This window comes from Saccharibacter sp. 17.LH.SD, assembly GCF_009834805.1.
Taxonomy (GTDB): domain Bacteria; phylum Pseudomonadota; class Alphaproteobacteria; order Acetobacterales; family Acetobacteraceae; genus Saccharibacter.
In genome coordinates, this window is the sequence record NZ_WVHO01000010.1 from 345,298 (window position 1) to 460,640 (window position 115,343).

Consider the following 115,343-nt stretch of genomic DNA (forward strand, 5'->3'; position numbering starts at 1 on the left):
CATCGTTGTGATATAGGAATTGCTCCTTCCGATATGCAATAGCTCACGATAAATGTACTTTTATAATAGTATAATCCTTTTAATATGCAGGTAGTCATCATTATGACCCGAGTCTCTCTCGCAACGGAAAGTGATTTCATTGGATGGCGAGCATGGACACGTTCGTTATTACATCAGCATGTTCCTTCTCGTGAGATTGTTTGGAATATTCCAACTCAACCGCATTTTCATATTCCCGAGAAGCATACCCTTCCACAATCAGAAGCCTCATTAACACTCTCTCCTTATTTCAGAGATCTAATTTCGGCCATTTTCGTTTCCGGTCATCCACAACGCTTTTCTTTACTCTATGATTTACTAGAAAAACTTCGTGACCATCCCCAATTGCCAAAAGATGATCCTAGTCTCACACCATTAAAAACATTGGCTCTACAAACACGCCAAGAAGCGATGGCATTACGTCAAACATTACCGCCATCGCTTTACCCTGAAATGACTATCCATCGACTTCAAGTCCCAAGCTCTCTCCTCGATAGCCAAGCTCACGCTCTTCGTGCGCTCCGCCCCTGGCCTTGGCTCATTCAAACCCCAGGTCGCCTATATCTCTACGAAAATCATCAATTACGTTTTGGCCTATCCCCAGAAGACCCGGACATCATTAGTGACGACCAACAACTCCTCACCTATGCGCGTCAACACACAGTCCCAACCCATAATCACCCTTATTGGGACACCATTTTACCCCTCAAACTTCATCCACTACCACACCTTATTCAACGTGCCCCTTCTTTAGAGACGCTACGCGCCTATGCCGCGGACTGTACGTTATGTTCTCTATGCCAACATGCCTCCCGAACTGTTTTCGGTGAGGGAAATCCTTCATCCTCCCTCCTATTTGTTGGAGAGCAACCAGGAGACCAAGAGGACCGGCAAGGTCGTCCTTTTGTTGGGCCTGCAGGGCAATTATTTAATGACGCTCTACGCGAAGCGGGTGGCGAGCGGCATCATTACTGGGTGAGCAACGCCGTCAAACATTTTAGATTTACCCCCCGCAATGGACGCCGTATTCATCAAAAACCTGATACCCCACATATCCAGGCATGTTCTCCGTGGCTTGCAGCAGAGCGACGTCTGCTCCGACCAAAAGTAACTGTTATGCTTGGTGCAACAGGAGCAAGCGCTATTCTGGGGCGTACAGTGCGCGTCATGAGGGAACGTTCTCAGCTTTTCTCACTTCCCGATGGAAGTACAGGCTTGATCACTGTGCATCCTTCCTCCCTTTTGCGGCAACCTGACGAGAAACTTCGCCAACAAGAGATTAAAAAATTTATCTCAGATCTTAATTTGGCTCTCTCAGCTCTCGCCTAACGATCGAAAGAAGAGTAGGGTTCCCCAAAGTTATGACGGACCGTACCATGCAAACAAAAGCAGCCCCTGCTCCATCGCTCAGTGGGAAGAGACCCTTTCTTGCTTGGCTGTACGCTCCATCACCTGCAGCTTTCATCTTTGCACTTCGTACCACAGTTGCCGCATGCCTCGCATTAGGCATCGCCTTTTGGATGGAACTTGATAGTCCTGCCTGGTCCGCTATGACCGTATGGTCAGTCGCCCAGCTATCACGTGGGGAAAGTCTGTCTAAAGCACGTTGGCGTATTGTTGGAACATTCATCGGTGCCTGCGCAGCTATTAGTTTTATGGGAATTTGCCCGCAAGCGCCGTGGCTATTTTTCCCACTCATCGCGTTATGGATTGGTCTTTGCTGTGGGCTAGCCACTTTTGTGAGTAACTTCCGCTCTTATGCCATGGTTCTGGCTGGCTATACATGCACAATCATTTGTATGTCTGCAGCCCCCGATGGCAATCGCGTTTTCATGCTTGCTGTCTCGCGTGGCACTTACATTCTGCTTGGCGTTTTATGCGAGAGCTTTGTTGGTTTCCTCTTCGCCTTTAATCAAGAACGTGCCGCTCATCTACAGCTTCGCCGCAAATTAGAATCCGGCTTGCTTCTCGTATCGCAAACCCTCGCCAATATTCTCGGACGACGACACGAAGCTTTAACAGCCGCACGCAACCAATTTGATACAATCCTAAAAATTAATGACCAAATTGAATTTGCTGAGGTGGAAATGGGCGCCCATGGCCGCGAAGGAGATCATGCGCGCGCAGCCCTCTCCGCGGTTTCTGCTCTACTCTCTCGCGGTTTTGGAATGGCAACACGCCTTCAACTCCTGACGCATCATCATCCAGATTATCAAACAGCTTCTGACGAAATTGTCACTTTTCTTCATGATCTTCCCCAGAGGCTTTCTCAGGAAAACACGGTTCCAGACCTTCTAGCAGAGCTTCAACATCTTCGGGATATTTGCCGACAATATGCTGCTCCGCACCGCCTTCAACAAGTAACAGACATCAATAAACCTTCCCAACTTACCCCTGAAGAAGTGGATGATGTTACGGCGCGCGAGGAGGCTTATATCACCCGCTCAGAGCTTGATGAGCGTATTCTCTTCGTCTCATTGGGTGAATTGCTGGGGGATTTAGAACAAGCGATCTCGGAATACCAAGCCAGTACTCATTCCATTCGTGGTGACCATTTCACCTTCAGGCGACGTGCTCATCGTGATACGCGCCTTGCTATCAATAATGGTATTCGCGGCATTTTAGCCGTTCTCATTGCTGCACTCATTTATGAAATTACAGCATGGCCCCAAGGTTTCGCCTTTGTTGAATTCACGTCCTTGGTCTGCGCTCTCTATGCAACACAAGAAAATCCCGTCTTAGGAACGACCAACTTTCTAAAGGGAACGCTTGCTTCCGTAGGCGTTGCTTGGGTTCTTGTCTTTATACTCATTCCCATGATCAAAACGTACGAACCTCTCGTGATTGTTCTTGGAGGTGCTATGATGCTTGGCGGGCTCGCCAGAGCAAACCCTTCAACAGCTGGTGGGGCTTCTGCCTATGGGCTTTTAATGCCAGCAATGCTCGGCTTACAAAACCATCATGTCATGAATGAGATGACCTTTTATAATAACAACTTGGCCATTGTTTTAGGCACGACGTTGAGCGTCATGGTGTTCCGCAGTATCCTGCCCTTTAACAGCCGCGATGAACGTTTTCGTCTCCGCCGTCTCATGCTTAAGGAGCTTCGCTCTCTGGCGAGCCCCAGCCATGTTCCACAAATAAGCGCTTGGATTGGCCATAGCACGGATCGTTTTGCTCGAATTCTACGCCATTCAGGCCCTGAAAAAACACCCGCTGTCGAAGCCGCCATTCAAGGCACTCTAGCCACTCTAACACTTGGTTTGAACATTATTCGGCTTCGGTCTGTTATGGATCGAGAATACTTACCCGAGAGCGCACGTCGCCCTATCGTACTTGTCCTACAATATATTGAAATGTCCACCCATCGTCATGGTCGCGCCGCACGCGTCTCTCGCGCGGCCATACGCCGCCTCCGTGTTATTGATACACAAGAAGAAGATATCATCACACGCCTAGAGATTACACGCGCCATAACATATCTAGTTGTTATTGCGTACACTTTAGAAACCAATGAAAACTTCCTTGATGAAAAGAAGCTCTTTACGGGAGAAAAACACCATCCTCCCCTCAAAGCAGCATAGAAACTTTGTAAGTGACTTTTCAATGTGCTGATCGCTGAGAAACATGATTCATATCATCCCGCACCAATCCCTGAATCATTCTACAAAATGATCCTTGACATGATTTACAAAAAAGAAAAGATTAAAAAATTCTTCACATCATGAGGATATTTTGAAGTATGCTCTCTTCACTGAAAAAAATTGCTTCAAATATATCCAGCGGTGACCCAAAGAAAAAAACGATTTATCACAGAACAAAAAAAATAAGAGACGCGCTTGATCGATACATTATGAAGCATTCTTTTATACAGGATCAGGCTATTTTTGACCCATCGATACTACCATGGACACGGTTACTCCAAAATAATTGGACATTAATTCGTGAAGAAGCACTTAATATCAGAGCGGAAGATATTCCTTCTCTAGGTGAAATCTCACCTGACCACGGACGAATTGCCGCAGACCGACGCTGGAAATCTTTTTTCCTTGAAGGCTATGGATATAAACGCGAAGAAAATCGACAACGCGCTCCCATGACCTCATCGCTCATTGATCAAATCCCTGACGTCTGTACCGCTAGTTTTTCCGTCATAGAGCCAGGTGGCCACATCCCACGCCATCGAGGTATGACGAAGGGAATGCTCAATTGCCACTTGTCATTAAAAACACCACAAGACAGAGATAATTGCTGGATACAGCTCGAAGAAGGCTCTCACCTCCATAAACTCCCATGGAAAGAAGGTGACATTCTTCTCTTCGATGACACGTATAATCATGAGGTTTGGAATAATACAAACGAGGAACGATATATTCTCTTTGTGCAAGTGATGCGCCCTTGTCGTCCTCCCGCATCATGGCTCTTAAAAACCTTTTTCTTTGGCGTACGTCATTCTCGTTTTGTGCAAGATATTCGTCGAAATTTAGATAAGAGGAATGCTTAGCGCGGAGGCACGCCCGCACATATCGACCGAATACGTATAATCTAACACGTTAGCTTCAATATGCTTCCGTAATACAGCTTATACTGTCTCTCAAAAACGCATGGCGAGCCGTATATGCACCACTAACAAGAAATCATAGAGCACAAACCCTAAGTCAGCTTTAGACCAAACTTCTATGGATTCTTCACTTATTTCCACCACAACGCAGACCAATTAGATTAGGCTCCTCAGCCATCAAAGGCGTATAAGAACCAAAACTCCCCGTTGACGGCTTTTCCCATGCAACAGTTTGACCAACAGCCTTGTCACGCTTTCCCTGGAGAGCAAGCTGGGCCTGACGTCAATCTTGTTTATCCATTCGATTGGTCAGTAATCATTCCCTCCCAGCAGCCCGACAAAAACGCCAGCACTAGCGCCGATAGCTGCACCACCGGCGGCAACTTCCTAATACACCAATCAAGCCACCAGAAAGTGTTTTAGGACCAAAGCATGACATACATTCTGAACTTGTTCCTCAGGTGAATGATAATGCCGGTCCGTACAGCCTAGGGACGTAATGATAAGGGGAATACCCACGACATAAACAAAAGCCGTGGATAAACCATCAAATCATCCCGGTAAAAACGTTGGCAGCAACGACTCTCGGTAACAATTTAGTCTTCTTTGGTCAGCTCTGCCGTCACTGGCAAATTGATGCCAGAACCTGGAACACCAATAGTCCCATGAAGGACCTCAATCCCACCGCTGAGACTTGAACCTTCATTAGAACGCTTCAGAAGCAGATTCTCCGATTTGCTATCTGTAACAAGGGGCCCCGCAGTTGTAGCCGAAAGCTCACATTGCTTCGTCTCAACAATGCAGCGCCAATAACCATTAAGCAGGACGGAGTGCAGCCGCGTAATGCCAATCCAACTATCAACGAGGCGGCCATCATGATCCATAAGAATAGACATCCGACCATGAAGGTCATGGCCTGCATCTTTAAGTGTCACTTCATAGGCCACACCACCCTCAGGCACAGCATTCGGCACATTCAGATCGAACCCCATACCGGCAACATTCGCCCCCATTGAGGCAAAACCTGCTCTCCAAAATTTGCGAATGTTATCGCCCGTTTGCCCATCATCCTTAATAAAGGAGCCCACACCAAATGCATAAAAAATGCTCCGATGAAGGCTCACCCCGAGGTCACTCCCAACATCAACCTTATTGGGAACGCTCTTATAAACGGACCCAAGCTCACTATTTTCTGCCATGTCAGAATAGAGAATAGCGCGAATGGTGCCATGCTCGTTGGAATAGCGAGCACCGTCAGAGGCCAAAGATCGAATAACGGATTTCTTTGGTGGATTGCTCAAATTAATGGCAACATCTTCAGCTGGACGCGCACCTGTTTTGTATATCACGGTCACAGCGGCCCCAAAGTCTCTCATAAAAAAGCCTTTTTGCTCTTTAAGAGCAGACATTGGATCTCCAGAGAAAAAATGATGTTCGTTAGCCATGTTTGCGGCTTGCTGCTGTGTCACTCCTGGCCAACAGCCACTCCAGATTTCTTTGCTCTGCCCATTTGCTGGAGATAACTCTACGACAGTTGTGCGCTCTCCTGGCATGAGTGTTTGTTGAAGTTTCTGCTGGATCGTTCTCGCCCATTCAACTTTGCCACGAACAATATCCATGTCATCAACATAAACAACAGTCTGCCTAGGAGCATCCAACTTGCAATAAGAGGCATCTAAAGTTGTTCCAGTGCCGAACATTCCTTCAGCATGAGCACTTTGTGCAAAAAGAAATGACAACACAGCCAAGGCCGCACCGGAGAAAAGATTTCTAGTCATCATGAAGTCCCTTAGAGGTAAGTTAAGCAACTGGAGCCGGTTTTACAGTCATTCGATAATAATCGGTGGGTGATACCGGACGCGTTGCCGTTCCCTGTACCAAGTAGAGTTTAGCCTTACCGTTATTCACAGCATTTAAAAGAACATCTTTGTACGTGGCCACATTCGCATCCGTCACAGCCTTGATTTCTGCTTCGATCGCTTGCTGGTAGATAGCCACTTGGCGGAGCATATTGAGTTGCGGCTTAACGGCCTTGGAACGCGTTTCAGCGGCGCGCTCTTTCTCTTCTATTTCCTTATCTGCTGTCGCTACAACGTGCTGGCGACGCGCTTTCATGACAGCCTGCATCTTCTCCCATGCCTTACGGTGTATATGATATTGCTTCGTGATGTCCATATAATCTGGATCACTATCATGACCGACATAGGAGATAATAACGCCGACCATCCAAGCCCCTAAATTGGCAATAAGGCTGATAAAGACATCGCGCGCCGGGTTGACTTGCACCACGCCAACATTACCTAAAATACTGTCTCCTCCGCCCTGATTGTGCATGGCCTCTAGGGCAGCCGCCCAACGGGCCCATCCCGTAAAACACAAGACAATGGCGAGAGCAGCTGAAGACAGAGCAAACATGCGCCAACTTCCCGCTCGTTCCCCAGGGGATTTAGAGGGCGCAAATCGGTAGGACCATTGTTTGAAAAGCTCACCATGTTGGTGAGCTGCCAACGCCAACAAAACACCAAGAATAATCGTCGTGCCTAACGCCACAGCTGGAACGCCCCAGAAGGCATTAAAGGCATGGTAGTTCACAAAACATTCCGTTAACAAAACAAGTGCCAACACAACCCAATATATTTTCTTTTTAGCAAACATCTGGGCGTCACGGTTAGAATGCTTGTTACGGAAGTCATCATAACGGTTTTTGGAACGACTATAATTTTCGTCTACATTGATAAATCTTGGGTCCTGCGTAAGCTCTAATTCAATCCCTTTAAGTTGCTGATCACGCTTGGCTTTAATCTTGTTCACTTGCTGGCGGAGATCATCAATGGCGGTAATATCCGCCATATAAGGTTGCATCGCCGTTTCGAAGCGACTTTTAAGATGACGCCATTCCGCTCTGACCTCTTGCTCGGGCTCAATAATCGTGAGACGCATGCCACTTGTGATGCCATTCTCATCAATATTGATATGACCAAAAGCAATTTCTTCCTCAGCTTGGCTGCGGAGAGTGTCAATTGAGGCAGAGACGGCACGCGCACGCCCCAGCGTGAACCCCATAGCATCTCGGAAGGCCTGATTGAGATCAACTGGGCCGTCCTTATTGTCGGTTTCGTTTGATACAGACATTCTGTTCTTCCATTAATAGATGATATTGGACGCGCCCAGCTTTTGGAGTTTTACCCCGCTAACAGGTGCAAGATGAACGGATGGGACAGGCGCCTTTGAAACAGAATGGACAGGTTCCGCCTGCGTCATCGCTGCACGATTACCCTCTAGGCCATTCGCCCCAACGAACGTTTGAGAGGTCGGACTAAGTTTTAATGTCCCCATAGGGGCCAGACTTGTCTCACCATCTTTCACACCACTGGCCCCAGAAGTTGGTTTCTCGCCGTAGACCATGGCGTAATCCATGGTTGAAGCATTATCGGAAGGAGGTGTCACCGCATGAGCATCATCTACGTTAGTGAGTCGAAGATAATTTTCTGTTACTGGTACCTGCTGAACAACCGCCAAATTTGCCGACATTGCAGGTGACACAAGAAACTCAACGCGTCGGTTCAATGCCCGCCCCTCTGGAGTATCATTAGGCGCAATAGGCTGTCGTTTACCAATGGCAACTTCCGTTAATTGACTTGCTGGAACACCACGCGCTACCAAAGCATCCATCACAGCCTGCGCCCGCCGGCGCGATAAATCAATATTGTAAGCATCGTCACCAACGGCATCCGTATGCCCGAGTACCGTTAGAGCTGCATCAGGCACATCATGCTTCATATTGTCTGCAATAATGTCCAAAATGCGTGATGATGTCGGTAATGGCGTTGCGCTATCGAAAGAAAAAAATGCTTTCTCCGGAAACACTACCCGGACAACGGGCACAGGGCCCTGTATGGAAGCCACAGAGCCACCAGGTAACAGCATCTCCGTTACGGTTGGGCTCGTCACGTTATTTTCGGCCGCAAGCCGACGAAAACGAGCAACGCGATCTTGCTGCTCTGTCTGCACCATCTGGCCCTGTGTGACCAACACCGAACCAGATGATGACACCCCATTATACGGCTTTACACATGCTGTCAGAAAAACTGTCAAACAGCCCGTTAAAGCAATATACCGCAAGCATTGCACTTTACGAGTTTCTCCACAGACTGCAAAACGCAGTCAATTCATGCCATAATTTTTCTGCCACAACAATACACTACCGTTTTATTACAAGGCGCAATGATATAGTATGTAATGAATTGTCGTTCATTTCGTTATAACCTACAAACACTCAGAAGCGAATAAACCTCTTTCAGAGTACGCTTAAGCCCTGCTTAACCCACGGCTTCTACAAGAGAAGTTACACTACACACACCTTAGTGACCAAATTTTTTAGTAATTATGGAGGTTGGCCAAAAGCTCTCATCCTCGAAGAATATGCAGAACGGCCTAACTGAAAGCACCCTCGGCATCCAACGAGTCGACTGTCGCCTAATTCTCGATAAGTTCATGGCGGAGAGAGTGGGATTCGAACCCACGGTACGCTTGCACGCACAACGGTTTTCGAGACCGCCCCAATCGACCACTCTGGCACCTCTCCCGAAGAGCTTAATCTGCCAGCTATGAGAGCTACTGCAGAAAAGCCTGCGTCGATAAAGCGGCTTATGGACAGGTTTTATTGTTATTGCAAGAGGCTAAACGAAAATTACTCTCATAACCGACCATCATCACCTCCCCCTTCTTATCCGAAAAAATGGCAGAAAAACTTACGTGCGATGGTTTTTAGTTGACGACAATCCCATAAAATCGGTAGAGAGACGGCGTTCTCTTTTGTTCCCCGCTGCGGCTGCGAGCAGGAGAGCCAACGACAAAAAGCGAGCGGGCCTTTGTAGCATTCTAGTTCCAAGGCCTAGGCTACGACAGAATTGATAGAGAGTTTTGCATGTTTGCAGTCATCCGCACAGGCGGGAAGCAGTATCGCGTCGCTAAAGACACCATCCTCAAGGTCGAGAAGCTGGACACGGAAGCCGGCCAGACTGTTACCTTCTCCGACGTTCTTATGGTCGGTGGTGAGCAAGGTGTAACGGTTGGGGCTCCAACCGTTAATGGCGCGAGCGTAACCGCTGAGGTTGTTGCTCAAGATCGTCTGCCAAAGGTGATCATCTTCAAGAAGCGTCGTCGCCAGAACAGCCGTCGTAAAAATGGTCACCGTCAGCATGTTACTGTGCTGCGCGTCACCGGAATCAACGCTTCCTAATCTGATTATCCTTTTAAGGAGACCTCGTCATGGCACAAAAAAAAGCAGGCGGTTCCAGCCGTAACGGACGCGACAGTGAAGGTCGCCGTCTTGGTGTAAAGAAATTTGGTGGTCAAAGCGTTGTCGCTGGGAACATCATCATCCGTCAGCGTGGCACAAAGGTCTGCGCTGGTGAGAATGTTGGTATGGGCCGTGACCACACCCTCTTCTCCCTTGTTGATGGCCATGTGCGCTTCCAGCGTCGTGCCAATGGGAAAGTGCATGTTTCTGTCGCTCTAGCAGAAGCAGCAGAATAAACATCCTTCTGCTCACTTTGGGCATAAGGTAGAATTGAAGGGCCGTCTCCTCTATGGAGTCGGCCCTTTCTCTTGCTAGATAGTTCTCTTTTCTGTAGCGACATAATTATGAAATTTCTTGATCAAGCAAAAATCTATGTTCGGTCCGGTGATGGTGGTGACGGTGTTGTCGCTTTCCGTCGTGAAAAATATATCGAATTTGGTGGCCCTGATGGTGGGGATGGTGGCCGCGGCGGGCATATCTATTTCCGTGCCGTCAGTAGCCTCAACACGCTTATTGATTTCCGCTACACACAGCATTTTCGTGCGCGCAAAGGGGGCAATGGCGCCGGGTCTAACCGCACAGGCGCTGGTGCCGACGATATTATTATTGATGTCCCCATCGGCACACAGATCCTTGATGATGACCGTGAGACGTTGCTAGCGGATTTGGATGAAGAAGGGAAAACCATCCTCCTCTGCCGTGGCGGTGATGGTGGACTTGGAAACTCCCATTATAAAAGCAGTACCAATCGCGCCCCTCGGCGCGCTGATAAGGGCTATCCTGGGGAAGAACGCTGGGTATGGCTCCGCCTAAAACTCATTGCCGATGTCGGGCTCGTTGGGCTCCCCAATGCGGGTAAATCCACACTCCTTTCTGTTGCATCACGTGCACGCCCTAAAATTGCGGACTACCCCTTCACAACTCTACACCCTCAACTCGGTGTAGTACGTCTTAATGCGGTTGAAGAATTTGTCATTGCAGACATCCCTGGCCTTATTGAAGGTGCCAGCGAGGGCACAGGATTAGGGGATCGTTTTCTTGGGCATGTTGAGCGTTGCGCTTTACTCATTCATCTTGTTGATGGCACAGATGAAAAACTTGTCGAGAACTGGAAACTCATCCGCAAAGAACTTCACGCTTATGACCCTATTCTCGCGGCAAAGCCTGAAGTGCTTGTCATGAATAAATGTGATTCTTTGCTCCCTGAAGAAATTGAGGAGCGCAAAGAAGCTCTTGAACAAGCATCTGACCAAAAAGTGCATCTTCTCTCAGGGGTGACACATGAAGGGCTCCCTGAATTGCTGAGGTTTGTGCAAGATAGGGTTACCGAAAACCGTTAGAGAGTCGTCATGAATTTCCTTGCAGAAAAGAAACGTCTTGTCATTAAAATAGGCAGTGCCCTTTTGGTAGATCCATCAAAAGGAGCGGTTCGCCAAGAATGGCTTGAAACACTCTGTGAGGACATTCATGCAGCTCACCGCGCGGGCCAAGAAATTATCATCGTTTCTTCAGGCGCGGTCGCCCTCGCACGACATCAGATGGGCCCTCATCGCTCACGCCTTAAATTAGGTGAAAAGCAAGCTCTCGCCAGTATTGGGCAAATTGGTATCGCTCACGCCTGGCAGCAAGCTTTCAAACGCCACAACCTAACGATTGGTCAGCTTCTCCTCACCCCAGAAGATACAGAGGACCGTCAACGCCATCTCAATGCACGCAGAACACTAGAATCTATCCTGCGCTTAAGAGCACTTCCCGTCATCAATGAAAATGATGTGATCGCTACTGAAGCATTACGCTTTGGTGATAATGACCGTCTTGCGGCGCGCATTACTCAAATGATCGGCGCCGACACGCTTATTCTCTTTTCAGATATTGATGGTCTTTATACGGCTGATCCGCGCACTACTCCGACAGCAACGCACATCCCCCGCGTTCAAGAGCTTACTGATGAGATTATGTCCCTCGGTGGCGATGCGCCTCCAGGGGATTCATCAGGAGGGATGCGCACTAAACTCCTCGCCGCACAAATCACTACACGCGCTGGGAGCGATATGATCATTACGCGTGGAGATCGACCTCATCCTCTCGCCGCTTTACAATCAGGCGCTCTCCATACGCATTTCCTCGCACATGATGAAGTTGGCTCCGCCCGTAAACGATGGATTGCCAGCACCCTTCACCCTGAAGGCACCATAACGCTGGATGCTGGAGCCGTGGATGCCCTACATAAAGGAGCCTCGCTCTTATCCGTCGGCATTACTGATATCGAAGGTGATTTTGACGATGGTGCCGTTGTGACACTTTCAACGCCTTCCCACAAAATTTTAGGACGAGGCCTTACCGATCACAGTGCTGATGATATTCGCCTTATGCTGATCTCCCAGGCAACAGAGCATCATAGCCAAGAGCACCACAACAGCACCGTGATCATTCATCGCAATAACTTGTCGCTCGACTAAACCACCTAATCACGATAGTGCATGCCACCGCACCTTACTTCGTGAGGCATATAGAGAAGGCCGCCCTCAATCACGCATAAGGGCCGCCAGCACAGATCTGGAAAGCGAGGATACCTCCCTCACCATGAGGCTCTGGAAGAGGCAAAACAGCCTTTCCTGTCATCCAACGGTAACGACCTTCCTCTAGCACAGACCAACCGTAGAGCCTTTCCCTTTTGAGATGAATATCGACCTCATCAACAATGTCCGGCTTGAAATACTTGATCTCTCCAATCAAGAGACCAAGATCTCGGCGGTCATCCACAAACGGCCCTATAACATCGGACGGACGACTAGCCTTTGAGAAAAGCTCTACAAACTTCACACCATCGGGGATAGAGAACACTCTATACGCACCCGTATATCGTGCTTCACGTATAATGTCCCCTTTATTAGTCACAAGGAAAAAATTAGGATCCTCTGAAGGTTCTCTTGTTCCATTTTGTAAGAATGGAAAACCTAATTGCTTCGCACGTTCGATTAATTGACCATGAAGCGCTTCAACATCATGTCGCTCCGTGCATAAGGGCGCTGCCATACCCGTTTCGTTTGCCTCTTGCGCCCCTTTCCCACGATGTATTCCCTTACTGTGCTTAAAATGATCTCTATTTCCCGTATCCAGATAACTTTCTGTAAACATTCCATCAGATAACAAAATAGAATGTTTTTCTGTTTCTATATGGTAATAATCATACTCCGTAAATGATATGTCAAAATAAATTGATGCGCCGTTCACGAGCATACGAGCCGGAATTAAGGTTCCATTGTGGAAAACACAATGTTCCGGCGTCACAAGTAAATCTTTAAATGGAACACCTTCACTAAGTGCATTTTTGAGAATTCTTATAGGATAACCCGCTAAATCCAGCGGCCAATGTGCATGAACAATTTTATGTCCCTGGCCCATCCAAATGATCTTTTCGGTGGATTGCACACTATTCTTGTAATCATACGATACCACTAAATCGCCTACTTCCAGTTCATCTATCTTCTTATGACCACGTGGCGTATCAATGAGTGTTCCACCTAAAAAGCACGGATCGAACATAAACGGTGTATCCCCACCGCTATTAATCTGCCCTCCTGTAGCCGTCCCTCCATCATCTTGTGAGAAGATATATGAATTCCCATCTGACGCCACTTTAGTCCATTGATTTTGTGAAAAATCTGGACTGTAGCTATACGAATAACTTCCCTGCAATTCATCCGGATATTGCGCAACAACATAATAACCCCCTGCCCCATTTCCAATAATAAATTCATTTAAAACTTTATTTCCCCACGAAAAATCATAATTATAATCTATAATACTGCCGTCAGGTGCTTTTAATGAAATATGGCTCCCATTAAACGTCATTGTAACATCAGTGTAGATTGCTGAGAGATCACCTTCCGAATCCAAACTCGCTATAGACAGCCTATACGTTCCATTAGGAACTACCGGTCTGGGCGCCATATTCCGTCCTCATAGTAGTGATATCTGATCGCGTAAAACATCATATTAGTAATGAAATATCTCTTATTTTGTTTAAAAAAATTAATTTATTTTTGGTAAATTTATTGTGAGAAAATATAATTGAGTATTAACATTATTTACATATTATAAATATCCGCATTCTGGGCTCTGTTAGAGTTTGAGATAATCAACTGAAGCAGCAATGTAGAGCACGGATATGAAACAAGCGAAAGCTCAAAGGAAACCGAAAATACAGCCACACCGCATGCGCTATCAACTCACGTGGAAATCGATGTCGTTTGTAACTTACTGCGGGCTTGTTCATACTCACCGTCTGACACGCAAAAGTTACCGTAACATCACCATCTAACGTGCTTATAAATTTCGGCTCTTATTAGAACGAATGTGAAAAGTGATACCTTGCAATGAATAGTCTCATATGATTCGAAGTATCAACGGTCATACATTTATCAACGTCACCCAGATACATAAAGGCTGGTCAGGTGATAAGAAGTACTACGTAGAAAACGCCGAGGGACAAAGGTATTTACTTCGCACCTCCGACATCTCCGAATATGAGAAAAAAAGGTCTGAGTTTGGGATGATGCGGAAGTTTTCTGAAGCTGGAATCAAGATATCGCTTCCTATGGAATTTGGCGTTTCTGATGATCGTAAGACCGTCTATCAGCTCTTGTCCTGGATCGAAGGTAAAGAGGCCTTGGAGGTGCTGGAAACCTTGCCTGAAGATAAGCAATATGCTTACGGCAAGAAGGCCGCAGCAATGCTCAAAGAAATGGAAAATGTCGACCGAGCCCCGGCATCAAATACATGGTGCTTAACCTATAAGAAAAAAATTGAAGCTTACGTAAAAGCTTATCAAAATTGCAGCGTTTCCTTTGAAGAATCAGATAGGCTCATTTCATATTTACGAGAAAATGTTAGTCGTATCGGCGAGCGGCCAACGAGCTTGATGCATGAGGATTTCCAAACAGATAATATGATGATTTCCCCAAACGGGGAGTTGTATGCCGTAGATTTCCAGATGTGTGGCCATATCGATCCTTACCTTGCCATGATGTCAGTAGGGTATACAGCAAGGTCCAGTGTGGCGTTCGCCATGGGGCAGATGGATGGATATTTCGGGAACGAAGTGCCTGGTAGTTACTGGAAGTTGGTTGCGTTTTACGAACTCGCGCAAGTTTTCCATGCCTATCCCGTAGGTATAGGTCTTGGCGGTGACGAAGCGGATGAAGTGCGACATATATTCGACGGCGTCGCAGAGCGTTTGGATTTCGACAAGGCCAGCATACCGGATTGGTACGCGGACAATAGAGCCCGATTCAAGGGGGATGCGTGTCACGGTTTTGTTCAGGATCGTTAATATTGGTACTATTGCACTGTTTTAGATGAGTTGAATGCAACTAGATTTTTGTGAATTCAGGCTATGAGTTTGGTCGCCGTTTTCCATTGGGAAAAATCCCGGGAATGGAAGATATGTGAAGCTGTCACATTAACTCCAGCGTGTTAGACGACGCGATGAGTAAGACGTATGTGAGTTACAAACGACATCAATTTCCACGTGAGTTAATAGCGCATGCGGTGTGGCTGTATTTTCGGTTTCCTTTAAGCTTTCGCTTGATTGAAGAAATGCTGCTCGAACGTGGGCTTGTCGTGTCGTATGAGACAATCCGCCGTTGGAGCCTTAAATTTGGTGCAGATTATGCCAAACGTCTACGGCGCAAAAGCCCTACACCGAGTGATGTGTGGCATTTAGACTCAAATCCTACAGGGCTGCGAGGCGTAAGCTTCGTCTGTTTCTTCGACGCCTTTCCCACAACGGGCTAAATAATCGCGCGGAAAAAGTCAGTTACCTCTGCGAAAACGGGAACGGATGATGCAGAAATTCCGCTCTCCTGGAGGCTGTCAGCGCTTTGTCTCCGTCTTCTCTACCGTCCGCAACCTCTTCGTTCCTCCTGCCTCCAATGACAACGCTCTTTCCCGATACATCTTCCGTGTTCAAGCATTTTCCCCAATGGAAAAGCGCGACCTCTCTGGATATCTAAATCCACTCAAAGTGAGCTACATTCAAATCACTTCAGTTAACATGACATCACCAGCCTTAGATATGGTTTGTTTTGATGAAACTGTCATACATGCCCACCAAAAAGCAGCCGGGGCTGCCAAAAAAGGAGCAACAGAGAGCGATCAGGAACCTGTCAGGGTCTTGGCCGCTCACATGGTGGCTTCTGATCAACAGTCTGCGTGGCATCGGATGGGCACAGAAAAGCTTTGGCTTTTACTCTTTCTCCTGGCCAGGCTCATGAGTTGCCGCAGGCCCGTGTCCTTCTTGATCAATTGCCCCGGCTTCCAACCTATCTACTTTGTGACGGAGGATATGCCTCATATAAATTCAGAAAAATGCTTCAACAGCATAAGTGCACCCCTGTCATTCCTCCCAAACGACGGCAATTCCCTTTCTACTGCCCACAATAGGTATACAGAAACAGACATTTGGTGGAAAATCTCTGGGCAAGGCTCAAGGAATGGAGAGCAGTAGCAACACGTTATGAAAAAATAGCTTCATCTTTCACATCCGTGCTCTACATTGCTGCTTCAGTTGATTATCTCAAATTCTAACAGAGCCTAAACACATATATCGATCCCGCTTATACGAACTCAATCAGTCCACATAACGGAAAGACTCCTCACCCCCTGAGCGCCACGTATAAGCACCCCCTGAATATCGGCTGTCGCAGAAGGGCCACTCATCAGAACACCATAAGAAGTCGTTTTAAATTCAGGACGTTCTTGATAGGCTGTATGCATATTCCCCGTTAGAGCATGACGAGAAAGAAGCACAACTAAATGTTCTGCCAAATGCACAGCAGCAAGATGGTCGTAAAGTTCTTTTTCACTTAAGAAAATAGAACCCATCTCAGCAATACCAAAAGGGGACCGTACAACCATTACATCAACAGTATCGGCCTGTTTATTGCTTCTAAGCTCTGTAATTTTCATCATGCCAGTGGCTTCAGGAACCGCTGAACAAAACAATTTCGCATGAGGGAAATGATCCCGAATGCTCTCCTCTACCGTCTTCCCCTCTGCTTGAAGTAGAAGGTCTCCCCCCATTAATTTAAGATTCGCTTCAAACCGAGCTGGAGATGCATCAACATCTCCCAATGTCACAATTGGTGGAAGCGGATACATGTCTCCCTTGGGAGCACGATTTTGCCGTAGATGGTTAAGAATCGTTTCGCGTGCACTGGCTTCTGCCATGACAATTTCTCCTTTACGCGTCTGTTTTTTGCTTATTGGTTTCGTTTTTCAAACGATTTTTGCGATACCAACTGTTGAATGTCTCTTTAACAGGATGCGGTAATTCGCGATGCTTACCCCATGGATTGAGATAATTATATAAAACGAAGCGTGGCATCGTTTTTAAAGCTACCTCTGTTCCCTCAATGGATAAGCGATAAAGTTTTGGTTGCGCTAAAAGACGCCCCGCCATCTTCATAATTTCGCGTTTTACAAATGGAATTTCATGTCGCTCCGCTAGAATACGACGCCATTTATAAAGCTGCTCATGAATATCAATTTTTACAGGACAGACATTCGTACAACTGCCATTCATCGTTGACGCAAATGGCAATGTGCTAAATTTGCGTTCATTAAATGTCGGATCGATAATCGCGCCGATCGGTCCTGAATAGACAGACCCATAAGATTGCCCGCCTGAACGACGATAAACCGGGCATGTATTCATACACGCGCCACACCGAATACATTTCAGTGATGACCAAAAGTCAGGTAAAGCAACGCGTTCGGAACGCCCATTATCAACAAGAATAACATGCATTTCACCGCCTTTTTTAGGACCGCGAAAATGCGTTGTGTATTGCGTGATGGGAGACCCGAGCGCACTCCGCGACAAAAGACGAATAAACACACCGAGATCCGCCATCCGCGGTACAAGCCGCTCAATCCCTAATGTCGCAATATGAACATTGGGAAGATTAGCGCTTAAATCAGCATTTCCCTCATTGGTGCACACCACGAAGGACCCTGTCTCCGCGACAATAAAATTCCCTCCTGTCATGCCAACTTCACCGCTTAACAAGACAGGACGGGCCGCCTCACGTTGCGCTTCAGCTAATACATGCGGATCATTGACATCCGGGTCTGTTCCATAATTTTTAGCAAAGATCTTTGCAACATCACTCGTCAGTTTTTGTACCGCAGGCACAACGACATGACTTGGCAATTGCTGATCAAGTTGCTGAATACGCTCCCCTAAATCAGTTTCTGTTACTGTGATTCCTTGTGGCTCTAAATGCTCTCGCATTTCACATTCATCCGTAATCATCGACTTACTCTTGATGATTGAATGTGCATCATGCTTTTTCATAATCTCAGCAACAATTCGATTATGCTCAGCTCCATCACGCGCCCAATGCACATGGATGCCGTTTTTAAGAGCATTTCGTTCAAATTGCTCGAGATAATCAGGTAAATTCGCGAGTGTGTGTTCCTTAATGCGTGATGCTTCTGTACGTAGCTCTTCCCACTCTGGAAGCTCATGCATTTGTTGATCACGCTTCTGGCGCATATCCCACAGACGTTCATCATGGAAAAGACGATGAGCGTCATCTTCCAAAAATTTTGCTGCATTCTTTGCATGGGGAACAGGTTTTACTCTCACAACTGGACTCCATTAAGAATTTCAGCAATATGAATAAATTTAATCGGCACCCCATTCCGCTCTGCACAGCCTTGCTGATGCATCATGCACGACGTATCTGCAGAGACGATATATTCTGCACCGGCCTTATTATGATCCGTAACCTTATCAAGCCCCATCCGAGCCGATACAGCTTCTTCCGTCACAGAATAAGTGCCACCAAAACCACAACACTCATCAGGTCGTTTAGGCGTAGCAAATTTAATCCCTTCCACTGCGGAAAGAAGCGCCTTTGGTTTTGAGAAAAAAGGCTCTCTTCTTTCAGACATGCTCGCCGTACGCAACGAACGTAATGTCGCACAACTATTATGTAGCCCAACTGTGTGAGGGAATTTAGCCCACGGGAACTCACGCACCTTCAACACATCGTGCAGAAATTCAACAAGCTCATACGTATTTTTACGTACATGCTGCACATCCGCCGTTTGCTCCAACGCATCAAAATTATCGCGAATATGATGCACGCAACTTCCGGACGGCGAAACAATCACATCATATTTCGCAAAATTACGAATAAAAAGAGCCTCTGTATCGTGAGCATCCTTATTACAACCAGAATTCGCCATTGGCTGGCCACAACATGTTTGCTCAGTAGGATACTCAATTTCCTGCCCAAATTTCTCAAGTAATTCGAGCGTGGCAATTCCCGTTTTCGGATAGAAAGCATCTATATAACACGGGATAAAAAGTCCTATCTTCATCACTACTCCTAGAAAAAGAATATAGAAATCCCCGAACATCCATCATCATGACAGATATCCTAGAACTACAAACTTGATTATGTAATCAAGCTTCAGAATTTTTAGATAATATGTAACGACACAAGTAATACTATAGTATTACTTGTGTCGTTATTATAGGGTATTAGGCAGAGGCAGAAGTTGTTCCACCCAGATCAGCCAATGGAGCCATCAACTTTGCATTGTCTGTATAATCAACAGGGATCGCAATCACGACCGGACCCTGTGTCTCCATACCTTCACGCAACGCTGCTTTTAAGCTCTCAACACTATTGACGTTGATCCCTTTCGCCCCACAAGAGCGCGCAAAAGCTGCAAAATCAATTGGGCCGAAGGCAACAGCCGCATCACGGCCATATTTCTTCTGCTCCTGGATCCGCACCATGTTGTAATGATGATCAACCCAGACGAGATGGATGAGATTGCTCTTCAAACGGACCGCTGTTTCGAGATCCATAGAGGACATCATAAACCCACCATCACCAGAAACAGAAATCACCTTCTGAGCCGGGTTCACAAGGCTTGCCGCCATACCCCATGGCAGGCCAACACCCATTGTCTGTTGTCCATTGCTAATCAAAATCTGACGGGCACGGAAAGCATGCAGGTAACGTGCCAACCAAATATGAAAAGAACCCATGTCAAAGCACAATGTGACATCCTGCTCCACAAAGGACTTCATCACTTCCACAACCTCGAGTGGATGCAGCATTCCCTGTTGGGTGCTCCGTGCATTCGCAAATTCTTTCTTTTGCGCGGCACGATAAGCTTCCAGAATCTTCGTCAATTCTGCTGCAGGCTCAAGCTTCCCTACCTCATGAGTGAGCTGCTTAATCGTCAGTGCAATACCGCCAATGAGTTCAATTGATGGGTTAAACGCATTGTCGAGTAACGCTGGTACAGCATCAACATTGATGATCGGACGACCAGGCTTATGATTCCACAAAATTGGATCATACTCGATTGGGTTATAACCAACCGTGATCACGAGGTCAGCTTCTTGCAGCAAATGATCGCCATGCTGGTTGCGGAACAGCCCAATACGCCCACCAAAGTAAGGCAAAAGATCATGGGAAATCGCACCAGCGGCCTGATAGCATCCGACAACCGGCACATGCGCCGCCTTCACAAAATGCCGCACAGCATCAGCATTCTCTGGCGTACTGGCCAACATGCCTAATAGAACAACAGGCTTCTTGGCGGCCTTAATCGCACGTGCCGCTTCTTTAATCTCAGATTCAGGAGCTGGACCCGCTTTCGGCGCCTCACGGTCCGCTAGAACCGCTTGCTCTGCTGGCAATGACAACACGTCCATTGGGATGCTCACAAATGCTCCACCTGGACGCCCACCTTCTGCGGCACGGAAAGCATTTGCAATGATCTCAGAAGTTGCTGCTGGAGCCCCAATTTCAGCACTATATTTGGTGACAGGGCGAAGCATGCTGACCGTATCCATGCTCTGGTGCGTTAATTTCACCAGATCAGCCCGCCCCACAGCACCACCAATAGCGAGCATAGGGTCTGCCTCGGAGGTCGCGGTAGCTAATCCAGTCGTCAGGTTCGAAACACCTGGCCCAGAGGTCGCAATCGCAACACCAGCTTTTCCTGTAATGCGGCCAAGACCACCCGCAATAAACGCCGCATTTTGCTCGTGGCGTGTCACGACGGTTTCAATGTGAGAATCTTCCAACGCTTCAAAAAGACGGTCAATCTTAGCGCCTGGAATACCAAACACATGTTTAATGCCATGCGCTTCTAAGTTACGAACGACAAGTTCAGCGGCGCAAGGAGCATCTGCCTTTGTTTTCTTCTGAGTCATATCCAAAATCCTACGTTACGACCTACGGAAGAAATCAAAAGGAGACCGCAGGCCAAAAAAGTTAAGAAAAATCAAAAATACTAATCAACCACCTTCGGCCGTGCGAATAGCTTCACTCAACCCCGCTGGCAGCAACTCTGCTTCCGCAAACTCTTTCGTTCTCGGTAAAGAAATTTCCAAATCTGATATACGCGCCACCTCAAGCTTTCCACGCTTTACGCGGTAATCAGTGACATGGCCGCCATGTTTACGGTCATCACTCAGGACGTGAAGATGATAGCCCGCCACGTTAATACCTTGCATGTATTTCGGTGTGCGGAAACCTAGCATTAATCCCGTAATGTTATTCATGGTGAAAGTTGGTTGCTTCGCAACAACTTCTAACATCCCCGGATAAGGACGGCACTGACAGAAAACCGTCCGTGTATCGACCTTCTCAAATTCACCTGTGAAGCGAACAGCACCAAACAAATTGGGGTTATCAAGCAACTTATTAACGAGCGCCTCGAAAGCTTCCTTATCAAGAGGCTCATCAATCGTTACCGTCTGCTCGGGCTCAAAGCGAGTCACACAGGCAAAAGGCGTCTTCAAATCACTCGGAACATCTGAAGCGATTCCCTGTGAACGGAACTGGCGGACCTCACCATCGGTGACAATCATCTCGCCATCCAAAGCATTAAAGGTACCTAGACCAAAATCGCCATGCTTTAGCAATTCATCCATGGTCATCTCACCGTCATAAACGGCATCTAACAACGCTGCCATGGTCGATGTCTGGAAAAGACGGTTCGTCGGCAGTGACGATGATGCGCCTTTACCTGAACGTTGAGTCATATGGCCCCCTAATTTCGTTTACCGGGGGTCACTTTAAAGGCAGTTACCCTGCACTTCAAATATATACTTACAAGCGTGACCATATATTTTATATATGGGTTATGGACATCAGACATTTCCGATATTTCGTCGCCATTGCTGAGACAGGGAGCATTACACGTGCCGCTGAACGCCTCGGCATGGAACAACCGCCCCTCAGCCAACAAATTCGCCGTTTGGAGGAAGATCTAGGAGTCTCTCTTTTTCGGCGTCAAACAAGAGGCGTTGTCCTCACCGAGGAAGGACGTAATCTACTCCCACGCGCTCGATTGATTCTCGATTTACGACGACAATTTATCGAAACAGCTCATGGACTTGCCCGTGGAGAGCAAGGACATTTACGTATTGGGCTCGCAGGAGCGATCCCTTTACTTCCCGCTATCCCCTTCGCTATCCGGCAATTTCGCACTATTGCGCCGAGTGTGACTCTTTCCTTGGAGGAAAGTAATACTCCAGCTCTATGTGAAGCGCTGCTTGCCCATAAAATAGACATTGCTGTGCTTCGCCCTCCCGTGCCAGACCCAGAACGTGTACAGGTCATTCCCCTTCTGGATGAGCCAACACTCATTGCTCTGCCTAAAGGGCATCCTCTGACAGACCAGCCGCGCCTACATCTTCATCAACTCAAAGATGAACCTCTCATTATTTTCCCACGGGAATTGGGACCAGGTTTTTATGATGCTATTCTCGCCGCTTATCAAAATGCAGGCATCACACCCCCCCTAGGACAACAAGCTCCCCAAGTTGCCGGGACTATTCCTCTCGTCGCTGCGGGGTTGGGCATTTCCATCGTCCCTCAATCTCTGCACCAGCTTCACACGGGGGGTGTAACATTCCACCAAATTCATCATCCAGCACCCTCAGCCAGCCTTGCCATTGGACTCCGTAAAGAGAACTCAACTCCGTTGGTCACTCATTTCAGCCAGATGCTTCAACAAATATTCCTGAAGGGAGATCCATCCCCTCCCGAACAGTAAACCACATAAAAAAAACACCGCTTCATCGTGATGAAGCGGTGCGTTCTACCTGATACACAGTATTGCCGTGCACCCTCATTACATCCCTAGAGCACGCCGATAAATATCAAGAAGCGTTTCTTGCTCCTCTACTTCTGCCGGTTCCTGCTTACGCAGCTTCAAGATTTGCTTAATTACTTTTACATCAAACCCAGCAGATTTTGCCTCGGTAAAAATATCACGGATATCACTTCCCAACGCCTTACGCTCTTCTTCCAAACGCTCGACACGCTCAATGATTGATCGCAAACGATCTGCAGCAATGCCTCCTGTCGCCGCACCATCAGAGCTATGATTCATATCCATGCTTTTCTCTCTCCATTTCTACCGAATCTCACCAAACTATGAGCGCGGCTTATCCTGCACAACCAAAATGGTCAACGCTCAATAAATCATGTTCTCAAAAGTGATGAAGCTAAGCTCTTACCGGATGAAAGCTATGCGCCTTCATGCTCCATCCTCTCCTGCAATATGCTTTTTATATTCCCCCCAGAATGCTAGCATAGGGCGTCTTGACAGAAAGTAAGACAAAACGAGATTAAGAGGGACCATTAAGGATTGCTTTTCAAATATGAGCGCTCTTGCAGCCTGTTTGATCAGCATCCAGACAGGAAGGGTCATCCACTATGCCAAACTCACAACAGACCGCTCCGTTTGATTACGTAATCTTTGGCGCTACAGGCGACCTCATGATGCGTAAGCTGATTCCTGCACTTTATAATCAGCTCCGCGTCGGTCATGTCCCCGAAAATGCTCGTATTATCGGCTCGGCCCGTTCAGACCTCGCTCATGATGAGTATATTTCACGTGCCCGTTCTGCGTTGGAAAACTTCCTTCCAACAGCACATAGAGACGCTAATCTCATTGAGCGCTTTCTTAAAAAATTCCAGTATATCGCCATCGATAGCACAAAGAGCGATGACAAGAACTGGAGTGTTCTAAAAGAAACACTCGACCAGATGCCAGCTGATCGCATCCGTGTCTTCTATTTCTCAACGGCACCGCAGCTCTTCGAATCGATTAGCGAAAATCTCCACACGCATAATCTCATCACTGAAAATTCACGCGTTGTGCTGGAAAAACCCATTGGGACAGACAGCGCTTCAGCGCGGGCTATCAATGATGGCGTTAGCCGTTTCTTCAATGAAAAACAGATTTTCCGTATTGACCACTATCTCGGTAAAGAAGCTGTGCAAGATATCCTTGCCCTACGCTTTGCAAACCCACCCCTGAATGCTGTTTGGTCAAGCGACTATATCAAGAACATTCAGATCACAGCAGCTGAGACCGTTGGTGTCGAGGGGCGTGCTTCCTACTACGATACATCGGGTGCACTGCGCGACATGATCCAAAATCATTTGCTACAGGTTCTAAGCCTGTGTGCGATGGAACCGCCAGAATCAATGGACGCTGACGCCATCCGTGATGCAAAGGTTAATGTCCTCAAAGCACTACGGCCTATCCCTGAAAATAAAGTAAGCACGGAAACGATCCGTGCCCAGTATGGGAAAGGCATTCTTGATGGCAATAAAGTACCTGGTTACCTAGAAGAACTCGGCACTGAGAGCCATACGGAAACCTATGCGGCTATACGCGCTTACGTGGATACACCTCGTTGGAAGGATGTGCCCTTCTATATCCGCACAGCCAAACGCTCGGCGCGCAAAGTAAGCGAAGTGGTCGTGACCTTCAAAAAGGGAACCTCTCAGCTTTTTGCCGATAAACCAGGAGCAGACCGTCTGGTTATCCGGATTCAACCCAATGAAGGGTTCGAATTCACTCTTAATGAAAAAAATCCTTCCACAGCGCCTTTCACTTTACAGAGAACCACTCTGCAAAGTCGTTTCGCACCAGCCGATGGCTCACTCATTCCAGATTCCTATGAGCGCCTCATGCTGGATGCTGTTCGTGGCTATCCTGCTCTCTTTATCCGACGTGATGAAGTTGAGGCTGCATGGGCGTGGGTTGAGCCAACCCTCAAAGTATGGGCCGATAATAAAGTTCCTATGGAAACCTATCCAGCTGGCTCTCATGGCCCAGAAGAGGCGCGACACTTCATTAATGCCACAGGCGATCAGTGGCATGAAAATATGAAGGACTAACGTTTCTAATACTGACCTGATTATCACCAAGGAGTACTCCCCATTTCTAAAGAAGGACGCACTCCTTGGTTTCATTCTTTCACAAACGCAGGATATTCGTTTGACTGAGTCCAGTTCTCCTCGTTTAGGTCGTGGACGCACAACAAAGCCACGTTCACTCAAACAACATTTCATGCGGCGCTTGTTGATCGTCGTGCCTGTTTTTTTGTTGATGTTTGTCATTGTGCGCAGTGGTCTTCTCGATACAGCGTATGATCGCTTTACCTTCAACAACTTAAGTTGGTTCGATAATACCGCCCTCGTTGAACATCTGCGTACAGTCATCACTAATCGTGGTCTCAGCACACTGCCTCGGCAATGTCTTGTTTTCGTCGTTAATGGTGATGCGTCCGTTAACACGCCTGACATTGATGTATTGGGGCGGCATGGGAATAATTGCCCAGGAACAACCCCATCGGCAGATTTACTCTTTAAAATTAGGGTCAACCGCGCTGAACGTGTCATCCAAACAGATGCAGGCTCATCAGGCGTGTTCCATACTTTATCGCCTTAATATGACATAATTCTTTTTCATCTCTTGACCTCTTAGCACATTCCACGCACTCTCCCCCCACCAGATGGCCGGGCAGTCGCTGTATCGGCGTCACAGCAGGTATGGAGGAAAGTCCGGGCTCCACAGGAAGACGGTGCCGGCTAACGGCCGGCGGGGGCAACCCTAGGGAAAGTGCCACAGAAACAAAACCGTCCGCCGGGTTTCTCTTTATGAGAATCTGCGGATAAGGGTGAAACGGTGCGGTAAGAGCGCACCGCAGCCTTGGCAACAAGACTGGTCATGGTAAACCCCACCGGGAGCAAGACCGAATAGGAGTGGCAAGCCTTACGGCCATGAGTTTCCTGCTCAGTCACTCGGGTTGGTCGCGTGAGGCAAGTTGCAAAACCTGCCCTAGAGGAATGACTGCCCCAATTTTATAATCAAAATTGGACAGAACCCGGCTTACAGGCCATCTGGTATATTCCCCCACAAATAAACGATACTTTTTATTGATATAAACTATATCGATACATAAAAAAATTAGCCATATTATTTATTTTCTTTTTATAAAAATTAACTTTCAGTAAAAAAAGAAAGAGGTATTTTCTTTTAAATTAACGATATTTATTAATTAATTATTAATTATATTTTTTATTATACTCTCAAATCAAGACATTACCTTTTCTATCTCTTTTTATCATTTTTACACGATATTTCTTTGACGGCACGTTCAATCCCATGTTATCCCATGAATTAACATATTTTCCCATTAGATGAGACCAACAGGCGCAAACGGGAGGCATTTCGACATTAATGAGCATGTTTCTCGGCACATATCCTAGTCGTCTTGATTCTAAGGGACGTGTGTCTATACCGGCTTCCTTTCGTGCTGCTTTAAAACAAACTTCATCCTCGGATGAGGTTTCTCTTGTGTTGCGGCCTTCGCATCTTCACGCCTGCATTGATGGTTGGGGAATGGCAGCTTTTGAGGCGCTTGAGAGTGCACTTACACGCTATGATCCACTCTCCAGTGATTATGAAGATCTCGCCACCAGTCTCTACGCAGATGCTTACCCGCTCATGTGCGACAAAGACGGACGCGTAAGTTTGCCCAAAATTCTCAAGCAACATGCCGCATTGACAAGCGACGTCATTTTTATGGGATTAGGAAAAGCTTTCCAAATTTGGGATCCAGAAGCAGCAGAGAAACGTCGCCAAAAAGCGCGTCAACAGGCCCAACAGCTCGTCCAGCCACGCACACCTGCCCCATCCTCCTCTACTCAGGAGGAGCGCTCATGAGTGTTGACGCCTCTTCGGGCCACTTCCCTGTCATGCTTCCTGAAGTCATCGAGACACTCGCTCCTCGTGATGATGGCCTTTATCTTGATGGAACGTTCGGCGGCGGCGGGTATAGCCGTGCCATCTTACACGCAGCTCACTGCTCAGTTCGTGCGATTGATAAAGACCCAGACGCCATCACACGCGGCCGCGCCCTGGTGGATGAGACACAAGGACGACTTCATCTTCATCAAGGCGCTTTCGGTGACATGGGAGACCTTACAAAAGGACTTCCACCATTCGACGGTATTGTGCTTGACCTCGGTGTTTCATCGTATCAGCTAGACCAAGGGGAACGCGGTTTCTCTTTTCGGCATGATGGTCAGCTCGATATGCGCATGGGGGCCTCAGGCACCAGTGCTGCAGATCTCGTAAACCAAGAGAGCGAGCAAACTATTGCTGATATTCTCTATCACTATGGAGAAGAAAGACGCTCACGCCGCATCGCTCGTGCGATTGTAGCCGCGCGGGCACAAGCGCCCATTCTGACGACAACGCAGCTTGCTGACATTATCCGTAGCGTTATCCCGCGGGAAAGGCCCGGATTTGACCCTGCCACACGCAGCTTCCAAGCCTTACGAATTGCCGTCAATGATGAGCTCGGAGAGTTAGAGCGTGCTCTGGCTGTCGCCCCTACGCTTCTTGCCCCAGGCGGTGTATTTGTTGTTGTCACCTTCCATTCTCTGGAAGATCGTATGGTTAAACGTGCCATGGCACGTTTAAGTGGCCGCCAAGCTATTCCGTCACGTCATGCGCCAGTGGCCTTAGATCGCCCGGAACGGGCTGACTTTGCTCTGTCTCACACGCGCCCGCTATCGCCTAGTCAATCAGAACTAAATATTAACCCACGCTCTCGTAGCGCCCGCTTGCGTGCTATTCGTCGTGTTTCTACCTCAGAGGGGGTATCATGATTATCCGTCCTGTTACTTTTTTCTGCGCTCTCTTGGCTGCTGGAGCTGGCCTGTTTCTTTACGCGAAGAAACATGAGACCCTAGTGCTTGATCAACAGATCAATCAGATGGTACAGGACACACGCCGTGTACAGGAAAAGACGGCTATGTTACGGACACAGTGGGCATTGCTGAATCAGCCTGATCGGTTAAGCGCCCTCTCTACGCGCATTTTACCCAAATTACGCTCTGTCGAACCCACACAGTTCGTTCGCGTGTCGCAGCTAGCCGATAGACTCCCGCCCGTAAGCCACAAAATGGTTGCTGTGGCGGATCTACGGTCCCGTCCAGCAACGCATCCTCATGCTCTCCCTCTTCCTGCAAGCGCCGCGACGGTTCCAACACATAAAGCTCTTTCCCCTGAGCATAATGTGATGACCGCTAAAAATGATCAATTTTTGTCCGTATCACATCACCGTCAGCACATCCCTGCTTCCGTAGCAGAAACACGCGGGCATCAATCCTATAATGCTTTCTCACATGGTACGGAATCACGAGCAGAGACCGTTTCTTGGCACCCTCACTCCAGCCATCATAGCCATGCGGCGACACCTGCTGTAGCAACACCTGCCGATGGTGCGCTGCCTCCACCTGTGCCCCTCACCGATTAACTTTTTCGACACTCCAACGCATTGTTTCTTCTCACAGTCATTGTGAAAAGAAACATGTCTTGACTGTATAACAGACGGCGGCACGATGCCTGACAAAGCACCTTTTCCTCATTCGCCTGAACCTTCTGCACGCCTCAGCCCTTCCTCTTCTCGTCAGGCCTCTAAAAAACAAACGCCTTCTCTACGTAAAGCCAGGTTATGGGAAGCCTTACGTCAGAGATTTCACCGTCCCCCGACCCCATGGCTCGAACGTAGCCATCAACGCCTTGTTTACGTCGGGATGGGATTTCTCTTTATTTATGGCGCTGTCGCTTTTAAAGCGCTGTTTGCAACTGTTCTTGCCCCTATGGCACCTCTTCCTGGACAGATTGCCTCGCAGTTACCCGAGATCCCCAAACCAGACCCTCATGCACTCATTGGTAGTGGCTTCGAGCTCCCCAATATTAAACGCGCCACCATTACAGATCGTAATGGTCAACCACTCGCTCTGTCCCTGCCTATTGTTCAAGTATATGCCAACCCTATGGAGATTATTAGTCCAGAGGATGTCTATACGAAACTCCGCCAAGTCGTCCCTAATCTTGATCATCAAGATATTGTCCGACGGTTAAGTCAAAAAAAACAATTTGTTTACATTGCGCGTAACCTCTCCCCTACCCAGGAGCTGGCTATTAATAACCTTGGTATTCCTGGGATTTACTTCGAAACGGGAGAACGCCGACACTATCCGCTTGGACGTATCGCTGCTCAGATTATGGGGGGGGTTGATATTGATAATCGCGGCATTGCCGGCGTTGAACGTTACTTTAACCAACGTCTAACGAGCGACCATACACCACTACGTTTGTCCATTGATGCCCGGGTTCAAGCAGCTGTCCGTGATGAGCTTGATGCTGCAAAACAAATGTTTAGGGCGATCGGAGCATGCGCTATCCTTATGGATGTCCATACAGGTGAAATCCTCGCAATGGTCAGTCTGCCCGATTATGACGCCAATGATTTCGGCCACGCTCCCGCTGATGCTCGCTTTAATCGAGCTGTCACAGGGATGTATGAACCAGGATCAACATTTAAACTCCAAACAGCCGCCATGGCTCTGGAGCTCGGGGTGGCTCACCCATGGGATAGTTTTTCAACGGCCCCTATTCACGTAGGACGTTTTAAAATTTCCGATCTAAAAAGTGACCATTTTGCTCCCTGGCTTCCCCTCACCTCCGTGATGGCCTTTTCATCCAACCCTGCTTCTGCTCACATCGCTCTCGCTGTTGGTGCCGAACGACAACATACCTGGCTCAAAAATATGGGCTTCTTAAACCGTGTACCCATCGAACTACCAGAAGCAGGGCGTCCTATCGTGCCATCCCGTAAAAATTGGGGGTATACAACCGTTATGACAGTAGGCTTCGGTCACGGTGTTGCTGAACCTCCACTCGCCATCGTGCGCGGGACAGCCGCTACAGGTAATGGTGGCTTCCTAATCACCCCAACCCTTCTGGCGCGAAATCATGATAATGATGATGTTGTCATGTCCGATACCATCGGACCACGTGTGCTTTCAGAGAAAACTTCCAATACGTTACGGCGTATTTTGCGCCTTGTTGTGACAAAGGGAATTGGAAAGCGCGCTGAAAGCCCTGGCTATTTCGTTGGTGGGAAAACAGGAACAGCTGAAAAAATTAGTGCACACGGCACCTACCTCAAGAACGTTAATATCACGGCCTTTACTGGGTTATTCCCCGTTAATGCCCCGCGTTACGCCCTCTACGTCATGCTTGATGCCCCGAAACCAACAGCAGAGACACATGGATGGACAACAGCCGGATGGATTGCCGCACCAACATTCTCAAAAATTGTGACACGCACAGCGCCTATGCTCGGCTTGTTCCCACCTGACCCTGCACGCGCTGCACAAATTGAGGAACAGTTGGCTATTCCTCTGATTCCCCCCATTCCTCGTGGCGCTCACGCTTTTGGGCCTGGTCATGAAGCCGGTATTTTGCCGGCTTCCGTCGCCAACCCTCGTCATCATACGAAGAAACATCCCTCTCACGCCGACTGAAATTAACTGCTATGCGCTTCTCTGTCTTACTACACAGCTATGGCCTTCCTCATAATCTACGTGAGGATAAAGACCCCATCGTTCATGATATCACGGCGGATAGTCGCCATGTGCACAAAGGAAGCGTATTCGTCGCTTTACGTGGACAACGCCACGATGGTGCAGAATTTATTCCACTCGCCATTATCAGCGGCGCCGTTGCCATCGTGACACAATCAGAGAATGAAACGTCCTTTCTTTCAGAACATCGTGAAGGTGATCACTGCGTTCCTGTTCTACACCTTCCACAACCAGCTCATTTTTTAGCACAAGCCGCAGCCTGGCTTGCAGGCCCTCAACCTGACCATATCGTCGCGCTTACAGGCACAAACGGGAAGAGCAGCACAGTCGAATTTCTACGGCAACTTTGGGAGTTAAAAGGGTATTCCGCTGCAAGCCTTGGTACATTAGGGCTTCGCACGACCGTCACTTTACCACCTCTTCCGGCACTCACAACGCCTGACCCTGTTAGTTTGGCTAAAACACTAGCTGCCTTAAAAGCACATCATGTTACCCATGTGGCGCTTGAAGCGTCGTCACATGGACTACACCAGCATCGGCTTGATGGTGTTAAGATCACAGCTTCAGGCTTCTCCAATCTAACGCGCGATCACCTTGATTACCATCGCACGATAGAGGCCTATCGTGACGCAAAACTTCACCTTTTCCTCGAGCTCATCCCGCCAGGATCACGTATTGTGATCAATAGCGATATGGACGAGGCCACCTGTAAAATCCTCCATCGTATCGCTGCTGAACGTGGGCTCGTGCTCCGTGATGTTGGTGAAAAAGGATCAACATTAACGGTGCGTTCTGTTCACCCGACACCACAAGGACAAGTGCTTCGTCTCGCACTCCATGGTCGTGCACTTCCTGACATTACACTGCCCATCCCGGGACGGTTTCAGGTCTATAATGCTCTCATGGCAGCCGCTTTATGTTGGGATAATGAGGAAGAAGCCCCCCACATTCTTTCTCTTCTCTCACAATTGCAGGGTGTTCCAGGACGCTGTGAGTGCGTAGCCACTTTGCCAAATAATGCCACCGTCTATGTCGATTACGCCCACACTCCTGATGCTCTAGAGAATGTTCTCTTAAGTTTACGACCTCACACAACTGGGAAACTGCATGTTGTCTTCGGTGCAGGTGGCAATCGCGATACCGGGAAACGTCCTCTCATGGGACAAGTTGCCGAACATCTAGCCGATCACATTATCATCACTGACGATAATCCTCGGTTCGAAGATCCAGCCACTATTCGCGCAGCTATTCGTGCCACATGCCCATCAGCCCTTGAGATAGGTGATCGAAAAACCGCCATCGAAACCGCCATAAAGCAATTAGAGCCCGGCGATATTTTACTTATTGCTGGAAAAGGCCACGAAACAGGCCAAATTGTCGGTGCTGATATACATCCCTTCAATGACCGTCTTATCGCACGTACTCTCGCTGAAAAGGTCGCCTCATAATGTCTTCCCTTCCTCTCTGGACACGTGCTGAGCTTTGCCAAGCTACAGGTGGCGCATTAAAGCAAGACGTTAACGTCGAAAACATATGCATTGATACACGCCAGCTAAAACCACATGATCTTTTCATCGCCTTAAAAGGTCATAATTCTGACGGCCATCGTTTTCTCAAACAGGCTCTTGAAAAAGGGGCCGCCTGCGTCGTAGCTCATGATCAGGAAACCATACAGAATCTTGGCCTTACCGATGACCCTCGCCTTCTCATCGTTCATGACACGATGCACGCTCTTGAAACCTTGGGTCGTTTTGCTCGTCAGCGTTTCAAAGGGAAAGCCATTGCGATCACTGGAAGTGTGGGGAAAACAACAACCAAAAACATGCTCCAGCAGGCTCTCACGCCTTATGGGAAAGTGCATGCTTCTGTCGCCTCCTTCAATAATCACTGGGGCGTGCCCCTGACATTAGCGCGCCTGCCGCGTGATGCCGATTTTTGCCTCAGCGAAATCGGGATGAATCATCCTGGTGAAATTACTCCTCTTGCCCAACAAGTTCGACCCGATATCGCGCTCATTACATCAGTCGGGAGCGCGCATTTAGGCTATATGGGCAGCTTAGAAGCAATTGCGGCTGAAAAAGCCTCCCTCTTCGCCGCTCTGACGTCCCCTCATGGTCGCGCGCTTATCCCCGATAATGTACCGCATCTTAATCTGATCATCCAATCACTGCCACCTGAATGTAGCCTTTGGCAGGTGGGCGAAGCCACCTCCTCGACCATTCGGATCATGTCTCCTCACTACCAAGCTGAGGGAAGCCAATGTGTCCTCCATACACCCAGTGGAGAATTTTCTCTCCATTTGAACGCACCTGGCGCGCATCTTCTTGCTAATGCGTCCCTCGTTATGGGCGTCATTTGTTCTTTGGGGCTCGAACCTTATCCGGCCACACAAGCGCTGGCCCATTTCTCCCCTGAAGCGGGCCGTGGAGAACACCGTTCCTTACCGGGAGACGTCACCCTTATTGACGAGAGTTACAACGCATCCGGTCCAAGTATGCGCGCCGCATTAGCCACCCTAGCACTCATACCGGCTTCACGTCGTATTGCCGTGCTGGGGGACATGCGTGAACTGGGTGAGTTTGCCGATGAAGAGCACCGCACCCTTCGTGACCCGATTGTAGCCTGCAATGCGCTCACATTTTGTTGCGGCACACATATGAAAATTCTCTTTGAAGCCTTGCCTACAAACCTCCAGGGAGGGTATGCGCCTGACTCACGACATCTTGCTTCTCTGTTGCGTAATGCCCTGCGTCCCGGTGACCTTTTACTTGTAAAAGGAAGTCTTGGCAGCCGTATGCGTGACCTTATCGACGCTCTTAACCAACCCTCTTCCAATCAGGAAGATTCGCTTGCGGTTTCATTCTGATGCTTTTTGACCTCATCGCTGCCCACGCATCGCCCCATGGTGGCTTCTTTAACTTGCTCCATTACCTGACATTTCGTGCAGGTTGTGCCTGTTTAACGGCCCTCATTATCTCGTTATTATTTGGGCGCCCTTTTATTGCTCAACTCAAACGGATCCAACGCCAAGGACAGCCTATTCGTACCTTGGGGCCAGAGCGTCATATCCTGGAAAAAGCAGGCACCCCCACGATGGGAGGTGTTCTCATTCTCGGTGCCCTTACCGTATCGACACTCTTATGGGCTGACCTCCATAACGGCTTTGTTTGGGCTGTTTTACTCACCACACTTTCCTTTGGTGCCGTAGGGTTTGCCGACGATTACCTAAAACTCTCGCGCCGTAATACGAAAGGCGTTTCCAAAAAAGTTCGTCTTGGCACAGAATTTGCGGTTTCATTAATCGTCGGTATTTGGTTGGAAAGCCTCACACCGCCCGAATTAAAAAATGTCATCGCCTTTCCTTTTGCTAAAAACTTTGTCCTCCCCCTAGGCTATGCTTTTCCAATCTTTGCGATGATTACCATCACAGGTTTCGGCAACGCCGTTAATCTTACCGATGGGCTGGATGGACTTGCTACCGTTCCTGTCATCATCGCATCCTTTGTGTTTGCTCTCATTGCTTACCTTGTGGGCAATCACATTTTTGCTGATTACCTCCAGCTCCATCCTGTTCCAGGTACAGGAGAGCTGAGTATCTTTTGTGCTGCACTTATTGGAGGTTGTCTTGGTTTCCTCTGGTTTAACGCCCCACCAGCTGATGTCTTTATGGGCGATACAGGCTCCCTCGCCCTAGGTGGCGCCTTAGGGGCAATGGCTGTTGCCGTAAAACATGAACTTGTTTTGTGCTTGGTCGGCGGTTTATTTGTTGCTGAGACAATATCCGTGATCTTGCAAGTATTTTGGTTTAAACGCACCGGGAAGCGTCTCTTTCTCATGGCTCCACTTCACCATCACTTCGAAAAAAAGGGATGGCAAGAGCCTAAGATTGTCGTACGTTTTTGGATCGTTGCTTTCATCTTAGGGCTCTGTGGGCTTGCCACATTGAAAATACGATGACCGCTCTTCTTCCTTCTTCCTCTTGGCCGGAAACCCTTCTGGAGGGCCACCACTACGCCGTATGCGGTTTAGGTCGCAACGGTACCGCTGTGGTCCAAGCCCTCTTGAAAATGGGAGCAACTGTGCAAGCTTGGGATGATCAAGCCCCGAACCTGCCAGATCATCCTAATCTTACACTTGCTCCCATAACAGATTTACGCACCTCGGAAGCGTTAATTCTATCCCCTGGGATCCCGCATCAACGGCCAACGCCGCACCCAGTGGCGGTTTTGGCACGTTCACAACATGTTCCTATTCTTTCTGATGCCGAGCTTTTATGGCAGGTTGTTCGAAAAGCGGGATCAAAGGCGCGTTTTGTCTCCATTACCGGAACAAATGGGAAGTCCACAACAACAGCCCTTCTTACGCATATTCTAAGCCAGGGCGGCATTCCTGCGGCAGCTGGGGGTAATCTCGGCACAGCAGCACTTGCCCTCCCGCTCCTGGGAGATAACGGCGTCTATGTTATTGAAATGTCATCTTACATGCTGGAACGCCTCCAGCATTTCCATGCTTCAGCGGCCGTTATTTTAAACCTGACACCTGACCATATGGAACGTCATGGAGACATGGAGCATTATCTTGAAGCAAAAGCGCATGTTTTCGACCATATGGGCTCTGAAGATCTTGCCCTTTTAGGCGAAAAAGCCCCCTGGTCAGAACCGCTCTATGCTTCACTGACGGAACGGCATATTCCTGTCCACTATATCCCGCCGCACAAAGCCTTCCCCCATGAAGAAGCTCCGATGCTACCAGGGCGTCATAATGCACAAAACATCCTGACCTGCCAGGCAATAGCGCGCCATCTAGGCCTTGACGATGCTACCATTGCAGAAGGGATTCGTAGCTTCCAAGGGCTAGAGCACCGTCTCCAACGCATTGCGACCGTCACCGGCATTCAGTGCATTAACGACAGTAAAGCAACGAATGCTGAAGCTACTGCCCACGCTCTCGCTGCTTATGACAAAATTATCTGGATCGCAGGAGGGATTGCAAAAGAAGGTGGAATCACAAGCCTGACGTCGCTATTCCCACGCATCGCCCATACGCTTCTTATTGGACAGGATGGCCCGCTTTTGGCCAAAACCCTCTCCCACTATCGTGTTCCCTTCACGGTTTGCAGTACATTAGAACAAGCTGTGCCCCGAGCTTTTAGGCGTGCTTACGATTTAGGGTCTTCTACCATTATTCTGTCACCAGCCTGTGCCAGCTTTGATCAATTCCGCAATTTTGAAGAACGCGGTCGTCGTTTTGAGGAACTCGTCAACGCCTTTGCTGATGAGCAAGAAGGATAGATCGTAATGGCCATCCCTTCACGCACGGACTCGACGGCGCGCGCTCAGTGGTGGCGAAGCATCGACCATGTCTCCCTTACCGGAATCGGTATCCTGATCGGATTGGGCTATATCCTCATGCTCGCAGCGAGCCCTGCCGTCGCTCACCGTATCGGGGCATCTCGCAACATGTTTATCTTTAAACAAGTTGCCTTTTTGTCCATCGCCGCTGCCGTTGTTCTTATAACATCACGTCTTTCTGTGCGGAGCATTAAAAGGCTGGCCGTGTTTGGTGGGGTCATCGCCCTAGGGGCTACTTTCATGACGCTTGTTCATGGAATGGAGATTAAAGGCGCCCGGCGATGGATCGCCCTTCCGCTGATGTCTGTTCAGCCATCAGAGTTTCTCAAACCTTTCTTTGCCGTTTTCGCCGCCTGGCTTCTCAGTCTCCGCGGTACAATCCTCATCAAAAATAAATGGCGCTTCCCTGGACGAGCTGTTGCGTGTCTCGTCTACCTTGTCATCGCCGCTCTGTTACAAGCACAGCCTGACATTGGAATGCTATCGGTCATCACCATGGTGTTTGTGACGCAGCTTTTCGTTGATGGCCTGCCCATGGCTTTCTTCGGGGCTCTTGTCCTCGCCATGCTCAGCGCGTTTGGTGTCGCTTATCTCACCTTTAATCACGTGCGTTCGCGTGTGCAGCGCTTCCTACACCCCGATGTAGGAGATCATTACCAGATTGATACATCATTACGCGCCTTCGGGAATGGTGGCCTCCTTGGGCGTGGCCCAGGTGAAGGACGCGTTAAAGATCTCTTGCCTGATGCTCATGCTGACTTCGTCTTTGCTGTCGCCGGAGAAGAATATGGGTTTTTAATGTGCTGCTTCATCATTGCTCTTTTTGCTATGCTCGTCCTATGCACGTTAAGACGCCTGATCCATGAAAAAGACCCTTTCATTATTCTTGCCAGCTCTGGTCTTATCACAGGGTTTGGCCTTCAAGCCTTCATCAACATGGGGTCTACGCTGCATCTTATTCCCACCAAGGGTATGACACTCCCCTTTATCTCCTATGGTGGAAGTTCCGCGTTTTCTGTTGCCTTGACTATGGGAATGGTCTTAGCGCTCACGCGTCATCGTGTTGAACCAGGACTTTTTGCGCCTCAACCCAAAGAAAGTGAGGTCCCTATGTCAAACCGTCTCTTTTCTCCAACATCACCCCATAAGGACCCTTCCGCATGACCGCGCCGATCGTGATTGCTGCTGGTGGCACTGGTGGCCATTTTTTCCCCGCAGAGGCTCTCGCCTCATGTCTTATTGAGCGCGGTCACTCTGTCGTCCTCATGACGGACGCTCGCAATAACCGTATTTCACAAGGCGTCTTTAAGGATCACCCTTACTATATCCTCCCTGGCGGAGGTATTGCGGGGAAAGGCCTTATTGGGAAGCTTCGTGGGGGGCTGCGTCTTCTTGATGGAATTTTAAAAGCACGCACGCTCTTAAGTTCTATCAATCCCTCTGTTGTCGTCGGGTTTGGTGGTTACCCCTCCATTCCGCCCCTTATGGGAACACGGCTTCTTCCGGCAAACCGTCGGCCCGCTACTGTCATTCACGAAGGAAATGCTATTTTAGGGCAAGCAAACGCCCTTCTCGCGCGTTTTGCTTCGGCCATTGCAACATCTTACCCGAGCGTGGCGCGCCTCCCTGAAGGGAGCAATGTTCATCTCACAGGTATGCCCGTACGCCCCCCTATCGAAGCTTTGGCGGATGTCCCTTATACGCCTCCCGAGACGGGAGCCCCTATTCACCTGCTGGTTTGGGGCGGTTCACTAGGTGCCCGTGTCTTTAGTGATGTCGTCCCCACAGCACTCGCAGCCCTTCCTTCTACCCTTCGCTCACGGTTGCGCGTCACGCAACAGATCAATGAGCATGATCTCCCCTCTTTACAAAATCTTTACGCGCAAAGTGGTATTGAAGCCGACTTACATCCTTTCATTACCAATGTTGCAGACGTTCTAAAGCAGACACACCTCGTCATTGGGCGTGCCGGTGGTTCTTCTGTGGCAGAACTTACTATGTCAGGGCGCCCCTCTCTTCTCGTTCCGCTTCCTATCGCGGCCTCTGATGAACAAGGAGCCAATGCACACTCTCTCGAACAAGCTGGCGCTGGCTGGATGATTCGCCAACCAGACTTTACACCAAGCCGTCTCTCTTCAATGCTAGAGACGCTCTTCTCACAACCAGAACGCTTACACCAAGCCGCCCTTGCCGCACGGCAGCTACAACAGTGTCATGCGGCTGAAAAACTTGCTGATGTGGTTGAATCTGTCGCTCGTTCTTAATGATTGACCCCATTTCCTCTCCTACCCTCGTTAATTTCCTTCCGGAGTTTTATTACTATGCGCTCTCTTCCCCTTAATCTGGGCCTCATTCATTTTGTTGGTATTGGCGGGATCGGCATGTCCGGTATTGCTGAAGTCCTTCATATGCTTGGCTATAAGGTTCAGGGATCTGATGTCGCAGAAAGCGCTAATGTAACGCGTTTACGGCAGGCTGGTATCACCGTACATATTGGCCACGATGCCGCCAATGTTGGTGATGCCCGCGTCGTCGTGGTTTCCACAGCCGTTAAACGCGATAATCCTGAAGTTATGGCTGCTCGTGCACGCCTAATCCCTGTTGTGCGTCGCGCTGAAATGTTAGCCGAGCTTATGCGGCTACGTTGGGCTGTCGCCGTTGGAGGCACACACGGAAAAACCACAACCACAAGCCTTGTCGCCTGCGTATTAGAACAAGCAAAGCTTGACCCAACGGTTATTAATGGCGGGATTATTGAGGCTTACGGCACCAATACCCGTATGGGATCAGGTGATTGGATGGTGGTCGAAGCGGATGAAAGCGACGGCTCTTTCCTACGGCTTCCCTCTGTCATCGCCATTGTTACCAATATGGACCCCGAGCATCTTGATCACTGGGGGTCTGAAGAAGCCATGGAAGCCGGTTATCGGCAATTTGTATCCAATATTCCCTTTTATGGGTTCGCCGTACTCTGCGTCGATCATCCACGCGTACAACAAATGATCCCGCAGCTTTCCGACCACCGTCTTGTCACATATGGTCTAAGCCCTCAGGCGGATGTTCGCGCTGACAATATCGTGATGAATGAACATGGCGCTCAATTTGACGTTGTTGTGACGAATCGCGCCAAAGAAACACAGCGTCGGGCCGGCCCTTTCCGTCTCCCCATGTTTGGCCATCATAATGTACTGAACGCGCTTGCTGCTATTGCTGTCGCTGTGGAAATGGAAATCACTGATGAAGTCATTGCCGCCGCTTTACTTGGCTTCCGTGGTGTTCAGCGCCGTTTTACTCTGACAGGCACATGGAAAGACGTCAAAATTATTGATGATTACGGCCATCACCCTGTTGAAATTTCTGCCGTCTTAAACGCTGCACGACAAGCTGGGGCTCGTCACATCATCGCTGTCATTCAGCCACATCGTTATTCTCGTCTGCACGCGCTCTTTAATGATTTTTGCACCAGTATGAATGATGCAGATACCGTCATTGTCTCCGATGTTTACGCTGCCGGTGAAGCGCCTATCGAAGGAGCTGACCGTGACAGCTTGGTTCGTGGGTTGCAAGAACGCGGACACCGCCATGCGCTTCCACTCCCAACACCTGACGCACTGCCTGAATTGATTGCCGAGATTGCTCAGCCTGGTGATTATGTTTTGTGCTTGGGCGCTGGCTCCATCACGCACTGGGCTCGGGCGCTTCCTGCACAGCTAGAAGCTCTTACCCCTAAAAATGGAGCGCCAGCGCAATGACGCATTCCACACTCTTTTCCGGTCTACAAGGACGGCTAAAGGAAGATGCTCCCCTAGGCGCACGCACATGGTTTCGTACTGGAGGGAACGCTGATTGGTTGTTCGTTCCCAAAAACGTCGATGACCTCCGTTCGTTCCTGCATCAACGTCCCTCTACGATGCCCCTGACAGTCCTCGGGGCGTGTTCTAACATCATTATTCGTGATGGAGGGCTTGAAGGCGCTGTTATTCGCCTTGCCGGTGGCTTTGCCGATATTACGCGTGATGGCGACCATGGTCTCATTGTCGGCGCGGCTGCTCTCGATGTAACAGTTGCAGAACAAGCAGCCCTCTACGGGCTGGCGCAGATGGAGTTTTTGGTCGGCATCCCCGGATCTATCGGGGGCGCTATTGCAATGAATGCTGGCGCTTATGGCGGTGAGATGCGCAATATTCTTGATTGGGTTGATATTTTGACGTTGGATGGACAGGAAAAACGTCTTCCAGCAGCCGATTTAAACATGTCTTACCGCCATAGTTCCCTTCCACAAGGAGCGATTGTCATACGTGCTCGGCTCCGTGGCACACCAGACGATCCCTCGCTGATTAAAGAACGCCTTGCGCATATTCGTGCCTCCCGTGAAGAAAGCCAACCTTTGCGCACGCGCACAGGAGGCTCAACCTTTCGTAACCCTGAAGAGCACAAGGCCTGGGCGCTTATTGATCAAGCAGGATGCCGTGGCTTACGTTTTGGTGACGCCCAAATAAGTGAAAAACACTGTAATTTCATGCTGAATACTGGCCAAGCAAGCAGTTATGAACTTGAACATCTTGGCGAAATAGTTAAACAACGCGTGTTGGATAATAGTGGCGTGATGCTCCAATGGGAAATTAAACGGCTTGGTCGTTTTCTCCCTAATCAACACATTGCTTTTTCTAATACAAATATGGGCGCCTAATGGACACTCTATCGCACGACCCTGCACAATCATCGCCGCGCATTGCCGTCCTTATGGGAGGGACATCCAGTGAGCGCCCTGTCAGCCTTTCCAGCGGAGGAGCTGCCTTAACAGCCCTCAAAGCCAAAGGTTATGACGCCCATGCCATTGATGTCGGCCCTGATATTGCTGCCACTATAACCGCATTACGCCACCTCGCGCCTAATGTCGTTTTTAACGCTCTTCATGGTCCTGGGGGAGAAGATGGGCGGATCCAAGGCGTCCTTGACTGGCTGTCGCTTCGCTATACGCATTCAGGTGTCCTGGCTTCTGCTATCGCAATGGATAAAGCAGCAACACGCGTTGCGCTAGAAGCAGCGGGACTGCCCATCGCAAAAGGCTGCGTTATTAGCCCCACGCAGCTTTACGAAGCTGATCCACTGCCACGTCCTTATGTTGTAAAGCCTGTCGCCGAAGGCTCTTCCGTTGGGGTGCATATTGTGCGCCCTGGTGACAACCGTCGCCAGGCCATTGCTGAAAATTGGTCTTTCGGAGACCGTATTTTGGCAGAAGATTTTATCCCCGGGCGCGAATTAACCGTCGCGGTTCTCAATGATACCCCACTCGCCGTAACGGAAATTCTCCCCCAGGAAGCAGAAGGTTTTTACGACTTCGAAGCAAAATATAATGCTGGGGGTTCCCGTCATCTCATTCCTGCTCCTTTACCAGACGCTATCACTCAGCAAGCTCTCATGCTTGCTTCCCAAGCGCATCAAGCATTAGGGTGCCGCGGAGCAAGCCGTACAGATTTTCGCTATGACGAGCACCGTCATAGACTCATCATCCTTGAGGTGAACACACAACCTGGGATGACCCCAACGTCTCTCCTTCCGGAGCAAGCGGCCTGGCGTGGCATGGACTATCCAACTCTCTGCCACTGGATGGTAGAAGATGCTCTTCATGACCAACCCTACCCTGTTCAGCCATTTCTAAAGGACAGTCCATAAACTGGCTATGAAACCTGAGCCCCGCCCTTCCCATATGTATGATGATCGCCCATCGCGTGCTTCTCTTTTCTGGCTACGGCAGAAAGGGTTGCTGCGTCGTGTCGGCATTCTTCTCTTTGTCATCATTCTTCTTGGGGGCGGTGGTTGGCTTTCCTTCAGTATGGTGTCCGATAGCACCATGACGGGAATACGTACCCGTCTAGCGGCTATGGACCCCTTGCAGATCAAACATATCATCATTCGAGGACGCCAACTGACCGAGGAAGATGAAATTCGAGCTCAACTCGGCACGAACGAGAATAATAATATTTTTGGCTTCTCTGTAGAGCAGGCCCGCCAACGCATTGATGCTTTGCCCTTCGTAGAACATTCAACCGTTGAACGTCACTTGCCCGATACGATTGTTGTTACACTTGTTGAACGTGTACCGATCGCTATTTGGCAAACACAAGGTCACTTTATACTGATCAATGATAAAGGAGACCCTGTTTCAGAACAAACTGTTACAGCACAGGATAAAGAGGTTTTTCGTAAACTTCCGCTTGTCGTTGGGCAAGGTGCCAATACAGAAGCTGCCGCCACTCTTGATTTACTGGCGCATTATCCAGATATTCGTAATCGGACCGTTGCTCTTGTTCGCATTGGACAGAGGCGGTGGAATCTTCTTCTCAATAATGGTACGATCATCCTTCTCCCGGAAGGCGCAGAACAAGCAAGTTTTAAACGACTGAGCGACTATCAGACACAAATGCATTTACTCGAACGCCCTCTTAAATCGATTGATATGCGCCTTTCAGATCGCATGGTCATTCACCCACTTACGATAGAAAGTGATCCATCCCCTCCACCTCCTGCACAGCCTGGCTCACCATGACACAAATGATGACGTCTCCTCCCTCTTCACCTTCTTCGCACCTCCCGGCGACAGATGATGCGGCGAAACGGGCTGTCCTCCCTCTCCTCCCAACAGAAGAACGCCCGGGCTTTCATTGGCGCCCAGGCATTCGTGCCGTGTTGGATATTGGATCCACCAAAACAACCTGCCTCATCGGTCGAGGGACAGGCAACGGTCGTTTACAGGTTATTGGCTGGGGATGGAGACGTTCTGAAGGTATTACCTCAGGCGCTATTGTTGATACGAGCCGCGTTGAAGCCGTCATCCGAGCGGCCGTTGGAGACGCTGAAAAACAGGCCCGACGCCGTATAGATGAAGTCATCGTCAATTTATCGTGTGGCAATCCTCAGAGCTACCATATCGACACGGCCATGACCCCTGGAGGGCGCGAGGTTGTCACAAAAGATGTTAAAATGCTTCTCGAGAATGCCCGGCGCCAGGCTTTTTATGAAACACGCAGCATCGTCCACACCCTTCCTTTGGGATTTAATGTAGACGAAACCCCTGCTGTTCCTGATCCATGCGGGCACCAATGTAATTATCTTCTGGGAAAATTTCATCTCATTGATGCCAATACCAGCGCGTTACGCACCCTCAGTACTGTGTTGCAACGTGCTGAATTACGCTTGGCAGGCCTCGTATCCAGCCCTTTTGCTTCTGGTCTCTCTGTTTTAGACCATGATGAGCGTGATTTGGGCGTTACAGTCGTTGAAATGGGTGCGGGAACAACCTCTCTCGCGGTTTTTTCTCACGGACGCCTCCTTCATACGGCTCAACTCCGTATTGGTGGCTATCACATCACCCGCGACATCGCCTCGGCCTTATCCGTACATACAGACGTTGCAGAATGGCTCAAAACAATGCACGGAGCTACACAACTTATTGCCGAGGACGAACATCATATTATCCGTCTGCCCATTGCGCATGGTCGAAGCACGGAACGCATTTCTCGGGCTCGCTTGGTTTCTATCATCGCACCACGTATTGAAGAAACGCTCGAAATGACCCGACATCACCTCGATAATGCTGGTCTTGGGCAATTAGCCGATGGGCGCGTCGTGCTTACTGGTGGGGCATCCCTCATCAGCGGCCTCGGCCCTGTTGCCGCGAGAATCTTCGGGCGCCAAGTCCGTATGGGGCAACCCTATAACATTCAAGGACTCCCTGAAAGTTCATCTATCTCTGCTGGTTTTTCAACAGCTTCCGGTTTATTAGCATGGGCGTGTGGGGCAGATGATGCTTTTTGCCTCGCAGAAGAAAAACAGCCCCCTTCTGGGCTCATGAAACGCCTTGTGCATCTCATCCGTAAGCATGTATAGTCGTTCAAAGAAACGTTATCTATTTCCCACATTTTTTCTGCCCGCTTGGAGCTGATCTGTTATGGCACTGAATCTTACCCCAACGACCCCTGGCGTAAGCGCAGTCAGCCCGCCGCGTATTACCGTCATAGGCGTTGGTGGTGGCGGTGGTAATGCTGTCGATAATATGATTACTACAGACTTAAAAAGTGTAGAATTCATCGTTGCTAATACAGATGCTCAACAACTTAGTAATTCAAAAGCTCCAACACGCCTTCAACTTGGCCCAAGTTTAACACGTGGCCTGGGCGCTGGAGCAAAGCCAGAAGTCGGACGCCAGTCTGCTGAAGAAGTTGAAGAAGAAATCCGTCATCACCTCAATGGTGTTGACCTTGTTTTTGTAACCGCTGGAATGGGAGGTGGCACGGGCACAGGTGCCGCCCCTGTTATGGCACGTATCGCACGGGAAAATGGGGCCCTCACCATTGGTGTCGTTTCCAAGCCTTTCCAATTTGAAGGGGTTCGTCGCTGCCGTGCCGCGGACGCAGGGATTGCAGAGCTACAAAAATATGTTGATACGCTGATTGTTATTCCTAACCAGAATCTTTTCAGCTGCGCTACACAGACAACGACACTAATTGAAGCCTTCAAAATGGCCGATGATGTGCTCTATGGTGGTGTGCGGAGCATTACGGATCTGATGGTTGTACCAGGTCTCATTAACCTTGACTTCGCCGATGTTAAAACGGTTATGGGTGAAATGGGTAAAGCCATGATGGGCACGGGCACAGCCAATGCTGAGATTGATGGTCAAGAATGGGCCACCATTGCAGCAGAACGCGCCATCTCAAACCCATTACTTGAAGAGACATCTATTCGTGGAGCACGCGGTCTCCTCATCAATGTGACGGGTGGGCCTGATCTAGGTCTTCATGATTATACCAATGTTATGGAGCGTATCAGAGAAGAAGCTCACGAGGATGCGGAAATTATCGGTGGGCTCCTGGTAAGAGAAGATATGACAGGTGGAGTACAAGTCTCTGTGGTCGCGACAGGGATTAATACGCTGCCCCCACAGCACGAGCTAGCATCAACCAAAGACGACGAATCTGTTAAAGTTCCAGAGCCATCACACGCTGCTGCTTCATCACCCAAGAATGAACAGAATATAGCACCGGCCTCCACTCCTGTAGAGGCTGCTAAGTCAGCCGAACAGCCTGCCAAGGAATCACCATCTCAGGCTGCTGCCTCTGTGGACAATTCAGAGCCTCAATCGCCACCTGTGCGTCATCCAAACTATGCTTTGGATAGTTCACCTGCTTATCAGCCAGCAGCAGCCTCGCGCCAAACATCTTCCGAAGAACCTAAACAACAGACTGAAGAATCCCATAACAATGGTGGCGGTTTGTTCAGCCGGTTCTTCCGCTCACGTCCAACCCCTCCCTCAGAGGAGCGAGGCGAGCGTAACCCGCCATCCTTGGATCCAAAAAATAACGCCTCTCCTGCAGCACCTGGCCGCCCTGCAACATCAGAGCGCGGTCGTCCCCATGACGCGCCAGAGCAGGAAAGTGCGCATCTTGATATTCCGGCATATTTACGCCGCCCACAACAATAGAAGACGTGGAGTAACTTCTGATCTTCTCAGAAGTTACTCCTCCGTAGAAGGTATGTTGGTTCACTCTTGTGCACTAACATGCTCTTTTGAGCCTTATTGACGAGCCCTTAAGACCTTAGGCATAACGTCTCGTCCCGAAAGATTGGATTGTTAGAAGGGTTATGTCTGACAGCTCGTCTCATACGACATCGCACACACTCTCTCATACATCAGCGTCAAAGGTTGATTCGAGTCACCGAGGACACGCGCAGCAAACGCTAAAAAAGCCTATTTATTGCCGTGGTGTCGGTTTGCATTTGGGAGTTGATGCTCGTTTGACACTCCTTCCCGCCGATGTCGGAAGTGGTATCCTCCTGCAACGTAAAGACATTCCAGAAGCCCCTCCATTCCGCCTATCGCCTGAAAGTGTTGTCAGTAGTCACCTTTCGACGGTTATTGCACCACCGGAACACCCCCCTTCTTATACAATTTCGACGATTGAACATCTCATGGCCGCCCTCCATGCCATGGAAATCGATAATGTTATCATTCAAGTTGAGGGACCTGAATTCCCGATCCTGGATGGCTGCGCCAGTGATTATGCCTTTCTCATTGAGTGTGCAGGCATCGTTAAACAGAACAAATCTCGTCGCCAAATCGATATTTGCCGCCCTGTTGAAGTCACCACCCCAGACGGAGCTTTTGCGCGACTGATCCCAACCAAAGGTTCAAACCTTAAGCTCTCGGTAACGATTGATTTTCCCGCCCCCGTTATTGGAAAGCAACATTATCAAACAACATTAGATCGTTCTCACTTCCTTGAAAGAATTGCTTTTTGCCGCACCTTCGTAAACTATGGCGACATCGCAGCCCTCAAAGCGCAAGGAATGGGAATGGGGGGGTCGCTTAAAAATGTTGTGGTCGTTGATGGAGATCACGTGCTCAACCCAGACGGACTGCATGTTCAAGATGAGTTTGTACGCCATAAAATGATTGATGTTATTGGGGATCTCTACTGCAGCGGCTATCGTCTCCGCGGACGCTTTGAAGGCTTTAAGACAGGCCATACCCTTAATAATCGTCTCTTGCGCGCCCTTTTTGCGTCACAAGATAATTGGTGCTTTTCCTTGGATAAAAGGCGGGTACCTGTAAATAACAAATAGATTTTCTTCGGAAGCGTTATGATTCCCCTTCCGCATCGAAACTCCCATGCTATAAGGCAGTTATGGTCAGAAGTATTGTCACGCATCGCGTTTCCTTTCCCCGCCCCGGCCTAATGCGTCTTGGGCCTTTAGCCCTTGTCGGTCTAGCACTCCTTACGAGCTGCTCGTCGGATAATGTACAGCTTCCCTCGCCTAAATCGGCCGATGCGGAAACGATCTACAATTACGGTGTGGATGCTCTTCATGGCGGCCATTATAAAGTGGCAAGTGGAGAGTTTGAACTTCTACAACAAAACTATCCTTACTCAGGCTATACAGGTAATGCTGAACTGATGGAGGGATATGCTTATTACCTACAGGGTGAATACGCTCTCTCAGTTCAGCAATTAGAACGGTATCTGCAGCTCCATCCGACAAGCCCGGATGCTGCTTATGCGTATTATCTTCGTGGCCTCTGCTATTATGAGCAGATTGGCGATGTGTCTCGTGACCAGCTGGGAACCATCGAAGCCATGGATGCCTTGCAAGAAGTGGTAGCGCGCTTCCCCCAAACGTCCTACGCACGTGACGCACAGCTGAAGATTGATCTTTGCCGTGACCATTTAGCTGGTAAAGAAATGTATGTTGGGCGTTTCTATCAGGCCGAAAAAGATTATCAGGCCGCTATTGGTCGTTATCAACGCGTTGTGCAGGACTTCCAAACAACCAACCATGTGCCTGAAGCTCTAGAACGCCTCGTTGAGGTCAACCTTGATCTCGGATTGCCGGATGAAGCCCGCCAAGCGGCCGCTGTTCTGGGATATAACGCTCCTGACAGCAAATGGTATCGTTACGCTTACGACAAGTTAAAATATAATGATCTTCTCACCCCGGATATACATCGCCCGCGTGATAAAAAATCCCGCAAACATGACAAGTATAATGACCCCGTAACACCTCAAACACAGAACCATAAATTTACGTCCATCGATTCATCCTCTCCAATGACGGATGCACACGGAAATAAAGTAGCCACTGTCTATATTCCGCCTCCAGGAGGAAACAGTGTCCAGAATAAGGTCACATCAGTCGATATTCCTCATCCTGGGGAAAACGCACATGGTCAGATCACATCTGCCAATGTGCCTTCCGGGAAGAATACGCATAATATGACCTTCCCTGGAAACAATTCCGAACAGCAGCCACAAAGACGTCGACGCGGTGGGTTCTTCTCATTCCTCAACCCTGTCGGGAATTTCTTTTCTGGTCTTTGGAATGATATCTTCTAACCGATACCCTAAAAAAGGATCGCTCCCCGTTTGACAGACCGCCCGATAATACCGACAGTTAGGGTATGCTAACCCATCTTTCGATCCGCGATGTCGTTCTGATTGAGAAGCTCGACCTCCCGTTCCATGCTGGTCTCACCGCCCTAACAGGTGAGACTGGCGCCGGAAAGTCTATTCTTCTCGATAGTCTTGGCTTAGCCCTCGGCGAACGCACGAGTAGCCGTATTATCCGAGCAGGAGCTGATCAAAGTAGCGTAACGGCTGTATTTGAACTTCCTGGAGATCACCCCGTTTACGCTCTTCTTCACGAACTCGATATTTCATCTATCGAGAAGGGGGAGCCACTTGTCCTCCGCCGCGTCGTAACAAAAGACGGTCGATCACGCGCCTATATTTGCGATCACCCTCTTGGCATTAATGTCCTCCGCCGTGTTGCTTCCCTCCTCGTGGAGATTCAAGGTCAGCACGAACAGATGGGGCTTGCCGACCAAGGCACTCATCTTGATTTACTTGATCATTTTGATGTGCCTTACCCTCTTCGGCACAACACAGCCCAACGATGGGATGAATGGCAAGCAGCGAGACGTGAGTTATTGCAATTTCGCAAAACAATTGATGATGCCGCGCGTGAGGAAGAGTGGCTACGCCACACCATTGATGATCTCACCGCTCTAGCACCTCAAGAAGGTGAAGAAGAAGAACTTGCCGCGTTACGCATTAAGCTCCAGCATGATGAACGCCGTGGCGAAGCTGTTACAGCAGCCCTTGCCGAACTCACACCGCGTGACCGCCGGAGCACTGTTCCTTCCCAAGCCCTACGCGCCGCAAGCCGTGCCTTATCGCGTCTCCTTCCCTCTCCCATAGCCTCTGATCAACAAACAGAGATTCATGACAATCGTGCTTATCAAGAACAAGCCCAAGAAGCCCTTAATGCTCTTGATAAAGCAGAAGAAGCTTTAGCCGAAGCCGAAACGCTTCTCTCTCGCCTTGCGGCAGATACAAGTCCAGATTCTCGCCTACTAGAAGAAACAGAAGAACGCCTCTTTACTCTTCGTGCAGAAGCCCGCAAACATCGTATTACGGTTACGGAACTCCCGCAATTTCTTACAAACTTGAAGGAACGTCTTACGCGGATTGAGCGCGGCACAGAGGAGCTTGCAGAGCTTGAACAAAAAGCCCAGCAAGCGCGCCGTGCTTTTGAAGAAAGCGCCACGCTTCTCTCCCAAGCACGCCAAAAGGCATCGCGTCAGCTTGAAAAGAAAATCATGGCGGAACTAAAGCCCCTGAAGTTGGAGCGTGCCCGCTTTATTGTTGAACAAACGCCTCTTCCGCCAGAACAATGGAACCGTCGCGGCATGGAGCATATTTCTTTTCTCATTGCAGCAAACCCAGGACAACCGCCAGGACCTCTCGGAAAAGTTGCTTCAGGTGGTGAACTTTCTCGCCTAATGCTCGCCATGAAGGTTGTTTTAGCGGGGCGTTCATCACTCAGTACGCTTGTCTTTGATGAAGTTGATTCAGGCGTTGGTGGTGCCACGGCATCGGCTATTGGGGAACGCCTTCACCGCGTCGCGCGTGATGTTCAGCTTCTCGCGATCACACATAGTCCACAAGTAGCTGCCCGTGGGGACCATCAATTACGCATCGCCAAACGTGTTTCCGAAGGGCATACACATACCCTTGCTGAACCTCTCAGCCATGACGAACGCCGCGAAGAAATTGCCCGTATGCTCGCAGGCGACACAATAACAGATGCCGCACGCGCCGCTGCTGATAGCCTTCTTGGACACACAGGATCATGACGTCTTCCAGTATTAAAGAACGCCACGCTCAGCTCGAAGCCACCATTGCCCGTTGGAATGAAGCCTATCATGGGAATGATAACCCTGAAGTCTCTGACGCAGAATATGATCTTGCACGCCTTGAGCTCGTAACCTTAGAGAAAAAACACCCCGAACTTAAACACCCTCATAGCGTCAGTGAAAAGGTTGGAGCAGCTCCTAATCCAGCTTTCAAGAAAATACGCCATCGCGCGCCCATGCTGTCTCTTAATAATGTTTTTAACGCAGAAGAGTTTTCTCAATTTGTCAGCCGCATTGGTAATTTTCTTGAGCTCGATGCAAGAGCCGCTGATGCACTCTGCTTTGTTGCTGAACCAAAAATTGACGGCCTCTCTATCAGTCTCACTTATGAAAATGGTGTTTTTACACGTGGCACAACGCGTGGTGATGGTAATGAAGGAGAGGACGTTACAGCCAATCTTCGTACCATAAAATCTGTTCCTGAAATGCTTGGCTCTAACGCTCCAGATCTCATCGAAATTCGCGGTGAGGTCTTTATGAGCAAAGCTCATTTCTTAGCGCTCAATGAACAACAAGAACGCAGTGGAGAACGTCTGTTCGCAAACCCGCGTAATGCCGCTGCAGGCTCATTACGCCAGCTTGACCCGGCCATTACCGCCCGCCGTCCTCTTGGGCTTTTTGCTTATGGCATGGGATATTCAACCGCCCCCGTGGCACACTCTCATAGTGAATGGTTAGCGATCCTTGAACAATGGGGGTTTACCGTAAACCCTCTCTCCCAGCGCATTGCCCATGCTAGTGATATCCCTGCCTATGTGGACCGCCTAGCCCGTGAACGACCTGATCTTGATTACGATATTGATGGTATTGTTTTTAAATTAGACGACCTAGCATTGCAGCAACGTCTTGGTTTTGTTGGACGTGCTCCGCGTTGGGCAACCGCCTGGAAGTTCCCAGCAGAGCAAGCCATCACCCGCCTCAACGATATTGAAATTCAGGTAGGCCGCACAGGCGCCCTCACCCCTGTCGCTCATTTAGAGCCTATTAATGTTGGAGGTGTTCTGGTTTCACGAGCCACTCTCCATAATGAAGATGAAATCGCACGTCTTGATGTTCGCGTTGGTGATCTTGCCAAAGTGGAGCGCGCTGGCGATGTCATACCTAAGATTTTAACCGTTATTGATACAGAGCGTCCTGATCGCTCACCTCGCTTTATATTCCCTGACCATTGCCCTGTTTGTGGCTCCCGTGCAGAACGCGTTCGTGACGAAGCTGTAAGGCGCTGTACGGGAGGCCTCACATGCAAGGCACAAACCGTCGAGCGACTTATTCATTTCGTTTCGCGCGCCGCTTTCGATATTGATGGCCTTGGTGAGCGCAGCATCCGCTCTTTCTTTGCATTGGGTCTTATCAAACAACCAGGTGATATCTTCCGCCTCAACCACCATGAAAGGACTTTGCTGTCCCTTGAAGGCTGGGGCCGTCAATCCGTTGATAATTTGCTCAACGCCATAAATGAGCGACGTCACATCAGTTTTTCACGTTTTATTTTTGCTCTTGGCATTCGCCGCGTTGGGGAACGGAATGCACGTCTTTTAGCGCGACATTACGAAACTTATGAAACATGGCAAACAGCCATGATTTCTGCCGCTAATGGGCATGAGGATGAATACACATCCCTCAGTACTATTATGGGTATTGGACCTGCCATTGCTGATGAAATCATCGCGTTTTTCAATGAAGCTCATAATCGTGAAACGCTTGATGATCTGGCTTCTCAACTCACTATTCTACCAGAAAAATCACATCAAGAAGAGCAAACAGATCAACAAGTTCTTCAAGGAGAAACCCTTGTTTTCACAGGATCTCTGACAACAATGTCACGCTCCGAAGCCAAAGCCATTGCTGAACGGTTAGGCGCTCATGTGACAGATAGTGTGTCACGCAAAAGCACTCTCGTTATTCTGGGAGAAAAAGCGGGGTCTAAAGCAAAAAAAGCAAAAGAGCTCGATATCCGTACCATAAATGAGCAAGAATGGCGTCATTTAGCACAACTAGACGAAGCATAATCTGATAGCTTTTAAAAAGCAGAACAGGCTATGATAAAAAGGCATGTCTTTCTTATCGCTCCATCACCATCCCCTTCTGATGCTCACTCTTGGGCTTCTTGCAACAGTCGCCTTAATTGGTGTGTCTGTTCTCATTTCTCTCTCTGAGATTTCATTCGCTGCCGCACGCGAGCCGCGGATGCGTATCCTCGCAGAGCAAGGCGACCAACGTGCGGCTGCCTTTCTGAAACTCCGCCGTAATAGTGGTCAGGTCATGACCACTATCCAAATCTGCCTCAACGCTGTTGGTGTGCTGGGTGGGGTTATTGGCGATGCCATGCTCAGTGAGCCTTTTGCCGCCGGTTTACATGCGTTAGGGCTCAGCTCCTCATTAGCCGATGAAATCGGGTCACTCGCTGCCTTTTTATTGGTCACAGGCTTGTTCGTTCTCTTTGCAGATTTGCTCCCAAAACGTACGGCTATGAACGCGCCCGACCAGATCGCCCTTAGGGTAGGATGGTTTCCAACTCTTGCCTTAAAACTCCTCTACCCTGCTGTCTGGATTTTTTCCCATATCGCAGATGCCATTTTAAAGCTCCTCCGCATCCCTGCGACGGCGACGGTTGACCCTGTCACCCCAGAGGATCTTCGTGCCATGCTCGCCGCTGGAACGGCCTCCGGCGTGTTATTAGAACAAGAACATCAAATGATCCAAAATGTTATGGATCTACAAAATCGCTCTGTAGCTTCTGCCATGACCCCGCGGGACGAAATTGTCTATTTAGATGCACATGAAAGCCTGGAAAGTCAGCGCGATAAAGTACGCGTTCGTCCCTATTCACGCTATCCTCTCTGTGATGGTGGTCTGGATCATGTCATTGGTTCTATTCGCGCAGAAGACGTACTTGTCGCTGTCGTGGACGAACCTGCTGTACTGACAAGCCAACCTGCTCCGGTCCGTAATCCAATCTTCCGGATGCGACGTGATGTACTCTCCCTCCCAGACACATTAAATCTGTGGGAGACACTCGCTCAGTTCGATACGCACGGGGCCGGGTTTGCCCTTATTATCAACGAATATGGACTTGTTGTCGGCCTCATTACCTTCAAGGATATTATGGGTGCTCTCATGGATGGGCTCGCCAATCCCTTTGAGGAACAGGCTATCGTTCGCCGTGATGACCATTCCTGGCTCATTGATGGAGCGGCTCCTATTGGCGATGTAATCCGTGAATTACATATTCCGCTTTTCGAGGATGGACAACAATTTGATACGGTCGGTGGGTTCGTTATGCATCGCCTCCGTCGTATGGCTCGTAAAGCCGACCGTGTAGAAGCCGCTGGGTTTCGTTTCGAAGTGGTCGATGTCGAAGGTTTTCGCATTAACCAGCTTCTCGTGACCCGCATCGCTGAGAATATAGTGACCAAATAGAATCATCTTCCTCCGCTATCAGGGAATTATAGTATGCTTCGCCCTTCTCTTCGCTTTGGCTATTCCCTGGCAGCTTTGCTGCTTTCATCGTCATTCTCCGCATGGGCCCTTCCCTTGCAACCTGACCCTCAAGCAGCCTCTCTACATGCTTTAGAGCAATTCCATTATACAGCCGAATGGCTTGAAGACCCCGTTTCTGCCACACTAAACGGGGTTCATAATGGGGATAGCCGTCTCCCTGACCTTTCTGATACCGCGCAAAAACGACGCCATTCTCGGCTTGTGCAAGAGCAAACAGCTCTCACAAACCTGGATCTTTCAAAAGCGCCGCAACGTGAACAGAATGATCGCGATATTCTCCTCGCAACGTTAAAAGGAGAACTTCTGTCTCTCAATGAGATACAGCCTGATCGCCATCAACCTGATTATGCACTATCAATCATCACAAATGGGCTTTACGGTCTCACGTGCCGCGATTACGCGCCGGCATCAGAGCGCCTAAAAGCAGCAATCTCACGTTTATCACTCACCCCGTTATTTCTTCAGATGGCCTCTGCACGTCTGACACAAGTACCCTCTATCTATGTCGAAATCGCGAAAGAAGACCTAGAGGGCGCGTTATCCTTTTTCCAAAACGACCTGCCACAAGCTTTTGTTGATGTAAAAGACCCTGCCCTTCAACAGCAATTTCACCAACAATTACAAAACGCTCTTGAGGCCCTTAAACATTATCAATCATTCGTCAATCATATTCACACGGAGGGAAGTTTTGCCCTTGGCCGGGCTCGCATGATCCAACTTTTACAAGCGGATATGATTGACCTTTCTCCCGAAGATATTCTTGCCCGTGGGGAAGCACAGCGTGAACAGGACTGGAAACAATTCTGGCAAGTCGCACAGCAAATTAATCCTCACCATCCTGAAAATGCTCTCGCGGAGATAAGGAAAGATCATCCTTCTACAAAAGAGCTAATCCCGACCGTCCAACAGCAACTCGGCAATGTGCAGTATTTTATCATAACCCATCATATTGTCACTTTACCAGCAACAACACTCCCTACCGTGCGCATTACACCAGAATTTGAGCAAGCTCTTATTTCTGCCGCCACAGAATGGCCGGGCCCTTTTGAAACAAAGAAACTCCCTTCTTTTTACGATGTTACCCCTCCTTCACCTCATCTTTCAGCTGCACAAAAAGAGCTTGCGCTACAAGATTTTAACCGGCCGGAACTTCTCAACATTACTATCCACGAGGCCCTTCCTGGTCATTTCGTGCAAGGGCTTTTCTTAATGTCCCATCCAGGATGGTCTCTCGTGAGACGCGGCGGTGGTTCTTACACCACGACGGAAGGCTGGGCCCACTACTCTGAGCAAATGATGGTTGAACAAGGGTATGACCATGCCTCACTCGCCCTCCATCTTATGCAATTGCAGGATGCGCTCCTTCGCGATTGCCGCCTTCTTGTCTCCTTCGGTATGCATATGAAGGGGATGACCCTCAGTGAAGCAACAGAACTCATGCAAGATCGTTGCTTACAGTCCTCTGTTGCCGCCTATAAAGAAGCACGTCGCGGAACAGCAGATCCCGGTTATTTTTCTTACACCTTAGGAAAAATGATGATCTTGCAATTACGCCATGACCTCCAAAAACAACAAGGTTCTCATTTTTCGTTAGAACAATTCCATGATGCTCTTCTAGGGGCTGGCCTTGTTCCAATGAAAGTGATTCGCCGTGAGCTGACCGGACAGGATGGATCTCTCCTATGACATTATTCCACCCTCGCCCGAATGACGCTCTTCTTGTTGTTGATATGCAAAATGACTTTCTCCCTGGGGGGACCCTTCCTGTCCCCGAAGGCGACCTGATTATTCCAGCGATTAATCAGCTCAGTCATGCCGGATTTAGTGCCGTCATTGCGTCCCAAGATTGGCACCCGGCGCAACATATGTCATTCGCAGCGCAAGGTGGCCCATGGCCACCCCATTGTGTGGCCGGCTCACAAGGGGCAAACCTCCATCCCAAAATTGATCAAACAGCGATAACTCACGTTTTTCACAAAGGGATGATGGCGGACGCTGAATGCTATTCCGCTTTTGCTGATGAAAATGGCGTTCCAACGGGCCTGACAGCTCTTCTGACGGGCCTCGGAATTAGACGCCTTATCTTATGTGGCGTTGCATTGGATTATTGTGTCAGGGCAAGTGCCTTTGATAGTCATCAAGCAGGCTTCAATACGGTTGTTCTCCCACATCTATGCCGTGCGATTTCTGCCCCTCGCCCCATTTTAGATGACCTAAAACAAACAGGGATTTCTCTCACTCCTTGAGAGAAATCCCCCACAATACCCCTTACGGCTGAGATGAGGATGTCTTTTGCAACCATCCTCCCGTAAACCCTGCAAGTGTTAATCCACGACGGATGTAAGGGTTTTTCTTCATCACATTCCACACAAGGCCACTACGCCAGTTTTCCATCATGAGCAAAATAGGCCCCTGATCTATTCCTATCTGCTGCGTATCGACCCAGTAACTATTTCCTGTACGAAAGGATGGATTAAAAGCATCCGTAAAGCCATATTTCCCATAAATCTTATCACCATAGCGCTTTTTCATTTCTTCCAGCGCTGGCAGCACGATTTCTGGAGCAAACGCAATAGAACCTGCGGCCGCTGTTGGAGCAATCGTCCCATCGTCTAAAACATAATCGTGCCCTGCACCACGCGCACTATAAGCTAAATAATGGCGTTTACTTCCCTTAAAATCCTGCACAACATCACCCGGACCATCGGAGGCTGTGAGCCCCCAAACATCACTCCCATAGCCCTGCCATCCTCCTGGGTTGGTATGGGCATAGTCACGCTGTGCATACACAGCTGACCGGCTATTTTGAAAATAATCTGTATTATGCTTCTGACTAAAACTATCGCGAATACCTCTAAAATCAATCCACGATTCACTATACTGATGCCCAAAAAGAGGTGCAAAATTCAGGAATGTATGCCCCTGAAATTCTCCCCACTGATGGTCATAAGTTGCCGTCCATTTTTGCCAGGTATCAGCCGGCAAATTATAATGCGGTGCCCCTAAAGCTAGAACATAAATGATCAGCCCCTCATTATAACCTTTCCATTCTGCTGAAAGGAATGTGTTCGGCGGCGTCCATCCCATACTCAGCCAGGGGCCCTTATTCCCCCTCATCCATGTCCAATCAACACGTTTGTAAAGCTTATCTGCCGTTTGTCGGATAGCCTCTTCAGTCGCATCGGAATGATCAAAATAGGACTGAGAAAATAACACACCACTCATCAAAAGCGCTGTATCAACACTCGACAGTTCAGACCACTCAGCGGCACGTAATCCTGTATGTGGATCAAGGAAATGATAGAAAAAGCCGTGATAGCCAGCCGATCCCATCACGTGGTCATTTTGAGGCAGTGCCAAAAGAAATTTAAGCGTTAATAACGTGCGTTCTGCGGCTTGCTCTCGCGTAATATAATGACGCTCAACGCCAATCCCATAAGCCGTTAAAGCAAAACCAACACTGGCGATACTGGACGCACCATTTGGCAAAGGAGCGCGGTCTGGCACAAGACCGTTTTGAGGATTCGCATTATCCCAGAACCAATTAAAGGTACGATGCTCAACATCTTCCACTAATTGGCAGTGTGACGTCTGAATCTGAGGATCATAACACGTGGATGAGACAATACGCTCTTCCGCCAAGGCATGCGACGTCCCAACACCACACCAACTTACAAGCGCTGCGAGGAGACCAGCACCATAGAAATATTGTTTACGCCCCATATAATATACCACCTTAATCCATCTCAGGCGGTTACTAACTTAGCCATAATCAACAAATTTGCACGATAAAACACGCAAATTTATATAAAATTATCTTGCAGTGGTCCTCACTTCATAAAAGAAAACAAGATAAGATCATTTTTTTATATTTTACTCTCTCGTTATTTCCTTAAATGCATCACGATAAACTAATGGTGCCTCTATATCTGAATAATGTTTTCTTCCGCCATAATGTTTTCGATGCACAGCATCATCAGAAAATATCGTATACTCTATTCCATTAGAGTATGTATGGATTTGCCTGATTATGTCCTTATATTGTGGCCGATAAACGTAAATTATCATTGAATACATTAAAGGTCCGGCCAGACGCAGGGTCCCATAGAAGCCTACACCGCCAATCTCTTCATCATAAACCCTAATATTACACAATGCCTGCTGTATTGCATGCCGTATTATCGGATGCCCTGCCGCACATATAATGCAATAATTCTCATATTCCCCATAGGTAATATGCTGCACCTCCTCGTGTGTTTGCATCCCATAATACCAAAAGGAAACAAGGTACTTATCGTCTGGTCGAATAACTTGATCTAATGGATACGAACATGTCGTTTTTAAATCAAAATAAACCCCACCTAACGCATAAATACAAAGCAACCTGAATAAATCTGCCCTCGCGCTTGGATATTCCTTATTGATCGAATCATAATATTTTAAAATTTCTTCACCATAGGTGTTTAAAATAAACTCTCTAACACTATGTTTCCCACCCTCGGACCAAAAATAGAAATTATAATTTGGATTAATGGCCGTTATCTTTTGCCTATTTTCCTCAAATATTTCTGGATATTGACCCGGATTACTAGGAAAAACACCATATTGATGAATGTTTTTAGAAATACGATTGCGCAATTTCATGACAGGGATCGGTGGAGGCAAAATAGATGGATCAATTTTGCGAAATATCTCACGACGCCCTACCCCATGATAGAATGTCGTCGATAAATCAGGATGTACCGCCAAATAGCCTTCATCAACTTTGAAAAAAGCAAGACGTGATTTCTCTAAATGGCGGATCTCAAAACCCGCTTGTTTGAGATCATCTTCTGTCGCCACAGAAGAGGCATCATCATAATATGCGCAAAGAAATTTATGCCCAATTTTACCATTCTGACAAACTAAGTATGTATTAAAGCATGAAATGAACATTATTAACTTCCTTAAAAAGTAAATTCCCCTAATCGTTTCACTGTGAGATCATATACCCTCCCAGGCATATATCCATTAAACCTCACAGAAACGGTCTCACCTTCTTGCAAACGTCCAACCTTGGCAAAAGCCTCTAGATTGTCCCGGATCGTTATGCGACGACGGCCGAAATCAGCAATAAATAATTTATCATTACTTGGTAGAGGGAACCACAATCGAGGAAGTCTTTCACCTGTTTCTTCTAACCTCACCTCACTTGCATTTGGATGAGTCAGGTATAGAAAACCCATGAAGACATCATAGGGCAATGGGCAAAACTTCTCCCAATCATAACAACCATCGGAAAAAGATGTATTGTTACGTGCCGGATTAATACTTACATAAGCATTTAAATCAGGCCGATAAAGAGAGACTAAATTCTCCCCCTCGTTCCTTATTTCATATTCAGGGCTTTTTACAACATCTCCAAATATGTTGTACCATTGCGGAGTAAACCTTTCCGGCAAAGGATAAGGCGCCATGACACACCCACTAAACAACATCCCCTGAAACGGCAAGCGAGCTAGAGCTTGTTTATGAGGCGTATAACACAAGACATGCCCAAAACAATCTAGGAACCACACCGGCTCACCAGAAGACGGGTATATACTCCTAGACATGGAAAAACCCTAATTTTTCAGCAAATAATAATATACCCCTATCTTTCAATAGGGGTATTGCTCTTAAATCTTAAAGTGCTTTTGCGCTACGTACAACAGACAACTTCGCTGAATCGCCCTGGTTACTGACAAGCGCCACCTCAACAGCTTTCCCAGCTGGGGCACTGCCGATGCGGATAAGATTTTGTAAGTTACGCGTGATAGAGAAGGCAAACCCTCCGATCCACGCAAAATTACCAACATTCTCAGCAACAGACGGCCATACAAGCGCTGGTGCTGAATGCCCATTCATCTCAACCTTGCCATAACTATGGTCTTGCAACACGCTCAAACCATCCATGGCTTCCTTGGGCACAGGAATAAAGCGTTCCCAATCATTGAGGTGCTCTGCATTCCAATGCGTATCCCGGCTACGTGGGTTAATGGAAAGATAGTTTCCATTATCCTGATCTTGCAGGGCTACAACATGGTCGCCAGCCTCAACGAATTGAGCATCTGGCAGGTTCTGAGCCACAGATGCCGCATGACGGAACATCACACGAGCAGGCGGCTTCAGAGGCCATGCAGCCAAAATAAACGTATCTGGATAGTTACCTGGAGTAAAATAAGTACGGACCAGAGCCCCATCTTCTGTCGGTTGTTCAATAAGATGGCCGAACCAGTCCATAATCCACAGACGCTGCAGTTTAATAGCTTCCATAGTAATCCATCCCAAAATGTAATATATACTGCTCTACAAGTAACACAAAAACAGGTGTTGTAAACTCATATCGCACGAGATTCTTCTAACAGCCGCTCTTCTATCACATACGTTCCATTACTGACCACATACTTCCACAAAAAATCTGTGGAAGTATCTCTATAACCTCCTCTCGAACACTCATATAAGCGTGCTTATACCGCTCTAAATAAGGGTTTCCCTTCTCAAGAACGTTCCCATTCATCCATGGTTTCGAGGGGCCAATAAAATGACATATCGCTATGTCATCCTTACTTTTCGTAAAGTCTTCCCGTATTTCTGAGAAGAAATCTTCTCCCTGGGCGTTAAAAAATTCCATTTGAAAGTTCCAGCGTATAGAAAAGAAGTGCAAGTCATGCTGAAACACAAAATTCAAAATGGACTCATCATGAGAATCCCATTTTTTAGGAAGAAGATCGATACAAAGATCTGCCTCTTCACGTGATATTTTTTCATTATTGAAGACCATAAGGCCACTATTAAACATATTCTTAGGATTTTTAATGCCGACTACATTTCGAGCATATGCCCTAAAATTATGCATATCTCCATACCGTTCATTATTTCGGAAAAAACAATGAACACCCCCCATTTTCTTCTCAGAGGGGAAATTATCAATAAGTTTTAGAACATCATCTAAAACCAAAACATCACTATCGATCGCAATAACCTTCTTATAAACAGAAAAATATTTTGGGATAAAAACAGTATAGAAAATTTCTGGATATTTATGTTCTTTATGAGAAATTCCATCTAAAGCTTTAGAGAAGTTAATCAATGAAATTCCACAATTATGTTTCAGAACATATTTTTCAATGAACGATACAAGATGATGGTCAAAATCATTATGTAAAATAAATATTTCAATTCGCGATACATCGGAGACATTTTGTATTAAAGATTTAATTGTTACCAAAGCAGGAAGTACATAATTTTTACTAAACGACATCACAATTGGCACTGTTTCCATAATATCGATCCCCTACAACAATATTGCGAGTAGTAAAAACTATCCCTTTTAGGCTAGGCGCGACCCATACCATAAAAACACCCGCTTACCCAGGAGCAAATTCTCTTATAATCCTCTATAAATGATACGGGTTTAACCTGTTCGTAAAAACGATAGAAGGAGACAGCGACGCAGTCGCCATATCTCCTCGTGCGGCATACCACGGCTGAAAACGCTTGAAATCCTCACCTGACAAAACACCACCACGCGTTGCAACACTGCACGCTGACCAATAATGTACTGGCAATGTACTTTCTCCACGCCGGCGCTGGTGAATGATCGACGTCATAAGCTTGACCACCTCAGCCACAGGCGCTTGCTGGCACCAAACAATCGCCCGTGTAGAGGCCTGCACAAAGTGCGCCGCTTCTTGTGGGTATTCCTGCATATAGCTGTTTCTTAGAATGACACTATCCTCATTGCAGATCCCATATAAATCAACATCGCGCACAATTTCGCGAATACCTCCACAGCTTAGAGTTTCATCACGAAAAAAGGTTGATGCCACCAACGCATCCACACGCCCATGACGAAGCGCTGCCTCTCCCAGAGAGGAAGGCACCGCAACGATAGTAATCTGATCACGTTCTTCCTTGCTGAGGCCCTTGACTTGTAAATATTGATCTACAAAACATTCGGAACTTCCCCGTAACGTATTCATACCTATGGAACGCCCTATTAAATCGCGCGCCGTATGAATGGGTGAATGATCACGCACCAAAAGCCCTGAGCATTCCTTATCATTTGTACCTTCATACGAAAAAACTGCTTTAAAAGGCGCTCCTACGCCCACCATCTTCATGATGGCCCCGTTAAAAGCACTGGCAAATTCCGTATTGCCTGTGATGGCCGCCTGTAAATCTTGCGGGCCACTACTCACATTGCCAACCCATTGAAGACGTAATGGCGCCATATATCCCAGCGCCTCCGCTAGTTCAGGGAACAAAACCGTTCCTGCCCATCCCTGGTACCGTATTACCCCAGCTATAGCAGGATCACTCTTTAATGGTTGTGCGGCATGAGCCCTGTGACGCGCCCACTTCAAACCGGCGACAGCCCCCGCGCCCAGCACAAAACGCCGTGAGAGGTTTGGATATCGCATAACAGCTCCTCAAAATTGTTACGATATAAAAAACTTGACTCATTCGTTGTTATATAAAATTACTAATTTGTCACGTTGATTTAATATTAAACGAATCCAATCGGTAATAAAATGTCTCTCTCAGCTGCTCCCATCTCTAAACTTTGCCTACGTCAGCTCAGTAAAAGCTTCCCACGCTCGAACGCGCCTACCGAAACAGTAGAAGTCCTGCGCGGGCTCAATCTTGATATTCAGGCGGGTGAGTTTGTAGTCATTGTCGGCCCTAGCGGCTGCGGGAAATCTACCTTGCTCGACCTTCTGGCAGGCCTCGAAACCCCTTCGCACGGCAACATCTTTTTAGATGGGAATCCCGCTGGACCTCCTGGGAAACAACGCTCTGTCGTTTTCCAAAATTACGCTTTACTTCCATGGAAGACTGCTTTTGAGAACGTCTCTTTTGCGCTCAAAACGGCACCACTTACCCAAAAAGAAAAACGTGAGAAAACACTTAATGCGCTCTCTCTCGTTGGGCTCTCTCACGCTACTGACCGCTATCCTCATCACCTCTCTGGAGGGATGAAACAACGTGTCGCTATTGCACGCTCTCTTGTCGTGGAACCTGATGTTCTTCTCATGGATGAACCTTTTGCCGCCCTTGATGCTCAAACACGGGAAATCCTGCAAGAGGAAGTACGCGCCCTATGGCAGCGGAACCACACCACGATCATCTTCATCACTCACGATATTGATGAAGCTCTTATTCTCGGACAACGGGTCATCATTATGAATGCCCATCCTGGTACCATTCAATCAGACATTACGCTCCCATTTCAAAGCTGTTTACGCACAGAAGAAATCCGTAACTCCCCAGAATATGCCCGCTTACGTACGACTATTCGCACCTCACTCCTGCCAAAAAGGATATTAAACGCATGACGACGTCCCATGCCGGTTTTGTTGAAACGCCACCTCCTGCTCCATCCCAAACAACTCAAAAAAAATGCCTTGTCCTCTCACTCCCCCATCTTGCCTATCCGCCACCCCTTAAAGGCGCCACAGGGATTGCGGCGGTTGCATTATTATGGGAGATCCTCCCCCGAACCGGAGTAGTAGATCCCCTCTTTGTCCCGCCACTTTCCAGTGTGCTGCATGCACTGTTCCAAGAAGCGCAAAGCGGTCAACTCCTCACACATGCATCCGCTAGTATAGAACGCGTTATCCCAGGACTCTTATTGGCCATTATCGGAGCGATCCCAGCAGGACTTTTCTTCGGATCTTCAAAAACATTACGTCAATTTCTCAGCCCTCTTATTGAAATTTTCCGTAATACCTCAGCATTAGCTCTTTTACCTGTCTTCACCCTTCTCTTAGGCATTGGAGAAGCGTCCAAAATAACCATGGTCTTCTACGCTGCAGCATGGCCGATTTTTCTATCAACCATTAACGGCCTTAACGGCGTGGACCCGGTTCTCATTAAAGCAGGTCGTTCCTTAGGGTTAACGAAAACGGGATTATTTCTCCACATTATTCTACCTGCAGCTGTTCCGTCTATTTTCACAGGTATTCGTCTCGCCTCTGCCGCGTCATTGCTTGTGCTTGTTGCCGCAGAAATGGTCGGATCACGCGCAGGCTTAGGGTATCTCGTCAATGCTTCTCAGCTCGACTTCGATATTCCTCAAATGTACGCCGGCATTCTCACCTTATCGATTATCGGCGGCTTGACAAATCTACTGCTTTTACGTGTCGAACGCCGCCTTTTGTCATGGCAGCATGCATAATTTTTTCATCATTGATAACACGCTTATAAGGATTTCTTCCCATGTCGAACACAACATCCGCCTCCCTCAACACGACATCCACCCTCTATATTCAACGCGTTTCTGGCGCCTTAGGCGCTGAAGTAAAGGGCATCCGCCTGTCTGAGGACTTATCTGTAAACGTCATCTCAGCCATTGAGGAAGCCGCTTATAAGCACAAAGTTCTTTTCTTCCGAAATCAGAACCATCTGAATGACTCATCCCAAGAACGCTTCGCTGCTCGCTTTGGGAACCTGATCTCTCACCCCACCATCCCACATGAGACCAATACACAGGCCGTCTTTGCTGTAGATAGCAAACAAGGAGGAACAGCCGATAGCTGGCATGCAGATTTCACCTTTATCCCTAATTATCCCAAATTTTCCATCCTACGTGCTGTCATTATTCCTGAGGTTGGAGGCAGTACCCTTTGGGCGAATACAGCAAAAGCCTATGCAACACTGCCCTCTGCGCTCAAGCTTTTTGCCAATGCGCTTTGGGGCATACACTCCAATATCTACGATTACGCGACACATCACGTCAGTATTTCTGAGAAAGAAAAACATTATCGAAAAATTTTTCGCTCCTCTATTTATCGCACTCTACACCCCTTTGTACGGGTACACCCTGTAACAGGAGAGCACTCGCTGCTCCTTGGGCATTTTTTAAATTATTTCGAGAGTATCAGTCTCGCAGACAGCCGTAAAATTATTGATCTCTTCAATACCCATGCCACCCAAGTAGAAAATACTATCCGCTGGAATTGGCAGCCAGGAGACGTCGCCCTATGGGACAATCAAACAACCATCCATCGTGCTGTAAATGATTTTGGCAATGCGGAACGCGTCCTGCGCCGTAGCACAATTGAAGGGGATATCCCTACCAGCCTTGATGGACGTCAAAGCCAAGCACTTCTTCCTTAAAGAATATGACTAAGTAAAAGGGTATTACCACACGGTAATACCCTATCCTCCCCCTGTGCGTATCCCCCTTCTTCGCAACAAGCCAAGGAGAGAGCACAAACATGGCTAAGGATATTACGAATGAGTAACAAGTTTCTCCTTGCTCTTTTTTCTCTCACCGGAGAAACCTTATGCTGCGCAACAGGCTTTGCGGCTCCGAAACATCTTAATCGTGCTCCGCATCATCCAAAATCTGTTTCCGCCTCTACGACCGAACGATTAGTTGTCCGACTTGGCCCTATTCAACGTGCCGCACACACGATTGATAAAGAAACACGCGCCTTACAAAACGTTCCGCAGGCAGCAACGCGCATTGACCAACGACAACTCACCGCAGAGCATATTACCTCCCTACCCCAAGCGACACGCTTATTACCTTCAGTCCAGTTTAATATCTCCAACCCCCGCGTTTCTGGCATTAATATTAGAGGGCTTGGATCAACTGGTACAACACCAACAGACGGCATTGAAAGCGGTGTCGCCGTCACCATTGATGACGTCTATCGTGCACGCCCCGGCACCGCGTTAACAGACCTTCCTGACCTTAATGGAATCACTGTTTTACGCGGCCCTAGCGGTTCAGAAGGCGGAATGGTGACAACAGCAGGAAGCATCAATCTTACAACTACAGCACCAGATTTATTTGAACGACACATCAAGCTGGAAGCTGGAGCAGGAAACTACGATTATAATCGCTGGAATGTCCAAGCCTCCACCCCAATTATCCGTGACAAGCTTGCCGTGAGTGTCTCCGCTCTGGGCTACGGACATAGCGGATGGGTTAAAAACCGATCTGGTGGCGGCGATATCAACGGTATGACAAATCGCTCATTCAGGACGCAGATATTCTACAAACCAACTCATGAAATTTCCTTACGCATCATCGCTGATTACGCACATCTACGCCAAAATTGCTGCATAGCTGGCTTATATAGAGCGGATACCACTCAATTAAATGGCCATCCGATTGATGGGAACCTTATGCAGCGCTCTGCATGGGCACATTACATCCCTGTGACACCCTCTTCTAAACCTTATCTCTTGGACCGTGATTCCCTCACACAAGCCAATCAAGAAGATTCAGGGCTATCCGCTCACCTAGACTGGCATCATAACAATTTTACCTTATCTTCCATCACCGCTTATCGTTGGTGGAACTGGTATCCCCACAATGATGGAGATATGAACGGCATTGATGCTGAAACAGACTCACGCGTTAAAGTACACCAAAATCAATTTACACAAGAATTTCGTTTTAAGAGCAAATGGCGTTCCATTCTCGATTACCAAGTAGGAGCTTTTTATATGTGGCAAGAAAACCGTGTCTTTTCCGAAGATCATTACGGGACGGCTGCAGGAGCTTGGCTTGGGTATGGCACGCCCCTCTCACCCGTAGCGGGGGTGTCCACAGCACAAGCTACAGCCCTACTCAATAATTACCGCGTCCTCAGTTATGCTCAGCCTACAACAAACTATTATGCCGCTTACGCCCGAGGCACATGGCATATTACGCATACCCTCAGTCTCATTACTGGCGTGCGTTATAATTACGGAGCAAAAACAGGAGGCTACCACCAATGGGAGAGCACGCCTCTCTCCGCCTCAGCTGTTGGCTTATCTGCCAGTAAGGCGCAAAATGTCTGGGACACCTATGGCTCTAACAGCCGCTATAGTGCGCATCTTGATAACGGTTTTATTACCGGTGATTTTGCCATTCAATATCGTCCCACTCGCCATACGATGCTTTATGCACGCTATGGCCGTGGTGGAAAATCTGGCGGATTAAATCTAACGCCCTTAGCCATACAATCACTGCAAACAGGTGCACTCTCTCCCAACGTTGGAAAAGAAACAGATGATGCCTTCGAAGTCGGCTCTAAACAAGAATTCCTACAAGGCCGTCTTTTTTTTGACGTCGCGCTTTATCAGACAAATGACCATAATTATCAGGTCTCGACGACACGCTCTTTTCAGGGAGCCCTGCTATCGTCTCTCAGTAATGCCCCTAAAGTCCGTATTCGCGGGGCAGAAAGCGACATCCATTTCAGCCCCCTGCCGAACCTCATCACAACTCTTTCTGCTTCGTATAATGATGCACAATTCTTAAAATATACCACGAGCGCCCCTCCTGAGATCCCAACGGCAGGCCCATACAACCTCAACCATACGGCCATTCCATTTGTGCCACGCTGGTCTTTAGCGGTGAGCGCTCGATATGATCATCACATTAAACTCAAAAATATTGGCGTCTTTGATACCTATATTGGCGGTAGCTATAGCTACCACACACGCGAAAATACCTCTGCCAACAATTCAATTAATGCATGGGTCCCTGCTTATGGAACACTCAATCTAAATTTCGGCATCAAACCTCTCTCAGGGAAATGGGAACTGAGCGGGTTTATCAACAACGCCACCAACGTGCGCCACATCACACAAATCATACAAGGAAGCGGCATTTCTGCAGATGGGGCATGGTATGCCTATGTCACACAACCGCGCAGTTTCGGTTTTATCGCACGAGCCCGTTTTTAACGACAGCGTGCTGCATCACATAACTCTGCAATCAAGATGAGTTCTGTTATGAATTTTGAAACATCATAACAGAACTCATAAGCCCTATCTTTGATGATGCGGGATCACTCAGACGCCCCCTTTTTAACCAGCATCTTTTTTAAACGATCTAAGAAGCCCTGAGACGAATTATTCATTTTAGCGACATCAGCTTGCTCGGCTTTCGCCATCACCTCAATGGCATTCTTAACAGAAATTTCCAGCTCTTTTGCAAGTTCAGGGCTCTCGTCAATCACTTCTGCTAAATGCGCTGCATCTAATTGAAACCCATGCACAACACTCAACGCGCGAGCCGTTACATTATAAGGATGCCCTGTAATAAGAGCGACAACCCCCAAACTTTCCCCAGGGCCTAAAATATAATGCGTCTCTTCATTCATTCTCTTTTGGGGAATTGTTTTAACCGTTCCACTTGCAATGATAAAAAGCGATTTAGGCGCATCACCAGCTTGGAATAAAAACTGTCCCTCTCTTAATTCTATTGTTTGCATCACACGGGCAATTTTTTCTCTGCTTGCCACAGAAAGAGAACAAAAAAGCTCAGACCGAGTGAGCAATTCTGCTGGAGAAAGCAACCGGGCAGTCCATTCCTCTTGGGGATAAAGTTCTTTAACAGTGAGCGGAATACCAGAATGAAATAAATGACGCTGCACTTGAGAGAAAACCTCTGTACGCGCATCCACTAAATGACCGTAGCTAACAGCCGAAAAGCTGATCCGAAAGACAGTCCCATCCCCGGCCAGAGTCAAACAATCAATATAAGAGGCAGAAGGCGCATGAGATATATGGTGGCAACCATGCAAGGCTGCTTTGAGCACATTGATCACCCGCTCCACAGGGACGGCCGGATGCACACGAATATCTAATGTCTGGCTTGTCATAGGAGTGGGTAGACTCCGATTAATAAGTTGCGCCTTCGCCACCAAATTATTCGGAACAATAATTAAATTATGATCACTCCCCTGAAGATGGATTGATCTCCAATTTACCTGAACAACACGCCCGGATACCCCACTATCTAACGAAATCACATCTCCTAGGCGATATGGTTTCTCAATCCCAACCGCGATCCCTGAAAAAAGATCGGACAATGTACTTTGCAGAGCCAACCCAATAACAATGGCCACAATACCAGATGTGGCCACTAAGCCTTTAACGGGAACCTCACATAAAAAGGAAATGGCCAACACAACAAAAGAAGCAAAAATTAGACCAGATAATACATCCGAAAGAATTCTAACTTCATTGTGATCATTCTTACGATTAACAATAATCCGCACCAGAATGATCAAAGCTCGTGTCCCTGTCCACCATGCGGCCACAGACATAGCCAAAAAGAGACAGCGCTCCAGAACTGAGAAACTAGCAGGAGGATGAGAAATTGGTGTAATACCGTAAAAAAGTAAAATACCAAACAAAACAACCAAACATACACATTGTATAAGTAGCCTTATCCAACGCTGAAGACTAGAAAGATAAAAAATTTCCAGTAATGATAATATGAAAAATAAAATACCAATAATTATAAGAAAAAATTCAATATACATGTATCCATTCTCCAAATTTTTAACATTAATATTTTAATGTTTTAAAATTCAATATGATGTTGAACTGCCACATTGGCCAACAATGCCCTAGAAAGACGTGCCTAAACGATATTGATGAATAATAGCAATTCCGATCATCAGCAAAATCTACCCAACGCGCAATTAAGCAGACATTCGAAAACCGGTATAGGATCTTCAACAAAAAGACCCCACAGTCTCCTAAATCTTCCTCATTTAAGATCGGAATAATCAACCTATACCATGCTGCTTATAATTTATGTTTCTCCTATTCTCCTCCTAAAAACTAGAACAACCTCGCCCACTAACAACTGCGTAACAATGATGTGGTTTTGGAAAGAAATTGAGAAAACCAATCCAATTTTCTGATAAAAGCACCTTAGAAAGGTTCCAGAAACTCTCTCCATAACGAATCAAACAATGATGCTCATAAGGTAGCTCGACACTGTGTTAATATTGGAAATAATGCAAAAGAGCTTAGCTGGTGGCAAGCTCATAAAATTTACTAACAAACCCGATTCAACGTTCCCAGCAATCCTGAGTGGCATAAATACGTCGATTTACGAAAAGAAACCTCTCGATACCAGCAGATAAAACTCCCATGCACAACATCAATAATACACTCACCATCGTAAGATACACTCCCTATGCTGAGAAAGATTAGACAACTCTCGTTTAGTAGTAATCAGCAATCGAACGTGATATAAATTACAAATTAACAACAAAAATAAATAATAATTATATTATACACCTTCTTTAGTACGTTAGTGTTAAGTCAGATTGATAATAGGTAGCATTTTGTGCGCCAACGCGGTGCATATTATGTGATGTCATAAAACGCACAACATGCTGATCCCATGTTAAGTGTGGACCGAGTTTCAGCGCAACTTCAGCTTGAGGTGCCATCCCTACGTAAAAACCATGATCTCCCTCCGGATTATTAATCTGATTACCAAATACATTACGACCATAAATCGAATACGTATCGTCATGATGACTATAACGCCAATAAAATGGATATTTAAACTGGATCTGTAAATATTTCGTCGGCGAAAACCCAATTTTTGGTGCGAAATTGATAAGGTTTGACCCCGTCAAATAATTGGTTGGGTCAAGATAATTTGTATTTACCCCAAAAGGTTCAATATACGTATTTGTCGCAGATGTTGAGCCACGATCTCCTCCACCTGAATAAATATCCGTTTGGAAACCAAAAGAAGGATGCCACATCACATGACGGAAGTGATAATCAACCGTGCTGTTGATCGCAAACGCATTCACATTACGGTGTTTATCATCGTAATGAACTATATTCCGTCCATTAAATGCGCTCATATTCTGCTGGTGAAAAATACCTTGTTGATAAACACCCCCAAATGAAAAGCTAATTGGGCCTGCTTCACCATGCCAGCGCAGGCCAAAATTATTACGCGTTGTCGACCCCCATGCCGAAGGCTCAGACATGACAGTACTTTGTGCAGCTCCGCCGGCTAATTTATAACCATAGTAGAAGAGATTAAGAAACGAATATCCTTTTTCACCCATAAAAGAAAAATCAGGCGGTGCAATAGTAACATTCACACCATAAAGCCGTGTCGTATAATCCTCTGTATCACGAAAAGCTTGTGGAGCCCCTACTGGATGCTGATCTTTGGTTTTAACAAAATCAAATGCATCAATACGAACACGTTTCCAAATTTGATAGACACGAAACCCATTCCAACTCAACGGAACATTTAACACATCACGATTTCCGATCATGTAATCAGGCGCATCTAAAAACTGTTGTCGCCCAAAAATAAACCCACTATGCCCACCTAGTAAATTTGCACTAAATTCTACGAAAGCTTGTTGCGCATCGATATTTTTCCGAAACGTTCCATCATAACCATATGGTCGCCACCCACCAGCATCTGCATTAATCAGCTGCCCAAAGAATCGAACATGCTCACCTAAATGCAGATCGGCACTCCATAGATTTCGGACACCAAACCGCCCCGAGTGATTACGACGCTTCTCTCCGCCAATACCACCTACGTCTCCAGGAGGAGTTAACGCCCCAAAGACTGGATGTTGATCGTACCAATTTCGAATTTTTGTTTCACCTGCCAAGCTCAGCCATATTGAACCACTATCATTCAATTTCATATGCTTATACGCATCGAACGGATCATCTTTATCACAAGCTGACTTTACTCTACGCGTCCCTTCCATTCCTGCAGGGATTCCATATTGTGACTCTGGCCCAAAGCCTGTTTCACTGCCATCACCACGTGCAAATACGCCATAGGGACTATACGTTGCCGGATCATCCTTTGGCGTTGGAGGGCATCCCCCAGGAGCCGTATGCATAATTCGATCCAACAGCGAACGCTGAGGCGTTGTTGTCTCAACATGCAAAGGATCACCATTAGAAGCTGCATGAGCCGTCGCTGCACAGGCGGTTAATCCTGTTAGAATGATAGCCGGATAAAGAGCTGTTCGATTGGAAAAAAGTTGTCGCATGGTTCAAATTAACGCCTATTCTCATCACCTATCGATGAGAGAGACACCAGAATTTCTGACAATGTCTTGATGAAAATCAAAAGAAACAAATAAACACTTACAGAATAACTCTATAATTATAATATATTTTTCCTATAGAGGTCATGTTCATTCTTTTTTACAATCATTCTTTAATCGTTATATTTTAACAAAAAATAATCCACTTCCTTATACCTCACACACGATAATTTTTTACTTTTTCGCGAGATTTTAGGGAGATCTACAGATTTAATCCTCTTGTTATACTCTATAATATTATTTATAAATTTGTGAATTATTTCAATAAAATCTATAACATATCATTGATTTTGAAAAGTGATCTTTGATGCTTTGCCGCTACCATCACACATGGAGTTACATCCGGGTCTAAAAAGCGATTATTCTAGTATTATAATGTTTCGGCGAAAATGGACCAATGATCACCATCATCATTGGATTCTCACGCCACTCTCTTTTTTCAGTTTCCACATATAACAACTCATCATAAGGAGTAGTTTTCTAAACTATTCACAAAGTCACCTCACCACCAGAGTGATACCCCTTGAGGGCGTTCACTGAGAAAACTCGATATGGAATTTTAAAAGTTACAACGTACGCATGTGTTCTGAACACGCAGCGTCGGACTTCCGACAGAATTCCATTTAAATATTACAATATGCCAACGGGCAGGATTGCTGCGTGCCGTATAAATAAGTCCATCAGCACCATAGTCGCGTGCTTTATCTGATACCTTCCATGTGTATGGCACTATGCCTTGTTGTATTTGAGGTTTCCACGGCATATCAGAATCTGATTTTTTTAATCCTAATTTTTCACATATCATTTTATCTCGCATATCTATTACACAGGCATTCTGCAGTTCTAACGACCACAAAAATCTTGGTGGATCGTTGGGGCGAATGTAGCTTTCGATAGCCCGAAAAGCCCAATCAGGACGAGATGACATATAAATCGCGGCTTGCCCGTCGTGATGATAACGACCAACAGGTGAGGTTACACTTTGTAGTACATCAACTGGATCTTGTTGGCGCATAATTCGAAAGAATAGGCCAGATACGCGCTTCAGATGCATTTTCCCATGTATCATTCTAACCTGAATGCCGTAACCAGAGTTTGTTCAGCAAAACCTCTGTCCGCTATCCTAGCACGCCACAGTTCCAGCTTTAAACATAATATTCTGGCCGCTTCGCAATTTGTCCAGGCAAGAACGACGCGATAAGGTTCCACCAACTCGTGAGCGCGTTTATCGACTTGTTTTCTAATCAACGCAAATGCATGAGAACACGCTTCTTCATTACGCTAATCACAACGCTGCGCTTTAGGGAAACGATCTATCTTTTAAGGAAGAGGATACCCAAAAAACCGCAGTTTCTTATATGGTGCGCCCTGCTGGATTCGAACCAGCGACCCACAGCTTAGAAGGAAGCTATTCTTCTTTCCCATATCTTCTCATAGTATTTCATATACTGTCATAATTCCTTGATAAACTACAATTTATTTAAAATTTTCCTCTCATACAATTTCATATTTTCCCATTGCTACGCGTTGTTTTTGTGCCCTATATGTTCCCTATGGAGGGCAAACAAGATGCCAAGCAGTACGGGAAAACCCCTATCAGACTATACGCAGGGGAAACCACTCTCTGACAAAACACTTCGCTCTATACGGAGTGCTCTTCCTTGGACAGGACAAGAAGAATGTGCAGATGGCCTCACGCCAGGCCTTTTATTACGTGTATCAAAAAATCGTATGTCATGGGTTCTTCGCTACAGAAATGGCGGGAAGATGCCTCGTCTAATCCTAGGTATCTATGAAGGAAATGGTCGTGGCATAGGATTAAAAGAAGCACGCGACCGAGCATCAAGCGCACAAACAAAGATTAGAAATGGAGGCGATCCCGTTGCTGAGCTTAAAGCGCTGCGACTTACGAACGCTGCACGCATTCACGCTCCTACCTTAGACAAACTCATACAACGCTATGAGGAAGAAGAGGCTCCTTCTCGTGGGCAAAATGGACAAGGCGCTAAGACATGGAAGACAGGCGAAGCACAGAGGCGCATTCGACATGTATTCGCGCCTCTTCTCACTACTCCCCTTCCCGATCTCACCGGACCACAACTACAAAATGCGGTTGATGATCATTCTTCTCGCTTTAGCGCTGGGGCAGCAGTTCGTTACATAAAACCTGTCTTGAAATGGGGAGCAAAAAAGGGGCTCCTCTCCATGGAAAGTGCCTTATGGATAGACCAACCAAAAAACACTCATACTCCCAGAGAACGCGTCTTATCTCGTGATGAAATTCGAGCCATTTTGGCCAATACATCCTCCATAGGAATGTGGGGCAATGTAATCCAAATGCTCTTCTGGACAGCATGTCGCCTGAACGAAATATGCCACGCTAAATGGTCAGACATCAAGCAAGAGGGCGACAGATGGACTCTTCACATCACCAATACTAAGCAAGGGCGCCCGCACTCCATCCCCCTTCCCTCACAAGCACGAGATGCTTTAAAACAACGCCAACTCACCTATGCCCCTGATCCAGATACCTTGCTGTTTCCCAATGCAAAAGGTAACGTTCTGGGAAACTGGGACCGAATGACAAAACGCCTTCAGCAAGAAAGCGCAACTACTGGCTGGCACCGCCATGACATTCGCCGTACCGTCGCGACGCTAATGGGGGAACTCGGCACACCGCGCGACGTCGTCGAAATCGCTCTCGGCCATGCCCTTTCCAGTGCATTCGGTGCTATGTCTGCTACTTACAACAAAAGCCGAGACGTAGAACGACATCGTTCAGCTCTACAACTTCTGGCTGATACGATTGGAATATAAGCTAATGGTAGAAAAGCGTCCCAGGACACTCGTCATCCCTTATGACCCACAGGAAGAAGAAGAAAGAGACGCACGTCTAAAAAGTATTCTATCTCCTATTACAAGCCATCTAAACAGTATCATTCAAAAAATAGTCAACATATATGACAGTTTACTTTTCATTGGAGACATAGATCCACAATACCGTAAAAATAAAAAGAATAATATTATTACACGAAGAAAAGCACGATCAATAAAAAAAAGGTTCTGCCTAGAAATGAGAGATATTCTTAAGGAATATGATATCAAGGGACAATGGGTTTTCGAAGACAGGAAGGGACCTATAATTATAACAATCGAAAAACTATGGGATGAGCTAATAATAGGAAGAAATATTCGTCTTGTTTTTTTAAAAAATGAGAGAAAAAATAAAAAATTAGAACTCCATGGCCCCCAAAAAAGTGATTTAAATAAAATAAGAAATCACTCTAATTTTTCGGATTTCCTAAAAGACACTGGTAACTGTTTTCCTCAAGATTACACTTCAATTCCATATTATAAGAACAAAGCCCGGAATTTAAAGGAATACACTACCCCTTATGAAAATATGAAAGCCGCCAAACAAGAGACTAAGGAAGAATTACGCAGCATCGAGCAACAGATCTCTTTCTTAGAAAAACTACCAAAAAAAATTAATATTTCTAATGACGCCTTCGTCGAAGAACGAAAACTCCCTCCAAAACGAAGTGATCCAAAATAACACGAAATACATGTAGTTCGGAAAATCGTTTCTGAACATCTTAGCTCCATGAAGCGTCATGCATCCCGCTGACGCGAAATGGAGGACAATCATGTCACCTCTTATACTTCTAAATTCAAAAGAGACCGCAAAGCGCGTTAACCTGTCGGTCTCCTCTCTTTATCGGCACGTAAACGCTGGTCTTTTCCCGCGCCCCGTAAGAATTACGTCCAATCGCGTCGGCTGGCTGTCATCCGAACTTGATTCCTGGATCGAAGCCCGGATTACTGAACGCGACACTCCAGAAAAAGGAGTGAAAGTATGAGCAATACTAACAATGATCCACGTTCATTCTTATCCTTCATGATTGAACAAAACCAGCACGTGCATCTGTTCAGCATCCACTCCCAACAGGGAGCGCCACACACTTTCATAATAGACAAAAATTCGCTCAATGACGGAATATCTTGGATTGAGGAAGAACAACGACAGAAAAGAAATATTTACTGGCAAGTAAATACATCCTCCAAAGACCTCACAAAAAAAGCAGCTAAGGGCGATATCGTTACCCTTACTGCTACGTGGGTCGACATTGATCCTACCCCAGATCTACCGAGGGACGCGGCACGCAGACAGATACAAGAAAAACTAGAATTTTTAGAAGACCGGGATGCGAAACCTCATCTTATTATTGATAGCGGAAACGGCTTTCAATGTATCTGGTTTACTGTGAAAGAAAAAGCCACTCCTGATAGCGTGCAATTTGCAGAAAAAACCAACAAGGAATTAGCCGAAATTCTCCGCGGAGACAGGGCCGCAACGGATGTTTGCCGTATCCTAAGATTTCCTGGCACAATAAACTTTCCAGGGCCTGCCAAACAAAAACGCGGTTACACCATACAATCTGCAAGTATCCTCCATATTGATAAATTACAACCTCCTCTAACAAAGGAAGAAATTAAAACACTCCTCTCACGTCTCTCATGCCCGCCAAACCCCGGCAGAAAGAGCTACGCATTTCTCTCCCCTCACCCCGGCCCAAAGTGTAATCCATCCCCACACTCCGAAGGAAATATCTTGTCATATGAAAGAACCCAACCATCAGAGCATAATCAATCCTACAACCGAGCATGCTTGGAAAGTGTAATTTCCCACTTACAAAACAACGCGAAAAACCAGGAATACTCTGATTGGCAGCGTGCAGGCGCCAATTTAAAGGGATGCGTCAAAGAGGGTCATCTCTCTGATAAAAGCGCCTTAGAGCTTTTCCAGAACTTCTCTCAACATAATTACCCAAACTATGACGCTGATAACGTATCCCGTCGCTGGGCCACTATTGGAGGTGATGCAGCAGGAGCAGGATTGGGGGGACTTATTAACTTTGCCAAGGAAACCGGATGGACACCTCCTCGGCTCACAATGAAGCCCAGCGATCCTGCCGAAATAGATGCTATTTTAGCACAAGGGCAAAACAATTCTCCTCAACAAGAGAGGCTTCCCGAAAATATAAAAGCAAAGCTACAAAAAACGGCGAATGGAACTCCCATAAGTAACGTAAATAATGCACTCACCGTCGCAAGAAACACCCCAACTCTGAAGGATATATTCCATTTTGATATGATGAACCAACAATGCGAGATTAGGGAGGAAATTTCCAATAAATGGCACCCCGTCACGAGTGAAGATGAAACACATATCCAATGTCGCCTTCAATCTCTCGGACTAACTGGACTTATTGTTCAAACAACAAGGCAAACTATTGAAAAAATATGCAAGGAAAACTCTTTCCATCCCTTACATGACTGGCTGAACACCTTGCAATGGGATGGGAAAGAGCGCGTATCATCGTGGCTTTCCACCTATTTGGGAACTGAAGACACTCCTTACACCCGAGGAATTGGTCTCTGCTTTCTTATCGGCATGATTGCTCGCATCATGGAGCCCGGTTGTAAGATGGAAACCATGCTCATCCTTGAAGGAAAACAGGGCACAGGGAAAAGCAGAGCATGTGCCATTTTAGCTGGTAAATATTTTGGCGATCATCTGCCTAATTTATCGGACAAGAAAAAAATCGGCGAATATCTTCTCGGAAAGTGGCTTGTAGAAGCATCTGAACTTGAAGTCATGCGGAAAAAAGAATCAACTGAACTCAAAGCATTTTTATCTACTCAAACTGATGACTTCAGAGCTGCTTATGCCCGGCGCAATGTCAAAATCCCACGACAATGCGTCTTCATCGGCACCACCAACCAAAGTGAATATCTTCGTGATGAAACCGGAGCGCGGCGCTACTTTCCAGTAAAAACGGGAGTAATAGACACAAAAGCTTTAGCCCAAGACCGAGAACAACTTTTTGCAGAAGCTCTGCATTTGTTCAAACAAGGAGAGAAATGGTGGCCTAGCCCCGAATTGCAGCATATGGCCAACCAGGAAACAGAAAAACGCTATGAAAGCGATCTATGGGATGAGCCTATAAAAGAGTGGCTGGATAGACAAGAAACCTCCTCCTCTTCTTATCCTCCATCCTTTTCCAATGAAAGGAGAAACAGTCCCCCTAGGCTGATCACTTCAACTAGGATTTTGACGGAAGCGCTTAGTATGCCACACGAACGCCAAGACCAACGAGCAAAACGCCGTGTAAATGGCATCATGAAACGTTTAGGGTATGAACAAAATCGAAATGGCAAAGAACGCTTTTGGAGAAAAGACCAGCCTCCCTTACCCTAATAACGACAGTATGATGACAATCTAACAGGCAAAGTGTCATACTATTTCTCTAGGTTCACAAACAACTCTGCAAGGAATGACAGAAGAGACACTCAACAACAAAAACTATATGGAGAGAAATATATGCCCCCTCCTCATATAGTAATCTCTTATACTCTTACAGGAGATTGAAACAATTTGAGCGTCTCTTCCGTCACATACAACACCCTTATGCTTTACCACGGAGTATTTCATGAGTTACATCGCCTATATTGCCCGCACCGCACAATCCCAACTCTCAAAAGAGGAACAGAAACAACAAAAACGCGCTCAACAAGAGGCCGAATGGAAGGCCCAGCGCGAACGCACCGCACGCGAGAAAGAGCAGCTTAAAGAAACCCTACGGCAAGAACGCCGGGCTCGTAGAAAGGCTGAAAAAGAGCGCGAGATGTGGGAGAGGTTGTGTCCTTAAGAAAGGGTTAACATCACGATAGGCAAACAGAGTTCTATTCTATCTAAAGAAACATTTTCTTCAGGAATCCGCCCCAAATACACAAGTTTCATAAGTGAATTAAACTCTTTGTTTTCCTCACTATCTTCTTCTAGCAAGCCTTTTTCCTGAAAAAGTTTCAACGAACTCTCAAAACTATCGTAAACAGGGAAACGATCTTCATTTATATTATTAGAAACACGCTCTACCTTGCCCATACTAAAGGAAAACATATTGCCACCTGACGCACGCAACCTATCAGCAAGCTGAACTCCTAATTTTTCTTTCATAACAAGATAAGTTTCGTCTGTAACTGATGGAATTCTCGATAGCATATCTTTCCGTTCCAAAAGCCATCTCTGTGCTTCTTGTAAACCACGATATTTTAATATTGCCAAAGAAAGCTTATCCACTATCATTGGATTTTCTGCATCTTCTTTATTTAATATCGACAATGTATTATATCGAATAACTGGAGGTAGAATAGAAAACGCCGTCATAATAGGTTCATTATATCCGAACCTATATTTCCTAAAAAAAATCACAAATAAATATGATATAACCATATAAAGACTTTCAATACAAACTTTCAAATCATCATTAGTAATCTTCCTTATAACTTGCGTATGAGTACAATCATTACCATTCTCTTTAATAACATCTAGAAGGTGCGTGAAAAAATCTTCGTCTTTTATAAGTCCTTTCAACTCATTGATGATCTTTTTATTACCAAGCATTACTTCTTTATCTGACGCTAGGTTTAATATCTTCCTTACCAATATCTCAGCATACTGCCTGATTGTTTTTATCTTCCCTCGATTAGAAGATCCTTGGTAATCCTGCATTATATCCGTACATAAATGCATATACTCATTGTGATCAAAATTACTCATATTATCTTGCCTCCATCCTAGGTAAAGCCTTCACAATCTTCATCGTCTCCAGAGACACCGTCACAACCTTTAGGAACAATTCCAACGGATAACGAGGGTTGTGCATTTCTTCGATGGCCCAACGGTTAGCATCGTTGGTGATGCCGCTTTTTTGGTCTGTGCTGATGCATTGCCGCTCTATAACCCAATCTAAGGCAGGCTTGCCATTGATGATATAATCATAGGCTTCTAGTGGAATATTGGTGACCGTTACGTAAGGATTATAAATGAGCATTGTGCGGTCTTTTTCCCTCGCTTTGCCATCTTTTTTAGAAGCATAAGCCATTTGTTCTACACGGAAAGTTTCCTCGGCACTTCCCGCATTTTTTATCTGCACGTTCTCATTCTTTTCTGGGTCATAATATGGCTCTTGCGCATCATACTCGGTATGCAACGTGGCTAACTTGCGCCCCGCTTGGGAAAACTGTGTAAACGCCTCCCATGTTTTGACGCGTGGAATGCGCGGGAGTTCTTTACTCAGAGACGTTGCGTATTTCTGACGATACTCAGGAGAATGCAGCAATCCATATACATAGAAGAACACATCCTCTTTACTGATCTCTTTCCCTGGATAGGCTTCCTGGAAATACGCTAGCCCGGAATCAGTTAGGGCGTATTTTCGGCGATAGCCGTTATGTAAAGAACCTGCACTGTTCCCCTGGGTGAGCAGGTTACCTTGCCCGCCTTGTTCTGTTTCTTCTTTTTCATACACGTAGAGTGAGAAGCATTGGGTACCCGTAGCCGCTCCCAATATACTAAGATCAGGCAATTCATTCACAATAAAACAAGCAAAACGCGCTACTCCTGTACCCGTCACACAAACCGCCAAATTTTCAGCTTGTGCGTAAGGAAAGAGTCTAGGCTGTTGGCTCATATCCTCATTCAGGCGTCGCCCAAAGAAAAGATGCTCTTTTGTAAAAGGACGATAACTACCAACCCTTATCACCCCATCATCATAGGACAACGGCTTATTGTACACCGCATCCCGCCGAATAGCCCGCGTCCAACTCATTACTTGTGATTGAAATACCGGTGATTTTTTTAGCTCCTCTTCGAGCCTCTCTCTGTTTTGCCCTAAACCAAATCCATGCAAGCGCTGGCGTTCTTGCTCATAGCATTCCACCATAGCGTGCACATTTTTTTCAATTACTTTTTGTGAAAAATTCCAAACCCAAGGGTCTCTCCCTGTTCCCAGTCCACGAGAATACAATCCAAAGAGCGTCTCTTCCTTTTGCCCTTTCTTGCTCCCCATAGAGATAAATTCAGAGAAGCTCTCATCCCGTTGGTTAATCCATTCATGATGTTGGTTCGGGACAACTTCCTGCCATAACCCTTCTTTCTCAATCCCTTCTACAGATTGGAACATACCCAACTTCGCAAGTTTTTGCTCACGCGTTAGGTAATCCCCAATATCGTGGAAGAAAATTTTTCCACGAATTACCGAATTAGGGTTTTTCACCAAGATGGAGATAGCGATAGGCGAACGACTGCCTTCCCCGAAAATCTTTCCTCCTTCTTTTCGTGATAGTTCGCCAGATGTGCGCTGATTTCCTCTCAAATGAAACACGTAGAGATCAGAGAATTCTTCCGCCAAACATTTCCTTACACCAGCAGCAGCCGCGCCTTCTAAAAAACCGGCTCCACTGACAAAGCCTATGACGCCCTGTTGATCAATACGATCAGATGACCAGCGCAAAGCACGAATATAGGAATCATAAAGAGAATTTTTATTTGTCGATTGCGAGAATTGTACATAGCTCTCAGCAATAGCCTTATCCAAGCGCGGGTATTTCACCAGTTCCGTGCCATCACCCGCTTTCGTGGCACCCGATGAATAAGGCGGATTAGCAAAAATCACGCGAATATTTCTGTCATCAGCTTCGCGACGAATACGATCAGCATTGCCACGCATACCTGCCAGACGTTCAAGGTCTTTATTGTCCAGCATGAAAGTGTCGGTAAACACGCCACCATTAAAAGGCGTCCACTCTCCCGTAATGCGGGCATATTCAGTCTCGATATTAATGGTCGCAATATAATAGGTCAGCAACATAATCTCATTCGCCCAGATCATGCCGCTTTCATATTTCTCTTTCACCTGCTCAGGTGACAGAATCCCTGAGGCTAACAAACGAGTTACAAAAGTCCCCGTGCCAGTAAAAGGGTCGAGCACATGCACATTGTCTGCCCCCATGCCATGGCCAAAGTTCTTCTGCATCACCGCTTCTATGGAATGCAAAATAAAGTCTACCACCTCTATAGGCGTGTACACCACACCAAAGGCCTTAGCATCGCGTGGAAAGGCGTTTTTAATGAACTTTTCATAGAGTGTTTTGATAAGTTTTTGCCGACCGACAGCATTCATCCCCCTAACAGAACGCTGCACTTCATCCCAAAATTCCTTGAGTTCCACCCCTTCAAATTGGGCAAGCCCAGCGTCACGAAAAGCTTGAACACATGGCTCAAGCTCACGTGCAACGGGATTCTTCTCCGTTCGATTGGCTTCACCATCACCAAACAACGCTTCAAAAAGTGGCATGGTAACGATGTGCTGTGCCAGCATTCCTGTAAGCTGCTCTTCAGACACAGCATTGTTTAACGTTTTACGAATATTCTTCAGTAAAGTTGAGAACGCCCGGCGGACATTATCATATTCTGAATTTGCCGTGCTTTTACGCATGCGGGTAATTTCAGCAATGAGCTGTTGAGCGATAAAGCCTGCCTTCTTAGCCCATTCGTCCCAATAAACCCCACTACCCAAACGCTTCACCAACCGTGCTCGTACTGCACCGCCAAAAGCATCTACCTCTTGGCGAATATGCTGTTCAAGCTCCAAATCAAGGTTTTGCGTGCCGTCCCCATCCTGAGCAACGCGCTGCTGCTCTCTTTCTCGACGTTCTCTATTCCCTTTTGCTTGTGCTTCGCGCTCTGCCTGAGTGGCATCACTCCCCAACATATCCGTTCCGCCATCGGCAGCACGTTCTTCGTCCGTCTTCTTACGCTGTGGAAGTGCTGTAACAGTTAGCAGGTTAGTAATACGCCCCCGTGCCCCAATGGCTACCTGGTTCGCATCCGCTTCTAATTGTGGATCATGCGAACGTAAAGCCGCAGCAATCTTCCATAAAGAAGCAAAGCCAGAGCCTCCAGCATCAAGATAGGTCTCAATCTCACTATCACGAACAAAATCAGGAATGATAATCGGGACAACAATATAGCCCAGCGACTTCCCTGGAGCTTTGCGCATCACTCGCCCAACGGACTGAATAATATCCGCTGTAGAGTTGCGCGGCGAAAGAAATAACACCGCATCTAGCGAGGGAACATCAATCCCTTCTGACAAGCACCGCACATTAGAGAGAATACGGGACGTTCCCTCCGGTGTCTCTGCCTTTAACCACCGTAAAGCTTCTTCACGCTCACTTCCTGACATAGAACCATCAACATGCCGCGCCTCTGCCTGTTTGTCCGTCAAGCCATTCTCTTGATCGTAAAGATTAGCCACATGAGAAAAAACACGAGCAATTTTTTTAGAAGACACAAGCGGCGTCTGTTCTTCAATCGCACCACAAAACGCTACAGCCCGCTTCATTTGTTGAGGAATAGGCTTGTCAGTCTCTTCAGCCTCACTCTCTACGGCGAGATCATGACCTAACATCGCACGCCAACAACCAATAATACGTGACGCATCATCAAGATGCACACGTGCTTGTTCTTCCTCGTCCTTCAGCTTCCCGCCTTGTTTACGTCCTTTCTTCTTAGCCCTCTCGTCTACCTTTGCTTCTGACGCTTGGCGGTCTGTCTCATCTTCTGAACTCGCGAGTATTTTCCGGACATCACTTTGCTGAATACGGAGCACAACGAGGCGATAGTCACATAGATGCCCATCATCCACGGCTTGACGGAAACTATAGGCAAAGACTACAGGCCCATAAGTCCTCTCATCATCCATGGACGCCAATACCATGGATTGCTGACTGGCCTTGTTCTTTGTACCCTCTGCGTAAATACGCGGCGTTGCCGTCATATAAAGACGATGCTTTGCATGCAAATAATCCGCATCATGCACTGCCTGGAACACACCGGGGTCGTCCCCTTCTTCAACAAGTCCCGTAGTACGATGTGCCTCATCACAAATCACCAAATCAAATGCAGGCAATCCATGCGCACATTTCTGCGCCTCATGCACAACCGCAATTGATTGATAAGTAGCAAAGATGACTGTCATACCCGACTTCTGGACCCGTTGACCGCTCTGGAAAGAGCGCACTAACGAAGCAGGGTCTGTCGTTGCAGGATAAGATAAGGTCTGGATAACAAAACGTGCTCCCTCCTCATCTACCACACGCTTACCGGTATCCGAATCTGAACAGACAACATAAGGTGTAATGGGCAAGCTGGTCTTATTTGTCCATGAATCAAGCGTCTGCTGCACCAATCCAAGTGACGGAGCCAAAAATAAAACTGTCTTCCCATCGCCCGCAATTTTCTCTGCAATAGCCAACGAAGTTAGCGTCTTCCCGGTACCACAAGCCATATGAAGCTGAGCGCGCGCCTTCTTTTGCTCACGGAACGCGCCATAACATGCCAGCACAGCCGACTGCTGATAATCACGTAATGAAAGAGGCTCTCTCGCACCGTCTGTTAAAAGAGCCTCTTCTGGTAGATAATGCGCCCAATCAAAGCCACTTTCTTCAAGTGCCTGATGATCAATAATAATCAGTTTATTTTCATAGGCTGTTTTTTGGGCATTCCCTCCTAGAGGAGCCGTTGTAATGAGCAATCGCTCTGAAAAACCATTCTCTCTCAAAGGACTAGCAGAAATAAATGAATCTATTTCCTTCTTAGAGATACGTGCGCCCGACGTAAAAAATTTACACTGTATCGCAACGTTACGCCCATCATGACAAACGCCAACAAGATCAATACCTGTATCCCGTCCGTCTGAAATACGCTCCCCATGGTCTATCGCCCAGTCCCTGTACGTCTTAACCGCCTTAAACAGAACAACCCAACGAGGGCTATTTTTTAAATAAATAAGACATAATTTTTCAAAATTCGTTCCCCGATCTCTATTCGTCGGGGACGAGACGTCAATCCAATTTAATACATTTTCAAAAGGAGAGCCCTGAGAATCTGAAACGGCAGAAACAACATTATTCTCAGGCATAAGGAGCGACCTTTTAATAAGCAATCACAATAACAGTGCCATTATATAGCCACATCCAATATCTGACGAGACGCCATGGGAATGAAAAACTTTCTCTAATAATGTCCGTTATAAAAGCCGCCCCCCTCATTTTCCCGTTGGTCCATGAGGGATGGGGGCATGACACAAACGCAGTTATTAACGATCCATCTCATCCGGTGGGAAAGGAACAGGTGGCGGCAAAGGCTCCTGCGAAAGCGTCTCCTTTCTCCGAATTTTTAAGCGTTTGTGATGATGCAAAAGCGATGACCCAGAAACAGAAACTTGATGAAAACGCGATGCACCCATCGGTGTATTGTTTGGTGCATCATAGGGATTTCTGTAACCCACGCTACCTGTATGCGGATTGATGTTCCCTCTCGTGCTCCAATTATTCAACTTTGTTTTATCCGGATTAGTTGAATAATGACCAGCTACATAGGTACCGTCCCGCCGCATATATGATCGGGTATAATGCTCACCAGGATAGGGTAAAAACCCTCCCTGTCGAGCAGCAAAAGCTCTTTCACTACGAGCGTCCATCGGTGGGCTTGTCGCTATGCTAGTATTAGCACCGGGACAGATACCTTGGAATGAACAAGAAAGGCTCTGCCCAATACCCAGCCCCTGCATGACATTTTGTCCCATAGTCCCTGCACTTCCTCCTCCCCACGGAAGATTGGGATTAGGCCCAAAGGAATAAGGAGCGGCTAATACTGGCATCGAGTAACAAGAAGAAAATCCTATGAGAATCACCAATATTCTTTTCATAAGAATAACCCCCTATAGGATGCTCTTTTTGTGCGCAATAATACGATCTATTATTTTCATCGCAAGAACTGTATGATTGTATATTTCTTTATAATACTCGTTATATACAGACCCATTCCCTTTTTGCATTTCTTTTCTTACTTTATTGTAAACGACAATTAGAGCTTTTTGTGCGTATTGAAATGCTTCTACGCTCAACGTCACATTAACTGAAGACACCCCTCTACCGTACCAAATTCTGGCCCCTTCTGCTCTACCAGCAACAGAAGCCCAAGATAATTTACTCCAAATGCCTTGATTAACATTTTTAAACATTTCAGATAATCTCGCTATTTCAAATAATATTACAGGAACCGTTTCCATAAGCTCATTGCTAATTGGGGCATTCTTTGAAGTCATCATAACCTCCTGATGAGTAATAACACCGTTATTCTTTTTCGGGATAATCCACTGATTTTTTATTGTGCTCTGCTCAGAAACTCATTCACCATATGAGGCAAGACAAAGAGCAATCCAGGACAAGCAATTAAAACTCCACCCCACCAAGGCCAACCTAAAACATTCACAGCCCCCAAATAACTTCCGATAACTATCACAATGGAAGTACGAAAAAAGAAAGCTATCCCAAGAGAAATTAAAGTAAAAAAAATTCCTATTGAGGCTTGAAGACCAACAAAGCTTAGGCACAAATCGTAAATACCTAACGCTGCAAACCCTAAGAACAGAAGCGGCATATTTGTCCCCTCATTTACACATAATCTCTATTTATTCACGCTACTGGGGAGGAGATTAGGAACTTATTCTTTAAGTCCACAAAGCCCCTTATTTCATTTTCGTTGAGAAACAATGATTCATCGCTTCTCTTCAATCCATGAAAGCTATTCATCCCAAGCTGTGTCATTAACAAATATCCTATTTTGGGATATTTTCCAATCTCTTTTTTACAGGGCCTTTTGGGAGGCCCTTGTGAAATCTATTTTTTCTGATCGTTATACCAAAATGCTGCAACTTCTCATTACAGCACGAAAGGAGAAATCCCTGACACAAGTAGAGTTAGCCTTACAGCTTAAGAGACCCCAATCCTTTGTCTCAAAATATGAGCTCGGGGAAAGGCGTATTGATGTCATCGAATTTATTATGATCTGTGAGGCAATCTCGGCTGATCCTTGTGCCATCATCCGGCAACTCTAATCAAACACCTAAAAAACCATATGGGCTAAAACGGCGTGCCTATGCGCTGTTTTTTGTTCCCTATACGTTCCCTATGGAGAGAAATACCTTAATTTTCGGGGGAAGGAAATGTTCAAAAAATCGCAGTTTCTTATGTGGTGCGCCCTGCTGGATTCGAACCAGCGACCCACAGCTTAGAAGGCTGTTGCTCTATCCAGCTGAGCTAAGGGCGCTCTGCCTTCATAACACTGCGTGGTCGGGGCGCCCGGACTCGAACCGGGGGCCTCTTGTACCCAAAACAAGCGCGCTACCAGGCTGCGCCACGCCCCGACGACTTGAGGGACACTAGTCTTATTGATCTGAATAGGCAAGAGGCTTTCTCGCCTATTTTTCATTTTTTTTGAAAAACTTAGCGTTGCTCACCACGAATTAACGGTGGAACAAACAATGGTGCCGTATCCCATGGGAACAATACCCACGTATCCTGCGCGACCTCAGTGACGAAATGGTCAGTAAAAGGCTTTCCATCGGGCTTCGCATAAAGACAAGCAAAAACCGCCTTAGGAAGCATTTCTCTTACATAGCGCGCTGTCACACCGGAATCGACAAGATCATCAACGATGAGGAACCCTTCCCCATCTCCAGCCGCAGTAGGCGCTTTTAAAAGTTTAGGCTCTTGCTGCGTGCCTTCTTCACCCTCGTAGCTTACAACGGAAACACTTTCAATTAAGCGGCATCCCATTTCACGCCCTAAAATGGCGGCAGGAATTAACCCTCCACGTGTGATAGCGACCAATCCACGAAAAGGTGCATGTTGACGCATGAGAGCCGTCGCAAGGATACGCGCATCACGATGAAGCTGATCCCAGGTTACAGTGGCATAATTCACGGATTGCGGAGTAGGATTTTGTGCTGATGTCATAATCTTCTCATCTGCACGCCGTGCAAAAATTTTGCAACTCGTCTTTACAGGACGGCATAACAAAAATGGGAAGATAACAAAAAAGCCTAAGCTTACGCCCAGGCTTACAAAGTGGCTCCCGAAGTAGGACTCGAACCTACGACCCAGCGATTAACAGTCGCTTGCTCTACCAACTGAGCTATTCGGGATCAGCTGTGGGATCTTCTACCCAAAACGAAGTTCCGGGTAAACCCCCTTCCCTACTGTTTTTTACAATCTTTTGGATAATCACTCTAAAATGGGAAGATAACAAAAAAGCCTAAGCTTACGCCCAGGCTTACAAAGTGGCTCCCGAAGTAGGACTCGAACCTACGACCCAGCGATTAACAGTCGCTTGCTCTACCAACTGAGCTATTCGGGATCAGCTGTGGGATCTTCTACCCAAAATGAGACGCTAGGTAAACCCCTTCCCTCATAGAAAAACATATAAATTCAGGACAATAACGTTACCTCATCACCAACAGCGATACGACCTGGCCGCTCAATAAGCACATTCTGGCCAAAGATAATCCCGTCTTCTTGCCGTCTAAACTGTCCGAGCGTTTTTAAAGGCTGCCCAACAACTGGAATTTTTCCTTCTTGTTGATCAACCGTTATTGTCACACAGCGTGAAGAGGGTTTCATAATGCGCAGAATAGTCTCACCTATCATCAAACGCCGCCAACCATCTTCCTCCCAAGCCCTCGAGCCCGCAATCACGATGTTAGGACGAAAACGTTCCATCGGAACGGCATCCGCCAAACGTCTATTAAGATCACCAAGCGATGCCTCAGTGCACAGCAAAACTGGGAATCCATCAGCGAAGGAGTTCACATAATTGACGCCTTGATAATGCTGCTTTCGGGCTTCTGCTGGTTGATCCATATAGACCAAACGGCATGAGCGCTTCAGCCGCTCCGTAAGCCACGAAGCGGCTTCCTCACCCGCATCACACGCCAATACCTCGCTCTTCCATACTCGAACGCGGCGTTCCCTTTTAACGGGAATTTTCACCGTGATGGAAAAATCACCCTCTTTTAAACGTACTCCATCCGAGCTCAAAACCGCCTTAATCCGCGCCATATCTGGATTCGTTCTCTGAGTGATGAACGTGCCACCTTCATCCACCACCATCCAACGGCGGTCACCCTCGGGCCCCCACGGATCTAAGTGCAATGATTCGCAGTCCACCTGAGCAAGACTTTTCACCGGGTAAATATGCAAAGATGACACACGCACTCTAGAGACTCCTCTTATGGGATGGCGCAGAAAATCAGGGTTCTCGTGTGAGCTCTTCGCGCCCTTCAGTTGCCAGCTGGTCCACACGTTCATTCTCAGCATGCCCAGCGTGCGCTTTCACCCAATGCCATTCTACATCATGCTTTTTAGAAATATCTAATATACGACGCCATAAATCCATATTGGCAACAGGATCACCTGAAGCATTACGCCAGTTTCGACGCACCCACCCCGTATGCCAACGGGTGATTCCATTCCGTAGATATTCACTATCCGTATAGAGACATACAGTACAAGGACGCGTCAGCGTCTCAAGAGCAACGGCCGCAGCGGTTAATTCCATACGATTATTCGTCGTCTCGGGGTCGCCCCCCTTCATTTCACGCTCACGTCCTTGGAACCGCAAAAGCACCCCCCACCCACCAGGGCCAGGGTTTGGCTTGCATCCGCCATCAGTCCAAATATCAACATGTGGCCGTGAGGACGAATCAGAAACCTCATGCTCAGACATCATTACGTCCCATAAAAAAGGCAAGTCGACGCTGATAAGCCCAAGGATCCTTACGCGTTACCAAAGCATCTTCTGGTGTATGCACCCAGTCATAAAGACGTGTCAGGAGAAAACGCAACGCTGCCCCTTGGCATAAAAGAGGCAAAGCCTCACGCTCTTGCACGGTCAATTGTCTGACAGACTCATACCCGCTCAGTAGCGCTTGCGCCCATTCAGGGCGATACTGTTCTTCATTCTCAAAACACCAGGCATTGAGACAAATCGCAATATCGTAAGCAAGAAAGTCTGTGCATGCGAAGTAGAAATCGATCACCCCGCTGAGACGTCCATCCTGGAAAAACACATTATCTGGAAAAAGATCCGCATGGATCTGCCCACGCGGCAACATATCACTCTCAGGCCATTGCGCCATAAGACGTTGTAATGCTTGATGTGCTTCACTGATAAGCACTTCAACGCGTGGCTCCCCACCGCTAGAGCAGCGCGCCAATAACGCTTTCCACCCCTGCGGATCTAACGCGTTACGGCGCACCGGCACGTAGCCTTTCCCCGACACATGAAGTCGCGCCATCATACGCCCCAGCTCTTCACAAGCATGCTGATCAGGCTGGTCCAACGATGTTCCAGGAAGGAACGTCACAATCACCGCAGGCCTTCCTGCGAGAGACCTCAAAGCGTTTCCATCACGCCCGGCAATGGGCAGCGGGCACGAAATGCCCTCCCGTGCCAAATGCCCCATAAACCCTAGGAACCAAGGGAGCTCCTGTGGGTCCATGCGCCGCTCGAACAGCGTAAGGATAAAAGTCCCTTTATCGGTTACAAGACGAAAATTGCTATTCTCAATACCTTCAGCAATTCCATGGAACGACTGAAGTTCCCCCAGTTCATAACTCTGGAGGAAGTGCCTCAACATCTCCTCCCCAACATCCGTATAAACGGCCATAATGGCTTACACCGTCTCTGTCAGCGGATAAGGAAGACGGAAATTGATGTTTTCCTCTTTCACAATCCGCTCCTCAATTCTCAAATCAAACCGCATAGAAAGCTCTTTAATCATCTCTTGAACAAGGCTTTCTGGTGCAGAAGCACCCGCGCTCATGCCCAGCGTCTCAACGCCTTCCATTTCGCTCCAGTCCATATCCGCCACTTTTGGGACCAGAAGAGCACGTTTCGCTAAGGAGCGTTCTGCAACTTCACGCAACCGTTGGGAGTTAGAGGAGTTTGTCGCCCCAATCACAACAAACAAATCGCACTCAGCGGCTAGCTCTTTAACCGCTATCTGACGATTCGTCGTCGCATAGCAAATATCTTCACGGCGTGGGCCTTCAATAGAAGGGAACCGACTGCGCAAAATATCAACAATCTCTGCTGTATCATCAACAGAAAGTGTTGTTTGCGTGATAAATGCGAGCTTATCAGGGTTTTCAGGCTGCACACTCGCTGCCTCTTTAGCGTCATTGATCAACGTAACAGCACCAGGAGGCAACTGTCCCATTGTCCCGACAACCTCAGGATGTCCCGCATGGCCAATCATGAGGATATGACGCTGATCTTCCCCGCCACCGGCAAAGTGGCGCTCTGCTTCACGGTGAACCTTAGAAACAAGCGGGCATGTGGCATCAAGATAAATAAGATTACGGCGCCGTGCCTCCGCCGGAACAGATTTCGGCACGCCATGGGCCGAGAAAACGACATGAGCATCTGGTGGAACTTCATCAAGTTCCTCAACAAAGATAGCTCCTTTGGCCTCAAGCCCTTCCACAACCGTACGATTATGAACAATTTCGTGGCGTACATAAACAGGTGCGCCATAACGACGCAAAGCCTCTTCTACAACGCGAATAGCCCTATCTACCCCAGCACAAAAGCCACGTGGCCCCGCTAGAAGAAGACGCATAGGGCGTTTAGAATGAGCGGGATCTGCTCCGGGGGTAGCAGAGTTAGAAGTTACTGGTCTCGTCTGTTCTGACATAATGTTCCCCAGGCAGGCGAAGGTCGATACGATAGAAGGCAACTGCCGTCCCCTTCCTCTCAAAGTAGAGAAGGTTTTGACACCGTCGCTCAGGCGCTTATATCGGATGGATTGTCTTTTGTCGCAATGTCTGTACCGTTTTCTTGTGGAGTTTCTGGAACTGATGCCCTCATCTCGTCCCTATTTATCACGCGTAATTCGCTCCATAGGCGGCACATGTGTCCTCTTAACCCTAGGTTTTCTAGGCGGATGTAGTGATGATGACGCCGTAACCTCTTTTGCCCCGGCTTGCCCTGCTTTTGATGTGCCTGGCTCCGTTGCGGACCGTTTTGTTTATAACGGCAAGGGAATCGACGTTAGTCATCTCGTAAGCCACGCTCAAATTACGGATGTGAACGGTGATTGCCGCGATGGACCACAAGATTCGCACCACCGCCCACTCACGCGCGTCCGTCTCAGCTTGGCTCTCCGCATGGAACACGGCCCAGCGGCGACAGAAAAAACAGATGACATTACTTATTTTGTCGCGATCACCCATGATGGCGCCATTGTCGATAAAAAGATCTTCCACGAAACCATCCGCATTGCCGCTAACAACGGTGCTCAACAGCTCAATACGCCACTACGATTTATTGACTTACCAACAGGCGACAACCCTCAAGTAAGTCCTTATACGTTAGAAATTGGCTTCCAGCTCACACGGAACGAGCTAGACTATAACAGGCAGCACCTCACATATCCTGCTCATTTCATACAACACACCCAATAAGATATAAAACAGAACACCCCGAGATATATTCCCGGGGTGTTCAACTATTTTTAATGCAACAAACCACGAATGGACGCGCCTAAGTCTAAAGGGGAACCTCTTATCCCCCTTCTTCCGGCAACATTACCCTTAGCCTGATGCCATAGATTTTCTACCTGAAAAAACCTTCTTCACAACATAGGACATGCCTTCGACACACGTATGTTCTTTTCAGAGGCTACCAAACATAACCATGGAACCCAAAGCACATACCATATTTCCGCAGGTCCTTTCAGCGGAGAGGCCATATCCGTTAACAACACACATGATAGAAAAAAGAAGCACGCCACTATTCCGACATTACTCCTTTTTGCGCCTATAAATGGCCATATACATGCCGTGAGCAACAGAACTAAACCGACAGCTCCCCCCTGGAAGAACACGTCCAAATAGAGATTATGAGCATGTGCAAAGACCATATTCTGGATATGAACAGCCGTTAGTGCGCCAAAGCCATGCCCTATCCATGGATGCTGAAGCGCGTCATGCCAGACGCTTTTCCATATCGCACGATGAAAACTATCACCACGCGCAACGGCATCATACAAAAACGCCCTCACACGATCACGCAACAGCAAACAAAAAAGGGCTAATCCACTACCACCATAAATGAGAATGCGACGCCAATGATACCGCGGAGCTCGGCATAACAACACCATCAGGGCAACAGCGACACAGAGACATGGTGTGCGGCTGCCACTTAAAAACATAAAAGACGGAAGAATTACCGCCGCTAAAAGAGCTTCACGCTTCAACTCTTTGTTTTTCAGTAAGGCCTCACACGCCCATATAAGACACACACCCGCAATAATCACAGAAGGCAATGTGACATGCAGCATGCCGACACCGCCGGGACGGATATTATATGTCATCCCGAGAATCTGCTTCCCCAATGACATGGCACTATTAACCGTCGAGCCCGCTATACAAATACGTTTCACACGCTCACTAAACGCAGGATCGTCTTCTATCGCGTATAAGCCACCCGCAATAAATAGGACGCTCCACACCGCATCAAGCCAACCATGCCATGACGGGCTCCATAAAAAGCTAAGAAGCGCCCACCCTATGAAGACTATACCGCCCCATGCTTCCGCAGGAACAGTGCGTGACCTCCCTACTGTGCATCGTACAGTAAAGAGCGGCACAAAGAGCGTGTAAAAAACAAGCGCCCATGCCGGCAAAGAGGGCATGAGGAAGCCAAGCCCAATAAAGCTATAAAAACACCAATTCCAATGCCCGGCTATTGCCCTCATGACAGACAGGAGGCCCATGGAAACTCCTGAGAAGACTCTCCGCCCAACGCTGTATGAATGATATATTCTGCTACGCGACGCTCGTTAAAGAGCTCATGATAACGCCGCCAACCAGCCTCGGCGACCTTTTGGCGCTCCTGAGGCGCCTTGTGGTACCGCGTGATATTGTCGACGAGTTCATCAAACGAACTAAAAAAACTCATTTCATGATCAGAAAAAAGATGGTCGTACCCCGTTTGACGCTCAATATGAATTAATTGCCCATTCCCAATCATATGAGCCAGTCGGTCCGAACTGTATAAGAAATAATCTGCCCGGCGACTAATATTCAGCCCCATTGTCGTTCCTTCTAATAAGTGCGCATAATCAACGCCACTATAGTAAGGAGCTCCCCTGACACCCGCATACGAAAATTTCATAGAACGTGGTAAATGTTGCTCCAATTCCTGGCAAAATTCATTCATCTCCCAGTCACGGCCACATACCCGCCTAAGACGCGCAGGGTTACCACATGCATAAAATAAATCGGCCTCTAAATGCGCATGCTCATGTGCTCGGCCGCGTTCAACTGACCAATCAACAGGGTTAGGAAGGAACCCTACAATACCTTCATGACCAATCAATTCCCTTACGAGCGATCCTGCGGTCGAAATGAAGCTCGCATCCACCACATGATGACGCGCAACAAAGTCACGCACGTTATCCTCTACAAACAACGCATCAATATTCCATTGAATCGTCGTGAGGCCAGGATGTGCCCGTCGAATATCCAGAATAATTTCAGGTGGGATCATATAGCCATGCCCTAATAACAGAATATCAGGACGGCATGTTTCCATAAAACTTTTAAGAGCACGCCATAGCGCTCTCTTCCCTAAATAACGACTATTAAACCACCCCTCCGCGCGGGCTATATCACGATAGGCAAAATTAATAACGTGATGCCCGTTCCGAATAAGGCCATTACTCAGCTTTCCTCCCACACTAAACTGACTGGGAGAACGCTTTTTCAAACTTGAAAAGAAATCCCCTACGTGAACGATCTTCAAACTACGTTGGGGCATTGTCATAAAATGAATGATCCATAAGAAAACCTACACACTTCAACATGCGACAAAACACGCATAATATCACTCTATCAAAGTAAAATAACCTTTCCTCACAGGACAAAACCTTATCCATACTTCAGTCCAATAATGCCTAATAGATAAATAACCGTAACATTTTTCTGACCACACGTTGACTCCCAAACTCGTTCGGTCAAACCTGTCCGCTCTTTTACACGCTTACTCTTATGCGGAATCAGGATGGCTCACCAGCAGGCACCACATCGTCAAGCATCATCGACCCGGTCATCACGCGAATTAACCTTTCGTGGTATGATTCTGGGAGCCTTCATCACCATTATTTTTACAGCCGCCAATGTTTATCTTGGCCTTAAACTGGGTCTGACATTTGCATCATCCATTCCAGCCGCCATTATCTCCATGGTTGTACTCCGTTTCTTAGGAAACAGTTCCATCTTAGAAAATAATATGGTGCAAACACAGGCCTCCTCCGCTGGAACATTATCCTGTGTATTTGCTGCCCTCCCCGGTTTGATCTTGGTGGGATGGTGGCAAAACTTCCCCTATCTTTTAACCGCTCTTCTCACGATGGCGGGTGGAATGACGGGGGTTTTATTTACTATTCCGCTACGCCGTGCCCTTGTCACCGAATCCAATCTTCCATACCCAGAAGGCGCCGCTTGCGCTGAGATCCTACAAGCCTCATCACCTGATAAAGACCGTCAACAGCTCCGCCTATTGGGCCTTGGGAGCGCCGTTTCTGCCATTGTAAATTTTTCAACAGCCGGGCTGAATTGCCTTGCAAGCGGCTTCTCCGTCTCAACACGTTATGGCGCCTCTGCTTTTAGTCTAACCGGCTCTTTTTCCCTTGCCTTACTGGGAACAGGTTATCTCGTCGGTCTCGCAGGCGGCATCACGATGCTTCTGGGTGTGCTACTGGCATGGGACGTCATAGTTCCCCTTCTCGGCCATATCACACCCTCAGCCCACCCAATCCAGGATGCGCCTATTCTATGGTCTCATAAAGTACGCTTTATCGGTGCAGGCGTGATTGCTGTTGCTGCTTTATGGACGCTCTTATGCCTCAGCCGCCCTGTATATAATGGCGTCAAATCTGCTTTATCCCGCTCTGTTCATCTCACACACTCTGAAGAAGATCGTGATCTATCCCCACGCTTTATAACGTGGTTGGGGTGCGGATTGGCCGGTCTTCTTTTTATCACCTTTATGTGGTTTCTCTCTCCCTCTCATCTGTCGTTTCTCATGATGAGTGGGTTGAGCCTCTTAGGCACACTTCTCTGCCTGGTTCTTGGTTTTATTGTCGCCAGTACATGTGGTTATATGGCAGGCATTGTCGGCTCTTCTTCTTCACCTATTTCGGGCGTTGGCATTATCGCCATTATTGTGATTGGCTTTGGTTTTTCCAGCTTAGAGACAACCGGCATTATCCCGCACGCCCAGCGCCCCCTTCTCATTGCCTTCAGCCTCTTTATTCTGTCAGCCATTACAGCCTCCGCAGCCATATCCAATGATAATCTACAAGACCTAAAAACCGGTCAACTTCTCGGTGCAAGCCCTTGGAAGCAAGAAACAGCGCTCCTGATAGGCTGTGTTGTCGGCGCCCTCGTCATCCCGCTTCTTTTAAATATTATCTACCAAGCCTATGGATTAGCGGGCCATCTTCCTCGTCCTGGGATGAATCCAGCTGATGCTCTGCCCGCTCCGCAACCAGCTCTTATGGCGGCTCTCGCCAACGGAATTATCACGCACTCGCTCGATTGGCACATGCTCGAAATCGGTGCGGCCCTCGGCGCTGCAATTATTTTTATCGACTATACCATACAAAAAAAGGGCCTTAGCCTGCCACCGCTTGCGTTAGGTATGGGCCTTTATCTCCCAGCAGATGTTTCCGTCACTATTGCCATTGGAGCTCTCTTAGGCGCTTTCTTAAAGCGTGGCTCCAAACAGAATGGCACCATGCTCGCATCAGGCTTTATCGTCGGGGAAAGCCTGATGGGGATCATCCTTGCTGGGATAAGCAGCTTAACAGGCCGGACGAACTCTCTCAGCCTCCAGCTTCCCACACTACTGCCACATCTCGCCGGCTGGGGAATCTTCATCGGGGTCTGCCTTTGGTTTTCAATTAAGACATACCCCTCACTTCTTCAACGGAAAGACAGTTAGTCTTTCCACCACTGCACGGGTTCTTGGTCATCCACCCGCATCTCCTTAAAGGAGGCAGGAGTAGGGTGAGATGTTTTCTCTTCCATTTTCCGCCGCTCAGCACGCTTATTATTTTCGCTAACGCGCATAAGTTCGGCTCTTAAACGAATCGTTTCTTCTTGCTGCTGTCGTAACTCACGGCTACGCTCGTCAGCCTGCATCCGGAAATGAGCAACCCGTGTTTCTATATTACGCAGTCGGTTCTTAAGCTCTTCTATTTCCGTCTCTGCATCAAAATGACGGCGCTGCTCTTGCTTAACGAGCTGCTGAAGACGCTTAATTTCGTCGCGCTCCTGATCATTCGCCGCCGCATTGCTACTACGCCCTACCTGGCGATGATGCGCTGCACGACTTTGGAGTGGACGCTCCACAATTACGTTATCATCCCCAACAAAACGACGCCTCCGCCCGAAAGACTGGCCGCCACCGCGCATGACGCCGCTCCGCATCGCCGACGGGGAGCCTCCTTCCTGCCTAGAATTATCTTGCTGCTCTGATCGATGGCCTTCTGCCCCAAGACGGGAAAGAGCCTGACGAAGAGAATCCTCTGTTAAATGTGAATCTTCCTGCATACGTAGAGTTCTATAACCAAACCAATTTCTAAATACCTCATCACAGCTATATCGACTTTCCGCACAACCACGCGCCTTGCACGCATATGAAGACGATATAACCACACTGATGAGCGGGAAGAATCTTATACACTTCCTCCCGCAAAGAGTTAAACGATCGTGTACATTCTGTCACTTAAAAAGAGGCCTAATAATGTCTTTTTTATGAAAATATTCTTAACTTCCATTTTGAATAAAATGCTTTCAGTACTTCATCAAGTCGCGTGCTTTATTTTGCATTGTTGTTTGCGCTTTCAAAAAACTATCCGCTAGGTTTTTTAAATCCGCTGTATTGCTCGACTTCTTAGTCTGTTCAATAGACTGTCGTGTTTGACGTGGTAACGGACGAAATACCCTTTGAAAAAGACCATGATCAAAATCTCGATAATATAAACGACTCAATGATGTAACTTGTATTTGATATGAAGGGGAAAGTTGTGATGAAAGACTTAAATTTGCAGATTTTGCGATACTTGTTACTGAATCATTAACCTTCTTGTAGGTTCCTCCCAACTCTTTAGCAAAATTCTTTGTCAAATCTCGATGGCTATGTGTCGGCGCCATCGCAGCAATCGCTTGCAGAAAGAGTCCTTGTTCGTTGATGCTTTGCAGAGCAGCAACATCCGTCAAATTCAACGGAGGGGGCGCCGCTGGTGCAGCATGTGCCGCTGGCAGCGGAGGGGGTGGTGGCGCATCCGGCGTCAACAACGCTTCACACCCACTCAATGCCAGTAACCCCGAACACAAAATAGCGCAGCAAGATATTTTCTTCACAGCCCCTACTCTTTCCAAATAAGATAGTTTTGTTAAAGACGAAAGAATGACAGATACACACGCACAGCAAACTCTCTCCCTCTCACGTAGCTCTCTCTTGAGAGGCTGCTTTGTCTTAGCGGCCATGATGGGAGGCTTCAGCGTTGCTCTTCAGGCAATAGCAGCCCACTTGCCAGACCATTTTTTTATGCCGCCCCATGGGCGCTCTATGGTTCATCAAGCGGCTGACATCACGCTATGGCACGCCATTGCTGTGTGTTCTCTCTGCCTTGGTTCACCTTATCTCCACCCCTTCCGCTGCCGTATCGCCTGTATCGGCATGACGCTTGGAATGCTCTGCTTTAGCATTTCCGTTACACTGCACGGTTTTGGAAGTCTGCTCATTGCCCCACTTGCGCCAGCAGGCGGCACTTTACTCATCCTCTCATGGTTCATAACAGCAAGCTGCGCCTTCAACAAACGCTCTTCTCATTGAGCCTTAGAGAATAAACGACGCCATAACCATAATCCGGCCAATTGCACACTCAGGGCTAGAGCAAAACAAAAGATTACAATTGCGCTTAACATAAGTTGTTCACGCCCTAAAGCGCCATTGACATGGAAAAGATCATAAAGACGTTGCCATGGAGCCGTCCCTGCTACCCACTGCACAGCATGCGATATGGGAGGGCAAAAACGTACAAATACCATGAACACTATTGTAAGCCCTACCAAGCACGCTGTACGCCCTAAAGTCGACAGAACTGTTACCTCTTTGGCCGCCACGTGCACTCTTCTTTTATCTGTTTGTGCCATTCTTATCTCTCAATCTGTGATTAAGCATGGACCATACTGGGGGATAGGCCCCATATAAAAGTAAAAGACCTGTCAGATTACAAAATAAGGTTTCTCATGCGTTCTTTACGACTTCTTGCCCTTGCCGCCACAACGCTTTTTCTTGCTCCAAACGCGCATGCCTCTTCTACTCCGGCAACATCCCCTTACAGCTCGCCAACCCCTGCGCCGCATCTTCAAGAAACATCATCGCCTCCTGTGAACGCTCCCTACCCTGATGCAGGCTTGGCCCCCGTCCAAGTGAAAGAAGCCTTCATAACGGCCGCAAAAACACATAGACGCGTCCTTCTTGATTTTGGCGGGAATTGGTGCCCTGATTGCCGTATGCTCGCAGGCGTTTTCTCTCTTCCTGATGCAGCATCCTGGTTGGAACAAAATTTTGTTATTGTTCCTATTAATGTCGAGCGTTTTAACAAAAATATGGGCATTGCCGCTCAGTATGGCGTGACCATTAAGGCCGTGCCAACGGTACTTATCCTGACACCTGAAGGGAACTTGTTAAACGGCAACGATGCCGCCGCCCTAGGGAATGCACGCCGCATGTCCCCACAAGCGACCATCGATCTTCTAGCAAAATGGAATGACCGTAGCGTCTCTTCCTCGCAGCCATAATCCAGTCTTTAAGGATGGATCGCTTGCACAAACCGTTTTAGTCGTGTGCAAGCTTCCATCAACTGCTCATCAGAAGCGGCAAAAGATAAACGCAAATGTGGCCCATACCCAAAGGCTGATCCTGGGACTGTTGCTAAATGCTCTTCTTCGAGAAGCGCTTCAGCAAAAGCAACATCGTTATTCAGGAGCCGTCCACCACCGGATTTTTTGCCTATCAAGGCCTGCAATCCTGGATACGCGTAAAAGGCACCTTGCGGCATGGCACAGGTCAATCCAGGAATATCACGTAATACTTGGACAACCTTGTTACGACGACGCTCATAGGTTTGGCGCATCGTCTCAACGCCCTCCATACCCCCGCGTAACACTGAGGCTGCCCCACCTTGAGCTAAAGTACAAATGCCTGATGTTGCATTCCCCTGAACCTTCACCATCGCCTTAATCAATGCGTCTGGTCCACATGCAAAACCAACGCGCCACCCCGTCATAGCATAAGCTTTGCTCACACCATTCACAATAAGAAGGCGATCTGCAAGATCAGGTGCTACTTGCCGTAAAGAAAGATGCTTGCGCCCATCAAAGGTAAGATGTTCATAGATTTCATCGCACATAATCAAAACATGCGGCGCGTCACGCACTATACGCGCCAAAGCTTCTAGATCATCACGCTCTAAAATCGCACCCGTTGGATTGTTCGGGAAATTCAACACCAGCCAACGCGTCTTCGGGGTAATCGCTTGACGTATAGCCTCTGGGTCAGGACGGAACCCATTTTCTTCACGACATTGTACTTCTACCGGCCGTGCACCAAACATCTTGGCAATAAGCGGATAGCTCACCCAATAAGGAGCGGGAACGATAACCTCGTCCCCTTCTTCCAAAGACGCCATAAAGGCATTGAAGATGACCTGTTTACCGCCATTAGCCACCATCAAACTTGATAAAGGAACATCCAGCTCATTATCGCGCTTAAATTTATACGCAATGGCTTCCAATAGTTCCTTTTGACCGACGATCGGCGGATAGCCTGTCCTTCCTTCCGCAACTTCTGCTTCTGCCCCAAGCAAGGCTTCCTTGGGAGACGGAAAATCAGGTTGCCCTAGAGCGAGCGATAAAACGGGCTTCCCTTCCGCCGCTAGAGCGCGCGCCCTCGTTGCCATGGCAATCGTTGCAGGCGCCGGCAGAGAAGCCAGCCGCGAGGCCGGACGAAACATCTTATTCTATTCCTTCACAGAAATGACGGATCCTGGCACAGGCCTCCTTCAAAAGTTCTGTGCTGGTCGCGTAGGATACGCGGAAATACCCTGGCATAAGAAAAGCTGCTCCATGCACAGCAGCAACGCCCGTCTCCTCCAGAAGCGCAGCCACGAAGGCCTCATCATCAACTAAATCTGTGCCCTGAGCAGAGCGTTTTCCGAGGAGTTTTTTCACAGAAACAAAGACGTAAAAAGCACCTTCTGGGCGACGGCACTCAAGCCCTGCTACAGAAGAGAGTTGATCAACGACCAAATCGCGCCTCTCTTGGTAGACAGAAACCATCTCCGCAATACATTCTTGTGATCCTGAAATGGCGGCCAAGGCCGCCGCTTGTGCGATTGAGCACGGATTGCTTGTACTTTGTCCCTGCAACTTGATCAGCTGACGCGTCAACTCCACAGGGGCCGCAGAAAAACCAATCCGCCAACCTGTCATCGCATAGGCTTTACTAACACCATTCATCGTGACAGTGCGATCCCGCAGCCGCGGCTCAACCTGAACCAACGTGTGCGAGACACGTCCGTCATAGACCAGCTTTGCGTAAATATCGTCCGTCAAAACCCATATATGCGGGTGCTCTAGCAACACATCAGCTAGAGCTTTAAGCTCATCACGCGAATAAGCAGCACCCGTAGGGTTACACGGTGAGTTAATTACCACCCAACGCGTGCGCGGGGTTATGGCTGCCTTCAGTTGCGACGCCGTCAAACGAAACCCATCTTCCTCTAACGTTGAGACCACAATAGGTGTCCCATCCGCCAGGCGCACAATGTCAGGGTACGAAACCCAGGCCGGAGCTGGAATAATAACCTCATCCCCAGCATTGAGTGTTGCCGTCATGACGTTATAAATGACCTGCTTACCACCCGTCGAAACGCATATCTCTTCAGCACGATAATCAAGATCAAAATCTCGATTCAACCATTCCGCAACGGCCTGACGTAAAGGCGCTGTCCCGGCAACATCCGTATATTTCGTCTCACCGCGTGCAATCGCCTCAATAGCGGCTTGCTTGACAAAATCTGGCGTATCAAAATCCGGCTCTCCAGCAGAAAGACTGATAATATCCCGCCCTTCTGCTTTTAAAGCGCGAGCCTTCTGGGTGATAGCGATTGTCTGGCTGGGCAGAATACGCCCCATCCGCTCCGCAATAATAGACATATCATCTTTCTCCATAGGCTCGCATATAGTTCGAAAAAGAAGAGACCTTCCCTTAAGAGAGCACGTCCATTTCTTTCAGAACAGCCTCACCCATTTGCTCAGTTCCGATGGATGTTTCGCCCTTCGCTGCAATATCCGCTGTCCGCAATCCACGGGCCAGAACTTGAGCAACGGCCTTTTCAATCAGAGCCGCCTCTTCCGCACGGTTGAGCGAATAACGCAACATCATGGCAAGCGAGAGAATTTGCGCTAAGGGATTAGCAATCCCTTTTCCAGCAATGTCCGGCGCACTTCCATGAATCGGCTCATACAAAGCCGCGCGCTTACCATTACTGCCAACAGCGCCTAACGTTGCTGACGGCAACATCCCCAAGGAACCCGTCAACATTGATGCGAGATCAGAGAGCAGATCCCCAAAAAGGTTACCCGTTACGAGCACATCAAACTGGCATGGATCACGCACCAACTGCATGGCGCAATTATCTGCCAGCATATGCGTCAGCTCTACATCAGGGTAATCTCTTTTCTGTAGATCGGTAACGACTTCACGCCACAGCAACCCACTCTCCATCACGTTGCCCTTCTCGACAGAGCAAACGCGACCATCGCGTACGCGCGCTAAGTCAAAAGCAACACGGGCCACACGCTCAATTTCAGCCGTTGTATAAACTTCTGTATTGATCCCGCGACGTGATCCATCGGGGAGTGTTTCAATCCCGCGCGGCTCGCCGAAATAGATACCCCCGACTGTTTCGCGCACGATCATGAGATCCAACCCGCGCACAACATCGGGCTTTAACGCTGAAGCTGACAAAAGCGCCTCAAACAAATGAGCCGGACGCAAATTAGCGTATAATCCAAGCTCCTTCCGTAGGCGCAAAATCGCGACTTCAGGGCGCTTATCGAAAGGCTCATTTTTCCATGCTGGATCACCAACAGAGCCGAACAACACGGCATCTGATTGCCGAGCTTGAGCAATAACCTCATCCCGAATAGGCGTATCATAGCGCGCAAGTGACGCCCCACCCACCAAATCTTCGGAAAGCTCTAAGGCCAAGCCACGCTTGTCACGCAGCCAATGCAACACCTTAACGGCCTGCCCCATAATTTCTGGACCAATTCCATCACCGGGCAGAAGAAGAATTTTATAAGGTGTTGTCATGTTTAATTTCCCCGCGTTGATGGAATCCAAGCACGCGCAGCACGCGCTTCAAACTGCTCAATAGCCTGCTTTTCCAGAAGGGTTTGCGCGATATCATCAAGCCCTTCCAATAATTTTTCACGACGGAAAGGATCCACCTCAAAAGGAATAACCTCGCCATCTGGACGAATAACCTGCTTTGCTTGCAGATCAACCGTTAGGCGAGCATTCTCACCCTGACGCGCATCGTCCATCAAAGCTTCACACACGTTACGTGGCAATGCGATGGGAAGAATTCCGTTTTTGAAACAGTTACTATGGAAAATATCGGCAAAGCTTGGTGCGATCACACACCGAATACCAAAATCCAACAAGGCCCAAGGTGCATGTTCACGCGATGAGCCACAGCCCAGATTATCGAGCGTAATGAGAATACCGGCATGACGATAAGCTGGCTTATTCAATACAAAATCTGGTCGCTCATTTCCGCTCTCATCATAACGCTGATCTGCGAATAGATGCTTACCCAACCCAGTCCGTTGAATTGTCTTCAAAAAACGAGCGGGAATAATTTGGTCTGTATCAATATTTTCTTGAGGAAGCGGCGCTGCAACCGTTGTCAAACGCGTAAACTTGTCCATTACACCGCTCCTTTTACCAAATCACGTACATCACATAACGTTCCTGTGACAGCCGCAGCCGCCGCCATGGAGGGAGAACATAAATGCGTACGCCCAGATGGCCCCTGTCGTCCTTCAAAATTACGATTTGAGGTTGATGCGCAGCGCTGACCAGGCGTTAAGCGATCAGGATTCATCCCCAAACACATGGAACAACCCGCTTCACGCCACTCAAACCCGGCATCCCGAAAGATTTTATCCAACCCTTCTTTTTCCGCTTCGTGCCGAACCCACCCAGAGCCTGGCACAACCATAGCACGCACGGAAAGTGCTACTTTATGGCCCTCAATCACGGAAGCCGCAGCGCGCAAATCTTCAATGCGGCTATTGGTACAAGAGCCAATGAACACAACGTCAACGGGCGTCCCAGCCACTTTCTGGCCTGCTTCCAGCCCCATATAAGCTAATGTACGACGGATACGCTCTGCACGCGCAGGATCTGTTTCATCTTCTGGACTAGGAACAACGCCATCAATGGGTAAAACGTCTTCCGGACTGGTTCCCCATGTAATAGAGGGCTTAATATCAGCAGCATCTAAGACGACTTCTTTATCGAAAACAGCCCCATCATCAGAATGCAGACTTTGCCAATACGCCACTGCCTGCTCAAACGCTTCACCTTTAGGCGCAAAAGGGCGCCCTTTCACATACGCGAATGTCGTTGCATCCGGCGCCACCATGCCGGCTCGAGCTCCAGCTTCTATAGACATATTACAAAGGGTCATACGACCAGCCATATCGAGAGAACGAATGGCAGAACCCGCATATTCAATAACATGTCCTGTGCCACCGGCCGTACCAATACGCCCAATAATCGCGAGCATAATGTCTTTCGCGGTAACGCCTAGCCCAACCTCGCCCTCGACACGAACACGCATATTCTTAGCACGTTTCTGCAACAAGGTTTGTGTTGCCAACACATGCTCAACTTCTGATGTGCCAATACCAAATGCTAAAGAACCAAGAGCCCCATGGGTAGATGTATGGCTATCACCACATACAATCGTCATCCCAGGCAGTGAAATCCCTTGCTCTGGCCCGACGACATGCACAATACCCTGCGAACGTGACCGTAAGGGAAAATAAGGGACCCCAAATTCCTTCACATTACGCTCTAATGTCTCAATTTGTAGGCGACTTTGCGGGTCCTCTACAGGCTGAGAGCGATCAGACGTCGGAACATTGTGATCAGCCACCGCAATTGTGGCATCAGGGCGCCTTACAGGACGCCCCGCCGCCCGCAAACCTTCAAAAGCCTGCGGGCTTGTCACCTCATGAAGGAGGTGACGGTCAATATAGAGGAGGCACGTCCCGTCTTCGAGTGTGTTGATCACATGAGTGTCCCAGATTTTGTCATATAACGTTCTGGGAGAAGACGGGTTCTGCATTTCTATATTCCCCTAAATTAATTAAGACGCAGCCTTGCTGCCTTTCGTCAAATCACGTGGACGTTCAGCAATACGTGCTGACTTACCAGAACGCCCGCGCAAGTAGTACAACTTCGCACGACGCACCTTACCACGACGCACGACATTAATCTCAGCAATCGCTGGTGAGAAGAGCGGGAAAATACGCTCCACACCTTCACCATTGGAAATTTTACGCACGGTGAAGCTGCTGCCAAGACCACGGCTCGAACGTGCGATCACCACACCTTCGAAAACCTGAACACGCTCACGTGTTCCTTCAACAACGCGCACACCAACGCGAAGTGTATCGCCCGGAGCAAATTCTGGCACATTACGAAGAGCGGAAAGACGCTCCATCTCACGCGCTTCATACTGCTGAATGATGTTCATGACCAAACTCCAAAAAAAACAACAACATTATGACTGCTGCTCATGCCGTGCCCAAAGATCTGGGCGTCGTGCACGTGTTACAGCAATGGATTCCTCATGTCGCCAACGGGCGATATCCTTGTGGTTGCCAGAAAGAAGCACAGGCGGCACTTCACGTCCTTCCCACTCTGATGGACGCGTATAATGGGGATATTCCAGCAAGCCATCTGAAAAGCTTTCCTCTTCCCCACTATGTGCAGACCCCATCACACCCGGAAGAAGCCGCACACACCCATCAAGTAAGGCTAACGCTGGGATTTCGCCTCCTGACAAAACGAAATCACCCATACAATACTGCTCAACCCCGTGTTTTTCTAACACGCGCTCATCGACACCTTCAAAACGCCCACACAAAAGAACAACGCCACTCCCTTGTGTAAAACGCTTAATATCCTTTTGTGATAACCGAACCCCGCGAGGTGTTGGGTAAATGATCGGACAATCCCCTTCTCCCTTCACATCCTCTAAGGCTTGGTCCAACACGTCTGGACGCATCACCATTCCAGCCCCCCCCCCAAAGGGTGTGTCATCCAAAGCACGATGACGCCCACGCCCATAAAGACGTAAATCATGCGCTTTGTAAGACCACAGACCTGCTTCCAAGGCACGCCCAGCGAGGGAATACCCCAATGGACCTGGAAACATCTCTGGAAAGAGAGTCAGAATATCGGCCTGCCATGTCATGAGCGTACGCTCACATCCCCAGAGAGATCTCCCTCAACCTCAATCGCTTCTGGCAACTCCACCACTAAACGACGCGCCTGCCAATCCAGTTCTGGCACGCAAGCACGCGTAAAGGGCACAAGTTGCCCCTGATCAAACTCTAAACTTGTGCCGGCACCATAATCATGGACCTTCACAACACGCCCAAGTGTCTCGCCTGAACGAAGAACCCCTTCCATATTGAGCAAATCAATGTGGTAAAATTCTTCCTCTTCCGTTTCCGGCAGAGCATCACGCGCAACATAAAGACGGCGATTGACCAATTTTTCAGCTTCTGTACGGTCTGCTAAAGGACGGCCTTTAACATCTTTGAGAACTGCAATCCCTGGGGCTATCCAACACACCTGCCATGCTTCGCCATGATCATCATACAACGCACCGAGCGCTTCCACTATATCCGCAGTCTCTGTAGCCGGATAAAGGCGCACAAGACCACGCACACCATGTGGCTTCCCAATGGTTGCAATCAGCACATCATGTTCTGAAGAACGGCGTGTCAAAGAATAATCTCCCGTTAAACGCTCACTCTAAAATTAGGCTGAAGCGTCAGCTGCCGCAGCTGCAGCGCGCTCTTGAGCCTTCTTCTTAGGAGCTGACTTCTTAGGCTGATCACGATAAGCAGGCTTTGGAGCCAATCCAGCATTCCCCAAAAAGCGAGCAACACGATCTGTTGCCGTCGCACCATTGGACAACCAGTGCTTGATACGCTCGTCATTCAAACGAATACGATCAGCGTGATCGGATGGCAGCATCGGGTTATAAGCACCAACCTTCTCGACAAAACGGCCATCACGTGGGCTACGGCTATCAGCAATCACGATATGGTAATAAGGACGCTTTTTAGCACCGGCACGCGATAGACGAATTTTCAAGCTCATAAAAACTCCTACTCATTACTTAGAGATGTTGAAACAAAAAACAATCGGCCAAGAAGATCCTCAACCAAAAGGCGGGCGCCCACCTGGGCCTCCCATCCCCTTAAACATATCGCCTAGGCCCCCAGCGCCCCCAATACCCCGCATCATGCTTGGTAGATCCATCTTGCTGAGACGTTTCATCATGGTGGACATGTCATCAAACTGCTTAAGCAGCCGATTGACTTCTGGTACGGTCGTTCCTGATCCAGCGGCAATACGCTTCTTACGAGAGGCTTTAATAATCCCCGGCGTACGACGCTCTTGCTCTGTCATGGAAGAAATAATGACTTTATGACGATTAAAGATAGACGTATCTAAATCTTTCCCCGCCAATTTCTCCTTTATCTTCCCCATACCTGGAAGCATTCCCAGGATGCCAGAAATAGACCCAAGGCGATTGATTTGATTGATCTGTGACACATAGTCATTCAGATCAAACTTCCCGGCGAGCATCTTCTTAGCAACACGCTCACCTTCTTCCTCATCAAGCTGCTCAGAGGCTTTTTCTACCAGTCCAGCAATATCGCCCAGACCGAGAATCCGCCCTGCAACACGCTCAGGATGAAACTCTTCTAAGGCGGACACCTTTTCACCTGACCCGGTGAATTTAATCGGCGCGCCTGTTACCGCCCTCATGGATAGCGCTGCACCCCCGCGGGCGTCACCATCCATACGGCTCATCACAACACCTGTGATGCCGACCTGATCTTTAAAAGCTTGTGCTGTATTCACAGCATCTTGCCCGGTCATCGCATCAACGACCAACAGCGTTTCCGCAGGTGTTGTTGCATCTCTAATCTGACGAACCTCTTCCATGAGCGGCTCATCAATCGCCAGCCGACCTGCCGTATCAAGGATAACTACGTCATATCCCTCACGGCGCCCCGTCTCCATAGCGCGACGTGCAATCTCAACAGGCTGCTGCCCCTCAACGATCGGCAATGATACAACGAGCCCTCCAGTCCGCGCACCCACCTGTTCGGCCAGCTGCTGCAACTGCAACTGTGCCGCTGGACGCTGAACATCAAGGCTCGCAAGGAGCACTTTTTTGCGCTCACGCTCCGCCAACCGTAGACCAAGCTTCCCAGCCGTGGTTGTTTTCCCTGCCCCCTGCAGACCCACCATAAGAAATGGGATGGGCGCAGGAACAGATAAATTAAGTGGAACAGCCCCCGCACCACCAAGTGCATCAATAAGAGAATCGTTAACAATCTTCGCAACAGCTTGTCCAGGCGACACACCGTCGAGAACATTCTCCCCGACCGCACGTTCCTTAACGTTGTTAACGAAGCTGCGCACCACAGGCAAAGCCACGTCCGCTTCCAGCATAGCCAGCCGGACTTCACGCATGGCCTCAGATACGTCGCCTTCGGAAAGTTTTCCTCCGCGGGAAAGACCTTCGAAGACTTTTGACATTCTACCGGACAGCTGGTCGAACACGTGACACCCTTAATTCCATGACAAACGCGCCACTGCGCGAACCCTCGCGGAGTGACGTGTCCGTAAACCTTTCTCTCGCTTTAGTAGCACATCCTTTTTCAGTCAAGCATTCTATATGGCTTGACGTGTGCGTCATTTTAGGGTTTATGCATCACCACGTTGTCATGAGCTCTCGAAATAAACGCTCTACAACGTAACAATTGAATAAGACGGATGGGTGTCCGAGTGGTTTAAGGAACTGGTCTTGAAAACCAGCGTGCGGGAGACCGTACCGTGGGTTCGAATCCCACCCCATCCGCCACAATCAATCATTACATACCTTCAGATTGCAAAACGGCAGAAAACGGCTGTTTTTGATTTGAAGCCCCCAACTTCCCATTTAAACTATTATACCCCGTAAAAATGGGGGCCTTTTTGAGGGCTAGTTATGGGGTGGAGCCTTATCATAAAATACGCAGAACGCTTGCTATGCCCAATTACCCTGTAAGGGCATATCCGCTATCGTAATCCGCCTTCGGACCGTTACAGCCGCAACAGGCTTGCCCCCGCCATATCCATTTGCACACCAGACGCATAAACTGATTGTTTCTTATCGTTTATATAAAGTTTGATGTCTTCTCATACAAAAGAAAGATAATACTGATAGATCGCTTATAATATTAAGAGTCTTTGCATATGCTTACCCTCTCCCCTCGCACCACAGCTCTCCTCCTCATTGACCTGCAAAACGGTATTGTTGCACTACCAACGGCTCCTTATTCAGGCGCAGAGATCGTCGAGCGTAGCAAAAAGGCCATCGATATCTTCCGACGTGCTGGAGCTTCCGTTATTCTGGTAAATGTTGCTTTTTCTCCTGACGGTGCGGACGCACTCAAAGCTCCTGTTGATCGTTCTCTATCCGCTTCTGGGCATAGCTTACCCGATAATTGGTCTGATCTTGTTGAAGGACTTTCTCAGCCGTCGGATATTCACGTGACCAAGCATCAATGGGGCGCCTTTTACGGCACCGACCTCGACCTACAACTGAGACGACGCGGCATAACCACAATTGTTTTAGGAGGAATTGCTACGAATATGGGCGTTGAATCCACAGCACGCGCGGCACATGAACACGGCTATCACGTCATCTTTGCGGAAGACCTCACGAGTGGACTTTCAGAGAAAATGCATCATTTCTCTTTCGAAAATATCTTTCCTCTCATTGGTAACGTGACAGAAAGCCGTAAAATTATCCTCAACACGTCATCATAATGTGACATATTATGTGACTAATGTTCATCAATAATCATTAGTCACACTATACGAATGAATACTGTCGTAAATAAAACATACTATTTGCAGTAGCTCATCCATTTTTCAACTGTATCATCACTGCTAAAACGATTATCTATTAATCCATTCAGCATAATTGTCGGTGAAACATGAATACCATTTTGTCGTGAATAACGTGTATGCCTCTTAAGCTCTGAGGTAACGGATTCATCTTGAAAAACATCAGTTAAAGAGAAACCACTATAATTCTCTAGACGTTTCAAAATGGTATGGGGCGTCGCATCCATATTGGCGCCAGATGAATGATGATGGAATTCAAATTCATCTCGATGGTCGGCAACGCACTCTAACATCTTCCACGCAGCATCACGTCCATCTGGTAAGAGAGAAGCAGCCAAAATGGCGCGCGTGATCACAGCCGAAAACATATGCCACGGCTGAACGTGCAGATACACACGAACCGTTACCGAGCCCTCCCCCATTGCATGTAAAAAAGGTTTCAGTTTTTTTAACGCTTTATTGGAAAAAGGACATGTCGGCTCTAGAAAAATCTCGAACAATACCGGCCCCTCTCCCCAGACGAGCGGCGCTAATCCACGAGCATTCATCATGGCAATTCTCCCCTTTTGAGAAATCACCCTAACAATAATAAAGGAGGGAAACAGCCTATCAATACCGTTTCCCTCCCTGATCATGACGTTCGCCTACTAAAATTTACTATGACGTCCGCCGTGCAGCGGCGCGAGGCGCCCCCCCACTCCGTCTCGGTGAACTTCCACGCCCCGAAGAAGGACGTCGTGATGATCGACCCCCACCTCCGCGACCGCCCCCTAGAACAGGTGGACGTTGCGTAGAATCCTGCGCTTCATCAGAGTGAAATGGATGATCCGTAATGACAGGAACAGCCTTCCCGATGCGTTTCTCAATATCACGCAACCAAGCACGCTGTTCAGCATCACATAAAGAGATCGCCCATCCTTCCCGACCAGCACGCGCCGTACGTCCAATACGATGGACATACGCTTCAGGCACATTCGGCAGGTCATAGTTGAAAACATGCGAGACATCATCAACATCAATGCCGCGCGCCGCAATATCCGTTGCCACTAACACGCGCACGCTCCCATCACGGAAACCCTTCATAGCGCGCTCACGTGCCCCTTGCGACTTATTTCCATGAATAGCCGCTGCGGTAATGCCATGCTTTGTTAAAAACTCAGCTACTTTATTGGCCTCATGCTTCATCAAGGTGAAAACAACCGCCCGGACGACGCGATCATTATCGACGAGCATGAGCAAAGCATCTTTTTTCTTCGCCACATCGACAAACATGACGGCCTGGCGAATTCTATCAACTGTGCTCGACTCAGGCGTCACTTGCACTGTTGCTGGATTCTCTAACAGCGAATGGGCAAGGTCCCGAATAGATGCAGGCATCGTCGCTGAGAACAGTAAGGTCTGCCGTTTTTCTGGGAGCTGCGCCACGATACGTCGAATATCATGGACGAAGCCCATATCAAGCATACGATCTGCTTCATCCAACACCACAATTTCTGGTGTGGAGAGATCAATATGGCCCTGACCGACGAGATCTAATAGACGACCAGGTGCCGCCACCAGAACATCGACCCCACGCCGCATCGCATCCACCTGCCGCGATTGGCCAACCCCGCCAAAAACCACAGCGTGGGAAAACTTCATATGTCGTGCATAGGCTGCAAAATTAGCACCGATCTGCGCAACCAACTCACGCGTTGGTGCCAAAACCAACACACGCATGCCGCGCGCTAGCGGACGCCTGGGATTATTTAAAAGATATTGCAAAATCGGCAATGCAAACGCCGCGGTCTTTCCTGTCCCGGTTTGCGCCAACCCAAGGAGATCTCTCCCCTGTAAAAGATGAGGAATCGCCTCCGCTTGTATCGGCGTTGGGACATTATATCCTTCATCCTTTAAGGCTTCCAAAATTGGTTCAGCCAAGCCAAGAGCCGTAAAACTGCTCATGATTTCTCCTCAGAAACGGCGCCACCCTAACATTAACTTAGCAACACCATAAAAATGGGAGCTCGTTAGTCCTAATAGTAGGGAGCACCGAGCCTTAGGACAAGAGCATGAAGCCGTTTTTTATCAAACGACCTCTCTCAAGCCTCTCATCACCTCATATAATGAGGCCGCAACCCTCTCGGAAAGCTACGGCTCCTCACTACACTCGATAGGATTTTTTATCTCAAAATGTCTCGTGACGTACAACATCTTCCAAAGGAAGCATACCGAGACGAGGCTTAGGCTCAACCGCCCGTTTCCCAATGGCGACAAACATAACAAGCTCATGATCAGCTGGTAGATTGATGATCTTTTTCACCTGATCAAAATCAAACCCGTCCATCGGACAGCTATCCAAGCCATGTGCTTGTGCCGCCATCATCAGGGCATAAGCTGCGAGACCACATGACCGAAAACCTTCGTCACGTTGGACTTGCTCGCGCCCCTCATAATATCCTGGAATCATCTTATTGACGTAGAGATCACGCACCTGCTCCGGGGCACCTTCCCAATACCGCGCACGATCTTTATCCCATGCTTTTAAGTCAGCACACATCACGATCAAAGCCGCACTTTCCTTGATTTGCGGCTGATTGTGCGCTGCAGCGCTAATTTTCTCACGCTGTTCTTCACTCCGCACAACCAAAAAACGATAGTTCTGGATGTTATACGCGGTTGGTGCGTAACGTGCTGTATCTAAAATATCCTTTAATACAGCATCCGTAAGTTTATAGGAGGCATCGAACCTCTTTGTTGCACGTCGTGTTTTAATTGCTGTCAAAATATCTGTCATGATCATACCTTCATGATTACCAAAAGTAGCTTTTCCGTTCGTACACGAAACTGCCCGCAAACCCTAGAGGCGGCATTCTCTATGATATCGTGCACAAAAAAAAGGCTCTAAACTGTATTTTACTGAGAAATATCTGCTCGTCGCAGAAGGAAAAGTGCCTGCTCTCCAAACAAATTAGCTAAGCGAATGGATCGCCGCCAAGGAACGGAAGCTCCATTCTCATCAACAGCCATCCAACGCTCTACCACATACCCGTCTTCCTCACAAAGAGCCATGAAGTCCCTAATTGTGCAAGGATGGATGTTCGGCGTTTCATGCCACGGCGTAGCCCACACAGGTGTCATAGGCATTCTTCCAGTCACAAGAAGTTGCCAACGCAATTGCCAATGCCCAAAATTAGGAAAAGAGACAATCGCATAACGACCAATACGAAGCAGCTGGCGCAGCACCTCTCGTGGTCGTGCTACGGCCTGTAACGTACGCTGAAGCACCACATAGTCAAAACGTCCATCTGGATAATTAGCGAGATCATGATCAGCATCACCATGCATAACGGGCAATCCATGCGCGACCGACTGCGTCACAGCCTCCATATTTAATTCGATTCCTTGGGCGTCACAGGCTCGTGTTCGAAAGAGATAATCAATGAGCTCCCCATCCCCACTTCCAACATCCAGAACACGACTACGCGGGGCAATCATATTAGCAATCAATTCTTGATCAACGCGCATGATGCCCTCCCTGAGGAAATCCTGCATGTTCTGCAGCACCATTTAAAAAACCGCGCATTGTCCGATCAAAATCTGGTTCTTCCAGCAGGAATGCATCGTGACCACGATCACTATCAATTTCAACAAAAGAGACATTAGCGCCCGCTTTATTCAAAGCTTTCACTAAATGGCGGGACTGTGATGTTGGAAACAACCAGTCTGAACTAAACGAAATAACACAAAACCGTGTTGTCGAATCTCGGAAAGGAATAACAAGATCACCATCATATTCGGCTGCCAAATCGAAGTAGTCCATAGCACGCGTTATACTAAGATAAGAATTCGCATCAAATCGTCGGACAAACGTTGATCCCTGGTGCCGTAAATAACTTTCGACTTCAAACATTTCACCAAAAAAGAATGAAGATCCTTCTTTGTGCGATGAAGATGTCGAGACCTCGCGAATACGTCGGCCAAATTTCCGGGTCAAAGCTTCTTCCGACAAATAGGTGATATGCGCCATCATCCGCGCAACCCCTAACCCACGTGCCGGTAAGGTATCAAATGCTCGATAATCACCACCGTGCCATTCTGGATCCGCAAAAATAGCCTGACGACTCACCTCATTAAAGGCGATATTTTGAGCTGATTGATAAGGCGAGGTCGCGATAGGCATCGCAGCAAACACGCGCTCAGGGTAATCCGCCGCCCATGTAAGGACCTGCATTCCCCCCATTGACGCACCAATAACAGCAAAAAGCCGGCCGATCCCTATATGATCTATCAACGTCACCTGGGCAGCCACGATATCGTGCATGGTAATAGGCGGAAAATCTTTTCCCCATGGCTTCCCTGTGTCTGGCCGAATGGACAGTGGCCCAGTCGACCCCATGCACCCTCCCAATACATTGGGACAAATCACAAAGAAACGATCCGTATCAATGGGAAGACCCGGCCCTACCATACGCGCCCACCAACCTGGCTTCCCTGTAAAAGGATGTGGATCGGCTACATACTGATCGCCTGTCAGCGCATGACACACCAAAATTGCATTATCCCGTGCTGGCGACAATTTACCATAGGTTTGATATGCAATCTCCAAAGGAGCAATATGTTGCCCACACTGAAGCTCAAGCCCCTCTTCTAAGGAAATATTTTGATGAGCCAATACGCCTCCTTCTTCTCTTTCTTATAATTCGTTAGGCTGATCACCGTAAAAAGACAGACCCAGAACGCAAGAACTTTTATTCTGCAGCCTGCATCAGAGATGGGTGATTATCCTGCACCATCGCGTCTTGTGGCAAGACCGGTATGATCTCAGCTGAAGATTTTTTACTTGGCAACCAATACCCATATGCCGCTAGCGTTAATCCTAGCTGTTTTAAAGCCTTTCCGAAATCAGAAATAAGCACTTCTTCATGCGAAGAATTTTGTATATCCGCTAACACTTGTAAGAGATGAGCCTCCGTTGAAGACAACTCTAACGAAGATGTGGCCCAGATAGTATGCAGAAAAAGAGTTCTAAAACGCTCCTGTAACCGCTCACTTTCGGTACCAAACAATTTCTCCAAAAAAACGGATGATCTCCAACGACGTGGACCAAGCAAGCACCGAAGAACCCACAGCGCTGTTTGCTCCTCCCTCTCCAACGTATCAGACCGTAATGCCATATTTAGAGAACGAACATTCATCAGAGGCACTCCCTCTTCCATCAATTGCGACAGAATCACCATAGTTGAGAATTCTTCTCAATTGCAAATGAAAGATATCTCTTATGAGCCTAACAAGTCTTTTAGATGAGCAAGAATAGCGGAAGGGTGCGCTCTTGAGCGGGTGAAAATTTTTCTGAAAGAAACTATATCTTGAGCAGAATCGCACTTCGAAACACAAGAGATAGAATTTGTGCTTATTTGTGAATATCCGAATCTTATTTCCCGAGCTCTCAAAACCTCATGTGACAATGCGGCGCATCCAGATGCAGCACACAGTTCTTAAATTTGGAGGCCATTGTCCCCTTACTTCTCTGCGTTTCAGAAGCATTTTGGGTATCAGTTTTATTTGAAAATTTTGGATCTGTATTTGAACGTACAGGATCTAAGCTTCTTCAAAGTGGGGGATGTATTGGATGCGGGGGTAGGATTTGAACCTACGACCTTCAGGTTATGAGCCTGACGAGCTACCGGGCTGCTCCACCCCGCGTCAGGGGGATAGGGGTAAGCGAGGGGACCTGGCGGCGACCGACTTTTCCACCCGTCGAGGGGCAGTATCATAGGCGCTGGAGGTATTGACGGCCGAGTTCGGGATGGGATCGGGTTTAGAGCCTCCGCCATAGCCACCAGGTCTTCCCGCTTACCCGTATGTGTATGGGTGAGAGGGGTGCGGTTGGTGTGTAGAGTAATGTGACTGACTACTGTGCATGTGTTTTATGTGTGAGAGATATGGGCGATTAGGATCAGTTAGCTGAACGCGTTACCGCGCTTTTACACCTGACCTATCGACGTCCTGGTCTTGGACGGCCCTGTGAGACCTAGTTTTGAGGCTGGTT

The 115,343-nt window shown here is 47.8% G+C and carries 101 protein-coding genes, 7 tRNA genes, 2 rRNA genes, 1 other RNA gene and 1 pseudogene (1 of these 112 running past the window's edge); 54 read left to right on the forward strand and 58 right to left on the reverse strand.

All coding sequences use genetic code 11. From position 1 onward, the window contains the following. Window positions 1–102 precede the first annotated feature (102 nt). The 3 genes from GS501_RS06200 (at window position 103) to GS501_RS06210 (ending at window position 4,543) form a co-directional block, all read left to right on the forward strand. Complete coding sequence (locus tag GS501_RS06200; RefSeq protein WP_160830986.1) at window positions 103–1,368, forward strand: UdgX family uracil-DNA binding protein; 1,266 nt, start codon at window positions 103–105, stop codon at window positions 1,366–1,368. 47 nt (window positions 1,369–1,415) lie between these two features. Next, complete coding sequence (locus GS501_RS06205; RefSeq protein ID WP_237442458.1) at window positions 1,416–3,623, forward strand: FUSC family protein; 2,208 nt, start codon at window positions 1,416–1,418, stop codon at window positions 3,621–3,623. A gap of 269 nt (window positions 3,624–3,892) precedes the next feature. After that, window positions 3,893–4,543 (forward strand): aspartyl/asparaginyl beta-hydroxylase domain-containing protein, encoded by a 651-nt coding sequence (locus tag GS501_RS06210; protein WP_237442444.1) that lies wholly within the window; start codon window positions 3,893–3,895, stop codon window positions 4,541–4,543. A 653-nt stretch (window positions 4,544–5,196) separates the two neighbouring features. Here the strand turns inward: GS501_RS06210 and GS501_RS06215 are convergent. The 4 genes from GS501_RS06215 to GS501_RS06230 all read right to left on the reverse strand — a co-directional run bounded on the left by GS501_RS06215 (window position 5,197) and on the right by GS501_RS06230 (window position 9,185). Then, window positions 5,197–6,381, reverse strand: coding sequence for a hypothetical protein (locus GS501_RS06215; RefSeq protein WP_160830989.1), 1,185 nt, complete (start codon window positions 6,379–6,381; stop codon window positions 5,197–5,199). A 19-nt stretch (window positions 6,382–6,400) separates the two neighbouring features. Continuing rightward, window positions 6,401–7,732: a hypothetical protein gene (locus tag GS501_RS06220; RefSeq protein WP_160830990.1), complete on the reverse strand. Its 1,332-nt coding sequence runs from the start codon at window positions 7,730–7,732 to the stop codon at window positions 6,401–6,403. A 12-nt stretch (window positions 7,733–7,744) separates the two neighbouring features. Beyond that, window positions 7,745–8,695 (reverse strand): OmpA family protein, encoded by a 951-nt coding sequence (locus tag GS501_RS06225; RefSeq protein ID WP_237442445.1) that lies wholly within the window; start codon window positions 8,693–8,695, stop codon window positions 7,745–7,747. 400 nt (window positions 8,696–9,095) lie between these two features. After that, window positions 9,096–9,185 (reverse strand) — tRNA-Ser (locus GS501_RS06230). A 342-nt stretch (window positions 9,186–9,527) separates the two neighbouring features. On the opposite strand from GS501_RS06230, the gene rplU reads away from it, so the two are divergent. The 4 genes from rplU to proB all read left to right on the forward strand — a co-directional run bounded on the left by rplU (window position 9,528) and on the right by proB (window position 12,361). Next, window positions 9,528–9,842, forward strand: coding sequence for a 50S ribosomal protein L21 (rplU, locus tag GS501_RS06235; protein WP_160830992.1), 315 nt, complete (start codon window positions 9,528–9,530; stop codon window positions 9,840–9,842). 29 nt (window positions 9,843–9,871) lie between these two features. Further along, window positions 9,872–10,138, forward strand: a complete 267-nt coding sequence (gene rpmA / locus GS501_RS06240; RefSeq protein ID WP_160830993.1) for a 50S ribosomal protein L27 — start codon at window positions 9,872–9,874, stop codon at window positions 10,136–10,138. 108 nt (window positions 10,139–10,246) lie between these two features. After that, window positions 10,247–11,242: a GTPase ObgE gene (obgE, locus tag GS501_RS06245; protein WP_160830994.1), complete on the forward strand. Its 996-nt coding sequence runs from the start codon at window positions 10,247–10,249 to the stop codon at window positions 11,240–11,242. A gap of 9 nt (window positions 11,243–11,251) precedes the next feature. After that, entirely contained in the window at window positions 11,252–12,361 is a 1,110-nt protein-coding gene (gene proB, locus GS501_RS06250; RefSeq protein WP_160830995.1) for a glutamate 5-kinase, read from the forward strand. Window positions 12,362–12,431: 70 nt separating this feature from the next. On the opposite strand, the gene GS501_RS06255 is transcribed toward proB, so the two are convergent. Further along, the gene (locus tag GS501_RS06255) at window positions 12,432–13,802 is read right to left on the reverse strand and encodes a Hint domain-containing protein (protein WP_160830996.1); all 1,371 of its coding nucleotides are present in this window, start codon (window positions 13,800–13,802) and stop codon (window positions 12,432–12,434) included. 493 nt (window positions 13,803–14,295) lie between these two features. On the opposite strand from GS501_RS06255, the gene GS501_RS06265 reads away from it, so the two are divergent. The 4 genes and pseudogenes from GS501_RS06265 (at window position 14,296) to GS501_RS10130 (ending at window position 16,493) form a co-directional block, all read left to right on the forward strand. Then, window positions 14,296–15,237, forward strand: a complete 942-nt coding sequence (locus GS501_RS06265; RefSeq protein ID WP_160830997.1) for an aminoglycoside phosphotransferase family protein — start codon at window positions 14,296–14,298, stop codon at window positions 15,235–15,237. A gap of 191 nt (window positions 15,238–15,428) precedes the next feature. Continuing rightward, window positions 15,429–15,919: pseudogene (locus GS501_RS09960) on the forward strand (transposase); the annotation flags it as partial. A gap of 199 nt (window positions 15,920–16,118) precedes the next feature. Beyond that, window positions 16,119–16,349 carry a transposase gene (locus tag GS501_RS10125; protein ID WP_160830998.1) on the forward strand — a complete coding sequence of 77 codons (231 nt, stop codon included), beginning with the start codon at window positions 16,119–16,121 and terminating at the stop codon, window positions 16,347–16,349. Between the two features lie 21 nt (window positions 16,350–16,370). Further along, complete coding sequence (locus GS501_RS10130) at window positions 16,371–16,493, forward strand: transposase (protein ID WP_160830999.1); 123 nt, start codon at window positions 16,371–16,373, stop codon at window positions 16,491–16,493. A 39-nt stretch (window positions 16,494–16,532) separates the two neighbouring features. On the opposite strand, the gene GS501_RS06285 is transcribed toward GS501_RS10130, so the two are convergent. The 5 genes from GS501_RS06285 to budA all read right to left on the reverse strand — a co-directional run bounded on the left by GS501_RS06285 (window position 16,533) and on the right by budA (window position 21,990). Continuing rightward, window positions 16,533–17,135, reverse strand: coding sequence for an LUD domain-containing protein (locus tag GS501_RS06285; protein WP_160831000.1), 603 nt, complete (start codon window positions 17,133–17,135; stop codon window positions 16,533–16,535). Between the two features lie 13 nt (window positions 17,136–17,148). Further along, window positions 17,149–18,558 (reverse strand): lactate utilization protein B, encoded by a 1,410-nt coding sequence (locus GS501_RS06290; RefSeq protein ID WP_160831001.1) that lies wholly within the window; start codon window positions 18,556–18,558, stop codon window positions 17,149–17,151. Then, window positions 18,555–19,298, reverse strand: a complete 744-nt coding sequence (locus tag GS501_RS06295; protein WP_160831002.1) for a (Fe-S)-binding protein — start codon at window positions 19,296–19,298, stop codon at window positions 18,555–18,557. Before GS501_RS06295 ends, GS501_RS06290 begins: the two co-directional genes overlap by 4 nt. Window positions 19,299–19,461: 163 nt before the next feature. Continuing rightward, complete coding sequence (gene alsS, locus GS501_RS06300; RefSeq protein WP_160831003.1) at window positions 19,462–21,156, reverse strand: acetolactate synthase AlsS; 1,695 nt, start codon at window positions 21,154–21,156, stop codon at window positions 19,462–19,464. Window positions 21,157–21,240: 84 nt separating this feature from the next. Further along, the gene (gene budA, locus GS501_RS06305) at window positions 21,241–21,990 is read right to left on the reverse strand and encodes an acetolactate decarboxylase (RefSeq protein ID WP_160831004.1); all 750 of its coding nucleotides are present in this window, start codon (window positions 21,988–21,990) and stop codon (window positions 21,241–21,243) included. A 101-nt stretch (window positions 21,991–22,091) separates the two neighbouring features. Here budA and GS501_RS06310 point away from each other — a divergent pair, with 101 nt between their 5' ends. Then, complete coding sequence (locus GS501_RS06310) at window positions 22,092–23,006, forward strand: LysR family transcriptional regulator (RefSeq protein WP_160831005.1); 915 nt, start codon at window positions 22,092–22,094, stop codon at window positions 23,004–23,006. Between the two features lie 78 nt (window positions 23,007–23,084). On the opposite strand, the gene GS501_RS06315 is transcribed toward GS501_RS06310, so the two are convergent. Beyond that, entirely contained in the window at window positions 23,085–23,345 is a 261-nt protein-coding gene (locus GS501_RS06315; RefSeq protein WP_370517953.1) for a DUF2312 domain-containing protein, read from the reverse strand. Window positions 23,346–23,671: 326 nt separating this feature from the next. Here GS501_RS06315 and zwf point away from each other — a divergent pair, with 326 nt between their 5' ends. From zwf to GS501_RS06445, 26 genes are all read left to right on the forward strand, one after another. Further along, window positions 23,672–25,147, forward strand: coding sequence for a glucose-6-phosphate dehydrogenase (zwf, locus tag GS501_RS06320; RefSeq protein WP_160831007.1), 1,476 nt, complete (start codon window positions 23,672–23,674; stop codon window positions 25,145–25,147). A 100-nt stretch (window positions 25,148–25,247) separates the two neighbouring features. After that, window positions 25,248–25,700: a hypothetical protein gene (locus GS501_RS06325; protein WP_237442446.1), complete on the forward strand. Its 453-nt coding sequence runs from the start codon at window positions 25,248–25,250 to the stop codon at window positions 25,698–25,700. A 60-nt stretch (window positions 25,701–25,760) separates the two neighbouring features. Continuing rightward, window positions 25,761–26,160: RNase P RNA component class A (gene rnpB, locus GS501_RS06330), an RNA gene on the forward strand. 332 nt (window positions 26,161–26,492) lie between these two features. Then, entirely contained in the window at window positions 26,493–26,978 is a 486-nt protein-coding gene (gene mraZ, locus GS501_RS06335) for a division/cell wall cluster transcriptional repressor MraZ (RefSeq protein WP_160831008.1), read from the forward strand. After that, window positions 26,975–27,928 carry a 16S rRNA (cytosine(1402)-N(4))-methyltransferase RsmH gene (rsmH, locus tag GS501_RS06340; RefSeq protein WP_160831009.1) on the forward strand — a complete coding sequence of 318 codons (954 nt, stop codon included), beginning with the start codon at window positions 26,975–26,977 and terminating at the stop codon, window positions 27,926–27,928. The genes mraZ and rsmH overlap by 4 nt, the downstream gene beginning before the upstream one ends. Beyond that, entirely contained in the window at window positions 27,925–28,578 is a 654-nt protein-coding gene (locus GS501_RS06345; RefSeq protein ID WP_160831010.1) for a hypothetical protein, read from the forward strand. Before rsmH ends, GS501_RS06345 begins: the two co-directional genes overlap by 4 nt. An 85-nt stretch (window positions 28,579–28,663) precedes the next feature. Next, a complete protein-coding gene (locus GS501_RS06350) occupies window positions 28,664–30,637 on the forward strand; it encodes a penicillin-binding protein 2 (protein WP_160831011.1) in 1,974 nt (657 codons plus the stop codon). 11 nt (window positions 30,638–30,648) lie between these two features. After that, window positions 30,649–32,145, forward strand: coding sequence for a UDP-N-acetylmuramoyl-L-alanyl-D-glutamate--2,6-diaminopimelate ligase (locus GS501_RS06355; RefSeq protein ID WP_160831012.1), 1,497 nt, complete (start codon window positions 30,649–30,651; stop codon window positions 32,143–32,145). After that, complete coding sequence (gene murF / locus GS501_RS06360) at window positions 32,145–33,563, forward strand: UDP-N-acetylmuramoyl-tripeptide--D-alanyl-D-alanine ligase (protein ID WP_160831013.1); 1,419 nt, start codon at window positions 32,145–32,147, stop codon at window positions 33,561–33,563. Before GS501_RS06355 ends, murF begins: the two co-directional genes overlap by 1 nt. Continuing rightward, the gene (gene mraY, locus GS501_RS06365; protein ID WP_160831014.1) at window positions 33,563–34,654 is read left to right on the forward strand and encodes a phospho-N-acetylmuramoyl-pentapeptide-transferase; all 1,092 of its coding nucleotides are present in this window, start codon (window positions 33,563–33,565) and stop codon (window positions 34,652–34,654) included. Before murF ends, mraY begins: the two co-directional genes overlap by 1 nt. Continuing rightward, entirely contained in the window at window positions 34,651–35,988 is a 1,338-nt protein-coding gene (murD, locus tag GS501_RS06370) for a UDP-N-acetylmuramoyl-L-alanine--D-glutamate ligase (protein WP_160831015.1), read from the forward strand. Before mraY ends, murD begins: the two co-directional genes overlap by 4 nt. 6 nt (window positions 35,989–35,994) lie before the next feature. Beyond that, window positions 35,995–37,212 (forward strand): FtsW/RodA/SpoVE family cell cycle protein, encoded by a 1,218-nt coding sequence (locus GS501_RS06375; protein WP_160831016.1) that lies wholly within the window; start codon window positions 35,995–35,997, stop codon window positions 37,210–37,212. After that, a complete protein-coding gene (gene murG, locus GS501_RS06380) occupies window positions 37,209–38,312 on the forward strand; it encodes an undecaprenyldiphospho-muramoylpentapeptide beta-N-acetylglucosaminyltransferase (RefSeq protein WP_160831017.1) in 1,104 nt (367 codons plus the stop codon). Before GS501_RS06375 ends, murG begins: the two co-directional genes overlap by 4 nt. 57 nt (window positions 38,313–38,369) lie before the next feature. Beyond that, window positions 38,370–39,800, forward strand: coding sequence for a UDP-N-acetylmuramate--L-alanine ligase (gene murC, locus GS501_RS06385; RefSeq protein WP_160831018.1), 1,431 nt, complete (start codon window positions 38,370–38,372; stop codon window positions 39,798–39,800). Beyond that, the gene (murB, locus tag GS501_RS06390; protein ID WP_160831019.1) at window positions 39,797–40,738 is read left to right on the forward strand and encodes a UDP-N-acetylmuramate dehydrogenase; all 942 of its coding nucleotides are present in this window, start codon (window positions 39,797–39,799) and stop codon (window positions 40,736–40,738) included. Before murC ends, murB begins: the two co-directional genes overlap by 4 nt. Next, window positions 40,738–41,724, forward strand: a complete 987-nt coding sequence (locus GS501_RS06395) for a D-alanine--D-alanine ligase (protein WP_160831020.1) — start codon at window positions 40,738–40,740, stop codon at window positions 41,722–41,724. The genes murB and GS501_RS06395 overlap by 1 nt, the downstream gene beginning before the upstream one ends. Window positions 41,725–41,731: 7 nt before the next feature. Beyond that, a complete protein-coding gene (locus GS501_RS06400) occupies window positions 41,732–42,598 on the forward strand; it encodes a cell division protein FtsQ/DivIB (RefSeq protein WP_160831021.1) in 867 nt (288 codons plus the stop codon). After that, entirely contained in the window at window positions 42,595–43,938 is a 1,344-nt protein-coding gene (gene ftsA, locus GS501_RS06405) for a cell division protein FtsA (RefSeq protein WP_237442447.1), read from the forward strand. The genes GS501_RS06400 and ftsA overlap by 4 nt, the downstream gene beginning before the upstream one ends. 61 nt (window positions 43,939–43,999) lie before the next feature. Next, window positions 44,000–45,532: a cell division protein FtsZ gene (ftsZ, locus tag GS501_RS06410; protein WP_160831022.1), complete on the forward strand. Its 1,533-nt coding sequence runs from the start codon at window positions 44,000–44,002 to the stop codon at window positions 45,530–45,532. Between the two features lie 161 nt (window positions 45,533–45,693). Continuing rightward, window positions 45,694–46,674: a UDP-3-O-acyl-N-acetylglucosamine deacetylase gene (lpxC, locus tag GS501_RS06415; protein WP_160831023.1), complete on the forward strand. Its 981-nt coding sequence runs from the start codon at window positions 45,694–45,696 to the stop codon at window positions 46,672–46,674. 62 nt (window positions 46,675–46,736) lie between these two features. Beyond that, window positions 46,737–47,942, forward strand: a complete 1,206-nt coding sequence (locus tag GS501_RS06420; RefSeq protein WP_160831024.1) for an outer membrane protein assembly factor BamD — start codon at window positions 46,737–46,739, stop codon at window positions 47,940–47,942. Between the two features lie 65 nt (window positions 47,943–48,007). Continuing rightward, window positions 48,008–49,744 (forward strand): DNA repair protein RecN, encoded by a 1,737-nt coding sequence (recN, locus tag GS501_RS06425; protein WP_160831025.1) that lies wholly within the window; start codon window positions 48,008–48,010, stop codon window positions 49,742–49,744. Further along, window positions 49,741–51,813 carry an NAD-dependent DNA ligase LigA gene (gene ligA / locus GS501_RS06430; protein WP_160831026.1) on the forward strand — a complete coding sequence of 691 codons (2,073 nt, stop codon included), beginning with the start codon at window positions 49,741–49,743 and terminating at the stop codon, window positions 51,811–51,813. Before recN ends, ligA begins: the two co-directional genes overlap by 4 nt. A gap of 43 nt (window positions 51,814–51,856) precedes the next feature. After that, window positions 51,857–53,224, forward strand: coding sequence for a hemolysin family protein (locus tag GS501_RS06435; RefSeq protein WP_160831027.1), 1,368 nt, complete (start codon window positions 51,857–51,859; stop codon window positions 53,222–53,224). A gap of 33 nt (window positions 53,225–53,257) precedes the next feature. Continuing rightward, complete coding sequence (locus GS501_RS06440; protein WP_160831028.1) at window positions 53,258–54,991, forward strand: DUF885 domain-containing protein; 1,734 nt, start codon at window positions 53,258–53,260, stop codon at window positions 54,989–54,991. Continuing rightward, entirely contained in the window at window positions 54,988–55,551 is a 564-nt protein-coding gene (locus GS501_RS06445; RefSeq protein ID WP_160831029.1) for an isochorismatase family protein, read from the forward strand. Before GS501_RS06440 ends, GS501_RS06445 begins: the two co-directional genes overlap by 4 nt. A 22-nt stretch (window positions 55,552–55,573) precedes the next feature. Here the strand turns inward: GS501_RS06445 and GS501_RS06450 are convergent, their stop codons facing one another. The 6 genes from GS501_RS06450 to GS501_RS06475 form a co-directional block, all read right to left on the reverse strand. Next, a complete protein-coding gene (locus GS501_RS06450) occupies window positions 55,574–57,028 on the reverse strand; it encodes a glucoamylase family protein (RefSeq protein ID WP_160831030.1) in 1,455 nt (484 codons plus the stop codon). Window positions 57,029–57,178: 150 nt separating this feature from the next. After that, window positions 57,179–58,240, reverse strand: coding sequence for a glycosyltransferase family 32 protein (locus GS501_RS06455; RefSeq protein WP_160831031.1), 1,062 nt, complete (start codon window positions 58,238–58,240; stop codon window positions 57,179–57,181). Window positions 58,241–58,251: 11 nt separating this feature from the next. After that, on the reverse strand, window positions 58,252–58,761 hold the full coding sequence (locus tag GS501_RS06460; RefSeq protein ID WP_160831032.1) for a hypothetical protein: 510 nt from the start codon (window positions 58,759–58,761) through the stop codon (window positions 58,252–58,254). Window positions 58,762–58,969: 208 nt separating this feature from the next. Continuing rightward, entirely contained in the window at window positions 58,970–59,599 is a 630-nt protein-coding gene (locus GS501_RS06465) for a hypothetical protein (protein WP_160831033.1), read from the reverse strand. A 103-nt stretch (window positions 59,600–59,702) separates the two neighbouring features. Beyond that, window positions 59,703–60,608, reverse strand: coding sequence for a glycosyltransferase (locus tag GS501_RS06470; RefSeq protein WP_160831034.1), 906 nt, complete (start codon window positions 60,606–60,608; stop codon window positions 59,703–59,705). Window positions 60,609–60,723: 115 nt separating this feature from the next. Then, window positions 60,724–61,749, reverse strand: a complete 1,026-nt coding sequence (locus GS501_RS06475) for an ABC transporter substrate-binding protein (protein ID WP_160831035.1) — start codon at window positions 61,747–61,749, stop codon at window positions 60,724–60,726. A gap of 111 nt (window positions 61,750–61,860) precedes the next feature. On the opposite strand from GS501_RS06475, the gene GS501_RS06480 reads away from it, so the two are divergent. From GS501_RS06480 to GS501_RS06495, 4 genes are all read left to right on the forward strand, one after another. Continuing rightward, window positions 61,861–62,664, forward strand: a complete 804-nt coding sequence (locus GS501_RS06480) for an ABC transporter ATP-binding protein (protein ID WP_160831036.1) — start codon at window positions 61,861–61,863, stop codon at window positions 62,662–62,664. After that, window positions 62,661–63,506 (forward strand): ABC transporter permease, encoded by an 846-nt coding sequence (locus GS501_RS06485; RefSeq protein ID WP_160831037.1) that lies wholly within the window; start codon window positions 62,661–62,663, stop codon window positions 63,504–63,506. Before GS501_RS06480 ends, GS501_RS06485 begins: the two co-directional genes overlap by 4 nt. Window positions 63,507–63,547: 41 nt before the next feature. After that, on the forward strand, window positions 63,548–64,447 hold the full coding sequence (locus GS501_RS06490) for a TauD/TfdA family dioxygenase (RefSeq protein ID WP_160831038.1): 900 nt from the start codon (window positions 63,548–63,550) through the stop codon (window positions 64,445–64,447). A gap of 120 nt (window positions 64,448–64,567) precedes the next feature. Then, the gene (locus tag GS501_RS06495; RefSeq protein ID WP_160831039.1) at window positions 64,568–67,021 is read left to right on the forward strand and encodes a TonB-dependent receptor; all 2,454 of its coding nucleotides are present in this window, start codon (window positions 64,568–64,570) and stop codon (window positions 67,019–67,021) included. 104 nt (window positions 67,022–67,125) lie between these two features. Here GS501_RS06495 and GS501_RS06500 read toward each other — a convergent pair whose 3' ends face one another. The 3 genes from GS501_RS06500 to GS501_RS06510 all read right to left on the reverse strand — a co-directional run bounded on the left by GS501_RS06500 (window position 67,126) and on the right by GS501_RS06510 (window position 72,241). Further along, window positions 67,126–68,388: a mechanosensitive ion channel family protein gene (locus GS501_RS06500; RefSeq protein WP_237442459.1), complete on the reverse strand. Its 1,263-nt coding sequence runs from the start codon at window positions 68,386–68,388 to the stop codon at window positions 67,126–67,128. Window positions 68,389–69,381: 993 nt separating this feature from the next. Next, window positions 69,382–71,130, reverse strand: coding sequence for an alginate export family protein (locus tag GS501_RS06505; RefSeq protein WP_160831041.1), 1,749 nt, complete (start codon window positions 71,128–71,130; stop codon window positions 69,382–69,384). Window positions 71,131–71,746: 616 nt separating this feature from the next. After that, on the reverse strand, window positions 71,747–72,241 hold the full coding sequence (locus tag GS501_RS06510) for an RES family NAD+ phosphorylase (protein ID WP_160831042.1): 495 nt from the start codon (window positions 72,239–72,241) through the stop codon (window positions 71,747–71,749). Between the two features lie 515 nt (window positions 72,242–72,756). On the opposite strand from GS501_RS06510, the gene GS501_RS06515 reads away from it, so the two are divergent. The 5 genes from GS501_RS06515 (at window position 72,757) to GS501_RS06535 (ending at window position 77,900) form a co-directional block, all read left to right on the forward strand. Then, window positions 72,757–74,004 carry a tyrosine-type recombinase/integrase gene (locus GS501_RS06515; protein WP_160831043.1) on the forward strand — a complete coding sequence of 416 codons (1,248 nt, stop codon included), beginning with the start codon at window positions 72,757–72,759 and terminating at the stop codon, window positions 74,002–74,004. A gap of 4 nt (window positions 74,005–74,008) precedes the next feature. Further along, a complete protein-coding gene (locus tag GS501_RS06520) occupies window positions 74,009–74,743 on the forward strand; it encodes a hypothetical protein (protein WP_160831044.1) in 735 nt (244 codons plus the stop codon). A gap of 91 nt (window positions 74,744–74,834) precedes the next feature. Further along, window positions 74,835–75,047: an AlpA family transcriptional regulator gene (locus tag GS501_RS06525; protein ID WP_160831045.1), complete on the forward strand. Its 213-nt coding sequence runs from the start codon at window positions 74,835–74,837 to the stop codon at window positions 75,045–75,047. After that, a complete protein-coding gene (locus tag GS501_RS06530) occupies window positions 75,044–77,449 on the forward strand; it encodes a VapE domain-containing protein (protein ID WP_160831046.1) in 2,406 nt (801 codons plus the stop codon). The genes GS501_RS06525 and GS501_RS06530 overlap by 4 nt, the downstream gene beginning before the upstream one ends. Window positions 77,450–77,681: 232 nt before the next feature. Then, window positions 77,682–77,900: a hypothetical protein gene (locus tag GS501_RS06535; protein WP_160831047.1), complete on the forward strand. Its 219-nt coding sequence runs from the start codon at window positions 77,682–77,684 to the stop codon at window positions 77,898–77,900. Here the strand turns inward: GS501_RS06535 and GS501_RS06540 are convergent. The 5 genes from GS501_RS06540 to GS501_RS06560 all read right to left on the reverse strand — a co-directional run bounded on the left by GS501_RS06540 (window position 77,897) and on the right by GS501_RS06560 (window position 85,540). After that, complete coding sequence (locus tag GS501_RS06540; RefSeq protein ID WP_160831048.1) at window positions 77,897–78,811, reverse strand: hypothetical protein; 915 nt, start codon at window positions 78,809–78,811, stop codon at window positions 77,897–77,899. The two genes, GS501_RS06535 and GS501_RS06540, sit on opposite strands and share 4 nt — an antisense overlap. Before the next feature lies 1 nt (window position 78,812). Next, window positions 78,813–84,017, reverse strand: coding sequence for a type ISP restriction/modification enzyme (locus GS501_RS06545; protein WP_160831049.1), 5,205 nt, complete (start codon window positions 84,015–84,017; stop codon window positions 78,813–78,815). A 177-nt stretch (window positions 84,018–84,194) separates the two neighbouring features. Beyond that, window positions 84,195–84,806 carry a hypothetical protein gene (locus GS501_RS06550; protein WP_160831050.1) on the reverse strand — a complete coding sequence of 204 codons (612 nt, stop codon included), beginning with the start codon at window positions 84,804–84,806 and terminating at the stop codon, window positions 84,195–84,197. Window positions 84,807–84,818: 12 nt separating this feature from the next. Next, the gene (locus tag GS501_RS06555; RefSeq protein WP_160831051.1) at window positions 84,819–85,208 is read right to left on the reverse strand and encodes a hypothetical protein; all 390 of its coding nucleotides are present in this window, start codon (window positions 85,206–85,208) and stop codon (window positions 84,819–84,821) included. A gap of 56 nt (window positions 85,209–85,264) precedes the next feature. After that, entirely contained in the window at window positions 85,265–85,540 is a 276-nt protein-coding gene (locus GS501_RS06560; protein WP_160831052.1) for a hypothetical protein, read from the reverse strand. Window positions 85,541–85,772: 232 nt separating this feature from the next. Here GS501_RS06560 and GS501_RS06565 point away from each other — a divergent pair, with 232 nt between their 5' ends. Next, on the forward strand, window positions 85,773–85,997 hold the full coding sequence (locus tag GS501_RS06565; RefSeq protein ID WP_370517954.1) for a helix-turn-helix domain-containing protein: 225 nt from the start codon (window positions 85,773–85,775) through the stop codon (window positions 85,995–85,997). Window positions 85,998–86,132: 135 nt separating this feature from the next. Here the strand turns inward: GS501_RS06565 and GS501_RS06570 are convergent. The 9 genes from GS501_RS06570 to ispH form a co-directional block, all read right to left on the reverse strand. Further along, a tRNA-Arg gene (locus GS501_RS06570) sits at window positions 86,133–86,209 on the reverse strand. A gap of 20 nt (window positions 86,210–86,229) precedes the next feature. After that, window positions 86,230–86,306, reverse strand: a tRNA-Pro gene (locus tag GS501_RS06575). Between the two features lie 79 nt (window positions 86,307–86,385). Beyond that, complete coding sequence (gpt, locus tag GS501_RS06580; protein ID WP_160831053.1) at window positions 86,386–86,898, reverse strand: xanthine phosphoribosyltransferase; 513 nt, start codon at window positions 86,896–86,898, stop codon at window positions 86,386–86,388. A 112-nt stretch (window positions 86,899–87,010) separates the two neighbouring features. Beyond that, window positions 87,011–87,086 (reverse strand) — tRNA-Asn (locus tag GS501_RS06585). Window positions 87,087–87,222: 136 nt separating this feature from the next. After that, window positions 87,223–87,298, reverse strand: a tRNA-Asn gene (locus GS501_RS06590). A 71-nt stretch (window positions 87,299–87,369) separates the two neighbouring features. Next, the gene (locus GS501_RS06595) at window positions 87,370–88,155 is read right to left on the reverse strand and encodes an MOSC domain-containing protein (RefSeq protein ID WP_370517955.1); all 786 of its coding nucleotides are present in this window, start codon (window positions 88,153–88,155) and stop codon (window positions 87,370–87,372) included. A gap of 34 nt (window positions 88,156–88,189) precedes the next feature. Further along, the gene (gene rnhA, locus GS501_RS06600; RefSeq protein ID WP_202405334.1) at window positions 88,190–88,669 is read right to left on the reverse strand and encodes a ribonuclease HI; all 480 of its coding nucleotides are present in this window, start codon (window positions 88,667–88,669) and stop codon (window positions 88,190–88,192) included. Beyond that, complete coding sequence (locus tag GS501_RS06605; RefSeq protein WP_160831055.1) at window positions 88,659–89,609, reverse strand: homoserine kinase; 951 nt, start codon at window positions 89,607–89,609, stop codon at window positions 88,659–88,661. The genes rnhA and GS501_RS06605 overlap by 11 nt, the downstream gene beginning before the upstream one ends. Before the next feature lie 6 nt (window positions 89,610–89,615). Continuing rightward, the gene (gene ispH, locus GS501_RS06610; protein WP_370517962.1) at window positions 89,616–90,563 is read right to left on the reverse strand and encodes a 4-hydroxy-3-methylbut-2-enyl diphosphate reductase; all 948 of its coding nucleotides are present in this window, start codon (window positions 90,561–90,563) and stop codon (window positions 89,616–89,618) included. Window positions 90,564–90,801: 238 nt separating this feature from the next. On the opposite strand from ispH, the gene GS501_RS06615 reads away from it, so the two are divergent. Next, on the forward strand, window positions 90,802–91,407 hold the full coding sequence (locus GS501_RS06615; protein ID WP_237442448.1) for a hypothetical protein: 606 nt from the start codon (window positions 90,802–90,804) through the stop codon (window positions 91,405–91,407). 170 nt (window positions 91,408–91,577) lie between these two features. On the opposite strand, the gene GS501_RS06620 is transcribed toward GS501_RS06615, so the two are convergent. Together GS501_RS06620 and GS501_RS06625 are read right to left on the reverse strand one after the other, a co-directional pair. After that, window positions 91,578–92,720 (reverse strand): O-antigen ligase, encoded by a 1,143-nt coding sequence (locus GS501_RS06620; protein WP_160831058.1) that lies wholly within the window; start codon window positions 92,718–92,720, stop codon window positions 91,578–91,580. Next, window positions 92,699–93,772, reverse strand: coding sequence for a glycosyltransferase (locus GS501_RS06625; RefSeq protein ID WP_237442449.1), 1,074 nt, complete (start codon window positions 93,770–93,772; stop codon window positions 92,699–92,701). The genes GS501_RS06620 and GS501_RS06625 overlap by 22 nt, the downstream gene beginning before the upstream one ends. Before the next feature lie 237 nt (window positions 93,773–94,009). On the opposite strand from GS501_RS06625, the gene GS501_RS06630 reads away from it, so the two are divergent. Continuing rightward, window positions 94,010–95,953, forward strand: a complete 1,944-nt coding sequence (locus GS501_RS06630; protein WP_160831059.1) for an OPT family oligopeptide transporter — start codon at window positions 94,010–94,012, stop codon at window positions 95,951–95,953. Here GS501_RS06630 and GS501_RS06635 read toward each other — a convergent pair. Together GS501_RS06635 and GS501_RS06640 are read right to left on the reverse strand one after the other, a co-directional pair. After that, entirely contained in the window at window positions 95,950–96,564 is a 615-nt protein-coding gene (locus tag GS501_RS06635; protein ID WP_160831060.1) for a hypothetical protein, read from the reverse strand. The two genes, GS501_RS06630 and GS501_RS06635, sit on opposite strands and share 4 nt — an antisense overlap. Window positions 96,565–96,807: 243 nt before the next feature. Beyond that, complete coding sequence (locus GS501_RS06640) at window positions 96,808–97,377, reverse strand: DUF4142 domain-containing protein (protein WP_160831061.1); 570 nt, start codon at window positions 97,375–97,377, stop codon at window positions 96,808–96,810. Window positions 97,378–97,423: 46 nt separating this feature from the next. On the opposite strand from GS501_RS06640, the gene GS501_RS06645 reads away from it, so the two are divergent. Further along, window positions 97,424–97,852, forward strand: a complete 429-nt coding sequence (locus GS501_RS06645; protein ID WP_160831062.1) for a DUF423 domain-containing protein — start codon at window positions 97,424–97,426, stop codon at window positions 97,850–97,852. Here the strand turns inward: GS501_RS06645 and GS501_RS06650 are convergent. Continuing rightward, window positions 97,846–98,142 carry a hypothetical protein gene (locus GS501_RS06650; RefSeq protein ID WP_370517957.1) on the reverse strand — a complete coding sequence of 99 codons (297 nt, stop codon included), beginning with the start codon at window positions 98,140–98,142 and terminating at the stop codon, window positions 97,846–97,848. The genes GS501_RS06645 and GS501_RS06650 overlap by 7 nt on opposite strands. A gap of 126 nt (window positions 98,143–98,268) precedes the next feature. Here GS501_RS06650 and GS501_RS06655 point away from each other — a divergent pair, with 126 nt between their 5' ends. Beyond that, window positions 98,269–98,823, forward strand: coding sequence for a thioredoxin family protein (locus GS501_RS06655; protein ID WP_160831064.1), 555 nt, complete (start codon window positions 98,269–98,271; stop codon window positions 98,821–98,823). 8 nt (window positions 98,824–98,831) lie between these two features. Here GS501_RS06655 and GS501_RS06660 read toward each other — a convergent pair whose 3' ends face one another. Genes GS501_RS06660 through ffh form a run of 10 tightly spaced genes read right to left on the reverse strand, consistent with a single transcriptional unit; the run spans window position 98,832 to window position 107,980 of the window. Beyond that, window positions 98,832–100,037: a pyridoxal phosphate-dependent aminotransferase gene (locus GS501_RS06660; protein ID WP_160831065.1), complete on the reverse strand. Its 1,206-nt coding sequence runs from the start codon at window positions 100,035–100,037 to the stop codon at window positions 98,832–98,834. 1 nt (window position 100,038) lies between these two features. Then, window positions 100,039–101,241, reverse strand: a complete 1,203-nt coding sequence (locus GS501_RS06665) for a pyridoxal phosphate-dependent aminotransferase (protein WP_160831066.1) — start codon at window positions 101,239–101,241, stop codon at window positions 100,039–100,041. 52 nt (window positions 101,242–101,293) lie between these two features. Next, window positions 101,294–102,403 (reverse strand): 3-isopropylmalate dehydrogenase, encoded by a 1,110-nt coding sequence (leuB, locus tag GS501_RS06670; RefSeq protein WP_160831067.1) that lies wholly within the window; start codon window positions 102,401–102,403, stop codon window positions 101,294–101,296. 2 nt (window positions 102,404–102,405) lie between these two features. Continuing rightward, on the reverse strand, window positions 102,406–103,023 hold the full coding sequence (gene leuD / locus GS501_RS06675) for a 3-isopropylmalate dehydratase small subunit (RefSeq protein ID WP_160831068.1): 618 nt from the start codon (window positions 103,021–103,023) through the stop codon (window positions 102,406–102,408). Then, entirely contained in the window at window positions 103,023–104,450 is a 1,428-nt protein-coding gene (gene leuC / locus GS501_RS06680) for a 3-isopropylmalate dehydratase large subunit (RefSeq protein WP_160831069.1), read from the reverse strand. The genes leuD and leuC overlap by 1 nt, the downstream gene beginning before the upstream one ends. Before the next feature lie 21 nt (window positions 104,451–104,471). Beyond that, entirely contained in the window at window positions 104,472–104,861 is a 390-nt protein-coding gene (gene rplS / locus GS501_RS06685) for a 50S ribosomal protein L19 (RefSeq protein WP_160831070.1), read from the reverse strand. A 27-nt stretch (window positions 104,862–104,888) separates the two neighbouring features. Further along, on the reverse strand, window positions 104,889–105,584 hold the full coding sequence (gene trmD, locus GS501_RS06690; RefSeq protein WP_160831071.1) for a tRNA (guanosine(37)-N1)-methyltransferase TrmD: 696 nt from the start codon (window positions 105,582–105,584) through the stop codon (window positions 104,889–104,891). Beyond that, entirely contained in the window at window positions 105,581–106,123 is a 543-nt protein-coding gene (rimM, locus tag GS501_RS06695; RefSeq protein ID WP_160831072.1) for a ribosome maturation factor RimM, read from the reverse strand. Before rimM ends, trmD begins: the two co-directional genes overlap by 4 nt. Before the next feature lie 33 nt (window positions 106,124–106,156). Next, the gene (rpsP, locus tag GS501_RS06700) at window positions 106,157–106,501 is read right to left on the reverse strand and encodes a 30S ribosomal protein S16 (RefSeq protein WP_160831073.1); all 345 of its coding nucleotides are present in this window, start codon (window positions 106,499–106,501) and stop codon (window positions 106,157–106,159) included. Between the two features lie 60 nt (window positions 106,502–106,561). Next, window positions 106,562–107,980 carry a signal recognition particle protein gene (ffh, locus tag GS501_RS06705; RefSeq protein WP_160831074.1) on the reverse strand — a complete coding sequence of 473 codons (1,419 nt, stop codon included), beginning with the start codon at window positions 107,978–107,980 and terminating at the stop codon, window positions 106,562–106,564. A gap of 211 nt (window positions 107,981–108,191) precedes the next feature. On the opposite strand from ffh, the gene GS501_RS06710 reads away from it, so the two are divergent. Together GS501_RS06710 and GS501_RS06715 are read left to right on the forward strand one after the other, a co-directional pair. Beyond that, window positions 108,192–108,281 (forward strand) — tRNA-Ser (locus GS501_RS06710). A 374-nt stretch (window positions 108,282–108,655) separates the two neighbouring features. Further along, entirely contained in the window at window positions 108,656–109,231 is a 576-nt protein-coding gene (locus tag GS501_RS06715; protein WP_160831075.1) for a hydrolase, read from the forward strand. An 80-nt stretch (window positions 109,232–109,311) separates the two neighbouring features. Here GS501_RS06715 and GS501_RS06720 read toward each other — a convergent pair whose 3' ends face one another. From GS501_RS06720 to GS501_RS06760, 9 genes are all read right to left on the reverse strand, one after another. Continuing rightward, entirely contained in the window at window positions 109,312–109,863 is a 552-nt protein-coding gene (locus GS501_RS06720) for a thioredoxin (protein ID WP_202405336.1), read from the reverse strand. A gap of 106 nt (window positions 109,864–109,969) precedes the next feature. Further along, on the reverse strand, window positions 109,970–111,256 hold the full coding sequence (locus GS501_RS06725) for a DEAD/DEAH box helicase (RefSeq protein WP_160831076.1): 1,287 nt from the start codon (window positions 111,254–111,256) through the stop codon (window positions 109,970–109,972). Between the two features lie 223 nt (window positions 111,257–111,479). Further along, the gene (locus tag GS501_RS06730) at window positions 111,480–112,088 is read right to left on the reverse strand and encodes a nitroreductase family protein (protein ID WP_202405337.1); all 609 of its coding nucleotides are present in this window, start codon (window positions 112,086–112,088) and stop codon (window positions 111,480–111,482) included. Window positions 112,089–112,207: 119 nt separating this feature from the next. Continuing rightward, on the reverse strand, window positions 112,208–112,819 hold the full coding sequence (gene metW / locus GS501_RS06735; RefSeq protein WP_160831077.1) for a methionine biosynthesis protein MetW: 612 nt from the start codon (window positions 112,817–112,819) through the stop codon (window positions 112,208–112,210). After that, window positions 112,809–113,966 carry a homoserine O-acetyltransferase gene (locus GS501_RS06740; protein ID WP_160831078.1) on the reverse strand — a complete coding sequence of 386 codons (1,158 nt, stop codon included), beginning with the start codon at window positions 113,964–113,966 and terminating at the stop codon, window positions 112,809–112,811. The genes metW and GS501_RS06740 overlap by 11 nt, the downstream gene beginning before the upstream one ends. A 76-nt stretch (window positions 113,967–114,042) precedes the next feature. Then, on the reverse strand, window positions 114,043–114,489 hold the full coding sequence (locus GS501_RS06745) for a hypothetical protein (RefSeq protein ID WP_160831079.1): 447 nt from the start codon (window positions 114,487–114,489) through the stop codon (window positions 114,043–114,045). A gap of 431 nt (window positions 114,490–114,920) precedes the next feature. Continuing rightward, window positions 114,921–114,997, reverse strand: a tRNA-Met gene (locus GS501_RS06750). 26 nt (window positions 114,998–115,023) lie between these two features. Further along, window positions 115,024–115,138, reverse strand: a 5S ribosomal RNA gene (rrf, locus tag GS501_RS06755). A gap of 86 nt (window positions 115,139–115,224) precedes the next feature. Continuing rightward, window positions 115,225–115,343, reverse strand: a 23S ribosomal RNA gene (locus GS501_RS06760) (its annotated part continues 468 nt past the right edge of the window); the annotation flags it as partial.

Excerpts from the sequence above, each read along its gene's own strand:
- GS501_RS06200 (WP_160830986.1), top strand. The coding sequence starts at position 103 with ATGACCCGAGTCTCTCTCGCAACGGAAAGTGATTTCATTGGATGGCGA.
- GS501_RS06205 (WP_237442458.1), top strand. The coding sequence starts at position 1,416 with ATGCAAACAAAAGCAGCCCCTGCTCCATCGCTCAGTGGGAAGAGACCC.
- GS501_RS06210 (WP_237442444.1), top strand. The coding sequence starts at position 3,893 with ATGAAGCATTCTTTTATACAGGATCAGGCTATTTTTGACCCATCGATA.
- GS501_RS06215 (WP_160830989.1), bottom strand. The coding sequence starts at position 6,381 with ATGATGACTAGAAATCTTTTCTCCGGTGCGGCCTTGGCTGTGTTGTCA.
- GS501_RS06220 (WP_160830990.1), bottom strand. The coding sequence starts at position 7,732 with ATGTCTGTATCAAACGAAACCGACAATAAGGACGGCCCAGTTGATCTC.
- rplU (WP_160830992.1), top strand. The coding sequence starts at position 9,528 with ATGTTTGCAGTCATCCGCACAGGCGGGAAGCAGTATCGCGTCGCTAAA.
- rpmA (WP_160830993.1), top strand. The coding sequence starts at position 9,872 with ATGGCACAAAAAAAAGCAGGCGGTTCCAGCCGTAACGGACGCGACAGT.
- obgE (WP_160830994.1), top strand. The coding sequence starts at position 10,247 with ATGAAATTTCTTGATCAAGCAAAAATCTATGTTCGGTCCGGTGATGGT.
- proB (WP_160830995.1), top strand. The coding sequence starts at position 11,252 with ATGAATTTCCTTGCAGAAAAGAAACGTCTTGTCATTAAAATAGGCAGT.
- GS501_RS06265 (WP_160830997.1), top strand. The coding sequence starts at position 14,296 with ATGATTCGAAGTATCAACGGTCATACATTTATCAACGTCACCCAGATA.
- GS501_RS06285 (WP_160831000.1), bottom strand. The coding sequence starts at position 17,135 with ATGGCAGAAGCCAGTGCACGCGAAACGATTCTTAACCATCTACGGCAA.
- GS501_RS06295 (WP_160831002.1), bottom strand. The coding sequence starts at position 19,298 with ATGAAGATAGGACTTTTTATCCCGTGTTATATAGATGCTTTCTATCCG.
- alsS (WP_160831003.1), bottom strand. The coding sequence starts at position 21,156 with ATGACTCAGAAGAAAACAAAGGCAGATGCTCCTTGCGCCGCTGAACTT.
- budA (WP_160831004.1), bottom strand. The coding sequence starts at position 21,990 with ATGACTCAACGTTCAGGTAAAGGCGCATCATCGTCACTGCCGACGAAC.
- GS501_RS06310 (WP_160831005.1), top strand. The coding sequence starts at position 22,092 with ATGGACATCAGACATTTCCGATATTTCGTCGCCATTGCTGAGACAGGG.
- GS501_RS06315 (WP_370517953.1), bottom strand. The coding sequence starts at position 23,345 with ATGAATCATAGCTCTGATGGTGCGGCGACAGGAGGCATTGCTGCAGAT.
- zwf (WP_160831007.1), top strand. The coding sequence starts at position 23,672 with ATGCCAAACTCACAACAGACCGCTCCGTTTGATTACGTAATCTTTGGC.
- mraZ (WP_160831008.1), top strand. The coding sequence starts at position 26,493 with ATGAGCATGTTTCTCGGCACATATCCTAGTCGTCTTGATTCTAAGGGA.
- rsmH (WP_160831009.1), top strand. The coding sequence starts at position 26,975 with ATGAGTGTTGACGCCTCTTCGGGCCACTTCCCTGTCATGCTTCCTGAA.
- GS501_RS06345 (WP_160831010.1), top strand. The coding sequence starts at position 27,925 with ATGATTATCCGTCCTGTTACTTTTTTCTGCGCTCTCTTGGCTGCTGGA.
- GS501_RS06350 (WP_160831011.1), top strand. The coding sequence starts at position 28,664 with ATGCCTGACAAAGCACCTTTTCCTCATTCGCCTGAACCTTCTGCACGC.
- GS501_RS06355 (WP_160831012.1), top strand. The coding sequence starts at position 30,649 with ATGCGCTTCTCTGTCTTACTACACAGCTATGGCCTTCCTCATAATCTA.
- murF (WP_160831013.1), top strand. The coding sequence starts at position 32,145 with ATGTCTTCCCTTCCTCTCTGGACACGTGCTGAGCTTTGCCAAGCTACA.
- mraY (WP_160831014.1), top strand. The coding sequence starts at position 33,563 with ATGCTTTTTGACCTCATCGCTGCCCACGCATCGCCCCATGGTGGCTTC.
- murD (WP_160831015.1), top strand. The coding sequence starts at position 34,651 with ATGACCGCTCTTCTTCCTTCTTCCTCTTGGCCGGAAACCCTTCTGGAG.
- GS501_RS06375 (WP_160831016.1), top strand. The coding sequence starts at position 35,995 with ATGGCCATCCCTTCACGCACGGACTCGACGGCGCGCGCTCAGTGGTGG.
- murG (WP_160831017.1), top strand. The coding sequence starts at position 37,209 with ATGACCGCGCCGATCGTGATTGCTGCTGGTGGCACTGGTGGCCATTTT.
- murC (WP_160831018.1), top strand. The coding sequence starts at position 38,370 with ATGCGCTCTCTTCCCCTTAATCTGGGCCTCATTCATTTTGTTGGTATT.
- murB (WP_160831019.1), top strand. The coding sequence starts at position 39,797 with ATGACGCATTCCACACTCTTTTCCGGTCTACAAGGACGGCTAAAGGAA.
- GS501_RS06395 (WP_160831020.1), top strand. The coding sequence starts at position 40,738 with ATGGACACTCTATCGCACGACCCTGCACAATCATCGCCGCGCATTGCC.
- GS501_RS06400 (WP_160831021.1), top strand. The coding sequence starts at position 41,732 with ATGAAACCTGAGCCCCGCCCTTCCCATATGTATGATGATCGCCCATCG.
- ftsA (WP_237442447.1), top strand. The coding sequence starts at position 42,595 with ATGACACAAATGATGACGTCTCCTCCCTCTTCACCTTCTTCGCACCTC.
- ftsZ (WP_160831022.1), top strand. The coding sequence starts at position 44,000 with ATGGCACTGAATCTTACCCCAACGACCCCTGGCGTAAGCGCAGTCAGC.
- lpxC (WP_160831023.1), top strand. The coding sequence starts at position 45,694 with ATGTCTGACAGCTCGTCTCATACGACATCGCACACACTCTCTCATACA.
- GS501_RS06420 (WP_160831024.1), top strand. The coding sequence starts at position 46,737 with ATGGTCAGAAGTATTGTCACGCATCGCGTTTCCTTTCCCCGCCCCGGC.
- recN (WP_160831025.1), top strand. The coding sequence starts at position 48,008 with ATGCTAACCCATCTTTCGATCCGCGATGTCGTTCTGATTGAGAAGCTC.
- ligA (WP_160831026.1), top strand. The coding sequence starts at position 49,741 with ATGACGTCTTCCAGTATTAAAGAACGCCACGCTCAGCTCGAAGCCACC.
- GS501_RS06435 (WP_160831027.1), top strand. The coding sequence starts at position 51,857 with ATGTCTTTCTTATCGCTCCATCACCATCCCCTTCTGATGCTCACTCTT.
- GS501_RS06440 (WP_160831028.1), top strand. The coding sequence starts at position 53,258 with ATGCTTCGCCCTTCTCTTCGCTTTGGCTATTCCCTGGCAGCTTTGCTG.
- GS501_RS06445 (WP_160831029.1), top strand. The coding sequence starts at position 54,988 with ATGACATTATTCCACCCTCGCCCGAATGACGCTCTTCTTGTTGTTGAT.
- GS501_RS06450 (WP_160831030.1), bottom strand. The coding sequence starts at position 57,028 with ATGGGGCGTAAACAATATTTCTATGGTGCTGGTCTCCTCGCAGCGCTT.
- GS501_RS06455 (WP_160831031.1), bottom strand. The coding sequence starts at position 58,240 with ATGTTCATTTCATGCTTTAATACATACTTAGTTTGTCAGAATGGTAAA.
- GS501_RS06460 (WP_160831032.1), bottom strand. The coding sequence starts at position 58,761 with ATGGCGCCTTATCCTTTGCCGGAAAGGTTTACTCCGCAATGGTACAAC.
- GS501_RS06465 (WP_160831033.1), bottom strand. The coding sequence starts at position 59,599 with ATGGAAGCTATTAAACTGCAGCGTCTGTGGATTATGGACTGGTTCGGC.
- GS501_RS06470 (WP_160831034.1), bottom strand. The coding sequence starts at position 60,608 with ATGGAAACAGTGCCAATTGTGATGTCGTTTAGTAAAAATTATGTACTT.
- GS501_RS06475 (WP_160831035.1), bottom strand. The coding sequence starts at position 61,749 with ATGCGATATCCAAACCTCTCACGGCGTTTTGTGCTGGGCGCGGGGGCT.
- GS501_RS06480 (WP_160831036.1), top strand. The coding sequence starts at position 61,861 with ATGTCTCTCTCAGCTGCTCCCATCTCTAAACTTTGCCTACGTCAGCTC.
- GS501_RS06485 (WP_160831037.1), top strand. The coding sequence starts at position 62,661 with ATGACGACGTCCCATGCCGGTTTTGTTGAAACGCCACCTCCTGCTCCA.
- GS501_RS06490 (WP_160831038.1), top strand. The coding sequence starts at position 63,548 with ATGTCGAACACAACATCCGCCTCCCTCAACACGACATCCACCCTCTAT.
- GS501_RS06495 (WP_160831039.1), top strand. The coding sequence starts at position 64,568 with ATGAGTAACAAGTTTCTCCTTGCTCTTTTTTCTCTCACCGGAGAAACC.
- GS501_RS06500 (WP_237442459.1), bottom strand. The coding sequence starts at position 68,388 with ATGTCTGTGGCCGCATGGTGGACAGGGACACGAGCTTTGATCATTCTG.
- GS501_RS06505 (WP_160831041.1), bottom strand. The coding sequence starts at position 71,130 with ATGCGACAACTTTTTTCCAATCGAACAGCTCTTTATCCGGCTATCATT.
- GS501_RS06510 (WP_160831042.1), bottom strand. The coding sequence starts at position 72,241 with ATGCATCTGAAGCGCGTATCTGGCCTATTCTTTCGAATTATGCGCCAA.
- GS501_RS06515 (WP_160831043.1), top strand. The coding sequence starts at position 72,757 with ATGCCAAGCAGTACGGGAAAACCCCTATCAGACTATACGCAGGGGAAA.
- GS501_RS06520 (WP_160831044.1), top strand. The coding sequence starts at position 74,009 with ATGGTAGAAAAGCGTCCCAGGACACTCGTCATCCCTTATGACCCACAG.
- GS501_RS06525 (WP_160831045.1), top strand. The coding sequence starts at position 74,835 with ATGTCACCTCTTATACTTCTAAATTCAAAAGAGACCGCAAAGCGCGTT.
- GS501_RS06530 (WP_160831046.1), top strand. The coding sequence starts at position 75,044 with ATGAGCAATACTAACAATGATCCACGTTCATTCTTATCCTTCATGATT.
- GS501_RS06535 (WP_160831047.1), top strand. The coding sequence starts at position 77,682 with ATGAGTTACATCGCCTATATTGCCCGCACCGCACAATCCCAACTCTCA.
- GS501_RS06540 (WP_160831048.1), bottom strand. The coding sequence starts at position 78,811 with ATGAGTAATTTTGATCACAATGAGTATATGCATTTATGTACGGATATA.
- GS501_RS06545 (WP_160831049.1), bottom strand. The coding sequence starts at position 84,017 with ATGCCTGAGAATAATGTTGTTTCTGCCGTTTCAGATTCTCAGGGCTCT.
- GS501_RS06550 (WP_160831050.1), bottom strand. The coding sequence starts at position 84,806 with ATGAAAAGAATATTGGTGATTCTCATAGGATTTTCTTCTTGTTACTCG.
- GS501_RS06555 (WP_160831051.1), bottom strand. The coding sequence starts at position 85,208 with ATGATGACTTCAAAGAATGCCCCAATTAGCAATGAGCTTATGGAAACG.
- GS501_RS06560 (WP_160831052.1), bottom strand. The coding sequence starts at position 85,540 with ATGCCGCTTCTGTTCTTAGGGTTTGCAGCGTTAGGTATTTACGATTTG.
- gpt (WP_160831053.1), bottom strand. The coding sequence starts at position 86,898 with ATGACATCAGCACAAAATCCTACTCCGCAATCCGTGAATTATGCCACT.
- rnhA (WP_202405334.1), bottom strand. The coding sequence starts at position 88,669 with ATGATGTCTGAGCATGAGGTTTCTGATTCGTCCTCACGGCCACATGTT.
- GS501_RS06605 (WP_160831055.1), bottom strand. The coding sequence starts at position 89,609 with ATGGCCGTTTATACGGATGTTGGGGAGGAGATGTTGAGGCACTTCCTC.
- ispH (WP_370517962.1), bottom strand. The coding sequence starts at position 90,563 with ATGCGTCTTCTTCTAGCGGGGCCACGTGGCTTTTGTGCTGGGGTAGAT.
- GS501_RS06615 (WP_237442448.1), top strand. The coding sequence starts at position 90,802 with ATGCCCTCATCTCGTCCCTATTTATCACGCGTAATTCGCTCCATAGGC.
- GS501_RS06620 (WP_160831058.1), bottom strand. The coding sequence starts at position 92,720 with ATGGGCCTCCTGTCTGTCATGAGGGCAATAGCCGGGCATTGGAATTGG.
- GS501_RS06625 (WP_237442449.1), bottom strand. The coding sequence starts at position 93,772 with ATGACAATGCCCCAACGTAGTTTGAAGATCGTTCACGTAGGGGATTTC.
- GS501_RS06630 (WP_160831059.1), top strand. The coding sequence starts at position 94,010 with ATGGCTCACCAGCAGGCACCACATCGTCAAGCATCATCGACCCGGTCA.
- GS501_RS06635 (WP_160831060.1), bottom strand. The coding sequence starts at position 96,564 with ATGCAGGAAGATTCACATTTAACAGAGGATTCTCTTCGTCAGGCTCTT.
- GS501_RS06645 (WP_160831062.1), top strand. The coding sequence starts at position 97,424 with ATGACAGATACACACGCACAGCAAACTCTCTCCCTCTCACGTAGCTCT.
- GS501_RS06655 (WP_160831064.1), top strand. The coding sequence starts at position 98,269 with ATGCGTTCTTTACGACTTCTTGCCCTTGCCGCCACAACGCTTTTTCTT.
- GS501_RS06660 (WP_160831065.1), bottom strand. The coding sequence starts at position 100,037 with ATGTTTCGTCCGGCCTCGCGGCTGGCTTCTCTGCCGGCGCCTGCAACG.
- GS501_RS06665 (WP_160831066.1), bottom strand. The coding sequence starts at position 101,241 with ATGTCTATTATTGCGGAGCGGATGGGGCGTATTCTGCCCAGCCAGACA.
- leuB (WP_160831067.1), bottom strand. The coding sequence starts at position 102,403 with ATGACAACACCTTATAAAATTCTTCTTCTGCCCGGTGATGGAATTGGT.
- leuD (WP_160831068.1), bottom strand. The coding sequence starts at position 103,023 with ATGGACAAGTTTACGCGTTTGACAACGGTTGCAGCGCCGCTTCCTCAA.
- leuC (WP_160831069.1), bottom strand. The coding sequence starts at position 104,450 with ATGCAGAACCCGTCTTCTCCCAGAACGTTATATGACAAAATCTGGGAC.
- rplS (WP_160831070.1), bottom strand. The coding sequence starts at position 104,861 with ATGAACATCATTCAGCAGTATGAAGCGCGTGAGATGGAGCGTCTTTCC.
- trmD (WP_160831071.1), bottom strand. The coding sequence starts at position 105,584 with ATGACATGGCAGGCCGATATTCTGACTCTCTTTCCAGAGATGTTTCCA.
- rpsP (WP_160831073.1), bottom strand. The coding sequence starts at position 106,501 with ATGAGCTTGAAAATTCGTCTATCGCGTGCCGGTGCTAAAAAGCGTCCT.
- GS501_RS06715 (WP_160831075.1), top strand. The coding sequence starts at position 108,656 with ATGCTTACCCTCTCCCCTCGCACCACAGCTCTCCTCCTCATTGACCTG.
- GS501_RS06720 (WP_202405336.1), bottom strand. The coding sequence starts at position 109,863 with ATGATGAATGCTCGTGGATTAGCGCCGCTCGTCTGGGGAGAGGGGCCG.
- GS501_RS06725 (WP_160831076.1), bottom strand. The coding sequence starts at position 111,256 with ATGAGCAGTTTTACGGCTCTTGGCTTGGCTGAACCAATTTTGGAAGCC.
- GS501_RS06730 (WP_202405337.1), bottom strand. The coding sequence starts at position 112,088 with ATGACAGATATTTTGACAGCAATTAAAACACGACGTGCAACAAAGAGG.
- metW (WP_160831077.1), bottom strand. The coding sequence starts at position 112,819 with ATGCGCGTTGATCAAGAATTGATTGCTAATATGATTGCCCCGCGTAGT.
- GS501_RS06745 (WP_160831079.1), bottom strand. The coding sequence starts at position 114,489 with ATGAATGTTCGTTCTCTAAATATGGCATTACGGTCTGATACGTTGGAG.